The sequence below is a fragment of the Streptomyces sp. NPDC007929 genome (assembly GCF_042959065.1).
In the GTDB taxonomy this organism is placed as follows: domain Bacteria; phylum Actinomycetota; class Actinomycetes; order Streptomycetales; family Streptomycetaceae; genus Streptomyces.
This window is the reverse complement of record NZ_JBIBKD010000011.1, coordinates 170,859-285,301: the sequence shown is the minus strand read 5'-3', so window position 1 is coordinate 285,301 and position 114,443 is coordinate 170,859. Positions and strand designations below refer to the sequence as shown.

General features: G+C 71.9%; 107 protein-coding genes and 1 riboswitch (3 of these 108 running past the window's edge). Of the genes, 71 read left to right on the top strand and 36 right to left on the bottom strand.

Annotation, left to right across the window (positions count from 1 at the left end):
• Positions 1-4: the start of an ATP-binding protein gene (locus tag ACFZDE_RS32790; protein WP_391206197.1), read on the bottom strand. The gene continues 1,523 nt to the left of window position 1, outside the view; the window shows 4 of its 1,527 coding nt (coding positions 1-4); the start codon lies at positions 2-4; its stop codon lies beyond the left edge, outside the window.
• Positions 1-236: the 5' portion of a small secreted hydrophilic protein gene (locus ACFZDE_RS32785; RefSeq protein WP_391206152.1), read on the bottom strand. 82 nt of this gene lie to the left of the window's left edge; the window shows 236 of its 318 coding nt (coding positions 1-236); it begins with the start codon at positions 234-236; the stop codon falls past the left edge of the window. The genes ACFZDE_RS32790 and ACFZDE_RS32785 overlap by 86 nt, the downstream gene beginning before the upstream one ends.
• Positions 237-424: 188 nt before the next feature.
• Positions 425-706, bottom strand: a complete 282-nt coding sequence (locus ACFZDE_RS32780) for an Lrp/AsnC family transcriptional regulator (protein WP_030848030.1) — start codon at positions 704-706, stop codon at positions 425-427.
• Positions 703-1,455, bottom strand: a complete 753-nt coding sequence (locus ACFZDE_RS32775; RefSeq protein WP_391206150.1) for a rhomboid family intramembrane serine protease — start codon at positions 1,453-1,455, stop codon at positions 703-705. Before ACFZDE_RS32775 ends, ACFZDE_RS32780 begins: the two co-directional genes overlap by 4 nt.
• A gap of 159 nt (positions 1,456-1,614) precedes the next feature.
• Here ACFZDE_RS32775 and ACFZDE_RS32770 point away from each other — a divergent pair, with 159 nt between their 5' ends.
• From ACFZDE_RS32770 to ACFZDE_RS32750, 5 genes are all read left to right on the top strand, one after another.
• Positions 1,615-1,854: a hypothetical protein gene (locus ACFZDE_RS32770; protein WP_003989675.1), complete on the top strand. Its 240-nt coding sequence runs from the start codon at positions 1,615-1,617 to the stop codon at positions 1,852-1,854.
• A gap of 38 nt (positions 1,855-1,892) precedes the next feature.
• Entirely contained in the window at positions 1,893-3,242 is a 1,350-nt protein-coding gene (locus ACFZDE_RS32765; protein ID WP_391001962.1) for an NYN domain-containing protein, read from the top strand.
• A 245-nt stretch (positions 3,243-3,487) separates the two neighbouring features.
• A complete protein-coding gene (locus ACFZDE_RS32760; protein ID WP_391001964.1) occupies positions 3,488-4,528 on the top strand; it encodes an NlpC/P60 family protein in 1,041 nt (346 codons plus the stop codon).
• Between the two features lie 210 nt (positions 4,529-4,738).
• Positions 4,739-5,752 (top strand): NlpC/P60 family protein, encoded by a 1,014-nt coding sequence (locus ACFZDE_RS32755; RefSeq protein ID WP_391001966.1) that lies wholly within the window; start codon positions 4,739-4,741, stop codon positions 5,750-5,752.
• Between the two features lie 33 nt (positions 5,753-5,785).
• On the top strand, positions 5,786-6,970 hold the full coding sequence (locus tag ACFZDE_RS32750) for a hypothetical protein (protein ID WP_391206147.1): 1,185 nt from the start codon (positions 5,786-5,788) through the stop codon (positions 6,968-6,970).
• Positions 6,971-6,994: 24 nt separating this feature from the next.
• On the opposite strand, the gene ACFZDE_RS32745 is transcribed toward ACFZDE_RS32750, so the two are convergent.
• The gene (locus tag ACFZDE_RS32745) at positions 6,995-7,525 is read right to left on the bottom strand and encodes a helix-turn-helix transcriptional regulator (RefSeq protein WP_391206144.1); all 531 of its coding nucleotides are present in this window, start codon (positions 7,523-7,525) and stop codon (positions 6,995-6,997) included.
• 159 nt (positions 7,526-7,684) lie between these two features.
• Here ACFZDE_RS32745 and ACFZDE_RS32740 point away from each other — a divergent pair, with 159 nt between their 5' ends.
• Entirely contained in the window at positions 7,685-9,007 is a 1,323-nt protein-coding gene (locus ACFZDE_RS32740) for an MATE family efflux transporter (protein WP_391001972.1), read from the top strand.
• Here ACFZDE_RS32740 and ACFZDE_RS32735 read toward each other — a convergent pair.
• Positions 8,968-10,206 carry a glycosyltransferase 87 family protein gene (locus ACFZDE_RS32735; RefSeq protein WP_391206141.1) on the bottom strand — a complete coding sequence of 413 codons (1,239 nt, stop codon included), beginning with the start codon at positions 10,204-10,206 and terminating at the stop codon, positions 8,968-8,970. The two genes, ACFZDE_RS32740 and ACFZDE_RS32735, sit on opposite strands and share 40 nt — an antisense overlap.
• Before the next feature lie 120 nt (positions 10,207-10,326).
• On the opposite strand from ACFZDE_RS32735, the gene ACFZDE_RS32730 reads away from it, so the two are divergent.
• Positions 10,327-11,469, top strand: a complete 1,143-nt coding sequence (locus tag ACFZDE_RS32730; protein ID WP_391206138.1) for a glycosyltransferase — start codon at positions 10,327-10,329, stop codon at positions 11,467-11,469.
• Between the two features lie 197 nt (positions 11,470-11,666).
• Complete coding sequence (locus tag ACFZDE_RS32725; protein WP_391206194.1) at positions 11,667-13,253, top strand: GMC oxidoreductase; 1,587 nt, start codon at positions 11,667-11,669, stop codon at positions 13,251-13,253.
• Positions 13,254-13,269: 16 nt separating this feature from the next.
• Here ACFZDE_RS32725 and ACFZDE_RS32720 read toward each other — a convergent pair whose 3' ends face one another.
• Positions 13,270-15,066, bottom strand: a complete 1,797-nt coding sequence (locus ACFZDE_RS32720) for an AMP-binding protein (RefSeq protein WP_391206136.1) — start codon at positions 15,064-15,066, stop codon at positions 13,270-13,272.
• Positions 15,067-15,362: 296 nt separating this feature from the next.
• Between ACFZDE_RS32720 and ACFZDE_RS32715 the strand changes: the two genes are divergently transcribed.
• From ACFZDE_RS32715 to ACFZDE_RS32690, 6 genes are all read left to right on the top strand, one after another.
• Positions 15,363-16,160, top strand: a complete 798-nt coding sequence (locus ACFZDE_RS32715; RefSeq protein ID WP_391206133.1) for a metallophosphoesterase — start codon at positions 15,363-15,365, stop codon at positions 16,158-16,160.
• Between the two features lie 108 nt (positions 16,161-16,268).
• Positions 16,269-16,709: an SRPBCC family protein gene (locus tag ACFZDE_RS32710; protein WP_391001984.1), complete on the top strand. Its 441-nt coding sequence runs from the start codon at positions 16,269-16,271 to the stop codon at positions 16,707-16,709.
• A gap of 130 nt (positions 16,710-16,839) precedes the next feature.
• Positions 16,840-18,009, top strand: a complete 1,170-nt coding sequence (locus ACFZDE_RS32705) for an ArsA-related P-loop ATPase (RefSeq protein WP_391206129.1) — start codon at positions 16,840-16,842, stop codon at positions 18,007-18,009.
• A 103-nt stretch (positions 18,010-18,112) separates the two neighbouring features.
• A complete protein-coding gene (locus tag ACFZDE_RS32700; RefSeq protein WP_391206126.1) occupies positions 18,113-18,613 on the top strand; it encodes a DUF5304 family protein in 501 nt (166 codons plus the stop codon).
• A gap of 132 nt (positions 18,614-18,745) precedes the next feature.
• Positions 18,746-19,699, top strand: a complete 954-nt coding sequence (locus ACFZDE_RS32695; protein WP_391001990.1) for an ROK family glucokinase — start codon at positions 18,746-18,748, stop codon at positions 19,697-19,699.
• Positions 19,700-19,835: 136 nt separating this feature from the next.
• Positions 19,836-20,582 (top strand): endonuclease/exonuclease/phosphatase family protein, encoded by a 747-nt coding sequence (locus ACFZDE_RS32690; protein WP_391206124.1) that lies wholly within the window; start codon positions 19,836-19,838, stop codon positions 20,580-20,582.
• Here ACFZDE_RS32690 and ACFZDE_RS32685 read toward each other — a convergent pair.
• Positions 20,579-21,208: a hypothetical protein gene (locus tag ACFZDE_RS32685; protein ID WP_391001994.1), complete on the bottom strand. Its 630-nt coding sequence runs from the start codon at positions 21,206-21,208 to the stop codon at positions 20,579-20,581. The genes ACFZDE_RS32690 and ACFZDE_RS32685 overlap by 4 nt on opposite strands.
• Positions 21,201-21,998 carry an alpha/beta fold hydrolase gene (locus tag ACFZDE_RS32680; protein WP_391206121.1) on the bottom strand — a complete coding sequence of 266 codons (798 nt, stop codon included), beginning with the start codon at positions 21,996-21,998 and terminating at the stop codon, positions 21,201-21,203. The genes ACFZDE_RS32685 and ACFZDE_RS32680 overlap by 8 nt, the downstream gene beginning before the upstream one ends.
• Before the next feature lie 203 nt (positions 21,999-22,201).
• Between ACFZDE_RS32680 and ACFZDE_RS32675 the strand changes: the two genes are divergently transcribed.
• The 4 genes from ACFZDE_RS32675 to ACFZDE_RS32660 are packed head-to-tail and all read left to right on the top strand — an operon-like array spanning position 22,202 to position 26,031.
• On the top strand, positions 22,202-23,008 hold the full coding sequence (locus ACFZDE_RS32675; protein WP_391206192.1) for a 1-acyl-sn-glycerol-3-phosphate acyltransferase: 807 nt from the start codon (positions 22,202-22,204) through the stop codon (positions 23,006-23,008).
• 28 nt (positions 23,009-23,036) lie between these two features.
• Positions 23,037-24,263, top strand: coding sequence for a MacS family sensor histidine kinase (gene macS, locus ACFZDE_RS32670; protein WP_391206118.1), 1,227 nt, complete (start codon positions 23,037-23,039; stop codon positions 24,261-24,263).
• Positions 24,260-24,949 carry a response regulator gene (locus ACFZDE_RS32665; protein WP_391002000.1) on the top strand — a complete coding sequence of 230 codons (690 nt, stop codon included), beginning with the start codon at positions 24,260-24,262 and terminating at the stop codon, positions 24,947-24,949. The genes macS and ACFZDE_RS32665 overlap by 4 nt, the downstream gene beginning before the upstream one ends.
• A gap of 53 nt (positions 24,950-25,002) precedes the next feature.
• Positions 25,003-26,031 carry an ATP-dependent 6-phosphofructokinase gene (locus ACFZDE_RS32660; RefSeq protein ID WP_391206115.1) on the top strand — a complete coding sequence of 343 codons (1,029 nt, stop codon included), beginning with the start codon at positions 25,003-25,005 and terminating at the stop codon, positions 26,029-26,031.
• A 39-nt stretch (positions 26,032-26,070) separates the two neighbouring features.
• Here the strand turns inward: ACFZDE_RS32660 and ACFZDE_RS32655 are convergent, their stop codons facing one another.
• Positions 26,071-27,927: a chorismate-binding protein gene (locus ACFZDE_RS32655; protein ID WP_391206112.1), complete on the bottom strand. Its 1,857-nt coding sequence runs from the start codon at positions 27,925-27,927 to the stop codon at positions 26,071-26,073.
• A gap of 96 nt (positions 27,928-28,023) precedes the next feature.
• The gene (locus ACFZDE_RS32650; RefSeq protein ID WP_078625594.1) at positions 28,024-28,080 is read right to left on the bottom strand and encodes a trp operon leader peptide; all 57 of its coding nucleotides are present in this window, start codon (positions 28,078-28,080) and stop codon (positions 28,024-28,026) included.
• A 96-nt stretch (positions 28,081-28,176) separates the two neighbouring features.
• On the opposite strand from ACFZDE_RS32650, the gene ACFZDE_RS32645 reads away from it, so the two are divergent.
• Together ACFZDE_RS32645 and ACFZDE_RS32640 are read left to right on the top strand one after the other, a co-directional pair.
• Positions 28,177-29,529, top strand: a complete 1,353-nt coding sequence (locus tag ACFZDE_RS32645; RefSeq protein WP_391002006.1) for a class II 3-deoxy-7-phosphoheptulonate synthase — start codon at positions 28,177-28,179, stop codon at positions 29,527-29,529.
• A gap of 158 nt (positions 29,530-29,687) precedes the next feature.
• A complete protein-coding gene (locus tag ACFZDE_RS32640; protein WP_185010252.1) occupies positions 29,688-29,912 on the top strand; it encodes a bacterioferritin-associated ferredoxin in 225 nt (74 codons plus the stop codon).
• Between the two features lie 6 nt (positions 29,913-29,918).
• On the opposite strand, the gene bfr is transcribed toward ACFZDE_RS32640, so the two are convergent.
• Positions 29,919-30,395 carry a bacterioferritin gene (bfr, locus tag ACFZDE_RS32635; protein WP_031107638.1) on the bottom strand — a complete coding sequence of 159 codons (477 nt, stop codon included), beginning with the start codon at positions 30,393-30,395 and terminating at the stop codon, positions 29,919-29,921.
• 175 nt (positions 30,396-30,570) lie between these two features.
• Between bfr and ACFZDE_RS32630 the strand changes: the two genes are divergently transcribed.
• A complete protein-coding gene (locus ACFZDE_RS32630; protein ID WP_030848127.1) occupies positions 30,571-31,221 on the top strand; it encodes a sulfite oxidase-like oxidoreductase in 651 nt (216 codons plus the stop codon).
• Between the two features lie 35 nt (positions 31,222-31,256).
• Here the strand turns inward: ACFZDE_RS32630 and ACFZDE_RS32625 are convergent, their stop codons facing one another.
• From ACFZDE_RS32625 to thiO, 5 genes are all read right to left on the bottom strand, one after another.
• Positions 31,257-32,135 carry a deoxyribonuclease IV gene (locus ACFZDE_RS32625; RefSeq protein ID WP_391002009.1) on the bottom strand — a complete coding sequence of 293 codons (879 nt, stop codon included), beginning with the start codon at positions 32,133-32,135 and terminating at the stop codon, positions 31,257-31,259.
• 58 nt (positions 32,136-32,193) lie between these two features.
• Positions 32,194-34,128 carry a Stk1 family PASTA domain-containing Ser/Thr kinase gene (gene pknB, locus ACFZDE_RS32620; protein WP_391206109.1) on the bottom strand — a complete coding sequence of 645 codons (1,935 nt, stop codon included), beginning with the start codon at positions 34,126-34,128 and terminating at the stop codon, positions 32,194-32,196.
• A gap of 183 nt (positions 34,129-34,311) precedes the next feature.
• Positions 34,312-35,109, bottom strand: a complete 798-nt coding sequence (locus ACFZDE_RS32615; RefSeq protein WP_391206106.1) for a thiazole synthase — start codon at positions 35,107-35,109, stop codon at positions 34,312-34,314.
• Between the two features lie 2 nt (positions 35,110-35,111).
• Complete coding sequence (gene thiS, locus ACFZDE_RS32610; RefSeq protein WP_391002015.1) at positions 35,112-35,312, bottom strand: sulfur carrier protein ThiS; 201 nt, start codon at positions 35,310-35,312, stop codon at positions 35,112-35,114.
• On the bottom strand, positions 35,309-36,493 hold the full coding sequence (gene thiO, locus ACFZDE_RS32605) for a glycine oxidase ThiO (RefSeq protein WP_391206104.1): 1,185 nt from the start codon (positions 36,491-36,493) through the stop codon (positions 35,309-35,311). The genes thiS and thiO overlap by 4 nt, the downstream gene beginning before the upstream one ends.
• Positions 36,491-36,602, bottom strand: a riboswitch (TPP riboswitch). (Overlaps the previous gene by 3 nt.)
• A gap of 52 nt (positions 36,603-36,654) precedes the next feature.
• On the opposite strand from thiO, the gene ACFZDE_RS32600 reads away from it, so the two are divergent.
• The 6 genes from ACFZDE_RS32600 (at position 36,655) to ACFZDE_RS32575 (ending at position 41,875) form a co-directional block, all read left to right on the top strand.
• Positions 36,655-37,005, top strand: coding sequence for a hypothetical protein (locus tag ACFZDE_RS32600; RefSeq protein WP_391002019.1), 351 nt, complete (start codon positions 36,655-36,657; stop codon positions 37,003-37,005).
• Between the two features lie 32 nt (positions 37,006-37,037).
• Positions 37,038-38,279: an FAD-dependent oxidoreductase gene (locus ACFZDE_RS32595; RefSeq protein WP_391206101.1), complete on the top strand. Its 1,242-nt coding sequence runs from the start codon at positions 37,038-37,040 to the stop codon at positions 38,277-38,279.
• Between the two features lie 45 nt (positions 38,280-38,324).
• On the top strand, positions 38,325-38,690 hold the full coding sequence (locus tag ACFZDE_RS32590) for an Rv2175c family DNA-binding protein (RefSeq protein WP_030848153.1): 366 nt from the start codon (positions 38,325-38,327) through the stop codon (positions 38,688-38,690).
• A gap of 505 nt (positions 38,691-39,195) precedes the next feature.
• Positions 39,196-39,861: a thiamine phosphate synthase gene (gene thiE, locus ACFZDE_RS32585; RefSeq protein WP_391206098.1), complete on the top strand. Its 666-nt coding sequence runs from the start codon at positions 39,196-39,198 to the stop codon at positions 39,859-39,861.
• Between the two features lie 98 nt (positions 39,862-39,959).
• Positions 39,960-40,883 (top strand): methylenetetrahydrofolate reductase [NAD(P)H], encoded by a 924-nt coding sequence (metF, locus tag ACFZDE_RS32580; RefSeq protein WP_031111288.1) that lies wholly within the window; start codon positions 39,960-39,962, stop codon positions 40,881-40,883.
• Between the two features lie 56 nt (positions 40,884-40,939).
• On the top strand, positions 40,940-41,875 hold the full coding sequence (locus ACFZDE_RS32575; protein ID WP_391206095.1) for a hypothetical protein: 936 nt from the start codon (positions 40,940-40,942) through the stop codon (positions 41,873-41,875).
• Between the two features lie 27 nt (positions 41,876-41,902).
• On the opposite strand, the gene ACFZDE_RS32570 is transcribed toward ACFZDE_RS32575, so the two are convergent.
• The 4 genes from ACFZDE_RS32570 to ACFZDE_RS32555 all read right to left on the bottom strand — a co-directional run bounded on the left by ACFZDE_RS32570 (position 41,903) and on the right by ACFZDE_RS32555 (position 47,411).
• Positions 41,903-43,393, bottom strand: a complete 1,491-nt coding sequence (locus tag ACFZDE_RS32570) for an FAD-dependent oxidoreductase (protein WP_391206092.1) — start codon at positions 43,391-43,393, stop codon at positions 41,903-41,905.
• A 433-nt stretch (positions 43,394-43,826) separates the two neighbouring features.
• Positions 43,827-44,456, bottom strand: coding sequence for a TetR family transcriptional regulator (locus ACFZDE_RS32565; RefSeq protein WP_391002029.1), 630 nt, complete (start codon positions 44,454-44,456; stop codon positions 43,827-43,829).
• A gap of 47 nt (positions 44,457-44,503) precedes the next feature.
• Positions 44,504-46,588, bottom strand: coding sequence for a YhgE/Pip family protein (locus ACFZDE_RS32560; RefSeq protein WP_391206089.1), 2,085 nt, complete (start codon positions 46,586-46,588; stop codon positions 44,504-44,506).
• Positions 46,560-47,411 carry an ATP-binding cassette domain-containing protein gene (locus ACFZDE_RS32555; RefSeq protein ID WP_391206086.1) on the bottom strand — a complete coding sequence of 284 codons (852 nt, stop codon included), beginning with the start codon at positions 47,409-47,411 and terminating at the stop codon, positions 46,560-46,562. Before ACFZDE_RS32555 ends, ACFZDE_RS32560 begins: the two co-directional genes overlap by 29 nt.
• A 168-nt stretch (positions 47,412-47,579) precedes the next feature.
• On the opposite strand from ACFZDE_RS32555, the gene ACFZDE_RS32550 reads away from it, so the two are divergent.
• The 3 genes from ACFZDE_RS32550 to ACFZDE_RS32540 all read left to right on the top strand — a co-directional run bounded on the left by ACFZDE_RS32550 (position 47,580) and on the right by ACFZDE_RS32540 (position 50,059).
• The gene (locus ACFZDE_RS32550; RefSeq protein WP_391206083.1) at positions 47,580-48,158 is read left to right on the top strand and encodes an SAV_6107 family HEPN domain-containing protein; all 579 of its coding nucleotides are present in this window, start codon (positions 47,580-47,582) and stop codon (positions 48,156-48,158) included.
• Positions 48,159-48,573: 415 nt separating this feature from the next.
• Positions 48,574-49,380, top strand: a complete 807-nt coding sequence (locus ACFZDE_RS32545; protein ID WP_391002037.1) for a methyltransferase — start codon at positions 48,574-48,576, stop codon at positions 49,378-49,380.
• A 280-nt stretch (positions 49,381-49,660) separates the two neighbouring features.
• Positions 49,661-50,059 (top strand): DUF3040 domain-containing protein, encoded by a 399-nt coding sequence (locus ACFZDE_RS32540; protein ID WP_031108527.1) that lies wholly within the window; start codon positions 49,661-49,663, stop codon positions 50,057-50,059.
• Positions 50,060-50,260: 201 nt separating this feature from the next.
• On the opposite strand, the gene ACFZDE_RS32535 is transcribed toward ACFZDE_RS32540, so the two are convergent.
• The 4 genes from ACFZDE_RS32535 to ACFZDE_RS32520 form a co-directional block, all read right to left on the bottom strand.
• Positions 50,261-52,654 (bottom strand): transglutaminaseTgpA domain-containing protein, encoded by a 2,394-nt coding sequence (locus ACFZDE_RS32535; RefSeq protein WP_391206080.1) that lies wholly within the window; start codon positions 52,652-52,654, stop codon positions 50,261-50,263.
• A complete protein-coding gene (locus ACFZDE_RS32530) occupies positions 52,654-54,015 on the bottom strand; it encodes a DUF58 domain-containing protein (protein WP_391002041.1) in 1,362 nt (453 codons plus the stop codon). The genes ACFZDE_RS32535 and ACFZDE_RS32530 overlap by 1 nt, the downstream gene beginning before the upstream one ends.
• Positions 54,015-55,088 carry an AAA family ATPase gene (locus tag ACFZDE_RS32525; RefSeq protein WP_391002043.1) on the bottom strand — a complete coding sequence of 358 codons (1,074 nt, stop codon included), beginning with the start codon at positions 55,086-55,088 and terminating at the stop codon, positions 54,015-54,017. Before ACFZDE_RS32525 ends, ACFZDE_RS32530 begins: the two co-directional genes overlap by 1 nt.
• Positions 55,089-55,391: 303 nt before the next feature.
• Positions 55,392-55,943, bottom strand: coding sequence for a carbonic anhydrase (locus ACFZDE_RS32520; RefSeq protein WP_391002044.1), 552 nt, complete (start codon positions 55,941-55,943; stop codon positions 55,392-55,394).
• Positions 55,944-56,327: 384 nt separating this feature from the next.
• On the opposite strand from ACFZDE_RS32520, the gene rsmH reads away from it, so the two are divergent.
• From rsmH to ACFZDE_RS32440, 16 genes are all read left to right on the top strand, one after another.
• On the top strand, positions 56,328-57,284 hold the full coding sequence (gene rsmH / locus ACFZDE_RS32515; RefSeq protein ID WP_391002046.1) for a 16S rRNA (cytosine(1402)-N(4))-methyltransferase RsmH: 957 nt from the start codon (positions 56,328-56,330) through the stop codon (positions 57,282-57,284).
• Positions 57,285-57,315: 31 nt separating this feature from the next.
• Positions 57,316-57,762: a hypothetical protein gene (locus tag ACFZDE_RS32510; RefSeq protein WP_391002048.1), complete on the top strand. Its 447-nt coding sequence runs from the start codon at positions 57,316-57,318 to the stop codon at positions 57,760-57,762.
• 5 nt (positions 57,763-57,767) lie between these two features.
• Positions 57,768-59,744 (top strand): penicillin-binding transpeptidase domain-containing protein, encoded by a 1,977-nt coding sequence (locus tag ACFZDE_RS32505; RefSeq protein ID WP_391002050.1) that lies wholly within the window; start codon positions 57,768-57,770, stop codon positions 59,742-59,744.
• Between the two features lie 207 nt (positions 59,745-59,951).
• Positions 59,952-61,472, top strand: a complete 1,521-nt coding sequence (locus ACFZDE_RS32500; RefSeq protein ID WP_391002052.1) for a UDP-N-acetylmuramoyl-L-alanyl-D-glutamate--2,6-diaminopimelate ligase — start codon at positions 59,952-59,954, stop codon at positions 61,470-61,472.
• Between the two features lie 28 nt (positions 61,473-61,500).
• On the top strand, positions 61,501-62,907 hold the full coding sequence (gene murF, locus ACFZDE_RS32495; RefSeq protein WP_391206077.1) for a UDP-N-acetylmuramoyl-tripeptide--D-alanyl-D-alanine ligase: 1,407 nt from the start codon (positions 61,501-61,503) through the stop codon (positions 62,905-62,907).
• A complete protein-coding gene (mraY, locus tag ACFZDE_RS32490) occupies positions 62,907-63,998 on the top strand; it encodes a phospho-N-acetylmuramoyl-pentapeptide-transferase (RefSeq protein WP_391002409.1) in 1,092 nt (363 codons plus the stop codon). The genes murF and mraY overlap by 1 nt, the downstream gene beginning before the upstream one ends.
• On the top strand, positions 63,980-65,422 hold the full coding sequence (gene murD, locus ACFZDE_RS32485; protein ID WP_391002056.1) for a UDP-N-acetylmuramoyl-L-alanine--D-glutamate ligase: 1,443 nt from the start codon (positions 63,980-63,982) through the stop codon (positions 65,420-65,422). The genes mraY and murD overlap by 19 nt, the downstream gene beginning before the upstream one ends.
• A 135-nt stretch (positions 65,423-65,557) precedes the next feature.
• Positions 65,558-66,922 carry a putative lipid II flippase FtsW gene (ftsW, locus tag ACFZDE_RS32480; RefSeq protein WP_391206074.1) on the top strand — a complete coding sequence of 455 codons (1,365 nt, stop codon included), beginning with the start codon at positions 65,558-65,560 and terminating at the stop codon, positions 66,920-66,922.
• 6 nt (positions 66,923-66,928) lie between these two features.
• The gene (murG, locus tag ACFZDE_RS32475; protein WP_062926343.1) at positions 66,929-68,026 is read left to right on the top strand and encodes an undecaprenyldiphospho-muramoylpentapeptide beta-N-acetylglucosaminyltransferase; all 1,098 of its coding nucleotides are present in this window, start codon (positions 66,929-66,931) and stop codon (positions 68,024-68,026) included.
• Between the two features lie 25 nt (positions 68,027-68,051).
• The gene (locus tag ACFZDE_RS32470; protein ID WP_391206071.1) at positions 68,052-68,846 is read left to right on the top strand and encodes an FtsQ-type POTRA domain-containing protein; all 795 of its coding nucleotides are present in this window, start codon (positions 68,052-68,054) and stop codon (positions 68,844-68,846) included.
• Positions 68,847-69,134: 288 nt separating this feature from the next.
• Positions 69,135-70,328: a cell division protein FtsZ gene (ftsZ, locus tag ACFZDE_RS32465; protein WP_031131993.1), complete on the top strand. Its 1,194-nt coding sequence runs from the start codon at positions 69,135-69,137 to the stop codon at positions 70,326-70,328.
• A 10-nt stretch (positions 70,329-70,338) separates the two neighbouring features.
• Positions 70,339-71,070 (top strand): peptidoglycan editing factor PgeF, encoded by a 732-nt coding sequence (gene pgeF, locus ACFZDE_RS32460; protein WP_391206068.1) that lies wholly within the window; start codon positions 70,339-70,341, stop codon positions 71,068-71,070.
• A 7-nt stretch (positions 71,071-71,077) separates the two neighbouring features.
• Complete coding sequence (locus tag ACFZDE_RS32455; RefSeq protein ID WP_391206065.1) at positions 71,078-71,797, top strand: YggS family pyridoxal phosphate-dependent enzyme; 720 nt, start codon at positions 71,078-71,080, stop codon at positions 71,795-71,797.
• 129 nt (positions 71,798-71,926) lie between these two features.
• The gene (locus tag ACFZDE_RS32450) at positions 71,927-72,568 is read left to right on the top strand and encodes a cell division protein SepF (protein ID WP_102907744.1); all 642 of its coding nucleotides are present in this window, start codon (positions 71,927-71,929) and stop codon (positions 72,566-72,568) included.
• A gap of 59 nt (positions 72,569-72,627) precedes the next feature.
• Entirely contained in the window at positions 72,628-72,912 is a 285-nt protein-coding gene (locus ACFZDE_RS32445; protein ID WP_030248691.1) for a YggT family protein, read from the top strand.
• A 56-nt stretch (positions 72,913-72,968) separates the two neighbouring features.
• Entirely contained in the window at positions 72,969-74,096 is a 1,128-nt protein-coding gene (locus ACFZDE_RS32440) for a DivIVA domain-containing protein (RefSeq protein WP_391206062.1), read from the top strand.
• A gap of 773 nt (positions 74,097-74,869) precedes the next feature.
• Here ACFZDE_RS32440 and ileS read toward each other — a convergent pair.
• Positions 74,870-78,013 (bottom strand): isoleucine--tRNA ligase, encoded by a 3,144-nt coding sequence (gene ileS, locus ACFZDE_RS32435; RefSeq protein ID WP_391206058.1) that lies wholly within the window; start codon positions 78,011-78,013, stop codon positions 74,870-74,872.
• A 615-nt stretch (positions 78,014-78,628) separates the two neighbouring features.
• Between ileS and ACFZDE_RS32430 the strand changes: the two genes are divergently transcribed.
• From ACFZDE_RS32430 to ACFZDE_RS32405, 6 genes are all read left to right on the top strand, one after another.
• A complete protein-coding gene (locus ACFZDE_RS32430) occupies positions 78,629-80,371 on the top strand; it encodes a TraR/DksA C4-type zinc finger protein (RefSeq protein ID WP_391206056.1) in 1,743 nt (580 codons plus the stop codon).
• 89 nt (positions 80,372-80,460) lie between these two features.
• The gene (lspA, locus tag ACFZDE_RS32425) at positions 80,461-81,114 is read left to right on the top strand and encodes a signal peptidase II (protein ID WP_391206053.1); all 654 of its coding nucleotides are present in this window, start codon (positions 80,461-80,463) and stop codon (positions 81,112-81,114) included.
• Between the two features lie 43 nt (positions 81,115-81,157).
• On the top strand, positions 81,158-82,102 hold the full coding sequence (locus ACFZDE_RS32420; protein WP_391002076.1) for an RluA family pseudouridine synthase: 945 nt from the start codon (positions 81,158-81,160) through the stop codon (positions 82,100-82,102).
• Positions 82,099-82,566, top strand: coding sequence for a GNAT family N-acetyltransferase (locus tag ACFZDE_RS32415; protein ID WP_391206050.1), 468 nt, complete (start codon positions 82,099-82,101; stop codon positions 82,564-82,566). The genes ACFZDE_RS32420 and ACFZDE_RS32415 overlap by 4 nt, the downstream gene beginning before the upstream one ends.
• Before the next feature lie 95 nt (positions 82,567-82,661).
• Positions 82,662-84,248 (top strand): Na+/H+ antiporter, encoded by a 1,587-nt coding sequence (locus tag ACFZDE_RS32410; protein ID WP_391002079.1) that lies wholly within the window; start codon positions 82,662-82,664, stop codon positions 84,246-84,248.
• Between the two features lie 61 nt (positions 84,249-84,309).
• Entirely contained in the window at positions 84,310-85,050 is a 741-nt protein-coding gene (locus ACFZDE_RS32405) for an SDR family oxidoreductase (RefSeq protein ID WP_391002081.1), read from the top strand.
• A 69-nt stretch (positions 85,051-85,119) separates the two neighbouring features.
• Here ACFZDE_RS32405 and ACFZDE_RS32400 read toward each other — a convergent pair whose 3' ends face one another.
• Positions 85,120-86,271, bottom strand: a complete 1,152-nt coding sequence (locus tag ACFZDE_RS32400) for a mechanosensitive ion channel domain-containing protein (protein ID WP_391206047.1) — start codon at positions 86,269-86,271, stop codon at positions 85,120-85,122.
• Positions 86,272-86,333: 62 nt separating this feature from the next.
• On the opposite strand from ACFZDE_RS32400, the gene ACFZDE_RS32395 reads away from it, so the two are divergent.
• Positions 86,334-86,948, top strand: a complete 615-nt coding sequence (locus ACFZDE_RS32395) for a dienelactone hydrolase family protein (protein WP_391206189.1) — start codon at positions 86,334-86,336, stop codon at positions 86,946-86,948.
• A 4-nt stretch (positions 86,949-86,952) separates the two neighbouring features.
• Here ACFZDE_RS32395 and ACFZDE_RS32390 read toward each other — a convergent pair whose 3' ends face one another.
• The 4 genes from ACFZDE_RS32390 to ACFZDE_RS32375 form a co-directional block, all read right to left on the bottom strand.
• Entirely contained in the window at positions 86,953-88,623 is a 1,671-nt protein-coding gene (locus ACFZDE_RS32390) for an alkaline phosphatase D family protein (protein WP_391206045.1), read from the bottom strand.
• A gap of 92 nt (positions 88,624-88,715) precedes the next feature.
• Entirely contained in the window at positions 88,716-89,525 is an 810-nt protein-coding gene (locus ACFZDE_RS32385; RefSeq protein ID WP_391206042.1) for a thioredoxin domain-containing protein, read from the bottom strand.
• Between the two features lie 93 nt (positions 89,526-89,618).
• Complete coding sequence (locus ACFZDE_RS32380) at positions 89,619-90,314, bottom strand: hypothetical protein (protein ID WP_391206039.1); 696 nt, start codon at positions 90,312-90,314, stop codon at positions 89,619-89,621.
• Positions 90,315-90,383: 69 nt separating this feature from the next.
• The gene (locus ACFZDE_RS32375) at positions 90,384-91,709 is read right to left on the bottom strand and encodes a DUF2252 family protein (protein WP_391206036.1); all 1,326 of its coding nucleotides are present in this window, start codon (positions 91,707-91,709) and stop codon (positions 90,384-90,386) included.
• A 215-nt stretch (positions 91,710-91,924) separates the two neighbouring features.
• On the opposite strand from ACFZDE_RS32375, the gene dnaE reads away from it, so the two are divergent.
• From dnaE to ACFZDE_RS32350, 5 genes are all read left to right on the top strand, one after another.
• The gene (dnaE, locus tag ACFZDE_RS32370; protein ID WP_391002097.1) at positions 91,925-95,464 is read left to right on the top strand and encodes a DNA polymerase III subunit alpha; all 3,540 of its coding nucleotides are present in this window, start codon (positions 91,925-91,927) and stop codon (positions 95,462-95,464) included.
• Between the two features lie 484 nt (positions 95,465-95,948).
• Positions 95,949-97,157 carry an NYN domain-containing protein gene (locus tag ACFZDE_RS32365; RefSeq protein ID WP_391206033.1) on the top strand — a complete coding sequence of 403 codons (1,209 nt, stop codon included), beginning with the start codon at positions 95,949-95,951 and terminating at the stop codon, positions 97,155-97,157.
• A gap of 123 nt (positions 97,158-97,280) precedes the next feature.
• Entirely contained in the window at positions 97,281-98,255 is a 975-nt protein-coding gene (locus ACFZDE_RS32360) for an ATP-binding cassette domain-containing protein (RefSeq protein ID WP_391206030.1), read from the top strand.
• Positions 98,256-98,358: 103 nt separating this feature from the next.
• Positions 98,359-99,180 (top strand): ABC transporter permease, encoded by an 822-nt coding sequence (locus tag ACFZDE_RS32355; RefSeq protein ID WP_391002106.1) that lies wholly within the window; start codon positions 98,359-98,361, stop codon positions 99,178-99,180.
• Positions 99,181-99,236: 56 nt separating this feature from the next.
• On the top strand, positions 99,237-99,929 hold the full coding sequence (locus tag ACFZDE_RS32350) for an AAA family ATPase (protein ID WP_391206027.1): 693 nt from the start codon (positions 99,237-99,239) through the stop codon (positions 99,927-99,929).
• A gap of 355 nt (positions 99,930-100,284) precedes the next feature.
• On the opposite strand, the gene ybaK is transcribed toward ACFZDE_RS32350, so the two are convergent.
• The 4 genes from ybaK to ACFZDE_RS32330 form a co-directional block, all read right to left on the bottom strand.
• Positions 100,285-100,788 (bottom strand): Cys-tRNA(Pro) deacylase, encoded by a 504-nt coding sequence (ybaK, locus tag ACFZDE_RS32345; RefSeq protein WP_391206024.1) that lies wholly within the window; start codon positions 100,786-100,788, stop codon positions 100,285-100,287.
• Between the two features lie 10 nt (positions 100,789-100,798).
• Positions 100,799-101,539 carry an LON peptidase substrate-binding domain-containing protein gene (locus ACFZDE_RS32340; protein ID WP_391206021.1) on the bottom strand — a complete coding sequence of 247 codons (741 nt, stop codon included), beginning with the start codon at positions 101,537-101,539 and terminating at the stop codon, positions 100,799-100,801.
• Between the two features lie 11 nt (positions 101,540-101,550).
• Positions 101,551-102,582: a hypothetical protein gene (locus ACFZDE_RS32335; RefSeq protein ID WP_391206185.1), complete on the bottom strand. Its 1,032-nt coding sequence runs from the start codon at positions 102,580-102,582 to the stop codon at positions 101,551-101,553.
• Between the two features lie 121 nt (positions 102,583-102,703).
• Positions 102,704-104,281, bottom strand: a complete 1,578-nt coding sequence (locus tag ACFZDE_RS32330) for an oxidoreductase (RefSeq protein ID WP_391206018.1) — start codon at positions 104,279-104,281, stop codon at positions 102,704-102,706.
• Positions 104,282-104,463: 182 nt separating this feature from the next.
• On the opposite strand from ACFZDE_RS32330, the gene hisD reads away from it, so the two are divergent.
• The 8 genes from hisD to hisF are packed head-to-tail and all read left to right on the top strand — an operon-like array spanning position 104,464 to position 110,191.
• Positions 104,464-105,801, top strand: a complete 1,338-nt coding sequence (hisD, locus tag ACFZDE_RS32325; protein WP_391206181.1) for a histidinol dehydrogenase — start codon at positions 104,464-104,466, stop codon at positions 105,799-105,801.
• On the top strand, positions 105,798-106,910 hold the full coding sequence (locus ACFZDE_RS32320) for a histidinol-phosphate transaminase (protein WP_391002116.1): 1,113 nt from the start codon (positions 105,798-105,800) through the stop codon (positions 106,908-106,910). The genes hisD and ACFZDE_RS32320 overlap by 4 nt, the downstream gene beginning before the upstream one ends.
• Entirely contained in the window at positions 106,907-107,500 is a 594-nt protein-coding gene (gene hisB / locus ACFZDE_RS32315) for an imidazoleglycerol-phosphate dehydratase HisB (protein WP_391002118.1), read from the top strand. The genes ACFZDE_RS32320 and hisB overlap by 4 nt, the downstream gene beginning before the upstream one ends.
• Entirely contained in the window at positions 107,497-107,661 is a 165-nt protein-coding gene (locus tag ACFZDE_RS32310; protein WP_003989585.1) for a hypothetical protein, read from the top strand. The genes hisB and ACFZDE_RS32310 overlap by 4 nt, the downstream gene beginning before the upstream one ends.
• Positions 107,658-108,302, top strand: a complete 645-nt coding sequence (gene hisH, locus ACFZDE_RS32305; protein ID WP_391206016.1) for an imidazole glycerol phosphate synthase subunit HisH — start codon at positions 107,658-107,660, stop codon at positions 108,300-108,302. Before ACFZDE_RS32310 ends, hisH begins: the two co-directional genes overlap by 4 nt.
• Positions 108,299-109,024, top strand: a complete 726-nt coding sequence (gene priA, locus ACFZDE_RS32300; RefSeq protein WP_391002123.1) for a bifunctional 1-(5-phosphoribosyl)-5-((5-phosphoribosylamino)methylideneamino)imidazole-4-carboxamide isomerase/phosphoribosylanthranilate isomerase PriA — start codon at positions 108,299-108,301, stop codon at positions 109,022-109,024. The genes hisH and priA overlap by 4 nt, the downstream gene beginning before the upstream one ends.
• Positions 109,021-109,422, top strand: coding sequence for a Rid family hydrolase (locus ACFZDE_RS32295; RefSeq protein WP_391002125.1), 402 nt, complete (start codon positions 109,021-109,023; stop codon positions 109,420-109,422). Before priA ends, ACFZDE_RS32295 begins: the two co-directional genes overlap by 4 nt.
• Positions 109,423-109,435: 13 nt before the next feature.
• Positions 109,436-110,191 (top strand): imidazole glycerol phosphate synthase subunit HisF, encoded by a 756-nt coding sequence (hisF, locus tag ACFZDE_RS32290; protein WP_391206013.1) that lies wholly within the window; start codon positions 109,436-109,438, stop codon positions 110,189-110,191.
• A 25-nt stretch (positions 110,192-110,216) separates the two neighbouring features.
• Here the strand turns inward: hisF and ACFZDE_RS32285 are convergent, their stop codons facing one another.
• Positions 110,217-110,852 carry a TIGR03085 family metal-binding protein gene (locus ACFZDE_RS32285; RefSeq protein ID WP_391206010.1) on the bottom strand — a complete coding sequence of 212 codons (636 nt, stop codon included), beginning with the start codon at positions 110,850-110,852 and terminating at the stop codon, positions 110,217-110,219.
• An 84-nt stretch (positions 110,853-110,936) separates the two neighbouring features.
• Between ACFZDE_RS32285 and hisI the strand changes: the two genes are divergently transcribed.
• The 5 genes from hisI to ACFZDE_RS32260 all read left to right on the top strand — a co-directional run.
• Entirely contained in the window at positions 110,937-111,323 is a 387-nt protein-coding gene (gene hisI / locus ACFZDE_RS32280) for a phosphoribosyl-AMP cyclohydrolase (protein WP_391206007.1), read from the top strand.
• A gap of 11 nt (positions 111,324-111,334) precedes the next feature.
• A complete protein-coding gene (locus tag ACFZDE_RS32275) occupies positions 111,335-112,816 on the top strand; it encodes an anthranilate synthase component I (protein WP_391002133.1) in 1,482 nt (493 codons plus the stop codon).
• 41 nt (positions 112,817-112,857) lie between these two features.
• Positions 112,858-113,499 (top strand): TIGR02234 family membrane protein, encoded by a 642-nt coding sequence (locus ACFZDE_RS32270; protein ID WP_391206004.1) that lies wholly within the window; start codon positions 112,858-112,860, stop codon positions 113,497-113,499.
• 178 nt (positions 113,500-113,677) lie between these two features.
• Complete coding sequence (locus tag ACFZDE_RS32265; RefSeq protein ID WP_391002137.1) at positions 113,678-113,929, top strand: HGxxPAAW family protein; 252 nt, start codon at positions 113,678-113,680, stop codon at positions 113,927-113,929.
• 97 nt (positions 113,930-114,026) lie between these two features.
• A protein-coding gene (locus ACFZDE_RS32260) for a DUF2752 domain-containing protein (RefSeq protein ID WP_391206001.1) crosses the window boundary here: on the top strand, positions 114,027-114,443 show its 5' portion. The gene runs 18 nt beyond the window's last position; 417 of the gene's 435 nt are visible here — the first part of the coding sequence; it begins with the start codon at positions 114,027-114,029; its stop codon lies beyond the right edge, outside the window.

Genomic DNA, 114,443 nt, shown 5'->3' with positions numbered 1-114,443 from the left:
TCATCGTCACTCGCAGAGCTGTCGGTCACCGGAGGCCGCGACACGACCTCGTCACCCGGTGTGGCCTTCTGGCCGGGCCGGAGCGTGGGGGTGGGCGAGCCGTGCTCCAGCTCCACCTTCTGGGAAGGCACTCTGGGCGACTCGGGGCGGTCCGCGAGGGCGTAGCTGGTCGCGGCGATGCCGAGCGGAATCAGCACGACGGCGGAGAGCGCCGCCATCCGGCGAGAGAAGACCATGCGCCCGATCCTGGGCACGGAACCCGGGCAGCGGGATGAAGCCCGGATGAAGAACTCTTCATCCGGGAGCTGCCATGCGGGATGGGGACCCGCCGAGCGGGATCCGGCCCCACCGGCCCGGACCCCGCATCCAGGGCCCCGCATCCAGGACCCCGCATCCAGGGCCCGCCCCAGACCCGGAACAGCCCCTAGTTGTCCAGCCCGATCGAGAACGCCGCCTCCAGGTCGTGCTGGGAGTACGTACGGAACGCCACGTGCGTGTCCGTGCCCTCCACCCCGGGGATCTTGCTGATGCGGCCCGGGATGACCTCCGCCAGGTCCTCGTGCTCCTTCACCCGGACCATCGCGATCAGGTCGTACGTGCCGGTCACGGAGAAGACCTCGCTGACGCTGTCCAGCGCCGCGATCGACTCGGCGATCTCGGGGATCCGGTCCACGCTGGTCTTGATGAGGACGATCGCGGTGATCACGGCTGGTTCTCTCCCTCGGGGGCCGGAGCAGGGGCGGCCTTCACTCTAGTAGGGCCGGTGGGGCGGCCGTAGCGGACCGACGCATAGCCGAAGCCCAGGGCGAATCCGATCAGGTGGGCGAGGTAGGCCACCCCCGGCCCGTCCGTGGCCCGCCCCGCCGCCAGCCACTGGAGCGCCGCCCAGAACGGCAGCACGACCCACGCCGGGAAGCGCACCGGAAGGAAGAACAGGAACGGCAGCAGACTCGTCACCCGGGCCCGCGGAAACAGGTACAGGAACGCGCCGAGCACCGCCGAGATCGCCCCCGAGGCGCCGACCAGGGACTGCTCGGAGCCCGCGTTGGCCACGGCGTAGCCCAGCAGGGCGAGGTAGCCGCAGCCGACGTAGAACAGGGTGAACTGCACTCGCCCCATCCGCTCCTCGGCCATCGCCCCGAAGACGTAGAGGAAGAGCATGTTGCCGAGCAGATGCACCCAGCTGCCGTGGACGAAGAGCGCGGTCGCGGGGGTGAGGGCCGGCCTGGCGGACCCTTCGAACAGTTCTGCGGGGATCACCCCCCAGCGCCGGAAGTAGGCCCGCTGCACGGCGAGCAGTTCGTCGCCCGTGCCGTACGCCGGGTTCAGGCCCGAGGCGGGTCCGGCCAGGAAGGCCAGGCAGCACAGGGCGATCAGGGTGTACGTCACCGGCGCCGACGACCGCCCGACCGATCTGCCGGCCCGGACGATCGACGTACTCCACTTGCGGATCATGAATACAGAGCATGACGTAACCGGACGCAACCGCCCAGACCGCCTCGCCGCCGTGGACGCGCGGGCGGGGGGTACCCGCCAGGCCGTAGGGTTACGGACCACACGCACCGGGGATGCCGGTCGCGTCACGGACACTAGAAGGAAAGAGAACAGGTCACGATGACGGTTCCCCTGCCGACCGCCGAGACGCGGTGGCGCTGCACCCTCTGCGGCAACCTCACGAGGTTCGACGTGACCCGCTCGTCGAAGGTCGTCGAGTACGTCCACCTCGACCTGGCCGGAGAGCCAAAGGTCGAGGAGCGCGAGGTCCTCAGTGAGACCATCGAGTCGGTGCGCTGCCGCTGGTGTAACGCGGTGGACCAGGTGGAACTCGTGGACAGGCCGGGCGCCGGCTCCTGAGCGGAGCAGGCCCCCGCACAGGCATTGGGGTGTGACGGATGGTGGAGACCACGGGCGGGGGGCCGGGCGACGGCGCCGCCGAGGTGCTCGACCGTCCGCTGCCCGACGGCGTGCGCCGCAGGGTGGTGCAGATCGTCTCCGACGGCTTCGGCTCGCTGACGGTCGGCGAGCTGCCCGCGCAGCTGAGGCAGTACGCCCGGTTCGCCCCGAACCGCCGGGCGAAGTTCGCCGGCAACGCGATGGCGGCCGCGCTGGAGACCGATCCACTGTTCCGGCAGCGCATCGCGGAGAAGCTCAGAGAGACCCAGCCGGAGCTGACCGGCGCCCTCGACTCAGGCTCCCCGCCCCCGGCCGCGGACCCGCTCGATGTGGCGGCCGCGGCCTACGTACTGCGGCCCCTCGGGTGGGTGAAGCTCGTGACCGCCGCCGGCGAGGAGGCCCAGCGGGCCGACGCCGAGCGCGCCGACGAGGAGAGCCGGGCCGAGGTGGAGCGGCTGCGCGCCGAGCTCGACCGGGCCCGTGACCACACCCGGGCCGAGACCGAGCGGCTGCGCACGGAGCTGGAATCGGCCAAGAAGGAAGCCGAGTCGCTGCACCGCAAGCTGCGCGCCGCCCTCAGCGACGTCAAGCGCGGCGAGGCCGCCCTGCGCAAGGCGCAGGGCGAGATCGAGGCCGTCCGCGCCGAGGGCCACGCCCAGGTCTCCGCCGCCGAGAGCGAGACCCGGCGCCTCAAGTCCCGCCTGGGCGAGAGCGAGGCCGCCCTGGAGGCCGCGCGCCGGGCCGCCCGCGAGGGCCGCAGCGTCGAGGACATGCGGGTCCGGCTGCTGCTGGACACCCTGCTGGACGCCACCCAGGGGCTCCGCCGCGAACTGGCCCTGCCCCCGGTGTCGGTGCGTCCCGCCGAGACCGTCGACGCCGTCGAGCCGGGCCGGATGAGCCCGAAGGACATCGCCGCCCGCGCCCTGTCGGAGGACGACCCGCAGGTCCTCGACCAGCTGCTGGCGCTGCCGCAGGCCCATCTGGTCGTCGACGGCTACAACGTCACCAAGACCGGCTATCCGCAGATGCCGCTGGAGAAGCAGCGCCTGCGGCTGCTCGGGCAGCTCTCCCAACTGGCCGCGCAGAGCGGCGCCGAGGTGACCTGCGTCTTCGACGGCGCCGAGCTGGCCGCGCCGGTACTGCTCGCCCCGCCGCGCGGCGTGCGCGTGCTGTTCTCGAAGCCCGGCGTCACCGCCGACGAGCTCATCCGCCAGCTGGTGCGCGCCGAACCGCCGGGGCGCCCGGTCATCGTTGCGTCCACCGACCGCGAGGTCGCCGACGGCGTGGCCCGGGCCGGTGCCCGCCCGGTCGCCTCCGCGATGCTCCTCAGGCGGCTTTCACGGGCCTAGGGGGTGTACGCACCATCCGTAACGTCCGGGCGTGATGCCCGAATTGGTGTGACCTGTGGGCCACGGTGTGTCAAGTGGGTCTCACCGCCCGTGAGTCCAGAGGAAAAGATGGCCTACCGTGACGCGATTTTTCATCTGAGGATTTGAACTGATCACAGGAAGGTCACTAGGGTCGGGCCGAACCTCCGCTCGGGTGATCACTCATCGGGAGAGACGGCGGAGGGGCCAGAAGGAGCTTGTCACCCGTGGCGTCACACCGTCGTCCGAAGCAGCCGAGCCGCGCACGTGTGACCGTGCTGACCACCGCCGCCGCCGCTGCCGTCGCCTTCAGCTCGCAGGCCGCCAACGCGGCGCCCAGTGAGAAGCCGAGCAAGGACGAGGTCAAGACCAAGGTCGACAAGCTCTACGAAGAGGCGGAGCAGGCCACCGAGAAGTACAACGGGGCCAAGGAGAAGCAGGAGAAGCTCCAGAAGGAGATCTCCACCATCCAGGACAACGTGGCCCGCGGCCAGGAGGAGCTGAACGAGCTCCGCGACAGCCTGGGCCTCGCCGCCGCGTCGCAGTACCGCACCGGCTCCATCGACCCCTCCGTGCAGCTGTTCCTCTCCGCGAACCCCGAGGACTACCTCGACAAGGCCTCCACGCTCGACCAGTTGAGCAGCCAGCAGGTCGAGGCGCTGAAGAAGGTCCAGGAGAAGCAGCGCGAGCTGGCCCAGGAGCGCGCCGAGGCCTCCGAGAAGCTCAAGGACCTCGCCTCCACCCGGACCGAACTCGGCAAGAAGAAGAAGGAAGTCCAGGGCAAGCTCTCCTCCGCGCAGAAGCTGCTCAACAGCCTCACCGCCGCCGAGAAGGCCGAACTCGCCGCCGAGCAGAGCCGCGCCAGCCGGGCCAGCGAGCGCGACGCCCTCGACGTCAACGTCCCGCCCGGCTCGGGCCGCGCCGCCGCCGCCTTCGCCTTCGCCCAGAGCCAGCTCGGCAAGCCCTACGTCTACGGCGCCACCGGCATGAGCTCCTTCGACTGCTCCGGCCTCACCTCCCGGGCCTACGCCGCCGCCGGCATGCAGATCCCGCGCACCTCCGAGGCGCAGTCCCAGATCGGCACCAAGATCTACTCCACCAGCCAGCTCAAGGTCGGCGACCTGGTGTTCTTCTTCAACGACCTGCACCACGTCGGCCTCTACGCCGGCAACGGGCAGATCATCCACGCCCCGCGCACCGGCACCGTCGTCCGCTACGAGTCGATGGGCACCATCGGCGGCCCGTTCATGTTCGGCGTCCGGGTCTGACGACCGGCTTCCGCAACGCTTGAGAACAGGGCACCGTGTCCGCCGTTCGGGCGAATCACGGCGGCCCCGAGTGAGCCCACGCCCCGCCATTGACCTGCGTCAGCGGCGGGGCGCCGTGCTGGATACCCACGGATGGCCGTTGGCGGCCCCCGGTCGCGGGGCTACTGTCTGCCGCGTTCCAGTCCGCCAGCGGAAGGAGAGCGGCTTCCCGTGGGGTCCCATCGCCGTCCTGCACCGTCCGGGTTCGACCGGGGCGCCGGTGCCGCGGTCAGCATCCTGTCCGTCACGGCCGCCGCCCTGGGCGCGGTACCGGCAGCCGCCGCACCGCACGACGATACCCGGGCCACCGTGGACCGCCTCTACGAGCAGGCCGAGAAGGCCACCGAGGCGTACAACGCGGCCGACGAACGTGCCGACCGGCTGCGTGCCGAGGTCGGCATCGCCCGGGACCGCGTCGCCCGCCAGCAGGAGCGCGTCAACTCCATGCGCGAGTCCCTCGGTTCGCTCGCCGGCGCCCAGTACCGCTCGGGCGGCATCGACCCGTCCCTCGCCCTGCTGTTGTCCGACGACCCGGACGACTACCTCGACCACGCCTCCCGGCTCGACCGTCTCACCGCCCACCAGGCAGGTGAGCTGAAGGCGCTCCAGGGCGCCATGCGCGAACTCGCCCAGGACCGGGAGGAGGCCGCCGGGAAGCTCCGCGAGCTGGAGACGAGCCGCAAGGCCGTGGCGGACCACAAGAAGACCGTCGAGCACAAGCTCGCGGCGGCCCGGCGGCTGCTCGGCTCCCTGCCGGACGCCGAGCGCGACGCCTACGGCCGCGCCTCCCGCTCCGGCCGCCCCGGCCTGCCCGATCTCGGCGGTGACGCCGCCGCCTCGGCACGCGGCTCGGCCGCCGTCGCCGCCGCCCGCAGCGCCCTCGGCAAGCCCTACGTCTGGGGCGCCAACGGACCCTCCGGCTTCGACTGTTCGGGGCTGATGCAGTGGTCGTACGCGCAGGCAGGGGTGGCCCTGCCGCGCACCTCGCAGGCCCAGCGGTACGCCGGCCGGCAGGTGCCGCTGTCCCAGGCGCGCCCCGGTGACCTGGTCGTCTACCGGGGCGACGCCAGCCATGTCGGGATGTACATGGGCAACGGCCAGGTCATCCACGCGCCCTACCCCGGCGCGCCCGTGCGCTACGACCCGGTCGGGATGATGCCCGTCTCGTCGGTCACCAGGGTCTGACCGGCCGGGCCCGGCGCCCGTACGATCGGGAACGTGGCTGGTCGAAGGTCGGGGTCCGCGCTGGTGGCGCTCGTCGTGCTGCTCGTCGCCCTGGCCGGGTGCGGCGGGCGGCCCGCGGCCGACAGTGCCACGGCCGAGGTGCAGCGGCTCCTGGACCGGCGGGCCGCGGCGGTCGTCGGCCGTGACGCGCGGGCCTATGAACGCACGGGCGCGGGGACTGACTTCGCCGACCTGCGCGCGGTGCCCGTGGCCGCATGGTCCTACCGGGTGACCGCGGTGCGCCGCACCGGCGACTCGGCCACCGCCGACGCCGAGCTGCGCTACCGGGTCGCCGGGTACGACCAGGCACCGGTGACCACGGGGCGCACCCTGCGGCTGAGCCGGGACGCGGACGGGCGGTGGTCCGTCGTCACCGACCGGCCCGCGAAGAAGTCGGCGCAGCAGCTGTGGGACCAGGGGACGGTGCACCTCGTGCGGGGCCGGAGCAGTCTCGTGCTCGGCGTCGGCCGGTCCGGGCAGTCGCTGCGGGACTTCGCGGACCTGGCCGACCGTGCCGTGCCGGCCGTGTCGGACGCGTGGGGCACCGACTGGGACCGGCGGGTCGTGCTGGTCGTGCCGAAGTCGCTGGAGGGGATGGCGGGGCTGCTCGGCTCGCCCGCCTCGTCCTACCGCGGGATCGCGGCGGTCACCACCGGCGAGACGGGGTCCCGGACCCGGGCGCCGGCGGACCGGATCATCGTCAACCCGGACGCGTTCGCGCTTCTCGGCGATCTCGGCGAACAGGTCGTCGTCACCCACGAGACCACCCATGTCGCCACCCGCGCCCGCACCACCGCGGCCACGCCCCTGTGGCTCTCCGAGGGGTACGCCGACTGGGTCGGCTACCGCGCCGCCGGCCGCACCCCCGCCGAGGCCGCTCCCGAGCTGTCCCGCGCGGTCGCCGACGACCGGGTCCCCACCGCCCTCCCGGCCGACGAGGACTTCGGGTTCACCGGCGACGCGAGCCGCCTGGCCCGCTCCTACGAGAGCGGCTGGACGGCCTGCCGGATGATCTCCGACCACTGGGGTGAGGACCGGCTCGGCGCGTTCTACCGGGCCGTCGGGGAGCACCGCGAGCGGGCCGGGGCGGTGGAGGAGGCGATGCGGAAGGTGCTGGGGACGACACCGGAGGCCTTCACCGAGCAGTGGCGCGAGTATCTGCGGCAGCAGCTGGGCTGACCCGGGCCCGGGGCGTGCGCGCTCTCACTCCGGCCGGTCGAGCAGTTCGACGGCCTCCCGCAGCCAGGCCCGTTCGGCCTCGCCCGTCGCCCGGGCCACGCGCAGCATGCCCTGGCGGAACAGGTCGTCCGCCTCCTCGGCGCGCACCGGTCTGCCGGAGTCGTAGAAGAAGCTCGTGGGGGTCTCCAGGAAGTCCAGCCGGCGGCGCAGCACCGCGGCCTGCTCGTGCCGGTCGGGCAGGTGGCGCAGGAACGCGAGGACGGTGTTGAAGCGCACCTGGTCGGTGATCTCCGTCTGCTTCAGGTCGCGCAGGCGGGCGAGCAGTTCCTCCCGGCCCTGGGCGGTGAGGGCGAGGATCCGGCGCGGGGCCGCGCCGGCGCCCGGCTCGGTGTGCTGGTCGAGCAGACCCGCCGTGGTCAGCCGGGTGATCGCCGGGTAGAGCGCGCCGTCGCTGACCGGCCGCACATGGCCGCTCAGCGCTTTGATGCGTTCCTTCAACTCATAGCCGTGCAGGGGCTCTTCGGCCAGGAAGCCCAGGATCGACAGCTCCAGCATGGTCCTCCTTGCGGGTGGTCGACACCGCATGCTACCTCTTAACGAGCTACCTCGAAACGAGCTATCGCGGATCGAGGTAGCTCGTATCGGGATAGCTCGTTCCGATGTCCGCATCCAGATGTCCACATCCAGCCGGCCGGATCCAGGGGGACCCTCACCGTGAACGCGCACCGCGCCCAGCTCGTGCTGCTCGCCCGGCCCGTCTACTTCTCGCTCCTGGCCTCCGTCGCCGCCGGGATCATCAACACCGTCTGGGTCGCCCGGCTGGGCGGACCGGCCGTGGCCGCCGTCGCCGTGGCGACCACCACGGAGAACGTGCTGCTCGGCATCGCCCTGGTCTTCGGCTCCGGCACCACCGTGCTGGTCGCCCATGCCCGGGGCGCCCGCGACCCCGCCGCCGTACGGGCCGCGGTGCGGGGCGGATGGGCGCTGTGGGCGCTGGTCACACCGGTGGTGGTGGTCTGCGGCCTGCTGGGGCGCGAACCGCTGGCCCGGTTGGTGCTGGGCGGGGCCGACGGCGCCGCCCTCCCGCTCGCCGTCGCCTACTTCACGCTCTCCATGCCCGGCCTCGCCGTCTTCTTCGCCCAGCAGCTCGTCGACGGCATCCTCAAGGGCACCGGCGACACCCGCACCCCGATGCGCCTGGCCCTGCTGGCCAACGGTCTGATCCTGGTGCTCGACCCGCTCTTCATCCACCTCCTCGGCGTCCGGGGCGCCGCCGCCGCGACGGTGCTGGCCCGGTGTGCGGCGCTCGGGGCCGGACTCGTCGCGCTGCGGCGCGGCACCGCGCTGCGCACGGCCCGCCGGGCCGCACCGGGCGAGCGCCTGCACGTCTCGCTGCGGCGGACGCTGCGGACCGGCCTGCCGATGTCCGCCGACTTCACCGTGCGGCAGACCGGCGCCCTGGTCCTGGTCGCGATCGTGGCCCGGCTCGGGGTGACGGCGGTGGCGGCGTACGCGATCGCCTACAAGGTGATGTACGTGGCGACCATGGCCTTCTACGCCGTCCGGCAGGCCGCCTCCATCCACACCGCGCACACGCGGGGCGCGGGCCGGGACGCCCGGCGGGCGATCGGACGGCAGGCCGTGATGCTCTCCGGCGCCCTCGGGCTGGCCGCGGCCGTGCTCCTGGCCGTCACGGCCCCCTGGATCATGGCCGCCTTCGGCGCCGGGCCCCGGGTCGCGGGCGAGGGCGTGCTGTTCCTGCGTTGCGTCGGGCCGTACCTGGTACTGCTGGGCTGTCTCATCGCGCTCGGCGGGGTCTTCGAGGGCGCCGGGCGGGCCTCGGTACTGCTGCGGGTGACCGTGCTCGGGACGGCGCTCCAGCTGGGACTCGCGTACGCCCTCACGGGGCTCGGGCTGCCGGGGGTGTGTCTCGCGGTGGCGCTCGCGGCGGGCGCGCAGTGCGCGGCGGCGGGGCTGCTGTTCCGGTGGGACCCGGCTCAGGAGGAGACGGTGGTCCCGTCGGTGCGGACGGGCTGAGCGGGCACGGGAGCCGGGAGGGCGCCCGGCACCGTCGCCTTCCACAGGGCGCGGGCCGCGATCAGCGCGGCGGCCACCAGCAGGCCGTTGCGCAGGAACAGCAGGGTGAGGCCGAGACCGTCACTGGCCACCACGTTGGCGAAGTAGTACGGGAACTCCAGCACCGTCACGAAGCACGCCACCAGCACCAGCGCCACCGGCAGGCGCATCCGGCTGCCCGGGAAGTACAGGCACACCGCCGCGAGCCCGACCAGCCACACCAGGTACTGCGGGCTGATCACCCGGCTGGTGGTGGTGAACATCAGCACGGCGACGAAGGCCGCGTCGGCCAGCGTGTGCTCCTCGAACCGCCGGGCCAGCAGCCGCCACAGCACCAGCCAGCCGAAGGCCGCCCCGGTCAGGAACAGCGCGCCGGTGCTCACCTCGCTCACATACGGCCCGAGGAACTCGATCGAGCCGTAGTTCAGCCGCACCTCGCCCTGCCAGCCGAAGTGCCGGGCGACGTGGAAGACCAGCGCGCCCAGCGACTCCACCTCGGTGCCCCGGTCGCGCTGGAAGGTCAGGAACGCGAACGCGCCCGGCATGGCCAGCGCGAACACCCCCGTCACCACGGCGCCGGTCACCAGGGCCGACACCCAGGCGCCGGGCCTGCGGGCGGCGAGGAGCAGCATCGCGGGCCACACCTTCAGCAGCGCTCCGAAGGCGGCCAGGGCCCCCATCGCCCTCGGGTGCCGGGCGCCCGCGAGCAGTGCGGCCATCGCCACGGCCGTGACCATCACGTCGTAGCGGGCGTACACCGTCGGGCCGAGCAGCGGGACGCCGATCACCCACACCCAGGCGCCGCGCAGCGACCGGCCAGGGCGGCGGCCCGCGTAGGTCATCAGGGCCAGCACGGCCAAATCGGTGACGCAGACCAGGACGTAGAACGCGGTCGCGTAGTCCAGGAACGGCAGCAGGCCGGGGGAGAGGATCGCCAGCGCGGCGGCGGGCGGGTACTGCCAGGTGACGTCGTGCAGCGGGAACGTTCCGGTGCTCAGGACGTCGAACCAGCCCTGGTAGATCACCCGCACGTCGCTCGTCACGTCCGGGCCCGGGAAGACGTACACCTTCAGCACGAACAGCAGCAGCACCAGCCTCGTGAGAGACCAGACCACCGGCAGCAGCCATGCTCGGAGCCGCCTCGTGCCCGTCGTCTTCACGTCGTGATCCCTGCCCGTTCGCCTGCCGTGTCGAGGGGGCCATGATGGGCCCGTCAGCTGTGAGCGTGCCATACGCGCTGCCGCCCAGGGCGGCGAGGGCGGTTCGGTAGGGTCGGCGGCGTGCGCAAGACCCTGATCGTGACGAACGACTTCCCGCCCCGGCCCGGCGGCATCCAGGCCTTCCTGCACAACATGGCGCTGCGGCTGGACCCGCAGCAGCTGGTCGTCTACGCCTCCACGTGGAAGCGGACCCGGGAGGGCGTCGAGGCGACCCGCGCCTTCGACGCCGAGCAGCCCTTCACCGTCGTACGCGACCGCACGACCATGCTGCTGCCGACGCCGGGTGCCACCCGGCGGGCCGTCGGTCTGCTGCGGGAGCACGGCTGCGCCTCGGTGTGGTTCGGGGCGGCGGCCCCGCTCGGCCTGATGGCCCCGGCGCTGCGCCGCGCGGGCGCCGAGCGGCTGGTCGCCACCACGCACGGCCACGAGGCCGGCTGGGCCCAGCTGCCCGCCGCCCGGCAGCTGCTGCGCCGGATCGGCGACGCCACGGACACGATCACCTACCTCGGCGAGTACACCCGCTCGCGCATCGCCCCCGCCCTGACGCCCGCGGCGGCCGCCCGGATGGCGCAGCTGCCGCCCGGCGTCGACGAGAAGACCTTCCACCCCGGCTCGGGCGGCGACGAGGTCCGGGCCCGGCTCCGCCTCACGGACCGCCCCGTGGTGGTCTGCGTCTCCCGGCTGGTGCGGCGCAAGGGGCAGGACACCCTGATCCGGGCCCTGCCCCGCATCCTCGCCACCGAGCCGGACACCGTCCTGCTGATCGTCGGCGGCGGCCCCTACGAGAAGGACCTGCGGCGGCTCGCGCACGAGACGGGCGTCGCCGCCTCCGTCCGCTTCACCGGCGCCGTGCCCTGGTCGGAGCTGCCCGCCCACTACGGCGCGGGCGACGTCTTCGCGATGCCCTGCCGCACCCGCCGCGGCGGCCTCGATGTCGAGGGTCTCGGCATCGTCTACCTGGAGGCCTCCGCGACGGGCCTGCCGGTCGTCGCCGGCGACTCCGGCGGCGCCCCGGACGCGGTCCTCGACGGCGAGACCGGCTGGGTGGTGAGAGGCGGTTCCCCCCAGGAGACCGCCGACCGCATCACCACGCTCCTCGGCGACCCCGAGCTCCGCCGCAGGATGGGGGAGCGGGGCCGGGAGTGGGTCGAGGAGAAGTGGCGCTGGGACCTGCTGGCGGAGCACCTCAAGAACTTGCTGTAGTGCGGTCGCCCCTCAGGGGCGCGGGGCTGTATCGATGTGCGGCTCCGCCGCGAGGGCGCGAACGACCACGGACCACCTGCACCCGCCGTCAAGGATCTAGGCGCACCCCACTAGGCGGAACCGCAAATTCCGCCGATGCTGCGCCCATGACATCCAACCTGACGCATCGTCATCTGACAAGACGTCAAATCCTCGGCATGGCGGCTCTCCAGACGGCCGCCACCCTCGGCTTCACCCGCGTCGGCCTCCAAAGCGCCAGGGCCGCCCAGCCGGACGCGGTCGACACCGCCCCGGCCATCGTCGTCGGCTCCGGCTACGGCGGCGCGGTCGCCGCCCTCCGGCTCGGCCAGGCCGGCATCCGCACGATCGTCCTGGAGATGGGCCGCCTCTGGAACACCACCGGCCCCGACGGAAAGGTCTTCTGCACCACCAGCGCCCCCGACCGCCGCTCCATGTGGTTCCGCACCCGCACCGAGGCCCCCCTGTCCAGCTTCCTGTGGCTGGACGTGGTCAACCGCGACATCGACCCCTACCCCGGCGTCCTGGACCGCGTGCACTTCGACCAGATGTCCGTGTACGTCGGCCGCGGCGTCGGCGGCGGCTCCCTGGTCAACGGGAGCATGGCGGTCACCCCGCCCCGGTCGTACTTCGCCGAGCAGTTCCCCACCGTCGACGCCGACGAGATGTACGGCACGTACTTCCCGCGCGCCCGCGCCGCCCTCGGCGTGAACACCGTCGACCCCGCCTGGTTCGAGTCGACGGAGTGGTACCGCTTCACCCGGGTCTCCCGCAAGCACGCCGAGAGGACGGGCCTGCGGACCACCTTCGTGCCGAGCGTCTACGACTTCGGCCACATGCGGCGCGAGGCGGACGGCACCGCTGTGAAGTCGGCGCTCGGCGGCGAGGTCATCTACGGCAACAACCACGGCAAGCGCAGCCTCGACAAGACCTACCTCGCCACCGCGCTCGGCACCGGCAACGTCACGATCCACACCCTGGAGAAGGTGCGCGCCGTCAGCCGCGCGCCGGACGGGACCTGGGTCCTGACGGCCGACCGCATCGACGAGACCGGCCGGGTCGTCCAGACCAAGGAGTACGGCTGCACGTACCTCTTCCTCGGCGGCGGCAGCCTCGGCACCACCGAACTGCTGCTGCGCGCCCGGGAGACGGGCACCCTGCCCCGCCTCGACGCCCGTGTCGGCGCCGGCTGGGGCACCAACGGCAATGTGATGCTGGGCCGGGCCAACCACCTGTGGGACACGGTCGGGGCGAACCAGTCGACCATGCCGGTCATGGGCATCGACGACTGGGCGAACACCGCCAACCCGGTGTTCGCCGAGATCGCCCCGCTGCCGATGGGCCTGGAGCACTGGGTGAGCCTCTACCTGGCGATCACCAGGAACCCCGAACGGGCGTCCTTCTCCTACGACACCGCCTCGGGCCGGTTGCGGCTGGGCTGGACGGCGGCCCACTCGGCGGTCTCGGTCGCCATGGCCAAGAAGCTCTTCGACCGGATCAACGCGGCCAACGCCACGATCTACCGCTACGACCTGTTCGGTTCGAGGAGCAAGGTCTTCGCCGACGACTTCACCTACCACCCGCTCGGCGGCTGTGTGCTGGGCCGGGCGACGGACGACTACGGCAGGGTCAGGGGCTATCCCCGGTTGTACGTCACCGACGGCTCGCTCGTGCCCGGGTCGCTCGGGGTGAACCCCTTCGTCACCATCACCGCGCTCGCCGAACGCACGATGGCGCGGGTCCTCGCCGAGGACACCGCGCCATAACCCTGCGGGCCGTGGGTCACTTGGCGTAGATCGCCTCGACCTCGTGCGCGTAGTCCTTCGCCACCACGTTCCGCTTCAGCTTCAGCGAGGGCGTCAGGTGGCCCGACTCCTCCGAGAACTGGGAGGACAGAATGCGGAACTTCCGCACCGATTCCGCCTTCGACACCGCGGCGTTGCCGTCGTCGATCGCCGCCTGGATCGCGGCCAGCAGGTCCGGGTCCTCGCTCAGCGACGCCGCGGTGGAACCCGCCGGCTTGCCGTGGTCGGCGCACCAACGGCCCAGGAACTCCTCGTCGATGGTGACCAGCGCGCCCACGAACGGCCGCCCGTCGCCCACCACCATGCACTCCGCGACCAGCGCGTGCGCCCGGATGCGGTCCTCGATCACGGCCGGGGCGACGTTCTTGCCGCCCGCGGTGACGATGATCTCCTTCTTGCGGCCGGTGATCCTGAGGTAGCCGTCCTCGTCGAGGGTGCCGATGTCACCGGTGTGGAACCAGCCGTCGGCCAGCGCCTCAGCGGACGCGCCGGGGTTGTTCCAGTACTCCTTGAACAGGTGCTCGCCGTGCAGCAGCACCTCGCCGTCGTCGGCGATCCGCACCACCGAGCCGGGCAGCGGCTGGCCGACCGTGCCGATCTTCTGCCGGTCCCAGGGGTTGAACGCGGTGGCCGCGCAGGACTCGGTCAGGCCGTAGCCCTCCAGGACCGTGAAGCCGATGCCGCGGAAGAAGTGACCGAGGCGCTCGCCGAGCGGGGCGCCGCCGGAGATGGCGTACTCGCCCCGGCCGCCGAGGACCGCGCGGAGCTTGCTGTAGACGAGCTTGTCGAAGGTCTTGTGCTTGATCTTCAGGCCGAACGACGGGCCCGAGGGGGTGTCCAGCGCCTTGCTGTACGCGATCGCGGTGTCGGCGGCCTTGTCGAAGATCTTGCCCTTGCCGTCGGCCTGCGCCTTGGCGCGCGCCGAGTTGTAGACCTTCTCGAAGACGCGCGGCACGCCGAGGATCAGCGTCGGGCGGAACGCGGCCAGCTCGTCGGTGAGGTCCTTGATGTCCGGGACCGTGCCCAGCTTGATCGGCGCCATCATGGGCGCGATCTGCACCAGCCGGCCGAAGACGTGCGCGAGCGGCAGGAAGAGCAGCACCGAGCACTCGCCGGTGCGGAACAGCGGACGCAGCCGCTCGACGATGTTGCCGCACTCGGCGAAGAAGCTGCGGTGGGTGAGCACACAGCCCTTGGGGCGGCCGGTGGTGCCCGAGGTGTAGACGATGGTCGCCGGGTCGTCGGCCTTGGCGAAGGAGCCGCGCTCCTCGACCGTCTGGTCGGTGACGTCCTGGCCGAGCCGGCCCAGCTCCTCGACACCGCCGCCGTCGATCTGCCACACGTGCTTGAGCGCCGGCAGCCCGTCGCGCACCGACTCGATCGCGGCGGAGTGGGCGTCCGACTCCACGACGCAGGCGGTCGCGCCCGAGTCGCCGAGGATCCACCGCACCTGCTCCGGCGAACTGGTCTCGTACACCGGCACGGTCACCGCGCCCGCGCTCCAGATCGCGAAGTCCAGCAGCGTCCACTCGTACCGGGTGCGGGACATCAGCCCCACCCGGTCGCCCGGCTGCACCCCGGCGGCGATCAGCCCCTTCGCGGCGGCGTGCACCTCGGCGAGGAACGCGGTGGCCGTGACGTCCTGCCAGCTGCCGCCGACCTTGCGGGCGATGACGGCGACGTCCGGGTGCTGCGCGGCGTTTCTGCGGACGATGTCGGTCAGATTTCCGTCCGCAGGGACCTCGTACAAAGCCGGAAGGCTGAACTCGCGCAAGACTGCTGCTCCTCATAGGGCGCCGGCGCCACGACGGTGTGTGCTGCGACGGTGCGGTCCAAGGCTCGGGGAGGTGCTCGGGCATTCACTTGTTGAAATGCAGAGCACGACTGGACTGCCCGGACGTTACCCGTCGGTATGGCTTCTCCGACAGGGGGTCCCGTCGAGATGTTCGCTGCGTCACACAGTTGGGTATTCCTTCGCGCACAGTAGTCCACGGACTAACTGACTGGCCAGTAACCGCAGGTCCGGCCGCCACTGTTCACGTCTGCCGCACACGCTTACGCTTGATCGTCATGGCACCCACACCAGCCCGCAATCACCGGACGCGCGTCCACGTGGTCAGCGACGTGCACGGCAACGCCCGCGACCTGGCCAGGGCCGGGGACGGCGCGGACGCCCTGGTGTGCCTGGGCGACCTCGTGCTGTTCCTCGACTACGCCGACCACTCCCGTGGCATCTTCCCCGACCTGTTCGGCGTCGAGAACGCCGACCGGATCGTCGCGCTGCGCACCGAGCGCCGCTTCGAGGAGGCCCGCGTCCTCGGGGCCTCGCTGTGGGCCGGCCTCCAGGAGAACCGCGCCACGGTGATCGAGGAAGCGGTGCGCAAGCAGTACGCCGAGTTGTTCGCCGCGTTCCCCACTCCGACGTACGCCACCTACGGCAACGTCGACATGCCGCCCCTGTGGCGGGAGTACGCCGGCCCCGGCACGACCGTCCTCGACGGCGAGCGCGTCGAGCTCGGCGGCCGGGTCTTCGGCTTCGTCGGAGGCGGCCTGCGCACCCCGATGCGGACGCCGTACGAGATCAGCGACGAGGAGTACGCGGCGAAGATCGAGGCCGTCGGCGAGGTCGACGTGCTCTGCACACACATCCCGCCCGAGGTCCCCGAGCTGGTCTACGACACCGTCGCCCGCCGCTTCGAGCGCGGCAGCCGCGCCCTGCTGGACGCCATCCGCCGCACCCGGCCCCGCTACTCCCTCTTCGGGCACGTCCACCAGCCGCTGGTGAAGAGGATGCGGATCGGGGCGACCGAGTGCGTGAACGTGGGGCACTTCGCGTCGACCGGGACGCCCTGGGCGCTTCAGTGGTGAGGACGCCCCAGGTCGGGTGAGATCCGCGGGTCCCGTGCGCGGTAGCCTTCACGCTGCACGCACCTGCGCACGACCTCATACCGGCCCGCATCTGGAGGAGCCACGGCGATGGCGGAACACACCAGCTCGAGCATCACCATCGAGGCGGCCCCGGCCGACGTCATGGCGGTCATCTCCGACTTCGCCCGCTACCCCGACTGGACCGGCGAGGTGAAGGAGGCCGAGGTCCTCAAGACCGACGCCCAGGGCCGCGCCGAGCAGGTCCGCCTCGTCATGGACGCGGGCGCCATCAAGGACGACCAGGTCCTCGGCTACACCTGGACCGGCGAGAACGAGGTGTCCTGGACGCTGGTGAAGTCCCAGATGCTCCGGTCCCTCGACGGCTCCTACATCCTCAAGCCGTCCGGTGCGGGCGGTACGGAGGTCACGTACCTGCTGACCGTGGACGTCAAGATCCCGATGCTCGGCATGATCAAGCGCAAGGCGGAGAAGGTCATCATCGACCGGGCGCTGGCGGGGCTGAAGAAGAGGGTCGAATCGGGCCAGTAGGAGCCGCGCCGCAGGGGCCCGCGTCCGGTGCCGGGTGCGGGCTCGTCGTGGCTCGTCGCGCCCGCGCGGCGGAGCCGCATGTTCAGCACAGCCCCGCGCCCTTGGCCCGCCCCGGGGTACGTTCAACCCCATGCGCACCCTCCTGATCACCGGCCCCGGCGGCAGCGGTCGTACCACCCTCGCGGCCGCGACCGCCCTGGCCGCGGCGGCCGAGGGTGACCGCACCCTCGTCCTCGGCACCGACCGCACGGACAGCCTCGGTGCCGCCCTCGGGGTCACGACCGGCCCCGACCCGGTCCGGGCCGCCCCGCACCTCACCGCCTGGCGTCCCGACGCCGCCCAGGACTTCCGCCGGGACCTCGTCGCCCTCCAGGACCGCGCCTCCTCCGCCCTGGACCTGCTCGGCGCCGCCCGCCTCGACGCCGAGGAACTCACCCCCCTGCCCGGCGCCGAGGAACTCGCCCTGCTGCGCGCCCTGCGGGACGCCGCGCTGTCCGGGCAGTACGACACCCTCGTCGTCGACCTCCCCCCGGCCCCGCAGGCCCTCGCCCTCCTCGCCCTGCCCGAGGAACTCCGCCGCTACCTGCGCCGCCTCCTGCCGCCCGAACGGCAGGCCGCCCGCGCCCTGCGCCCCGTCCTGGGCCGCCTCGCCGGCGTCCCCATGCCCGCCGAGTGGCTCTACGAGACGGCGGCCCGCTGGGACCTCGAACTGGCCGCCGTGGAGGCGGTCGTCGCCGACCGCGGCACCGTCGTACGACTGGTCGCCGAGCCCGGCCCCGCCGGTGCCGACGCGCTGCGCACCACCGGCCTCGGCCTCGCCCTGCGCGGTCTCGCCACCGACGTCGTGGTCGCCAACCGCGTCCTGCCCGAGGCCACCCCGGACACCTGGCTCGCAGGCCCGGTCGCCCAGCAACGCAAGACCCTGGAGGAGTGGCGCGAGTCGTACGACGTGCGCACCGTCGCCCACCTCGGACACGACCCGCGCGGCGCCGACGACCTCACCGCCCTCGCCGTGCCCGGCGTCACCGAGCGGGCCCCCGCCGCCGACTGGCCGGTGACCGACCGGCTCGGCGAGGACGGCGTGCTCGTCTGGCACATCCCGCTGCCCGGCGCCATACGCGACGAACTCGACCTCGTCCGGCGCGGCGACGAACTCGTCGTCACGGCCGGGCGCTTCCGCCGGGTCGTCCCACTACCCTCCGTGCTGCGCCGCTGCACCGTCGACGGCGCCGCCCTGCGCGACGGCGAGCTGCGGATCCGCTTCGCGCCCGACCCGCGGCTGTGGCCGCGGGACCGGTGAGACAGCGGCGCGCAGCGGCCCGGACACAGCCCGTCCCGGCCCGTGAACCCGGTACGCCCGTTCGGGTAACGTCGTAGGGACGAACCGTAGTCAGGAGTCCGTCATGAGCGAAGAGCTCCCCCCGTCCGACGCCGCCCGCGCAGAGGCCGCGGACGAGGTACGGGCGAACGACGCCGACGCCTGGGCGACCGCGTGCGCCGAGGACCTCCAGGCGGAGAAAGCCCGCCGCCGCGCCGAACACGGCACACCCCCGGGCTCCGCCGCCGAGGAACTGAAGAAGCTCGTCGACGCCGTCGCCGAGAAGCTGTCCGGCGTGCAGTCCCCGCTGCTCGGCGCGGTCGCCGGACCCGCCGCCCAGCAGGTCGTACGGCAGGTCGTCCAGCAGGCCAAGGACGCCGTCGAACCCGTCATCGAACGCAACCCGGACGTCTTCGACCACCTGGCGGCGGCCGGGAACGAACTGCTCGCGGCCTACCGCTCCGCCGTACAGGCCCAGGAGCGGCGCTGGACCGGCCGCGACGACCAGGGCGGCCCCCGTGACCAGGACGAACGCCGGGACGACGGCGACGGCACCGGCCCCGGGCAGCGGATCGACCTGGACTGAGCCCTCCGGCAGGGCCGAGCGGGACCCCCGGCGGGCCTTCCGGGGGTGCCCAGCGTGCGGACGTCAGCGAACCCGGGGGCAGGGCTCGGGTACCGTTGGCCGTAGCGGGGCTCGACCGAAACTGAGGGATTCATGGGACTCACCATCGGCGTCGACATCGGCGGCACGAAGATCGCGGCCGGCGTGGTCGATGAGGAAGGCAACATCCTCTCGACCCACAAGGTGCCGACCCCGGGCACGGCCGAGGGCATCGTGGACGCCATCGCCTCGGCGGTGGACGGAGCACGTGTCGGGCACGACATCGTCGGCGTGGGCATCGGTGCCGCCGGCTATGTGAACCGGCAGCGCTCCGAGGTCTACTTCGCGCCCAACATCCACTGGCGCAACGAGCCGCTCAAGGAGAAGGTCGAGGCCCGCGTGGGCCTCCCGGTGGTCGTGGAGAACGACGCGAACGCCGCGGCGTGGGGCGAGTACAAGTTCGGCGCGGGCAAGGGCCATCGCAACGTCATCTGCATCACGCTGGGCACCGGCCTCGGCGGCGGCATCATCATCGGCAACAAGCTGCGCCGCGGGCACTTCGGCGTGGCCGCCGAGTTCGGCCACATCCGGATGGTGCCGGACGGCCTGCTGTGCGGCTGCGGTTCCCAGGGCTGCTGGGAGCAGTACGCCTCCGGCCGCGCGCTCGTGCGCTACGCCAAGCAGCGCGCCAACGCCACCCCCGAGAACGCCGAGACCCTGCTCGGCCTCGGCAACGGCACACCCGAGGGCATCGAGGGCAAGCACATCTCCATGGCCGCCCGCCAGGGCGACCGGGTGGCCGTCGACTCCTACCGCGAACTGGCCCGCTGGGTCGGCGCGGGCCTGGCCGACCTGGCCTCCCTCTTCGACCCGTCCGCGTTCATCGTCGGCGGCGGCCTCTCCGACGAGGGCGAACTGGTCCTGGGCCCGATCCGCAAGTCCTACAAGCGCTGGCTGGTCGGCGGCAACTGGCGCCCGGTGGCCGAGGTCCGCGCGGCGGAACTGGGCAACAAGGCGGGCCTGGTAGGAGCAGCGGACCTGGCGAGGGAACCCGACCCGGTCATGTAAACCCCCTGAGGTTCATGCCCCGAGGGGCGCGGGGCGGTATCCCTGTGCGGCTCTGCCGCGTGGGCGCGACAAGCCACGAACGACCGGCACTCGCGCACAACCCCGCGCCCCGCCCCTTCGGGCGTAAATTGATCACATGTCGCTGCTCCCCAACTCGCGTACAGAACCCGACGGTTCCGTAGTCATCAGGGTCCTCAGCTACAACATCCGCAGCATGCGCGACGACACCGACGCCCTGGCCCGCGTCATCAAGGCCTGCGCACCCGACCTCGTCCTCATCCAGGAAGCCCCCCGCTTCTTCCGCTGGCGCAAGAAACTCGCCCGTCTGGCCCTCGCCTCCGACCTGGTGATCGTCACCGGCGGAGCCACCACCACGGGCCCGGCCATCCTCAGCTCACTGCGCGCCGGCGTGGAACGCACGGAGGACATCCTCCTGCCCCCCACCCCCGGCCTGCACCGCCGCGGCTTCGCCACCGCCGTCCTCCGCTTCGCCGGCGCCCGTCTCGGCGTGCTCAGCTGCCACCTGTCCCTCCAGAAGGACGAGCGCTACGAGCAGTCCGGCATGCTCCTGGACCGGCTCGCCGCCCTGGGCGTGGAGCACGCGATCGCCGGCGGCGACCTCAACGAACGCCCCGAGGGCCCGGCCTTCCGCAGGCTGGCGGGCCGACTGACCGACTGCCGGGCCGCGGCCCCCTGGGGCGGCGAGCACACCTGGACCCCCACCGACCCCTACCAGCGCATCGACGCGATCTTCGCGACCGCCGGCATCGAGGTGCTGGGCTGCGGCGTGCCGACCGGGCAGCCGGGCGTGTCCGAAACGGACCTGAGGGCGGCCACGGACCACCTCCCGGTCCTGGCCGCCCTCAGAATCCCGGCTTCCTAGACGACCGCACCCCGCCCGGGGTCGTCGTCCTCCTCGTCGTCCGTCCGCATCCGCATCACCAGCGTCGCGAAGCCGCCGAGGAAGCCGCCGATCCCCAGCGTCGTCAGCCACCAGGTCATGTCCCAGCCGAGCAGCACCGCCAGCAGGAGCAGCACCGGACCGCCGAGCACGCCGAGCCAGGCGAACTTGGCGGTCGGGTCGGCGGTGGGCAGCGGGGGCGGCTCCGGGGGCACGAAGTGGCCTTCGTCGTCCTCGTCGAAGTCGTCCTCGGCGGGCTCGGGCGTGGTGTAGTCGCGGGGGCCGACGCCCGGCGCGAAGGACACCGACCCGCCCAGGGGCTTCACGGGCGCGTCCCCGGGCCCCTCGGCCTCCTGCGGCTCGGCCGGCTTGACGGCGTCCCCGGACTTCACGGCCGTATCGCCCCGGTCGCCGTCGAACCCGGCGTCGTTGGGCCCGGTGGCCGGCAGGGCCAGGTCCTCGATCGACTTGAACGGCTTGGCGCCCGGCGGGTCCGGCGGCTCCTCGCCGTACCCGGCGACGATCGCCGCCCAGGCCGCGTCCTCGTCGAAGGGGACACCCTTCTCTTCCGGCTCCCGCCCCTCGCGGTCGGAGTCGTGCTCAGCCACCTGCGGTCGTCCCTTCCTTGCCGAGCCCGGGCTCCTCGCCGAGGCCGGACGCGATGCGGCCGATGAACGCGAGGCTCTCCTCGTGGATCCGGTCCGCGTCATGGTCCAACGTGGCGACGTGGTAGCTCTGTTCCAGGATGACCTCTTTCACGTCCGTCGACGAGATGCGGCTGAGGATCCGGGCGGAGTCCACCGGCGGCACCACATGGTCCTGCGGGCTGCGCATCAGCAGCACCGGCTGAGTGACCTGCGGCAGCTCGCGGTCGGTGGCCTGGAAGAACTGCCGCAGCGAGTGTGCCGCGTGCAGCGGCACCCGGTCGTAGCCGAGCTCCTGCCCGCCCGGCTTGGCGATGTCGCTGGCGATGCCCTTCGTCGCGGGGACCAGGTGGCGCACCACCGGGAGGGCGTGGGCGGCCAGGCCGTGCACCTTGTTCGCGGGGTTGACGACCATGACACCGCGGACGGCGTCGCCGTGCTTCGCGGCGAGCCGCAGGGCCAGCGCGCCGCCCATGGACAGGCCCGCGACGAAGACCGTCTCACGGCGCTCGCACAGCAGGCGCAGCGCCCGGTCCACCTCCGCGTACCAGTCCTGCCAGCCCGTGATCCGCAGGTCCTCCCAGCGCGTGCCGTGCCCGGGCAGCAGCGGCAGGGAGACGGTCATGCCGTGCTCGGCGAGGTGCTCCGCCCAGGGGCGCAGCGACTGCGGTGATCCGGTGAAGCCGTGGCAGAGGAGGACGGCGACCTCTCCGCCCTCGTGGTGGAACGGCTCGGCTCCGGCAAGGACCGGCACCTTCGGCCTCCTGGTCGTGAGAAGGGACTGACACGATCACGGAATGTCACGGAACGTCATGGAAGGGGTGCGCGCGGCGTGCGCGGGACCTTCACCGTACGCGACCGCACTGACACCGACCAGGGCCGTCGGCGCCTTTGACAGTGCTCCGGGTTAAGGTCTCATCGACACACACAGGAGGCACTCGGTTGTTGTACGGCGCGATGAAGGTCACCATCGGGGGTCCGCTGAAGCTCGCCTTCAGGCCCTGGGTGGAGGGCCTGGAGAACGTACCCGCCGAGGGCGCAGCGATCCTGGCGAGCAATCACCTGTCGTTCTCCGACTCCTTCTTCCTGCCCGCCGTCCTCGACCGCAAGGTCACCTTCATCGCCAAGGCCGAGTACTTCACGACGCCCGGTGTGAAGGGCCGGATGACGGCCGCCTTCTTCAAGGGGGTCGGGCAGCTCCCCGTGGACCGCTCCGGTGCGCGCGGCGCGGGTGAGGCCGCCATCAAGAGCGGCATAGACGTGCTGGAGCGCGGTGAGCTGTTCGGGATCTACCCGGAGGGCACGCGCTCGCCCGACGGGCGGCTCTACCGGGGCAAGCCGGGCGGCCTCGCGCGCGTGGCGCTCGCCACCGGCGCCCCCGTCCTGCCCGTCGCCATGATCGACACGGAGAAGATCCAGCCGCCCGGGAAGGTCATGCCGAAGCTGATGCGCCCCGGCATCCGCATCGGCAAGCCCCTGGACTTCAGCCGCTACCAGGGCATGGAGCACGACCGGTTCGTGCTGCGCGCGGTGACCGACGAGGTCATGTACGAGATCATGAAGCTCTCCGGCCAGGAGTACGTCGACATGTACGCGACGGCCATGAAGCGGCAGCTCTCGGAAGCGGCGAAGGCGGAGAAGGAAGCCGAGAAGGCAGCCAAGGCCGCTCTCGCACGCGCGGAGAAGGAACAGGCCGAGAAGGAAAAGGCCCAGCAGGAAGCGTGCAAGGCGCAGCAGACGGAGCAGCGGCGGTCCGAGCCCTAACCGGGGCTTCGCCGGGGGGCAGGGGGAGATGGCCAAGCGCGAGCGTGTCATGAGGATGTCGGTCGAGCAGCCGCTGTGGCGTGCGCTCACCGCCTACCGGGTGCTCACGATGCTGTACGCGGTCGGCCTGTTCGCCACCGCCTACGACGAGTTCGTCCGCCCCTGGGTCGCCGTCGCCTACTACGCCGTGCTGTGCGGCTGGACCCTGGCCACCCTGCCCCGGGTCGCGAGCGCCGCCCGCTGCACCAAGCGGTTCCTCGCCGCCGACCTCACCATCGCCGTCACCGGCATCCTGCTCACGACCGTCGCCGACGCGCACGAGCGGGTCCAGGCGGGCGGCCCGACCCTGCCGTCGATATGGACCGCCGGTTCCGTCCTGGCCTTCGCCATCAAGGGCGGCTGGCGCTGGGCGGCCCTCGCCTCTTCTCTGGTGGCCGTCGCCAACCTGGTCGAGCGCGGCACCCCGGCCCGCGACACCGTCCACAACGTCATCCTGGTCTGCATCGCCTCCATCGCCATCGGCTACGTCGTCGAGGTCGCCCGCGCCTCCGAGCGCACCCTCGCCCGCGCCCTGGAGATCGAGGCCGCCACGCGCGAGCGCGAGCGCCTGGCCCGGGACATCCACGACAGCGTGCTCCAGGTGCTGGCGATGGTGCAGCGCCGCGGCGCCGTGATCGGCGGAGAGGCGGCCGAGCTGGGCCGGATGGCCGGCGAGCAGGAGGTCGCGCTGCGCACCCTGGTCTCCGGCGGGCTCGTCCCGGTGTCGCGGGTCTCGGAGGACGCCGCCGAGGGCGCCCTCGTCCGAGCCGTGGAGGAGGAGCCGGAGCCGGGCGGCCCCGTCGACCTGCGCGCCCTCCTCGCGCCGTACGCGGGGGCCCGGGTCAGTCTCGCCGAGCCCGGCGCGCCCGTGCCGCTGGCCCCGGCCGCCGCCCGGGAAGTGGCCGCCGCCGTCGGCGCGGCCCTGGACAACGTCCGTCGGCACGCCGGTGAGGACGCCCGCGCGTGGATCCTGGTCGAGGACGAGCCGGACGAGGTGATCGTCACCGTCCGGGACGACGGGCCCGGCATCCCGGAGGGGCGGCTCCTCCAGGCCGAGGGCGAGGGCCGGCTCGGTGTCGCCCTGTCGATCCGCGGCCGGCTGCGCGACCTGGGCGGCAGCGCGGAACTGATCTCGGTGCCCGGCCAGGGCACCGAGGTCGAACTGAAGGTACCGAAGGACGTGACGGAAACCCGGGGGAAGGCGGAGCAGCGATGACGGAGACGAGTGCGGACCGGCAGGACCCGATCAAGGTCATGGTCGTGGACGACCACCCCATGTGGCGCGACGCGGTCGCCCGCGACCTCGCCGAGTCGGGCTTCGAGGTCGTCGCCACCGCCGGCGACGGCGACCAGGCCGTACGCCGCGCCAAGGCCGCCGCGCCCGACGTCCTCGTGCTCGACCTGAACCTGCCCGCCAAGCCCGGCGTCCAGGTCTGCAAGGAGGTCGTCGCGGCGAACCCCGCCCTGCGCGTCCTCGTGCTGTCCGCCTCCGGTGAGCACGCCGACGTCCTGGAGGCCGTGAAGTCCGGCGCGACCGGCTACCTGCTCAAGTCCGCCTCCACCGGGGAACTCCAGGACGCGGTCCGCCGTACGGCCGTCGGCGACCCGGTCTTCACCCCCGGCCTCGCCGGACTGGTCCTCGGCGAGTACCGCCGTCTGGCCTCCGAACCCGCCCCGGCCCCCGACACCGGCGAACCGAAGGCGCCCCGGCTCACCGACCGCGAGACCGAGGTGCTGCGCCTGGTCGCCAAGGGCCTGAGCTACAAGCAGATCGCCGAGCGTCTGGTCATCTCCCACCGCACGGTGCAGAACCACGTCCAGAACACCCTCGGCAAGCTCCAGCTGCACAACCGCGTGGAGCTCGTCAGGTACGCGATAGAGCGTGGCCTCGACGACGAGTGAGGCGCACGTCACACTGACTCCTCGTCAGGCACCTGCGGCGAAGGGACTGTTCCATGCGCGTCGGAGTACTGACCGGAGGCGGCGACTGCCCCGGCCTCAACGCCGTCATCCGGGCCATCGTCCGCAAGGGCGTGCAGGAGTACGGCTATGACTTCACCGGCTTCCGGGACGGCTGGCGAGGCCCCCTGGAAGGCGCCACCGTCCGGCTCGACATCCCGGCCGTGCGCGGCATCCTGCCCCGCGGCGGCACGATCCTCGGCTCCTCCCGGACCAACCCGCTGAAAGTGGAGAACGGCATCCGCCGGATCAAGGAGACCCTCGCCGCTCTCGAGGTCGAGGCGCTCATCGCCATCGGCGGCGAGGACACCCTGGGCGTGGCCGCCCGGCTGTCCGACGAGCACGGCGTGCCCTGTGTGGGCGTACCCAAGACGATCGACAACGACCTGTCCGCCACCGACTACACCTTCGGCTTCGACACCGCCGTCGGCATCGCGACCGAGGCCATCGACCGCTTGCACACCACCGCCGAGTCCCATATGCGGGTCCTGGTCGTCGAGGTGATGGGCCGGCACGCCGGCTGGATCGCCCTGCACTCGGGCCTGGCCGGCGGCGCCAACGTCATCCTCATCCCCGAGCAGCCCTTCGACGTCGAGCAGGTGTGCGCCTGGGTGACCTCCCGCTTCCGGGCGTCGTACGCGCCGATCGTCGTCGTCGCCGAGGGGGCCGTGCCGAAGGACGGCGACATGGTCCTCAAGGACCAGTCGCTGGACTCCTTCGGGCACGTCCGGCTGTCCGGGGTCGGCGAGTGGCTCGCCAAGGAGATCGAGAAGCGCACGGGCAACGAGGCCCGCACCACCGTCCTCGGGCACGTCCAGCGGGGCGGCACTCCGAGCGCGTTCGACCGCTGGCTCGCCACCCGCTTCGGACTGCACGCCATCGACTGCGTCCGTGACCGCGACTTCGGCCGGATGGTCGCCCTGCGCGGCACGGACATCGTCCGCGTGCCCATCGCGGACGCCACGGCCCGGCTGAAGACGGTGGACCCGGCGCTGTACGACGAGGTCGGGGTGTTCTTCGGCTGACCGGGACGCGGGTGTCCGGGGGCGGCGGCCCCCGGACGGCTACACGGTCGTGTTGCGCAACCGGCCCATCAACTCCCGCACCACGGCCGTGCCGTTCAGCGTCAGGACCGACTCCGGGTGGAACTGCACCCCGGCGAACCCCGGCCCCCGCACGGCATGCACCTCCCCGTCCGCGGCCCTGCTGACCTCGACACCGTGCGCGGCCAGCTCCCGCGCCTCGTCGTCGTCGCAGCGCGCCACGAAGCTGTTGTAGAAGCCGACCGTCTCCGGCCGCCCGAACAGGTCGATCTCCGTCTGCGCGCCCTGGTACGGCACGTCCTTGCGCACGATGTCCAGCCCCAGCTCGGCCGCGATCAGCTCGTGCCCGAGGCAGACGCCGAGCACGCCGTGGCCGGTGCCGCGGATCACCTCGGCGGTCAGCGAGCGCAGGAACCGCATCTTCGGATCGGTGAGATCGGCCGGGTCCCCGGGCCCCGGGCCGAGCACGACGGGTCCCTGGTGCGTGAGCACCGCCTCCCGCAGCCCGTCCTCGTCGTAGCGCCGCACGGACACCTCCAGGCCGCCCGAGCGCAGCACATGCGCGAGCATCGCCGTGAAGGTGTCCTCGGCGTCGACGACCAGGGCGTGTCCGGGGACCCGCTCGGACTGCTCCTGCATCCGCAGCCAGAAGGGCGCCAGCGACGCCCGGCGTCCGTCGAGCGCGGCCCGCACCCGGGGGTCGTCGGCCAGCCGGGGCCGCACGGACTCCTCGCGTGGCCTCGACGGACGTACGCCCAGCGCCGCCAGCACACCCGCCGCCTTGGCGTGCGTCTCGGCCACCTCGCCCGCCGGGTCCGAGCCGCGCACGAGGGTCGCGCCGACCGGCACCCGCAGGTGCCCGGCCGCGTCGATGTCGGCGGTACGGATCAGGATGGGGGAGTCGAGGGTCTGGGACCCGCCCGTGTCCCGGCCGATCAGGGCCAGCGCACCGGCGTAGTACCCGCGCCCGCCGCTCTCGTGCCGCTCGATCACCCGGCAGGCGTTCTGCACCGGCGAGCCGGTCACGGTCGCCGCGAACATCGTCTCCCTCAGCACGTCCCGCACGTCCAGCGAGGACTTCCCGCGCAGCTCGTACTCGGTGTGCGCGAGGTGCGCCATCTCCTTCAGCCGGGGCCCGATCACGACCCCGCCCATGTCACCGACGGTGCACATCATCTTGAGCTCCTCGTCGACGACCATCGACAGCTCCTCGATCTCCTTGCCGTCGGCGAGGAAACCCAGCAGGTGCTCGGGGGTGGGCCCCTCGGCGGGGTAGCGGTAGGTGCCGCTGATCGGGTTCATGACGACCGTGCCGCCGGACATCCGCACATGCACCTCGGGGCTGGCCCCGACCAGGGTGCGGTCCCCGGTGTGCACCACGAACGTCCAGTACGCCCCCCGCTCACCCTCCAGCAGCCGCCGGAACAGCGCCAGCGCGTCGGCCCGCCCGAACCCGGGGATCTCACCCTCGTATGTCCGCCGGATCACGAAGTTCGCGCCCTCGCCCCGCCCGATCTCCTCGCGCAGCACGCGCTCGACGATCTCGCCGTACTCCTCGTCGGCCACGTCGAAACCACCGCCCTCGACGCGCACCTCGTGCGCCGGGAGCTGCGCCAGGGCGTCGGCCAGCGGCACGCCGTACGACTCCTCGGGGGTGAGGGCCAGCAGGGGGGTGCCGTCGTCGCGGACGTCGAAGCCGCGCTCGCGGATCTGCCGGAAGGGCACCAGAGCGAGGCTCCGCTCGGGCAGGTCGGCGAGACGCTCGTGCGCGGCGACCGGGCCGATCAGGACCTCGACCAGATCCTGGTCGTGGCCCGGGGTGCGGCGGCGCAGCAGGGCGAACGGGCGGGGGTCGTCCAGCAAGCCGAGCAGGTTCATGGGTCCGTACTCCATCTCGGTGAGAGAGGAACGGACCCCGGGAAACGCCGAAGGCCGCCCCTCGGGCGGCCTTCGCGAAGTCTTGAGTACGCGCAGTCAGCGGGCCGCCGGATGAGCGGTCCACCACCAGGTCTGGGTCGAATGCGCGAACATGCGACGCACCCTACCCCACGTCCGCGGAGCGTACGGCGTGTCTCAATTGCTGGGCATGGGTCTGGACGCCCGACACGACCCCGTAATGTTGAGGTCGTGACCGTGAACGCTAAGACCAGCGCGAGTGCTGGCAACACCTGGCGAGACCTGCCCGCGGCGCAGCAGCCCGAGTACCCCGACACCGAGGCTCTGCGCGCAGTCGTTGCGGAGCTGGAGTCGTATCCGCCGCTCGTCTTCGCGGGCGAGTGCGACCAGCTGCGCGCCCGGATGGCGTCCGTCGCCAAGGGAGAGGCGTTCCTCCTCCAGGGCGGCGACTGCGCCGAGGCCTTCGACGCGGTGTCCGCCGACCACATCCGCAACAAGCTGAAGACGCTGCTCCAGATGGGCGCCGTGCTCACGTACGCCGCGTCCGTGCCGGTCGTGAAGGTCGGCCGGATCGCCGGCCAGTACTCCAAGCCGCGCTCCAAGCCGACCGAGACCCGCGACGGCGTGACGCTGCCGACGTACCGCGGCGACTCCGTCAACGGCTTCGACTTCACCGAGGCCGCGCGCGTCCCCGACCCCGAGCGGCTGAAGCGGATGTACCACGCGTCCGCCTCCACGCTGAACCTGGTGCGCGCCTTCACCACCGGCGGTTACGCCGATCTGCGCCAGGTGCACGCCTGGAACCAGGACTTCGTGAAGTCATCCCCGTCGGGCCAGCGCTACGAGCAGCTGGCACGCGAGATCGACAACGCGCTGAACTTCATGCACGCCTGCGGGACCGACCCGGAGGAGTTCAAGACGGTCGAGTTCTACGCCTCGCACGAGGCGCTGCTGCTCGACTACGAGTCCGCGCTGACCAGGGTCGACTCGCGCACCGGGCAGCTGTACGACGTCTCCGGGCACATGGTGTGGATCGGTGAGCGCACCCGGCAGCTGGACCACGCGCACATCGAGTTCGCCTCGAAGATCCGCAACCCGATCGGCATCAAGCTGGGTCCGACGACGACGGCCGAGGACGCGCTCCAGTACATCGACCGCCTCGACCCGGACCGCGAGCCGGGCCGGCTGACCTTCATCGTCCGCATGGGCGCCGACAAGGTCCGCGACAAGCTCCCGGAGCTGGTCGAGAAGGTCACCGCCTCCGGCGCCACCGTCGCCTGGATCACCGACCCGATGCACGGCAACACCTACGAGGCGGCCTCCGGGCACAAGACCCGCCGCTTCGACGACGTGCTCGACGAGGTCAAGGGCTTCTTCGAGGTCCACAAGGCCCTCGGCACCCACCCGGGCGGCATCCACGTGGAGCTCACCGGCGACGACGTCACCGAGTGCGTGGGCGGCGGCGACGAGATCTTCGTCGACGATCTGCACCAGCGCTACGAGACGGCCTGCGACCCGCGGCTCAACCGCAGCCAGTCGCTCGACCTGGCGTTCCTCGTGGCCGAGATGTACAGGGACCAGTAACGGGTCCGCCTGTTACCGGAGCATGGACTGGGGCGCGGATCACACGATCCGCGCCCCTCACCACTTTTGTGCTCCGGACCCGGCGGGTAAGGTTAGGTTAGCCTCACCGATCAACGGGGACGGCGCATCCGAGAACGACCCGTCGGGAGGTGAACCGCGTGTACGTCTGCAGTTGCTTCGGGATCACCGAGCAGCAGGTCAAGCAGCACGCGGACGGCGGCGCCTGCACCCCCCGCCAGATAGCCTCCGCCTGCAAGGCGGGCACGGACTGCGGGTCCTGCGTACGCCGTATCCAGGCGATCCTGGGCAGGGGAGCCTGCCCGCGCCGTGACCTGGCCGACCAGGGCCGGCCGGTGCTCTCGGACCTCGAGGACGCCGCCTGACCGCAGCTAGCTCGGCTGCTCGATCTGCTGCGCGATGTACAGCGCCTCGCCGAGCTTTTCGATCAGCTCCAGCTGTGTGTCCAGATAGTCGATGTGGTGCTCCTCGTCCTCCAGGATCGACTCGAAGAGGTTCGCGGACGTGATGTCGCCCTTGGTGCGCATCACCTCGATACCGCGCTTGAGCCGGTCGATCGCCTCGACCTCGACCTGCCGGTCCGCCTGGAACATCTCGGTGACCGTCTGGCCGACCCGTACATGGAAAAGTCGCTGGTAGTTCGGCAGGCCGTCCAGCATGAGGATGCGCTCGGTGATCTTGTCCGCGTGCTTCATCTCATCGATGGACTCTTCACGCGTGTACTTGGCGAGCTTGGTCCAGCCCTTGTTGTCCTGGATCCGGTAGTGCAGCCAGTACTGGTTGATCGCCGTCAGCTCGCCGGTCAACTGCTCGTTGAGGAATTCGAGGACCTCGGGGTCGCCCTGCATCGCAGAGGCTCCTTCCGCGCGGGGGAACTGGCAGGTTGCGCCGCATGATTCCACTGGCGGAGAAGATCGTCCAGTAAGTCTCCACTTAGTAAGTAAGGGCATGCTTAGTCGACTTTGCCCGTTTTCGAAGTGGGTCCGGTCAGGGGCATCACCCGGGGTCTGTCAGGATGGAGTCATGGGTCAGCCGCTGGAACACGAATCGGGAGAAGGGCGCGATCCAGCAGGAGCGACGCAGCCCGACCTGCCCCCGGGACAGCGGTTGCAACGCGGCTGGCCGGTCACGCACTACGGCCCCGTCCCCAAGTTCCGGCCCGAGCGCTGGGAGTTCCGGGTCTTCGGCGCCACCGCCGACGGCGGCAAGCACTGCTGGACCCACGAGGAGTTCACCGCCCTGCCCCACACCACCGTGGTGGCCGATCTGCACTGCGTCACGAAGTTCAGCATGCTGGGCGCCGAGTGGGGCGGCATCCCCGCCCGCACGCTCCTCGACCTCGCCCCGCCCGCGGACGATGTCACCCATGTGATGGTGTGGGCCGAGTACGGATTCAGCTCCAACCTCCGGCTCTCCGACTTCGCCGGCGAGCAGGTTCTCTTCGCCACCCACAAGGACGGCGAGCTGCTCACCGCCGAGCACGGCTTCCCGCTGCGCCTGATCGTTCCCCACCTCTACGCCTGGAAGGGCCCCAAGTGGGTGCGCGGTGTGGAGTACATGACCGCCGACCGGCGCGGCTTCTGGGAGGAGCGGGGCTACCACAACATCGGCGACCCCTGGCAGGAGCAGCGCTACTCGTACCAGGAGCTGCCCGGGGACGGGCCCGACCTCTAGACGGGCCGGCCGTCCGACGGACCCGGTCGGCGGGCTCAGCCGTCGCGCAGCTTCTTCAGCCGCTCCACGTCGGCCGCGTGCCCCTGCTTGCCGCCCGGCGTCTCGATGATCAGCGGCACGCCCTCGGTCGCGGGGTGCGTCATCAGGGCCCGGAACGGGTCCTCGCCGATGTGACCGACGCCGATGTTCTCGTGCCGGTCCTTGTGGGCGCCCACCACGTCCTTGGAGTCGTTGGCGTGGATCAGCTTCAGCCGGCCCTCGCCGACCGTGTCCACCAGCAGGTCCAGTGTCTGGTGCATGCCGCTGGGGCCCGTCAGGTCGTGCCCGGCTGCGAAGATGTGGCAGGTGTCCAGGCACACGCCGAGCATCGGGTGGGCGTCCAGCGCCTCGAAGTACGGGCCGAAGTCCCAGGTCCGCGAGCACAGGGAGGCGCCCTGGCCAGCGGTCGACTCCAGCAGCAGGAACGGGTCGTCGTCGTGGGTCAGCTCGTCCAGCAGGGGCAGCAGATGTTCGCGCACCTGCTTCAGCGCCACCGACCGCTCCCGGCCGCCGGTCGCGCTGCCGGTGTGCACGACCACGCCCAGCGCCCCGATCTCCCGCCCGCGCCGCAGCGAGTGCCGCAGCGACTCCACCGACCGCTCCACGGTCGCCTCGGTGTGCGAACCGAAGTTGATCAGGTACGGGGCGTGCACATAGGCCGGGACGGACTCGGCCGCGCACGCCGCGCGGAACGCCTCGTCCTGCCGGGGGTTCCCGGTCGGCGTGGCCCAGCCGCGCGGGTTGGCGACGAAGACCTGGACGGCCTCCGCCTTCAGATCACGGGCGTACGACAGGCCCACGGAATGGAGCCCACCGGCCACGGGGACATGGCCGCCCACCGGGTTGCGGGAGGCGCCGGACAGCTGACTGTTCACCCGTTCAGGGTGTCATGCGTCCGGCCCCGCCCCGTCCACGGGCTCCCGCCCGCCGTCGTCACCTGATCTTGATGGTGATCGTCGAACCCTTGGGCGCGGTCCGGCCGCCCTCGACGGACTGGCTCTTGACCTCGTCGCCGAAGAGCCCGAGCAGCCCGCGGTCCTCGTCGACCTCGAACCCGGCGCCCTCCAGCGCCTGCCTGGCGTCGTCGACGCTGTCCCCGACCACGTCCGGCACCTCGATCATCTCGGGGCCCTTGGACAGCGTCAGCGTGACCGTGTCGCCCTCGGCCGCGGGGCCGCCGGAAGCCGGGGACTGCCGGACGACCTGGCCCTTGTCGTACTCGGAGGAGGTGACCCGCTCGGGGGCGATCTTCACCTTGAGGCCGGCCTCCGTCAGCTCGGCCCGCGCGTCGGCCTCGTCGACGCCGGTGACATCGGGGACGTCGATGCGGGCGCCCTTGCTGACGACCAGCGCGACACCCGTGCCCGCGCGCACCTTGGTGCCGTCCGCCGGGCGCGCGGTGATCACCGAGCCGCGCGGCACGTCCTCGCTGAACTCCCGGGTGACCATGCCCGGCTCCAGCCCGTCCTCCTTCAGCAGGCTCCGGGCCTTGGCCAGCTTCTGCCCGGCCAGGGCGGGCACCCGCACGGTCTCGGGGCCGTCGGAGATCGTGATGCCCACCGCGTCGTTGCCGCGGATGCGCGTCCCGGCCTTCGGGTCGCTGCTGATGATCTGGCCGCGATCGACGGTGTCGCTGTAGGCGTGCTTCACCTTGCCGAGCTCGAGACCGGCGTCGCGGAGCCGGTCCTCGGCCTGCTCCTGGGTCTTGGCCAGCAGCGGGGGGACCTCGGTGAACTGGCCGGAGTTGATGTACCAGATGCCGGCGCCGAGGCCCAGCACCAGCAGGACGGCGACGACGATCGCCACCGGGCCGCGCCGGGAGCCCGGGCGGCGGCGGGCCGGCGGGGGCGGCGGGGACGCGAAGCGGCTGGTGCGGTTGAGCGCGGCCCCGGAGACCTCGTCGTCCTCATGGACCGGCAGCGGGCGCGGGGTGGTCAGGGCGCGCGGGATCACCGTCGTCCGGTCGTCGCCGTTGTCGTGGTCCACCGCGAGCGCCTGCGGCGGCATCGCGTCGAGCTGGTCCTCGCTCAGCCGGCCGCGTCCGTCACGGACCTGCGCGAGCAGCGCCACCGCGTCGTACGGGCGGACGGCCGGGGTACGGGCCGTCGCCGAGGCCACCATCTCGTCCAGCTCGTACGCCATGCCGGGCACGGCGGCGGAGGGCGGGGGCACGTCCTCGTGCAGGTGCTTGTAGAGGATCACGGCGGGGGAGTCCCCGTCGTGCGGCTTGTCGCCGGTCAGCATCTCGTACAGCATCACGCCGCAGGCGTACACGTCGACGCGAGGGTCGGCGGTGCCGTCCTCTATCTGCTCCGGGGCGAGGTACGACACGGTGCCGAGGACGGTGCCGGTGGTGTTCGTCACCGTGTCCACGGCGCGGACCAGCCCGAAGTCGGCGACCTTCACCCGGCCGTCGTCCCCTATCAGGACGTTCTCGGGCTTCATGTCCCGGTGCACGAACCCGGCGCGGTGCGCGGCGCCCAGCGCGGCCAGCACCGGCTCCAGGATGTCCAGGGCGGCCCGCGGCTGAAGGGCCCCGCGCTCGCGCAGCACGTCCCGCAGGGTGCAGCCCGCGACGTACTCCATCGCCAGATACACGTACGAGCCGTCGGTGCCCTGGTCGAAGACCTGCACCACGTTCGGGTGGGCCAGCCGGGCCACCGACTTCGCCTCGCGGATGAACCGCTCGACGAACGAGGCGTCGACGGCGAGCGAGGGGTGCATCACCTTGAGCGCGAGGACCCGGTCGAGCCGGGTGTCCACGGCCCGGTAGACCGTGGCCATCCCGCCGACCGCGATCCGCGCGTCGATGCGGTACCGGCCGTCGAGCACCTGCCCGACCAAGGGGTCCTGAAGGGTCGTGTCCACGCAGGCGAGTGTACGAGCCGACACCGACAGCTCTCCCGCCCCGCCCGTTTTCGGGGCGCGACTGCAGCCGACCTGTGACGTGTGGCCCCGGCTGCGGGCATGCGTGCCGTCAGGGCGGCACCCGTCCCGAGGAGACCTCGCTACGCCGGGCTGCGAAACGCCCCGCCCCCGCACATGCGCGGGTCACTGAAAGGCCGGCCGCTCCGGATCGAGCACGGCCATCCCCTCACCCGGCGAGGACGCCTGCGCGAAGTGCCGCCGGGGAATTCGCCCAGCGCGATACGCCAGCCGTCCCGCCTCTACCCCGTTCCTCATCGCGGCGGCCATCAGCACCGGCTCCTGCGCCCGCGTCACCGCCGAGGCGAGCATCACACCCGCGCACCCCAGCTCCATCGCCAGCGCCGCGTCCGAGGCCGTACCCGCGCCCGCGTCCAGGATCACCGGCACGCGCGCGTGCTCCACGATCAGCTGGAAGTTGTGCGGGTTGCGGATGCCGAGCCCGGAGCCGATCGGGGAGCCGAGCGGCATGATCGCCGCGCAGCCCACGTCCTCCAGCTTCCGGGCCAGCACCGGATCGTCGTTGGTGTACGGCAGCACCGTGAACCCGTCGTCGACCAGGCTCTCGGCCGCCTCCAGCGTCTCGATCGGGTCCGGCAGCAGCGTGCGCTCGTCTGCGATGACCTCCAGCTTGACCAGGTCGGTGCCGAGCGCCTCGCGTGCCAGCCGGGCCGTGAGGACGGCCTCGCCCGCGGTGAAGCAGCCCGCCGTGTTGGGCAGCACCCGGATGCCCAGCCGGTCCAGGACGGACAGCACCGAGCCGTGCACCGAGGCGTTCACCCGGCGCATCGCGACGGTCGTCAGCTCCGTCCCCGAGGCGACGAGCGACCGCTCCAGGACATCGAGGCTGGGCGCCCCGCCCGTGCCCATGATGAGCCGGGAGCTGAACGACGTACCACCGAGGACGAACGGATCGTCGGCCATGGTCAGCCTCCTTGGACGGCGGTGAGGACTTCCACGCGGTCTCCCTCGGACAGGGGCGTGGCGGACCACCGGGTGCGTGGCACCACGGTTTCGTTGAGGGCGGCGGCCACCCCCGAGGGCGAGGCGGTGAGCGACCTCACGACGGTGTCGAGAGCCGTTCCGGGCGAGACGTCCCGGGGCTCCCCGTTGACGGAGATGTTCATGCGGGCTGCTCCGAGAGTGCGGTGGCGGGACTGAAGCGCTTCGGCGTGAAGGGGCGCGCCTCCTCGGGGAGTTCACCCGTCGCGAGGGCGTGCGCCATGGCGTCGCCGGTCACGGGCGTGAGCAGGACGCCGTTGCGGTAGTGGCCGGTGGCCAGCAGCAGCCCCTCCAGGCCGGTGGGGCCGAGCAGCGGCGCGTTGTCGGGGGATCCGGGCCGCAGCCCGGCCCGGGTCTCGGTGAGCGGCAGCTCGGTGATGCCCGGGACCAGTTCGTGCGCGTCCCGCAGCAGTTCGTAGACGCCGCCCGCGGTCACGGTGGTGTCCCAGCCCTGCTCCTCGCTGGTCGCCCCGACGACGAGTTCGCCGTTCGCGCGGGGCACCAGGTAGACGTGGCTGCCGCGCACCACCGCGCGCACGGTCCGGCTCAGGAACGGCCCGTGCCGCCGCGGCATGGTCAGCCTCAGGACCTGCCCCTTCACCGGCCGCACGGGAGGCAGCACGTCCCGCGGGACGCCCGCGAGCCGCCCGCTGAGACTGCCCCCGGCCAGCACCACCTGCCCGGCGGCCGTCGCGGTCCCGTCGGCCAGGACGACACCGGCGGCCCGGTCCCGGGAGACGGTCAGCCGGTCCGCCCACGTCCGGTGGAAGACCACGCCCGCCCGCTCGCACGCGGTGACCAGCGCTCCGGCCAGCCGCCGCGGGTCGATCTGGTGATCGCCGTCGACTCGCAGCCCGCCGCGCACGCCCGGCGCGAGCATCGGCTCCAGGCGCCGGCACTCGCGCCCCGACAGCCACTGCGACTCCAGCCCCGAGCGCTGTTGCAGGGCGTGCAGTTCACGCAGGTGGGCCCGGTCGTCGGCGTCCAGGGCCACGGCGACCGTGCCGCAGCGGCGGTAACCGAGGTCCTGCCCGGTCAGTTCGCTGAGCTCGGCGGCGAAGTCCGGGTAGCGGCGGGCCGAGGCGAGGTTCAGGCCGAGCAGGGTCTGCTCGCCGTAGTGCAGTTCCGTGACGGCGGCCAGCATGCCGGCCGCCACCTGTGCGGCTCCGCCGCCGGGCTCGGGGTCGACGACGGCGGTGGCGAGACCGCGCTGCGCGGACCGCCACGCCGTGACGAGGCCGATGATCCCGCCCCCGACGACCAGGACGTCTGACGGTGCGGACATGGATGTGGACGTACGCGACATGGGCGTCCAGCCCCTCCCTTCGCCGGCATGACCCGGATCAGGTTCGTACGGTCGGAGGCCGCCAGCCTCCCTCTCAGCCCGGTGCGTCCGGGCTCCCGCGAGTGCTTTACGTTGGCCACCCTAGCCCGATGCCGTATCCCGCAGTAAGGGAGCCTCCGTCCATGGCCCGATCCCTCGACGGTCTCGTCCTCGCCCCGGTCGCCGACCAGGCACCCGGTCAGGTGGGCACCCGCACCCGGTTCACCTACCACGAGCGGCAGGGCGAGATCTGGGCCGAGTACACGGGCGGCGACGTCGTGCGCGGGCACCTCGTGGGTACCCGGGAGGGTGACCGGCTGGACTTCCGGTACGTCCAGCTCAAGCGGGACGGGACCACCTCCTCGGGGCACTGCGTCTCGACGGTCGTGGAACTGCCCGACGGGCGGGTGCGGCTGGAGGAGACCTGGGAGTGGGAGTCCCAGCGAGGCAAGGGCACGAGCGTTGTGGAGCAGGTCACGGCGCATGAGCACTGACTGACCATTCGTCAGGTGTCTATGGTGATCAGGTGAGCGAGCAGACGCAGCAACCAGGTCCGTCCGCGCCGCGGCGCGTCGTCGTGGCGGGCGCGGGCATGGCCGGGGTGCAGACCGCCGTCGCCCTGCGCGAACAGGGCTTCGCCGGGGACCTGGTCCTGATCGGCGCCGAACCCCACCAGCCGTACGACCGGCCCCCGTTGTCCAAGGCCGTTCTGCTCGGCAAGTCCGAGGGCTCCGCCTTCGACATCGACTTCGAGGCCCTCGGCATCGAACTGCGGCTCGGCTGCGAGGTGCTGGGCCTGCGCCCCGCCGACCACGAGCTCGACACCGAGGACGGGCCCGTGCCCTACGACGTCCTGGTCGTCGCGACCGGCGCCGAACCGATCCGGCTGCCGGGCGCGGAGGGCGTGCCCGGCGTGCATCTGCTGCGCACCCTGGACGACGCCGAGCGGCTGCGGCCGGTGCTGGCCCGGCGGCACGACATCGTGGTCGTCGGCGCGGGCTGGATCGGCGCGGAGTTCGCCACGGCCGCGCGTGAGGCGGGCTGCGCGGTGACCGTCGTCGAGGCCGCCGAACGGCCGCTCGCCGGGGCACTGCCCGCCGAGGTCGCCGCCCCGATGGCCGACTGGTACGCCGACGCCGGCGCGGTCCTGCGGACACACGCGCGCGTGGAGCGAGTCGAGCCCGGTGCCGTGCTCCTCGACGACGGCACGCGGCTGCCCGCGGACGCCGTCGTCGTCGGCATCGGCGCCCGCCCCGCCACGGCCTGGCTGGTCGGCTCCGGGGTCGAGCTCGGCGCCCACGGCGAGATCGTCGCCGACGAGCATCTGCGCTCCAGCGCCGCGGACGTCTACGCGGTCGGCGACTGCGCCTCCTTCCCCTCCGGGCGCTACGGCGAGCGCCTGCTGGTCCACCACTGGGACAACGCCCTCCAGGGGCCGCGCGCGGTGGCCCTGAACATCGTCGGCCGGGCCGCGGGGGAGACCCCGGCGGTGTACGACCCGGTGCCGTACTTCTGGTCCGAGCAGTTCGGCCGGTTCGTCCAGTACGCCGGGCACCACGCGCACGCCGACACGACCCTGTGGCGGGGCGACCCCTCCGGACCGGCCTGGACGGTGTGCTGGCTGCGTGGGGAGCGGCTGGTCGCGCTGCTGGCGGTCGGCCGGCCCCGGGACCTGGCGCAGGGCCGCCGCCTGATCGAGTCGGGCGTCCCGATGAACCCGGTGCTGCTGAGGGACCCGGCCAGACCTCTGAAAGCGGCCACGGCATAGGCGCCCGACTTCCGACTGTCAGTGGTAAATGGCAGGCTGGTTTCCGTGACCGAGATTGACGCAAAGATCGATGCTCTCGTCCCCGCCTGGCTCACCCTCCCCGACATCGCCGAACAGTTCGGCGTCGAGGTGACGCGTGTGCGGCAGCTGGTCAAGGACGGCCAGCTCATCGCCGTACGCCGAGGTGAGAACCGCGCGCTGCACGTCCCCGCCGCCTTCATCGACGGGGACAAGGTGGTCAAGGGCCTGTCCGGGACCCTGACGCTCCTGCGGGACGACGGCTTCACGGACGAAGAGATGCTGGAGTGGCTCTTCACCCCGGACGACAGCCTGCCCGGCACCCCCGCGCAGGCCCTCAGCGAGAACCGCGGCACGGAGGTGAAGCGCCGCGCCCAGGCGCTCGCGGTCTGACCCGGCCGCGACGGGAGAAGCGTCCGGTGCCGTGTCGGCGGGGCCGGACCTGAACAACCGCCGACGGGGGCCGTGACCCGGTGGGTCACGGCCCGGGTGGCTCGCGCGCGGTGTGGCCCGGGGGCTGGCGTAGGGTGCCCGAGGTGTCCACGACGGACGGGGCGCTGCGTCGCCACCGCCGCCGACGCTCCGGCGCCCACCGCTGACGCTCGTGTGCCGCTCGCCCGGTGGGCGGTCGCTCCCGCGGGCGTCCGCGAGCCGCCCGTCCGGCGATCGGGTGCTCCAGCGCTCAGGAGCCGCCCGGCCCGGCAGACCAGTGCTCCGGAGCCGGGGAGCCGCCCGCCCGGCAGCCACGGCCTCCGGACCGGGATCCGCCGGTCCGCGGGCACATCCGCACCGGCATCCGAACCCGCACCAGTACCCGTATCCGATCCCCGCACCAGTACCGACCCCGCACCCTCTCCTGCACGCCACCGCCACCGCCACCGAACCCTGGGGGACACGCATGACCGGCACCGCAGCCGTCGCCGCCACCGCACGGGCCCAGCTCGCCGACGCCCGGGTCTACCTCTGCACCGACGCGCGCAAGCGGCAGGGCGACCTCGGGGAGTTCCTCGACGCCGCGCTGTCCGGCGGCGTCGACATCGTGCAGCTGCGGGACAAGGGCATGGAGGCCGGTGAGGAGCTGGAGCACCTGGCCGTCTTCGCCGACGCCTGTGCCCGGCACGGCAAGCTGCTCGCGGTCAACGACCGGGCGGACGTCGCCCACGCCGCCGGTGCCGACGTCCTGCACCTCGGCCAGGGCGACCTCCCGGTCCCCGCGGCCCGCGCGATCCTCGGCGATGACGTCCTGATCGGCCGCTCCACCCACGCCGAGTCCGAGGCCGCCGCGGCCGCCGTCCAGCAGGGCGTGGACTACTTCTGCACCGGCCCGTGCTGGCCGACCCCCACCAAGCCCGGCCGCCACGCCCCCGGCCTGGACCTCGTCCGCCACACCGCGGGGCTCGGCACCGACCGCCCCTGGTTCGCCATCGGCGGCATCGACCTCGGCACCCTCGACCAGGTCCTGGAAGCGGGCGCCCGGCGGGTGGTCGTCGTACGGGCGATCACGGAGGCCGACGACCCGGGCGCCGCGGCGGCCGAGTTCGCGAAGCGGCTGCGGGGGGCGTAGCGAGGACGGTTTGTCCAAAGGATGGACAACAAGGGGACAATTCGGGCAAAAATCGGTCCCCGGTTGGGGGACCGACCACCCCTGGCTAACCTGCCGGTATGGCCCTCGGCACCGCATCCATCAGGTCGGACCACGCCCGCACCGTCCGCGACATGCTCGCGGCCGGCAAAACGACGTACTCGTTCGAGTTCTACGCCCCCAAGACCCCGAAGGGCGAGCGGAACCTGTGGAACGCCCTGCGCCGGGTCGAGGCCGTGGCGCCCGACTTCGTCTCCGTCACCTACGGCGCGGGCGGTTCCACCCGCGCGGGCACGGTCAAGGCGACCGAGGCGATCGCCTCCGACACCACCCTCACCCCGATCGCCCACCTCACCGCGGTCGACCACTCGGTGGCCGACCTGCGCAACATCATCGGGCAGTACGCCGACGCGGGGATCCGCAACATGCTCGCCCTGCGCGGCGACCCGCCCGGCGACCCGATGGGCGACTGGGTGCCGCACCCCAGGGGCCTGGCCTACGCCGCCGAACTCGTCGAGCTGATCAAGGCCTCCGGCGACTTCTGCGTGGGCGTCGCCGCCTTCCCGGCGATGCACCCGCGTTCCGCCGACTGGGACGCCGACGTGCGCCACTTCGTCGACAAGTGCCGGGCGGGCGCGGACTACGCCATCACGCAGATGTTCTTCCAGCCGGAGGACTACCTCCGGCTGCGCGACCGGGTCTCGGCCGCCGGCTGCGACACCCCGATCATTCCCGAGGTCATGCCGATCGCGAGCGTGAAGACGCTGGAGCGGATCGGCTCGCTCACCAACGCAGCCTTCCCGCCCGCCCTGAAAGAGCGGATCCTCACAGCAAAAGACGATCCGGCCGCTGTACGCTCCATCGGTATCGAGTTCGCCACGGAGTTCTGTGCGCGGCTGCTCGCCGAGGGCGTGCCAGGCCTGCACTTCATCACGCTCAACAACTCCACCGCGACACTCGAGATCTACGAGAACCTGGGCCTGCACCACTCACCGCAGGCCTAGACCGTTCGCACCGGTATACGACACACTGCGTAACGGCCACTGGGAGAGGGGCGTACATGGGCTGGGCGGTCCTCTACATCGCGTTCGGCATCGTCGCGCTGTGGCTGCTGGGCGAGGTGCTGCTGCAGTACAAGGCGCGGCTGCGCTGGCGCCTGCTGGCCTTCGTCGGGTTCCTCGGTGTCGTCGTCGGTGTCCTGATTCCGTCGGTCGTCGTGATCGGGCTGGGCGCGGCCGCCTTCGCGGTCGGGCAGACGTACGTCACCCTGTCGTTCCGCAGCGGCTTCGCGTCCGGCTGGGCGATGAACGCGCCCGCGCTGGGCGGCGGCAAGGGCCGCCGCGGTGAGCGGGGCCGCCAGGAACCGACCCTCGAGGTCTCCGGCCTGGAGGCCGAGGGCGGCTACGACGACGGGGCCGCCGACGCCTACCGCCGCGACCCCACCGCCTACGGCCAGGACGACGACTACGACCGCGACGACGTCTTCACCCCCGCCCGCCCCGCCCACGACCCGACGGCCGCCGAGACCACGGCCGTCTACGAGCCGCAGCCCATGCCCGAGGACACCGGCTCCTACGGTGTCTACGGCAACGGCTACCAGGACGCGGGCCAGCAGCCCCAGGACCAGTACGCGGCCCAGACGGCCGACCAGTCGTACTCCTACGACTACTCCGGCTACGGCCAGCAGCAGGGCTACGACGCCACGGGCCAGCAGCAGTACGCCGCCTACTCCGACCCGTACATCGGCTCGTCGAACTACGGCCAGGGCTCCTACGACACCACCTACGGTGACCAGCAGTACTACGGCCAGCAGGGCTACACCCAGGACCAGTACACCGGCACCTACACCGGCGAGACCCCGCCCGGCGGGGTGTGGGTCCCGCAGCAGCGCAACACCGACGAGTACGGGCAGGAACTGCCGCCGGAGCAGCCCTACCCCTACCAGGGCGGACAGCAGCCGCAGGGGAACGGCTTCGACGAGCAGTACCGTTTCTGAAGCCTGATCCCGGCCGGGGCAGCGCGCTCACTGCGAGCCGCGGAACTCCGGCCCCTCCACGATCAGCCCCGCCACCAGCGCGCCCGACATGCCCGCGTGCGGCAGTCCGCCGCCGGGGTGGGCCCAGCCGCCCACGGTGAACAGACCGTGCACCCGCGTGCTGTTGGACGGGTGCAGCAGCCGCCCGCCGCCCGCCGCAAGGGCCGGCACGGGCACCGCCCCGCCCTCCGCGCCCGTCGCGTCCGCGATGTCGGCCGGGGTGCGCACCTCGTGCCACAGCAGACGGTCCCGCAGGCCGGGGAAGGCCCGCTCGGCCACGGTGATCACCTGGTCGGCGAGGTCGTCGCCGGGCCGGTCGGGCCGGGCGGGCACCACCGTGGTCAGGGCGACCGACTCGTGGTCCCGCGGGGCGAGTCCGGGGTCGTCGGGCCGCAGCACCGTGACCGTGGGGTGCGCGTCCCGCGCCGCCGTGCCGAAGAGGGCGTCCAGCTCCGCGGCACGGTCGCGCGCGTGCACCACCGTGCGGTGCGCCGTGCCCTCGGGGCGGGCCCCGCGCAGGGCGAGCAGCACGGTCAGCCGGCTGGCCGCGGCGGGCTGGGGCGGCACCTCCCCGTCTCCGCGCACCGCGGTCCCCGCCGTCAGACGGTCCAGGACACCCGGCGCGACACCGGCCACCACGAAGTCCGCCTCCGCGACCGACCCGTCGGCGAGTTCCACCCCCGACGCCCGGCCGTCCTTCTCCCGCACACCGGTGACCTCGGCGCCGAAGTGGAACTCGACCTTCCGGGCCAGACACCGCTCGTACACTGCCCGCGCCAGCTCGCGCAGACCGCCGCGCACGTACCAGGTGCCGAAGGCGTGCTCCAGGTACGGCAGCACGGCCGCGCTCGCCGGGGTGACCCGGGGATCCAGGCCGTGCCCGAGGGCGTGGCTCTCCAGCAGCGCCGTGAGCCGGGGGTCGCGCAGCTCCCAGGCGCCGATCTCGGCGAGGGTGGCGGCCCGGCGGGTGCGCAGCAGCTTCTTGTGGGGCACCGACGGGTAGGGCTCACGCTCGGCCAGCACCTGCCAGTTCGGCCACAGCGGCTCCTCCAGCAGCGGGCGGCGGGTCCGGTCCCAGGCCTCGCGAGCCCGGACCAGGAAGTCGCCCCAGCGCTTCCCGGCGCCCGAGCCCAGCGCCTCGTCCAGGGCGGCCACGACGCCCGCGCGCGAGGCGTTCGGCAGTGAGACCTCGGTGCCGTCCGCGAACACGTGCCGGGACGACGGGTCGACCTGGACCAGCTCGACGCAGGACTCCAGCGGCTCCTTGCCCGTCTTGACGAACAGATCGCGGTAGACGGCCGGCAGCGGCAGCAGGCCGGGGCCCGTGTCGAAGACGAACCCCGCGCGCTCGAAGCGGCGCAGCGCTCCGCCGTAGGTGTCCGTCCGCTCGTACACCGCCACACGGTGGCCCGCCACGGCCAGCCGGGCGGCAGCCGTCAGCGCGCCCATCCCTGCGCCGATCACTGCAATCCGTGCCATGCCCGCGACTTTATCGGCCACCACCGACAGCCCCGGCCCGCGGCCTCGCGAGTACGGGCGCGGACGCGGACGTGACCAGGCGGCGGGGGACCGTCGTGGGGCCCGGTGCCCAGGGCTGAGTACGGGTACCTAGCCGGGGAGTTGAGTACGCGCGCGGATGGGGCAGGACCCGCGCGGACGAGAGAGTGGAGGCACGGAGAGGGGCACGGCTCCGGCACCGGCGACACGGGGCGCCGGAACGGAGCCGGCCCACGATCCGCTCCTTCCGCCGGCGGTGTCGGCGGGAGCGAGGCACGGGGGATACCGGGGGACGACCGAACGGGGGTCCTGCGGGGGGACGCACGGGGGAACACGGAAGGCGCCGGTTCGAGGTGGCCCGCGGGGGACGCGGCCACATCGGACCGGCGCCTTCACCTGTGCGCCGGGAACGCGCTCAGCGGCAGCCGCTGACCCGCCCCTGGAGCAGCCGGGACAGCGCCGCGTGGACGTCGTCCAGGGAGCGTTCCGCCTGGAAGGACTTCCAGTCCAGGGCGGCCACCAGGACCATGCCGACCAGCGCGGACGCCGTCAGCGGGATGTCGATCTCCTCGCTGAACTCCCCGCCCGCGACGCCGTCGCGCAGCACGTCCTCCACGACCGCGACCGCCTGCTGCCGGACCACCATCAGCGTGGACTGCCAGGTGCGGTTGGTGCGCCACAGCTCGGCCACGTAGAGCTGGGTGAAGGCCGGGTAGCGGTCGATGAAGACCAGCCCCGCCCGGATCATCGCGTCCAGCGCGTCGACCTTGCCGCCGCCCTCCCGCGCGGTGCGGTCGGCCGCTTCCCGCAGGGAGGCGGTCAGCAGACCCACTCCGTGCCGCAGCAGTTCCTCGAAGAGGACGGACTTGCTCGCGAAGTTGTAGTAGACCGTGCCCTTCGCGACCCCGGCACGCTCGGCGATCTCGTCCACGGTCGTGGCGGAGAACCCCTGCTCGGCGATGAGCGTGACGGCCGCCTCGTAGAGCTTCTGCCGGGTGGCCTCGCGGCGCGTGCTGCCGCCCGACGCGGCACTGCTGCTTTCCATGGCCCTGATTGTCACAGGAACCTCTCCGGGGGACGTGACGGTGGGGCTCACAGGCTCAGCTCCGGGTGCAGCCGGTCCAGCGTCCAGACCTGGCGACGGCGGGCCGCCACGGCGGTCAGGGCGAGCGCACCCGCGGTGAACGCCGTCAGCACCACGCACGCGTGCCACACCGGTTCGAGTCCACCGCCGGTGATGAGCCGCCTGAGGGCCTCGACGACGTAGCTCATCGGGAGGAACGGGTGGAGCGCGTTGAAGAACCCGGGGCTGGTCTGCACGGGGTACGTGCCGCCCGCCGAGGTCAGCTGGAGCATCAGCAGGGCGAGGACGAGGATCCGGCCCGCCGCGCCGAAGCGCGCGTTCAGCCACTGCACGATCGCCGCGAAGCACGCCGTCACCAGGAACAGGAATCCCACCGTCCCGGCCGCCCGGGCCATCTGCAGGCCGATCGCCCAGTGCAGCACCGACATCAGCGCCACGGTCTGCAGCACCCCGATCGCCACCACGGGCAGCCAGCCCGACAGCGCGATCCGCCACGCCGGGGCGCCCGCCGCGAGCGCGCGCCGGTTCATGGGCGCGATCAGCATGTACGCCACCATCGCGCCCACCCACAGGGACAGCGGGATGAAGTACGGGGCGAACCCGGTGCCGTAGTTGGGCGCCTTGTGCAGGTCCTGGGAGGCGAGCCGCACGGGATCGGCCATCACCTCGGTGCGCCGGTCGCGGTCCTGCTCGTCGTAGTCGGGGATCTTCTCCGCCCCGTCGTGCAGCCCGCCGGCGAGCTTGCCGGAGCCGTCGACGAGCTTGTAGATGCCGCCGTTGAGGTCGTCGGCGCCCGTCTTCAGCTTGCCGACGCCCTTGTCGAGGTTGACGGCACCCGTCTTGGCCGAGCCGATCCCCTTGTGCAGCTTCTTCGCGCCCGCGGCGACCTCGGCCGCGCCGTCGTTCAGCTTGTTGATCTTCTTGACGGCGTCGGCGAGGTCCTCCGAGAGGTGCGGTGCGCGGTCGGCGAGGGCCTGCGACTGCTTCTGGAGGGTGGCGAGGTTCTTGTCGAGCTTGTCCAGGTCGCCGTCCTGGTCCGCGATCAGCGTGTTGAGGTCGTTCGCGATGAGGGTCACGTCGGCGGCGGCGTCCTTGGCCTTCTTCAGGTCGGTGCAGGCCGCGTCGGGCAGGACGGGGTCGTCGCAGCGCCGGGCGTAGACGTCGGCCAGCTTGCCGGAGGCCGCCCGGGCGCCCTTGGCGGCGGTCGGGGCCGTCTTCACCAGGGTGTCCAGGTGCTTGCGGATCACCCCGGAGGAGTCGGCGACCAGCTGGGCGGTGTCACCGATGGTCTTCTCGTTGCCCTTCAGGAAGGGGCCGACCTTGTCGGAAGTGCCGTTGACCCGGTCGGCGAGCTTCTGCGTGCCCTCGGCGACCTGCTTGGAGCCGTCCTCCAGATCGCCCGCGCCGGTGTGCAGCTTCTTCAGGCCCGTGGAGAGCTTGCCGCTGCCGGACTTGGCGTTCTTCAGACCGTTCGCGAGGTCCTTGGAGCCCTTCTCGGCCTTGTCGATACCGCCGTTGAGCCGGTCGGCGCCCTTGGCCGCCTTCACGGTCTTGCCGTGGATGTCGGAGAACGACACGAAGATCTTGTCCAGGAAGGACCGGGACGTCTTCGTGGACGCCGCCTGCCGCACCTCGCCGAAGACCGTCCGGGAGATCTGCCCGACGATGTAGTTGTTCGCGTCGTTGGTACGCACCTGGAGGGCGCCGGTCTCCGGGGTGTTCCCGGAGCTGGAGGCGATCCGCTCGCTGAAGTCGGCGGGCAGGGTGAGCGACAGGTAGTACCTGCCGTCCTCGACGCCCCTGCGGGCCTCGGCGGCGCTCACCTCCTGCCAGTCGAAGGTCTTGCTGTCGTGCAGGCCCTCGGTGATGTCGTCGCCCGCCGTGATCTTCTTCCCGTCGGCGGTCGCCCCCTTGTCGGCGTTCACCAGCGCCACCGGGATCTTGTCCAGACGGCCGTACGGGTCCCAGAACGACCACAGGTACAGCGCGCCGTACAGCAGCGGCAGCACCAGCAGCGCGACCAGGGCGGCACGCGGCAGCTTGCCCCGCCCGAAGCGGCGCAGCTCAAGCGCGGCCAGTCTCGGTGAGCGCATCGGCCTTCTCCTCTCCGTGGTGGGCCTGGTGGGGCTGGTCAGCGCGGTCGGCTACTTCGGACCCTTCGGCCACGTCGGCCTCATCCGCCTCGTCGGTGGCGTCCTCGGCGGGCGGCTCCTCGCGGCTCTCCGCGGTGGAGACCCGGACCGCGCCCTCGGGAGCCTCGCTGCACACCGCCACGACCGTGATCCCGCCGTCGGCCAGCGACCTGAGCAGCGCCCAGACCTCGTCGCGCGCACCGTCCGCGAGCTTGAGGTCGGTGTCGTCGACGCCGAGCAGCCGCGGTCCGCCGACGAGGGCGAGCGCCACCGACAGCCGCAGTGCCTCCACACGCTCCAGGTCCCGGACGGCCGTGCGCGGGCCCTTGGGCAGGGCCTCGACGTCGAGGCCGGCGGCTTCGAGCGCCGCCTCGACGCGCCGCCCGGCCTCGGCCGCCCGCTCGCCGCGGGGCCGCAGCAGTCCGCGCAGCGACGCACCGAACCGCCGCTGGAGCAGCGCCCGTTCCCGCAGGTGCTCGGCGACGGTCAGCGCCGGGTCGAGGTCGGTGACCCCCGGGACGTGCGCCAGCGCGCTGAGGCCGCGCACCGCCGCCATCTGCTTCGGCAGCCGCGCCTCGCCCACGGCGGCCGTGCCCTCGGAGACCTTCATCCGCCCCGTCAGCGCGAGCAGCAGGCACGTACGGCCGGACCCGGACGGGCCCTCGACCGCGATCAGCGCACCCGGCTCGGCGTCGACGGAGATCCCGCGGACCGCCCACCCCCGTGGCCCCTTCACCCCGAGGCCGTCGGCGACGATCCGCACCCCTCCCGCCTGTTCCCCCACGAGTCTCCCCTGAATTTGAACTGACTGGTCAGTGCAAAAACTACTCCGAACCTACGAGCGAAGCAAAACAGCAGGTCAGAACGGATTGTCAGTGCCATACCTCACGATGGGTCACATACGGCACCCCGTGACCGGACGTGCCGTCACCCAGACGACAGGAGGTTCGTCATGGCCAGCTACCACGCAGCAGCCGCGAGTCGGCGCCGCGCCACCGGCCCTGCCCCCTCACTGAGCGGCCCGGCGAGCGACGTGCACCCCGTCCTGCGCCGGGCATCGGCCCCTCCCGCCGCCCTCGACCTGCTCGCCCAGGCCCGCGCGAGCCTCGACGAGGCCACCGCCCTGGAGACCCCCAACGAGCGCTACGCGACGGCCCACCTCGCCGCCCTGCGCACGGCCGCAGCGGTGCTCGCCGCCCGGGGGCGTCCGGAGACCTCGCCCCGGGCCCGGGCCAAGATCCGGAGCGCCTGGGAAGTGCTCCCGGAGATTGCGCCCGAACTGGCCGAGTGGAGCGCGCTGTTCGCCTCCGGCGCCCGCCGCCGGGCCCGGGCCGAGGCCGGCATCCAGGACGCGGCCACCGGCCGGGACGCGGACGACCTGATACGGGACGTGTCGATGTTCCTGCGCCTCGTCGAGCGGATGCTGGTCCTCCAGCCCGTCCTCCCGCAGCCCCGCCCGGACCAGGACCGCCCGAACCAGGACCGGCCGGACGGCCCCGGCGCGGGGAGGGGCATGCCGGACGCGGGCTGAGCGGAGCCCGTGCCGGCCTGACCCGCGGGGGTATCCCAGGGCCCGGGGCCGCCAAATCCGCGGGGTATCTCCGGCCCGGGGCCGCCAAATCCGCGGGGTATCTCCGGCCCGGGGCCGCCAAACCCGCGGGGTATCCCCGGCCCGGGGCCGCCTGACCCGCGGGGTATCCCCGGCCCGGGGCCGCTTGGCCCGCGGGGGCACCCCCGGCCCGGGGCCGCCTGGCCCGCGGGGGTATCTCCGGCCGGGCCCGACCTCTGACCCGGGAGTCGTCCCGGACCGGGTCATCCGGACGCCGTGGCCGAGGCAATAGGGTGGGGGACGCTCGAAGTCTTCCCTCCCCGAGGCCGGGGCCGGGGGAGACGCACCATTCGCGCCGCCGTGCCAGAGGCGGTGCCGCGCCGAGGAGTCAACTGCCGTGTCGGACCCGATGCGCCCCCGCGCCGCACTCCGTACCGCCGTGGTCTGGGAAGTCCTCCAGGACGCCCTGGACCGCCGGGTCAAGGCCACGGGTCGGGAGTCGCTGGACGTCCTCGACACCGGGGGCGGCAGCGGCAACTTCGCGGTGCCCGTCGCCCGCCTCGGCCACCGGGTCACCGTCGTCGACCCGAGCCCCAACGCGCTGTTCGCCCTGGAGCGCCGCGCCGCCGAGGCCGGCGTCGCCGACCGGGTCAAGGGCGTCCAGGGCGACGCCCACGGTCTCTTCGACGTGGCCGAGCGCGGTGGCTACGACGCGGTGCTGTGCCACGGCGTCCTGGAGTACGTGGACGACCCGGCCGAGGGTGTCCGCAACGTGGTGGCGGCCCTGCGCGCGGAGGGTGTCCTCAGCCTGCTCGCCGCCGGCCTCGGCGGCGCCGTGCTGGCCCGCGCCCTCGCCGGGCACTTCACGGAGGCCAAGCAGGCGCTCGACGACCCGAACGGACGATGGGGCACGGGTGACCCCGTGCCGCGCCGCTTCACCGCCGAGCAGCTCACCGGACTGGTCGAGGGCGCGGGCCTGCGCGTCGGCGCCGTGCACGGCGTGCGGGTCTTCGCCGACCTCGTCCCCGGCGTCCTCGTGGACACCGAGCCCGGAGCCCTCGAAGCGCTGCTGAAGCTGGAGGAGGCCGCGGCCGAGCTTCCCGCGTTCCACTCGGTGGCCACACAGCTGCATGTGCTGGGTGAGACCGGTGGGGCCGCTGTGACAGGTGGGGCCGCAGAGGCCGATGGGGCCGTCGAGGCATGAGCCGCTTCCTGGGGTACCGCCGCTGATCAGCGCCTTGGCTGCGCATGGAGTACGCCACAGGCCCCCCGAACGGGGGCGGCGCGCCGTATGATCGAGGGAGACCGTTCCGGCATGACGGGTCGGCCGCCGGGGAATGGAAGCCTCAGCGAGCCGGGATCGGCCATGGCGGGTTCCGGTTGGTCAATTGGCGCAGAGGGGCGGGTTTCACGGGGGCGATTCCCTGCCTATCCTGAAGGGACCCCCCGGGTCGCCCCGGCGACTGCACGATGAGGAGGACTCCGTGCCGCTCTCGGAGCACGAGCAGCGCATGCTCGAGCAGATGGAGCGAGCGCTGTACGCCGAAGATCCCAAGTTCGCGACAGCGCTTGAGGGAAGCGGGCTGCGCACGTACACCCGGCGACGGGTCTACCAGGCGGTCGCCGGCTTCCTCGTAGGTATCGCGCTCCTCATGGCTGGAATGGTCGCCAAGCAGGTCTGGCTCAGCGTCGTGGGCTTCCTCGTCATGCTGGGCTGTGCGGTGCTCGCCGTGACCGGCTGGCGCAAGGCTCCCAAGCCGGGCGAACAGGCCGGCGGTGCCGCGGGGCCCCAGGCTCGCCGACAGGGTCGGCAGCGCCGCTCGGTGATGGACCGCATCGAACAGCGCTGGCAGAAGCGCCGCGATGAGCAGGGCGGCCATTAGCCCGCCGCGCAGCCTCTCCAGGACTACGTGAACACGTACGTCAGGGGGTGACCACCGAATCGGTGGTCACCCCCTGACGTATGCCTGTGCAGGATCGCGAGCAGCCCCTGCCGGGCACGGGCACAGGCACGCACGGGCACGGCAAGGCCGGCCGGTGCACCCGCACCACCGGCCGGCCTCAGCCGCAGGTACCCCAGTCCCTCAGCCCTGCTGCCCCGACGTCTTGCGCCACGTCGGCCGCAGCGCCACCGCGCGCTCCCGGACCCGCGTCCACCAGGCCGACGCCGACCACAGCACACGCGCGGTGGAGCGAGGGGCGAGAAGGGCGCGGAGTCGTGCCGCGCGGCCGGCCGCCGCGCCGAGGCCCGCCGCCGCCCGGCGTGCGTCCTCCGCGAGGCCCGCCACCGGGCGGGGATGCGGTGCGTACAGGACCTGCTCCACCGCGTTCGCCACCCGGTGCACCGAGGCCGCGGCCGTCGCGTCCAGGTCCCCGAGGCGGACGATACGGGCGGCCGCCTTGCGCGCGGTCTGCGACTCGTCCGGTGTGATGCCGTAGTCCCACGCCGTGTCGGTCAGCTCCTGCCAGACGGCCAGCGTGTGCGGTGCCGTGTCCGCCTCCCCGCGGCCGTGTGCCCCGAGCCGGGCCGCGCGCGTCCGCAGCCGCCACAGCATCGGTGCCAGCGGGAGCGCCAGGACGGCGAGACCCGCGAGGGCCCACACCAGGAACGCGTACCACTTCGGGCCGTCACCGCCTGTGGGCAGCGCCGCCTGGGGCGACTCGCTCGCGCAGCCGCCGTCCAGCTTCTTCTGCTCCGGCGTGCAGGCCTCGCTCGCCGAGGGCGCCGTGGAAGGCGCGGTGGACGTCGACTGGGACGGCCGCGCCGGGTCGGGCACCGAGCTGTCGGGGCTCTCGGGCAGGGTGTACGACGGGATCGAGCCGCGGTTGGGCGTGGGCTCGAAGCGGGTCCAGCCCACACCCTCGAAGTACAGCTCGGGCCAGGCGTGCGCGTCCCGCAGCCCTACGGACACCGAGCCGTCCGCCTGCGGGGAACCGGGCGCGAAGCCCACCGCGACCCGGGCCGGTATGCCCAGGGAGCGGGCCATCGCCGCCATCGTGAAGGAGAAGTGCACACAGAAGCCCTCCTTGTCCCTCAGGAAGCGGGCGATCGCCTGCGAGCCGCTGCCGACCTGCACCTGTGTGTCGTACTCGAAGCCGCCGGTCACGGCGAAGAAGTCCTGGAGCTTGACCGCCTGGTCGTACGGATCGGCGGCACCCGCGGTGACCTTGCGGGCGGTGCGGCCCACCACCGAGGGCAGCGAGTCGGGCAGCGCGGTGAAGTCGCGCACGATGTCCGCGGGCGGCGGCCCCGCCGAGGCGAGCTGCTCCGCCGTCGGCCGCACGTCCAGGCTCTTCACCTGGTACGTCAGCCCGCGTGTGTTCTGCCCGTGGTCGCCGACCAGCGTCATGCCCTGCGGCTCGTACCGCCAGTTGCCGCTGATGCGCACGCCGCTCGGCGGGTACGGCATGGGCAGCCAGTCCTGGGCGTACCAGTCGGCGGCCGTGATGCTGGTGTCGATCTCCGTGCGCTTGACGTCCGGGCTGAGGCCGACCGGGTCCGGGAAGGGGCCGTCGGGGACGGCGGTGATGGAGCGCCGGGACGGCTTCCACGTGGTGCCGTCGAAGTCGTCCAGGGACACGATCCGCAGATACAGGTCCGAGACGTCCTCCATCTTGGTCCGTACCGACAGGACCTGCTGGTCCTCGTCCGCGTTCAGACTGTCCCGCAGCGACACCAGGGGGTTCACGGCGGAGATCGTGCCCCCGCCGCCCGGGCCACCGCCCGCGCCCGCTCCCACCGAGTCCAGCAGGCCGCCGTTCATCGCGGGCAGGCCGAGCGGCACCACCAGGGCGATGCCCAGCGCGACCACGCCGATGCGCCGGCCGGTGCGGATCGGGGCGAGCGCTCCGCCCGGCTCCCCGCCACCCGGGCGCGGGGCACCGCCGAAGACCCGGCCCCACTGCGAGAGCCGGTCCCGCCCCTCGGCCAGGAGCAGCATCAGATAACCGGCCGCCGCCAGCAGGAACCACAGCCAGTCCGCGCCCCCGTCGGACAGCCCCGCGGCCACCGAGTACAGCGCGAGCAGGGGCAGACCGGCCGGAGCGGCGCTGCGGAAGGTCACCGCGAGGGTGTCCACCAGCAGCCCGATGATCAGGACCCCGCCGATGAGCATCAGCCGGATGCCGTCGGAGTCCAGGGGCGCGGGGATCGCGTACCGCGCGATGTCGTCCCCGCCCTGCTGGAGCAGCAGCGCGAAGCGGTCGATGGCCCGCGGCCCCGGTATCAGCCCGGCCAGGGCCTGCTCGCGGGCGAAGACGAAGGTCAGCAGCGCGACGGTGACCACGGCCTGCGCCGCCACCGTCAGCGGCCGGGCCAGCGGCACCCTGCGGGCGGCGACCCCCACACCCGACTGCAGGGCCAGCAGGAACGCCGCCTGGACGATCCAGGTGGCGGGCCTGACCAGGGGCAGCAGGGCGCACGCGGCCATCAGCGTGGCCGCCCAGGCGCCCAGCGTCAGTCGTACCCGCCCGCTCATCACGGTCCCTCCCCGCCGCTCGCGGCGGCCACGCCCCTGCGCTCCTGGTCGGCCCGCCGCCACAGCTCGTCCATGGAGGCGCCCCGCGGCACGGGCAGGGCCGTCCACCCCGCCTCGCGCAGCATGCGCAACCGCTCCCCGCTCCCGTCCAACGGACCGGGCACATCGCTCGGTTCCCGCACCCAGGCGTCACTGTCCAGCACGAAGGCGACCGCCCCGGGGCTGCGCTGCCGCATCCGGCCCAGCACGGCCGCCTGGTCCTCGTCCAGGTCGCCGAGGAAGGCCACCAGCAGCCCCTCGTTCCCGCCGCGCAGCACGTCGTAGGCCCGGGACAGACCCGCGCCGTCGGAGTGGTCGATCACCGCGAGGGTGTCCATCATCAGCCCGGCCGCGTCCGCCGACCCCTGGTTCGCGCCGGCGAAGCCGTCCCCGCCCTCGCCGGGCACCGCGTCCCCGGTGTCCGTCAACAGCCGTACCGAGTAGCCCCGTTCGAGCATGTGGACCAGCACGGACGCGGCGCCCGACACGGCCCATTCGAAGGCCGAGTCCGGTCCCGCGCCCGCGTAGGCGATGCCGCGGGTGTCCAGCAGCACCGTGCAGCGGGCGCGCTGCGGCTGCTCCTCGCGGCGCACCATCAGCTCGCCGTAGCGGGCCGTGGAGCGCCAGTGCACGCGGCGCAGGTCGTCGCCGTAGCGGTAGCCGCGCGGAATGACGTCGTCCTCGCCGGCCAGGGCGAGCGAACGCTGCCGTCCGTCGCCGTACCCCTTCGCCTCGCCGCTGAGGCGCACCGGCGCCAGCGGCTCCACGCGCGGGATGACCGTGAGGGTGTCGTACGTCGAGAAGGAGCGGGTGAGCTCGCACATGCCGAACGGGTCGGTCAGCCGGAGCTGGAGCGGCCCCAGCGGGTAACGCCCGCGCAGGTCGGAACGGACCCGGTAGGACACCTCGCGCCGGCCGCCCGCCTCCACCCGGTCGAGCACGAAACGCGGCCGGGGTCCGAGGACGTACGGCACCCGGTCCTGGAGCATCAGCAGGCCCGTGGGCAGCCGCGAGACGTTGTCCATCCGCAGGTGGACCCGGGCCTCGCTGCCGGCGGGTACCCGCGCGGGGGAGAGGCGGCGGCTGCCCGCGACCCGGTAGCGCGTGCGGTACAGCACCCCGGCGCACACCAGCGGCAGCACCGCCAGCAGCAGTCCCACGCGCAGCAGGTCGCTCTGGCCGAGCACGTAACTGCAGATCGCGGCCGCGATGCCGGCGGCCAGGAAGGAGCGTCCGCGGGTGGTCAGACCGGCCAGGGCGGTGCGGATGCCGCCCTTCTCGCCCCGGTCGGCCTCCGCCTGCCCCGCCCCCGCGGTGGTCATCACAGCCTCCGCGGCGGCTGCTCGGGATACGCCGGCGCCGTACGGCCCAGGCCGCCGAAGCCGCTCTGCTGCTGCGCCGCCGGCACCGGGGTGCGCTGCAGGATCTCCTCGACGACCTGCTCGGCGGTGCGCCGGTTGAGCTGGGCCTGGGCGGTGGGCAGCAGCCGGTGGGCCAGGACGGCGACGGCGAGGGCCTGCACGTCGTCCGGCAGTGCGTACTCCCGGCCGCTCAGGGCCGCGGACGCCTTCGCCGCGCGCAGCAGGTGCAGCGTCGCGCGCGGAGAGGCGCCGAGTCTCAGGTCGGGGTGCGTGCGCGTCGCGCCGACCAGGTCGACCACGTAACGACGGACCGGCTCGGCGACGTGCACACCGCGCACCGCCTCGACGAGCTTGAGGATCTCGTGGGCGTGGGCCACCGGCTGGAGGTCCTCCAGCGGCGAGACTCCGCCGTGCACGTCCAGCATCTGCAACTCGGCGTCCGCGCTCGGGTAGCCGACCGACACCCGCGCCATGAAGCGGTCGCGCTGGGCCTCCGGCAGCGGGTAGGTGCCCTCCATCTCGACCGGGTTCTGCGTCGCCACCACCATGAAGGGGCTGGGCAGTTCGTAGGTCTTGCCGTCGATGGTGACCTGGCGCTCCTCCATGGACTCCAGGAGCGCGGACTGCGTCTTGGGCGAGGCGCGGTTGATCTCGTCGCCGATCACCACCTGCGCGAAGATCGCGCCCGGCTTGAACTCGAAGTCGCGGCGCTGCTGGTCCCAGATGGACACACCGGTGATGTCCGACGGCAGCAGGTCCGGCGTGAACTGGATGCGCCGCACCGAGCAGTCGATGGACCGCGCCAGCGCCTTGGCCAGCATCGTCTTGCCGACTCCGGGGACGTCCTCGATCAGCAGATGTCCCTCGGCGAGCAGCACGGTCAGCGAGAGCCGTACGACCTCGGGCTTGCCCTCGATCACGCCTTCCACCGACTCCCGCACGCGCTCCACGACGGCGGTCAGATCATCCCCCACCCTCGAATACGCTCGGTCGGGGACGCCCCCATGGCTCGCACGATCCTCATAGGTCGTCACCCGGCCCTCCTCGGCCTTTCCCGTGCCTTTCGAGAAGCACGGGATACCCCATTTTCCCGGGCCGACGCCGCATGACGCGGGCCGGCCCACCCCGAACCACGGACACCACGCGTGAAGACTTCCGCGCGACGTCACTCCCGCATTCTTGCTGCCGTTACCGTTTCGTGTCACTCGACTGTGGACAACTGGCCGCGATATGTCGGTCTTGCCGCCATTCGAACGCGTGACTGACAGGATCTTGACAGCTACCGCAGGTGGCCTTCGGGGCGGGCGGCCCGTCGCGCCCTGCTCGGCGGGCCGGGATCAGGAGGCCGGGTCGACTTCCCGCAGCAGGCCGGTGTGCACGTCGAACACGAATCCCCGCACGTCGTCGGTGTGCGGCACGAACGGCGAGGTGCGCACCCGCTGCATCGACTGGCGCACGTCCTGGTCGACGTCCCGGAAGGACTCCACGGCCCACGCGGGGCGCTGGCCGACCTCGGCCTCCAGCTCGTTGCGGAAGTCCTCGGTGAGGCTCTCCAGGCCGCAGCCGGTGTGGTGGATGAGCACCACGCTGCGGGTGCCCAGCTTGCGCTGGCTGATGGTGAGGGAGCGGATCACGTCGTCGGTGACGACGCCGCCCGCGTTGCGGATGGTGTGACAGTCGCCGAGTTCGAGCCCGAGTGCCGCGTGCAGGTCGAGACGGGCGTCCATGCAGGCCACGACGGCGACGTGCAGCACGGGTCGGGCGTCCATACCCGGGTCGGCGAAGTCCTCGGCGTACCGGGCGTTCGCCGCTACGAGACGGTCGGTGACCGTGTCGCCGCCCTTCATGGCGCTCTCCGAACCCGTGGGGACCGATGCAGAAGTCGTCATAGGTATGACGTTACTGGTCACACCCCGGCCAGGCCTCCTGTGGAAGTGAACAAAGAATGCCGTCGGATGGGGTGTGTGAGGCACTCCACAAGGACGGTGCCCCGGCTCCCTGTGAACGGCGGCGACGCGCAGGCCGGTTGATTGACCGGGCGACAGGGTGGACTAAAGTGACGCGAAGCGGGAGGCGAGACTCTCCCCGCTGGACTGATGTTCTTCCGAGACCCGGCGACGACCGGTGATCTCCCCGCGTGCGCGGCGCGTACGTACGGCTCGGCCTCCTCCCGCTCCCGGTCGGCTGACGCTTCCGGCGCCGGCAGGCCCCCTGTCCTTGAGCGGGCGGTGACCCGGCGGTGCGCAGGGCCGCGCCGGATCTGAGAGGGCCCCTTGAGCGAGAGTCGACACGTCCCGGTGATGCTCCAGCGGTGCCTGGATCTGCTGGCACCCGCCCTGGAGGGCCCGGACGCCGTGGTCGTCGACTGCACCCTCGGCCTCGGCGGCCACAGCGAGGCGCTCCTCGCGCGGTTCCCCGAGGCCCGCCTCGTCGCCCTCGACCGCGACAAGGAGGCCCTGCGCCTGTCCGGCGAGCGCCTCGCGCCCTACGGCGAGCGCGCCACCCTCGTCCACGCCGTCTACGACGAGCTCCCCGAGGTGCTGGACCGGCTCGGCATCGCGCGCGTGCGGGGCGTCCTGTTCGACCTGGGCGTCTCCTCCATGCAGCTCGACGAGGCCGACCGCGGCTTCGCCTACGCCCAGGACGCCCCGCTCGACATGCGCATGGACCAGACGACCGGCGTCAGCGCCGCCGAGGTCCTCAACACCTACCCGCCGGGCGAACTCGTGCGCATCCTGCGGGCCTACGGCGAGGAGAAGCAGGCCAAGCGAATCGTGAGCGCGATCGTGCGGGAGCGGGACAAGGAGCCGTTCAGCAACAGCGCGCGGCTCGTCGAGCTGATCCGGGACGCGCTCCCGCAGGCCGCCAAGCGCACCGGCGGCAACCCGGCAAAGCGCACCTTCCAGGCCCTGCGCATCGAGGTCAACGGCGAGCTGTCCGTCCTGGAGCGGGCGATCCCCGCCGCGGTGAAGACACTCGACGTGGGCGGACGGATCGCCGTGCTGTCGTACCACTCGCTGGAGGACCGGCTGGTCAAGCAGGTCTTCGCGGCGGGCGCCGCCACCACCGCGCCGCCCGGGCTGCCCGTCGTCCCCGAGCGCTACCAGCCCCGGCTCAAGCTCCTCACGCGCGGTGCCGAACTCCCCACCGAAGAGGAGATCGCCGAGAACCGGCGGGCGGCACCGGCGCGGCTGCGCGGCGCCCAGCGCATCAGGGAGGACGTCGAGTGAGGCGTGAGCAGGCCGGACCGAGGGAGCGTGCGTGAGCGGCAAACCCGAACTGAAGGGGAGGGCCGCCCGACTCGCGCGGCTCCTCCCGACCGGCCGCGGGCAGGCGGCCCGCACACCTTTCGTCCTGCTGGTCGTCCTCCTCCTCGGTGGCGGCCTCATCTGCCTGCTGGTGCTGAACTCGGCCCTCAGCGAGGGCGCGTTCGAACTCGACGACCTCCAGCGCGGGACGAAGAACCTCACCGACGAGGAACAGGCCCTCCAGCGGGACATCGACGCCTACTCCGCTCCCGACGCGCTGCAGCGCCGTGCCCGCGAGCTCGGCATGGTGCCCGGCGGCGACCCCGCTTTCCTCGGCCCCGACGGCACCGTCAAGGGCGTCCCCAGCCCCGCCCCCGGCGTCCGGCGGCCCGCCTCCCACACCCCCCTGGTCCTCGCCCCCGAGGCCATGACCGACGGCCCTACTCCGACCGGCAGGTGACGGAAGTGTCCGACAGGGAACCGCCCCGCCGCCGGGTGCCCGGCCCCGCCAGGCCCGCCCGCCCCGACGCCCGGCGCCGTTCCGGCCCCGGCGCGCGTCCCGGCCCCGGTGCCCGTCCGGCCCGGCGGCCGGGGCAGGCCCGCCCCGCGGCGCCCAAGCCGCTGCGGCTCGGCAGCCCCCGCCCCCGTCTGCGCCTGGTCGGACTCGCGCTGACCCTGGTCCTGACCGCCTTCGTCGTACGGCTCTTCCAGGTGCAGGCCGTCGACGCGAGCACCTACGCCTCCAAGGCCGAGCAGAACCGCTATGTGGGGCAGGTGCTGGCCGCGGACCGGGGCGAGATCACCGACCGGTCCGGCGTGGCCCTGGCGACCAGCGAGGACGCCTACGACATCACCGCCGACCCCACCATGTTCGCGCCGGGCTTCCTGAAGATCGGGGACGGGCCCGAGCAGGCGGCCGCACTCCTCGCGCCGATCCTCGGCCAGGAGCAGGAGGACCTGGTCAAGAAGCTCCGGCCGAAGAACGAGGCCCTGCGCTATGTGAAGCTGGCCTCCCGCCGGACCCCGCAGGTCTGGAAGCAGATCAAGGACCTCAAGTCGGCGCTCGCCAAGAAGGCCGAGTCCGACAAGTCCACCCCCAACGTCCTCTCGGGCGTCTTCTCCGTGGCCACCAGCAAGCGCGTGTACCCGGGCGGTGACCTGGCCGCCGGGATACTGGGCTGGGTCAACGCCGAGGGCAAGCCCGGCGGCGGCATCGAACTGCAGCTGAACAAGCAGCTCGCCGGCAAGGACGGCAAGATCCGCTACGCCCAGTCCGGCGGCCGTCTCGTGCCCACCGCGGGCTCCACCGAGACACCCGCCGTCCCCGGCAGCGACGTCGAGCTCACCATCGACCGCGACATCCAGTGGGCCGCCCAGAACGCCATCAGCGACCAGGTGAAGGAGTCCGCCGCCGACCGCGGCTACGTCATCGTCCAGGACACCCGCACCGGGCAGGTCCTGGCCATGGCCAACTCGCCCGGCTTCGACCCGAACGACCTGTCCGACGCCGACCCGGCCGCCCTCGGCAACGCCGCCCTCCAGGACGCCTTCGAGCCCGGCTCCACCGCCAAGGTCATGTCGATGGCCGCGGTCCTCCAGGAGAACGTCGCCACCCCCGGGACCCATGTGGTCGTACCCAACCGGCTGCACCGCGGGGACCGGCTCTTCAAGGACGACATCAACCACCCGACCTGGTACCTGACGCTCAACGGCGTCCTGGCCAAGTCCAGCAACATCGGCACCATCCTCGCCACCGGGCAGCTCGGCAAGACCCAGGCGCAGGCCAACAAGGTCCTCTACGACTACCTGCGCAAGTTCGGCCTCGGCAGCTACACCGGGCTGGGCTTCCCCGGCGAGACCAAGGGCATCCTCGCCCCGCCCGACAAGTGGTCGACCTCGCAGCAGTACACGATCCCTTTCGGCCAGGGCGTCTCCATCAACGCCATGCAGGCGGCCTCGGTGTACTCGACCATCGCCAACGGCGGGGTCCGTGTCGAGCCCACCCTCGTGCGCGGCACCAAGGGGCCCGACGGGCGCTTCACACCCGCCCCGAAGCCCGCGAAGGACCGGGTCGTCGACGCGAAGACGGCGAAGACCCTCGCCCGGATGCTGGAGTCCGTCGTGGACGACGAGGAGGGCACCGGCACCAAGGCGCGCATCCCCGGCTACCGCGTCGCGGGCAAAACGGGTACCGCCAACCGAGTGGATCCGGCCACCGGGAAGTACCACGGCTACACCTCGTCCTTCGCCGGGTTCGCACCCGCCGACAAGCCCCGCGTGACCGTCTACTGCGCCATCCAGAACGCCACGCAAGGCAGCTACTTCGGCGGTCAGATCTGCGGGCCCGTCTACAAGAAGGTCATGGAGTTCGCACTGAAGTCCCTCCAGGTCCCCCCGACCGGCGCCGAGGCCGCGAAGCTGCCCGTCTCCTTCAAGCAGTGATCACCGCAGCGGTGATCGGCGCCGACCGCCCTGATCAGCACTCAGCCCCACCGAGCCACCAGGAACGCCTCCGTGACAACGATCACCCCCGAGCCCGGCAACCCGAGCAGCCCCGGCCCCTCACTTCGCCCGGAGGCGGGTACGCCCGGTACGCTCACCGCCGTGCCACACGCTGATCAGTCCCAAACCACCCAGAAGGGCCATCCCGTGACATACCCCGGGCCGCCCAGGCCGGTGCAGGTCTCCGCCACACCCCTCGCGGAACTCGCCGATCAGCTGGGTGCTTCCGTACCGGAGAACGCCGCCGAGGTCACCGGCATCACCCACGACTCGCGAGCCGTGCGCCCCGGCGACCTGTACGCCGCCCTGCCGGGGGCCCGGCTGCACGGTGCCGACTTCGTCAACCAGGCCGCGGGCCTCGGCGCCGCCGCCGTGCTGACCGACCCGACCGGCGCCGAGCGCGCCGCCGCGTCCGGGCTGCCCGTCCTGGTCGTCGACGACCCGCGCGGGCGGATGGGTGAGCTGGCCGCCACGATCTACGGCCACCCCGGCCGGGACCTGCTCCAGATCGGCATCACCGGCACCTCCGGCAAGACCACCACGGCCTACCTGGTCGAGGGCGGTCTGAAGACGGTCCGGTCCACCGGCCTGATCGGCACGGTCGAGATGCGCATCGGCGACGAGCGCATCAAGTCCGAGCGCACCACCCCCGAAGCCACCGACCTCCAGGCCCTGTTCGCCGTCATGCGCGAGCGCGGGGTCGACGCGGTCGCCATGGAGGTCTCCAGCCACGCCCTGGTCCTCGGCCGGGTCGACGGCTGCGTCTTCGACATCGGCGTCTTCACCAACCTCAGCCCGGAGCACATGGAGTTCCACTCCGACATGGAGGACTACTTCCAGGCGAAGGCGCAGCTGTTCACCCCGAAACGCGGCAAACTCGGCGTGGTCAACGTCGACGACGAGTACGGCCGCAGGCTGGCGAAGGAAGCCACCGTCCCGGTCGTCACCTACTCCGCCGAGGGCCACCCCGACGCCGACTGGCGCGCCGAGGACGTCGAGGTCGGCCGGCTGGACTCGACGTTCACCGTCGTCGGCCCCAAGGGCGAGCGGATCAGCGCCACATCGCCGCTGCCCGGGCCCTTCAACGTGGCCAACACCCTCGCCGCGATCGTCGCCCTGGCCGTCGCCGGCCTCGACCCGCAGGCCGCCGCCGACGGTGTCGCCGCCGTCCCCGGTGTCCCGGGCCGGCTGGAGCGCGTGGACGCCGGGCAGTCCTACCTCGCGGTCGTCGACTACGCCCACAAGACCGACGCCGTCGAGTCCGTGCTGCGCGCCCTGCGCAAGGTCACCGAGGGCCGCCTGCACATCGTCCTGGGCTGCGGCGGCGACCGGGACCGGACCAAGCGCGAGCCCATGGGTGCCGCCGCGGCGCGGCTCGCCGACACCGCCGTGCTGACCTCCGACAACCCCCGTGGCGAGGACCCCCTCGCGATCCTCGCCACCATGCTTCAGGGAGCGGCGTCCGTGCCCGCGCACGAGCGCGGCGAGGTGCAGGTCTTCGAGGACCGGGCCGCCGCGATCGCCGCCGCCGTCGCCCGCGCCGAGCCCGGCGACACCGTGCTGGTCGCGGGCAAGGGCCACGAGCAGGGCCAGGACATCGCCGGGGTGGTCCGTCCCTTCGACGACCGCCAGGTGCTCCGCGAAGCCATCCAGAAAACCCAGGGATGAAAATCCAGAAGACCCAGGGGATGAACTTGTGATCGCCCTCTCCCTCGCCGAGATCGCAGAAGTCGTCGGCGGGCAGACGCACGACATACCGGATCCGTCCGCCCAGGTCACTGGCCCGGTCGTCCGGGACTCCCGCGAGGCGGGGCCGGGCAGCCTGTTCGTGGCCTTCGCCGGGGAGCGCGTGGACGGCCACGACTTCGCGGCGTCGGTCGTCGAGGCGGGAGCGGTGGCCGTGCTCGGCACCCGCCCGGTCGGCGTGCCCGCGATCGTCGTGGACGACGTCCAGACCGCCCTCGGCGCCCTCGCCCGGCACGTCGTACGGCGCCTCGGCGCCACCCTCGTGGCCCTCACCGGCTCGGCGGGCAAGACCAGCACCAAGGACCTCATCGCACAGGTGCTGCGGCGCAAGGCGCCGACGGTGTTCACGCCCGGCTCGCTCAACAACGAGATCGGGCTGCCGCTGACCGCGCTCAGCGCGACCGAGGAGACCAGGTTCCTCGTCCTGGAGATGGGCGCCCGGGGGATCGGGCACATCAGCTACCTCGCCGGTCTGACGCCCCCGAAGGTCGGCCTCGTCCTCAACGTCGGCAGCGCCCACATCGGCGAGTTCGGCGGCCGCGAGCAGATCGCACAGGCCAAGGGGGAACTCGTCGAGTCCCTCCCCGAGGACGGGACGGCCGTACTCAACGCGGACGACCCCTACGTACGGGCCATGGCCTCCCGTACGAAGGCGAAGGTGATCTTTTTCGGAGAGTCCGGCGAAGCGGACGTCCGTGCCGAGAACGTGCGACTCACGGACACCGGACAGCCCTCGTTCAGGCTTCACACACCCTCCGGTGCAAGCGATGTGACCATGCGCCTGTACGGTGAGCACCACGTGTCGAACGCGCTCGCCGCGGCCGCCGTCGCCCACGAGTTGGGCATGTCCGCTGACGAGATCGCCGTGGCGCTCTCCGAGGCGGGCTCCCTCTCCCGCTGGCGGATGGAGGTCACCGAGCGCCCGGACGGCGTGACGGTCGTCAACGACGCCTACAACGCGAATCCCGAGTCCATGAAGGCCGCGCTGCGCGCGCTGGCGGCCATGGGCAAAGGACGCCGTACGTGGGCGGTGCTCGGCAAGATGGCCGAGCTCGGGGACGAGGCTCTCGCCGAGCACGACGCGGTCGGACGGCTCGCCGTCCGGCTCAACGTCAGCAAGCTCGTCGCGGTCGGCGGCAGGGAAGCCGCCTGGCTGCAACTGGGCGCATATAACGAGGGTTCGTGGGGTGAGGAGTCGGTGCACGTGTCCGACGCACAGGCGGCGGTCGACCTGTTGCGCAGCGAGTTGCGCCCGGGAGACGTCGTACTCGTGAAGGCGTCCCGTTCGGTCGGCCTCGAGAGCGTGGCGCAGGCGCTCGTCGAGTCCGGTGCCGAGGGTGAGGTTTCCGCCCGATGATGAAGCAGATCCTGTTCGCAGGAGTCATTGGTCTCTTTCTCACGCTGGTCGGCACCCCGCTGCTGATCAAGCTCCTCGCACGCAAGGGCTACGGCCAGTACATCCGCGACGACGGCCCGCGCGAGCACGCCAGCAAGCGCGGTACGCCGACCATGGGCGGTATCGCCTTCATCCTGGCGACGGTCGCCGCGTACTTCCTGGCCAAGGTGATCACCGGCTATCTGGACCCGGACGTCGACGCGGCACCGACCTTCTCGGGTCTGCTGGTGCTCGGCCTGATGGTCGGCATGGGCCTGGTCGGCTTCCTCGACGACTACATCAAGATCGTCAAGCGCCGTTCGCTCGGTCTGCGCGCCAAGGCGAAGATGGCCGGCCAGCTGACCGTCGGCATCGCGTTCGCGGTGCTGTCGCTGCAGTTCGCGGACAACCGCGGCAACACCCCGGCCTCCACCAAGCTGTCGTTCATCACTGACTTCGGCTGGACGATCGGCCCCGTGCTGTTCGTGGTCTGGGCACTGTTCATGATCCTCGCGATGTCGAACGGCGTGAACCTGACCGACGGTCTGGACGGCCTGGCCACCGGCGCCTCGGTGCTCGTCTTCGGCGCCTACACCTTCATCGGCGTCTGGCAGTTCCAGGAGTCCTGCGCCAACGCGCAGACCCTGACCAATCCGGGCGCCTGCTACGAGGTGCGGGATCCCCTCGACCTCGCCGTGGTCTCCTCGGCGCTGATGGGTGCCTGCCTCGGATTCCTCTGGTGGAATACATCGCCGGCCAAGGTCTTCATGGGGGACACCGGTTCGCTCGCCCTCGGTGGTGTGCTGGCCGGTCTCGCGATCTGCTCGCGCACCGAGCTGCTGCTCGCCATCCTCGGCGGCCTGTTCGTCCTGATCACCATGTCCGTGGTGATCCAGGTCGGTTCCTTCCGCCTCACCGGGAAACGCGTCTTCCGGATGGCGCCACTCCAGCACCACTTCGAACTCAAGGGCTGGTCCGAAGTGCTCATCGTGGTCCGCTTCTGGATCATCCAGGGCATTTGTGTGATCGTCGGACTCGGCCTCTTCTACGCAGGATGGGCAGCGGACAAGTGACCTCCTCGGAGCCCTTCGACTTCCAGGGCAAGCACGTCACCGTCGCCGGGCTCGGCGTCTCCGGCGTCCCGGCGGCCAAGGTGCTGCACGGCCTCGGCGCGCACGTCACGGTCGTCAACGACGGTGCCGACGAGCGCGCGCGGGCGCAGGCCGCCGAACTGGAGGCGCTGGGCGTCACCGTGCGCCTCGGCGACGGCGACACGCTCCCGGAGGGCTCCGAACTGATCGTCACCGCGCCCGGCTGGAAGCCGGACAAGCCGCTGTTCACGGCCGCCCGGGAAGCGGGCGTCGAGATCTGGGGCGACGTCGAACTCGCCTGGCGGCTGCGCGGCCCCGACGCCGCGCCCTGGCTCGCCGTCACCGGCACCAACGGCAAGACGACGACCGTCCAGATGCTCGTCTCGATCCTGAAGGCGGCGGGCCTGCGCACGGCCGCCGTGGGCAACATCGGCGTCTCCCTGCTCGACGCGGTCCTCGGCGAGGAGCGCTACGACGTCCTGGCCGTGGAGCTGTCCAGCTACCAGCTGCACTGGGCGCCCTCGCTGCGCGCCCACTCGGCCGCGGTGCTGAACCTCGCCCCCGACCACCTCGACTGGCACGGCTCCATGGAGGCGTACGCCGCCGACAAGGGCCGTATCTACGAGGGCAATCGCGTCGCCTGCGTCTACAACGTCGCCGACAAGGCGACCGAGGACCTGGTCCGCGAGGCCGACGTCGAGGAGGGCTGCCGCGCCGTCGGCTTCACCCTCGGCACCCCGGGCCCCTCCCAACTCGGCGTCGTGGAAGGCCTCCTGGTCGACCGCGCCTTCGTCGAGGACCGGCACAAGAACGCCCAGGAACTCGCCGAGGTCGGCGACGTCGATCCGCCGGCCCCGCACAACATCGCCAACGCGCTCGCCGCGGCGGCCCTCGCCCGCGCCTACGGCGTGCCCGCCAGGGCCGTACGGGACGGGCTGCGGGCCTTCACCCCGGACGCCCACCGCATCGCGCACGTGGCGGACGTGGACGGGGTCGCCTACGTCGACGACTCCAAGGCCACCAACACGCATGCGGCGGAAGCCTCGTTGGCGGCGTACGAGCCGATCGTGTGGATCGCCGGCGGGCTTGCCAAGGGCGCGGCCTTCGACGAACTGGTCGCCAAGTCGGCGAAGCGGCTGCGGGGCGCCGTACTGATCGGCGCGGACCGGGCGCTCATCGCCGAAGCCCTCGCGCGACACGCCCCGCAGGTACCCGTCGTCGACCTCGACCGGACCGACACTGGGGCGATGCGCGCGGCGGTCCAGGAGGCGCGGCGACTCGCGCAGGCGGGCGACACGGTGCTGCTGGCCCCGGCCTGTGCCTCCATGGACATGTTCGCCAACTACAACAAGCGCGGGGACGCTTTCGCGGACGCCGTCCGTGAGCTCGGCTCCGCCGACGGCTGACCCGGGTCCGCCTCGCCCGGCGGCGGTGCCGGGCGTACCTGGGAGGGACGCGTGACACGGATGTGGCTGGTGCCCGAGCGGTCTGGGGGCGTGCACCGCGCGGCGCTCCCCTCCGGCAAGGCAGGGTGAGCGGCGATGCCCACCAGCCGCACCGGACGGCCCCCGACCCCGCGCGCCCCCAAACGCCCCGTCGCGCCACGGCTCGCGCGGGAGAACCGCGTCCTGAGCCTCTACACCCGCGCGCGCAGGAACTGGGACCGGCCGCTGACCGCCTACTACCTGATCCTCGGCGGCAGTCTGCTGATCACCGTGCTGGGACTGGTGATGGTCTACTCGGCCTCCCAGATCACCGCGCTGCAGATGTCGCTGCCCGGTTCGTACTTCTTCCGCAAGCAGTTGCTCGCGGCGGGCATCGGCACCGGTCTGCTGCTCGCGGCCTCGCGGATGCCGGTGAAGCTGCACCGGGGGCTCGCCTACCCCATCCTCGCGGGCGCCGTCTTCCTCATGATCCTGGTGCAGGTCCCGGGGATAGGGGTGTCGGTCAACGGCAACCAGAACTGGATCGCCCTGGGCGGCTCCTTCCAGATCCAGCCCAGTGAGTTCGGCAAGCTCGCCCTGGTGCTGTGGGGCGCCGACCTGCTCGCCCGCAAGCAGGACAGAAGGCTGCTGACCCAGTGGAAGCACATGCTGGTGCCGCTGGTCCCGGCCGCCTTCATGCTGCTCGGTCTGATCATGATCGGCGGCGACATGGGCACCGCGATCATCCTCACGGCCATCCTGTTCGGCCTGCTCTGGCTGGCCGGCGCCCCCACCCGGCTGTTCGCCGGAGTGCTGTCGATCGCCGCCGTCCTCGGCCTGATCCTCATCAAGACCAGCCCCAACCGCATGGCCCGCCTCCAGTGCCTGGGCGCCACCGAACCCCAGTCGGGGCCCGTCGACTGCTGGCAGGCGGTGCACGGGATCTACGCCCTCGCCTCGGGCGGAATCTTCGGTTCCGGGCTGGGTGCGAGTGTGGAGAAATGGGGCCAACTCCCCGAAGCCCACACCGACTTCATCTTCGCCGTCACCGGTGAGGAACTGGGCCTGGCGGGGACGCTGTCGGTGCTCGCCCTCTTCGCGGCTCTAGGCTATGCGGGTATCCGCGTGGCCGGACGCACGGAGGACCCCTTCGTGAGGTATGCCGCGGGAGGCGTGACCACCTGGATCACGGCCCAGGCCGTGATCAACATCGGTGCGGTGCTCGGTCTGCTGCCGATCGCCGGTGTCCCCCTCCCGCTGTTCTCCTACGGGGGCTCCGCCCTGTTGCCGACCATGTTCGCCATCGGGTTGCTGATCGCCTTCGCGCGTGAGGACCCCGCTGCGCGGATGGCGCTTGCGATGCGGCAACCCCGCTTTGGTAGAAAGCGGGGGGCGGGGGGCACCGGTTCCGGCCGGAGTCCCCGGAGATGGAACACGATGCGACGGCGTGCCTCGGCGGCGCGCTCGTCCGGAGAGCGGTGAATTTCGGTGCATGTCGTACTCGCCGGCGGAGGAACCGCGGGCCACATCGAGCCCGCGCTCGCCCTCGCGGACGCCCTGCGCAGGCAGGACCCGAGCGTGGGCATCACGGCCCTGGGCACGGAGCGCGGCCTCGAGACCCGTCTCGTACCCGAGCGCGGGTACGAACTCGCGCTGATCCCCGCCGTTCCGCTGCCGCGCAAGCCCACCCCCGAGCTGATCACCGTCCCGGGCCGGCTGCGCGGCACGATCAAGGCGACCGAGCAGATCCTGGAGCGCACCAGGGCGGACGCCGTGGTCGGCTTCGGCGGCTACGTCGCCCTGCCCGGCTACCTCGCGGCCAAGCGCCTGGGCGTGCCGATCGTCATCCACGAGGCCAACGCCCGCCCGGGCCTGGCCAACAAGATCGGCTCGCGCTACGCCAGCCAGGTCGCCGTCTCCACGCCGGACAGCAAGCTGCGGGGCGCCCGCTACATCGGCATCCCGCTGCGCCGCTCCATCGCCACGCTCGACCGGGCCGCCGTACGCCCCGAGGCCCGGGCCGCGTTCGGGCTCGACCCCAACCTGCCCACGCTGCTGGTCACCGGCGGCTCCCAGGGCGCCCGCCGCCTCAACGAGGTCGTCCAGCAGGTCGCGCCCTGGCTCCAGCAGGCCGGGATCCAGATCCTGCACGCGGTCGGGCCGAAGAACGAACTGCCGCAGGTCCACCAGATGCCGGGGATGCCCCCCTACATCCCGGTAAGTTACCTGGACCGGATGGACCTCGCGTACGCCGCGGCCGACATGATGCTCTGCCGCGCGGGCGCGATGACCGTCGCCGAACTCTCCGCCGTCGGGCTCCCGGCCGCCTACGTCCCGCTGCCCATCGGCAACGGCGAACAGCGGCTCAACGCCCAGCCGGTGGTCAAGGCCGGCGGCGGACTGCTGGTCGACGACGCGGAGCTGACCCCCGAGTGGGTCCAGCAGAACGTCCTGCCCGTACTCGCCGACCCGCACCGGCTGTACCAGATGTCCCGCGCCGCCGCCGAGTTCGGCCGCCGGGACGCCGACGAGCTGCTCGTCGGCATGGTGTACGAGGCGATCGCCGCCAGTCGTGCACACCGATAGGACTGTATGACGGAAGGCAGGGAGCGTGGCCGGATCGACCACCGCCGAACGCGGTGAACGCCAGCGGGAGTCGTCCGGCCCGCCGCCCCGCCCGAGGTCGCGGCGCGCCCGGCTGCGCGCGATCGTCCTGCTGGGCCTCGCCGTGGTCTTCCTCGGCATCCCGGCCGTCTGGCTGCTCTACGGCTCCGACTGGCTGCGCGCCGAGCGCGTCTCGGTGTCCGGCACCCGGGTGCTGACACCGGCTCAGGTCGAGGCCGCCGCCGAGGTCCCGCTCGGGAAGCCGCTGATTTCCGTCGACACCGATGCGATCGAGACGCGACTGCGCCGGAAATTGCCCCGAATCGACTCGGTTGACGTGGTCCGTTCCTGGCCCCACGGAATCGACCTGAAAGTGGTTGAACGGACTCCGGTTCTGATTGTCCAAAAGGGCGGAAAGTTCGTGGAAGTGGACGATGACGGTGTCCGCTTCGCCACGGTTTCCGAAGCCCCGAAAGGCGTCCCCGCACTGGAATTGACGCCCTCCCGCGCCGGCTCCGCGGCGGCGAGCCTGCGCCGCTTCGGCGAACCCCGGCTGGTGCGCGCCGCGGTCGGCGTCGCCCGCGCGGTTCCGGAGGCCGTCGCGCACGAGACACGGACCGTCAAGGTCCGTTCCTACGACGCCATCTCGCTGGAGTTGCGCGGTGGCCGCACGGTCCTGTGGGGAAGCAGTGAGAAGGGCGCCGCGAAGGCCCGCACACTCACCGCTCTGATGAAAGCAACGCCCGATGCGCGGTACTTCGACGTGAGCGTCCCCACCGCGCCCGCGTCATCAGGGAGTTGACGCACATCCGCGCAGGCCAGCACCCTGGTTGGGCAGTGCTACGGCTGATCACATAGGGTGAAAAGAAAAACGGGAGGTTCGGCGTGTTCGTTGAACGTGCGCCACTTGTCGACTTAGTGTCCTGTTCAGAAGACTCCAAGGAACAGACACACTGGTAACCCTAAACTTCAGGGTTAGGGTTCGGGTCGGCGATACGGACCGTCCCATTCGGCATCAGTCGTCGGGTCGCGGGGCGCAGGGCGTCACGCTGATCCGCCGACACGTAACTCGAGGCGAGAGGCCTTCGACGTGGCAGCACCGCAGAACTACCTCGCAGTCATCAAAGTCATCGGTGTCGGCGGCGGTGGTGTCAATGCCATCAACCGGATGATCGAGGTCGGTCTCAAGGGCGTCGAGTTCATCGCCATCAACACCGACGCGCAAGCTCTGTTGATGAGCGACGCCGACGTCAAGCTGGACGTCGGCCGTGAACTCACCCGCGGACTCGGCGCCGGAGCCAACCCGGCCGTGGGCCGCAAGGCCGCCGAGGACCACCGCGAGGAGATCGAGGAGGTCCTCAAGGGGGCCGACATGGTCTTCGTGACAGCCGGTGAAGGCGGCGGCACCGGCACCGGCGGCGCGCCCGTCGTGGCCAACATCGCCCGCTCGCTCGGTGCCCTCACCATCGGTGTGGTCACCCGCCCGTTCACCTTCGAGGGACGGCGTCGTGCGAACCAGGCCGAGGACGGCATCGCCGAACTCCGCGAAGAGGTCGACACCCTCATCGTCATCCCCAACGACCGGCTGCTGTCCATCTCGGACCGCCAGGTCTCGGTGCTGGACGCCTTCAAGTCGGCCGACCAGGTCCTGCTCTCCGGTGTCCAGGGCATCACCGACCTCATCACCACCCCGGGCCTCATCAACCTCGACTTCGCCGACGTCAAGTCGGTCATGTCCGAGGCCGGCTCGGCCCTGATGGGCATCGGCTCGGCCCGCGGCGACGACCGCGCGGTGGCCGCCGCCGAGATGGCGATCTCCTCGCCGCTGCTGGAGGCGTCCATCGACGGCGCCCGCGGTGTGCTGCTCTCCATCTCCGGCGGCTCCGACCTCGGCCTGTTCGAGATCAACGAGGCCGCCCAGCTGGTGAGCGAGGCCGCCCACCCCGAGGCCAACATCATCTTCGGCGCGGTCATCGACGACGCCCTCGGCGACGAGGTCCGGGTCACCGTGATCGCGGCCGGCTTCGACGGCGGCCAGCCGCCCGCCAAGCGGGACAACGTCCTGGGCTCGTCCTCGGCCAAGCGCGAGGAGCCGGCCCCGGTACGGCAGACCGAGAGCCGTCCCTCCTTCGGATCGCTCGGCAGCGTGACCCCGAAGGAGGACCCGGAGCCCGCTCCGGAGCCGGTCAAGGACATCCCGGTCGCCCCGCCGGTCCCGCCGGCGCCGCGGACCTACTCGGACAGCGCGGCCGAGGAACTGGACGTACCGGACTTCCTCAAGTGATCCTTCAGTCGTGATAGGACAGCGCGAAAGCGCGAGCGGCGCGCACTTCGGCTTCACCGACCGGTGGGGCGGGGTGAGCGCCGCTCCGTATGAGGAGCTCAATCTCGGCGGAGCGGTCGGCGACGACCCCGACGCCGTACGCACCAACCGGGACCTGGCCGCGGGGTCCCTCGGCGTCGAGCCGGACCGGGTCGTCTGGATGAACCAGGTGCACGGGGCCGAGGTGGCCGTGGTGGACGGGCCGTGGGGATCTTCGACCGCGATCCCGTCGGTCGACGCGATCGTCACCACACGCCGGGGGCTCGCCCTCGCCGTACTCACCGCGGACTGCGTGCCGGTGCTGCTCGCCGACCCCGTCGCCGGGGTCGCCGCCGCGGCCCACGCGGGCCGGCCCGGCATGATCGCCGGAGTCGTCCCGGCCGCGCTGCGCGCCATGACGGAACTGGGCGCCGAACCCTCCCGGATCGTCGCCCGCACCGGGCCCACCGTCTGCGGCCGGTGTTACGAGGTGCCCGAGGCGATGCGCGCCGAGGTGTCCGCCGTCGAGCCGGCGGCGTACGCCGAAACCAGTTGGGGCACATCGGCGGTCGACGTGAGCGCCGGAGTGCACGCCCAGCTGGAACGACTCGGGGTGCACGACCGGGAGCAGTCGCCGGTGTGCACGCTGGAGTCGCACGATCACTTCTCGTACCGCCGCGACCGCACCACCGGTCGGCTCGCGGGTTATGTGTGGCTGGACTGATAAGGGCATGACGGACCGCAAGGACGAACTCGCCGCGAATCTGGCGAAGGTGGAACGGCGCATCGCCGACGCGTGCGCGGCCGCGGGGCGGGCACGCGACGAGGTGACCCTCATCGTGGTCACCAAGACCTACCCCGCGAGCGATGTGCGGATCCTCGCGGAACTCGGCGTGCGGCACGTCGCCGAGAACCGCGACCAGGACGCGGCCCCCAAGGCCGAGGCCTGCTCGGATCTGCCCCTCACCTGGCACTTCGTGGGTCAACTCCAGACCAACAAGGTGCGATCGGTGGTCGGTTACGCGAATTTCGTGCAGTCCGTCGACCGTTCCAAGCTCGTCACGGCCCTGTCGAAGGAGGCGGTCCGGGCCGGGCGCGAACTGGGGTGCCTGCTCCAGGTCGCACTCGACGCGGGGGAGAGCGGCAGGGGTGAGCGGGGAGGCGTCGGGCCCGGCGGGGTCGAGGAGTTGGCCGGACTCGTGGCCGGCGCCCCAGGGCTCCGGCTCGACGGACTGATGACCGTCGCACCGCTGACCGGGGAGTACGCGGGCCGCGAACGGGCGGCCTTCGAGCGGTTGATGGATTTGTCGACCGACCTGCGCCGGAGTCATCCGGCTGCCACCATGGTCTCGGCAGGGATGAGTACGGACCTCGAACAGGCCGTGACGGCCGGAGCGACACATGTGCGCGTCGGCAGCGCGGTACTCGGAGTCCGCCCCAGGCTCGGGTAACGTCGCCAAGAAGTCGGACCACAGCAGAAAATATGGTCATTGCCGCCGATAGGCGGATTCAAGGACCTCGTGGATCGCGGGCACTTGGCAGTCGTCAGCCGATCCACCACAGAGCGGAGGACTCAGAGCATGGCCGGCGCGATGCGCAAGATGGCGGTCTACCTCGGCCTCGTGGAGGACGATGGGTACGACGGCCGCGGATTCGACCCCGACGACGACTTCGAACCCGAACTGGACCCGGAGCCCGAGCGGGACCACCGACGGCACGAGCCGTCCCACCAGCCGCACGTCTCACATCAGCCCCAAAGGGACGAAGAGGTACGAGTCGTACAGCCGCCCGCGCCTCGCGAACCGGCCGCCCGTTCCGCTTCGCTCCCCGCGGAATCCAGCCGCCCGGCGCGTATCGCGCCCGTGGCATCCATCACACAAGAACGCGCAAGTCTGGAGAAGAACGCACCGGTGATCATGCCCAAGGTCGTGTCGGAACGAGAGCCTTACCGGATCACCACGCTTCACCCACGGACCTACAACGAGGCCCGTACCATCGGGGAACACTTCCGTGAAGGCACTCCGGTGATCATGAATCTGACTGAGATGGACGACACAGATGCGAAGCGACTTGTCGACTTTGCGGCCGGTCTGGTGTTTGGTCTTCACGGCAGTATCGAGCGGGTGACGCAGAAGGTGTTCCTGTTGTCGCCTGCTAACGTCGATGTCACGGCGGAGGACAAGGCCCGCATCGCAGAGGGCGGGTTCTTCAACCAGAGCTGAGACGCACCACCGGAACAGCAGTACCGAGCAGGGCACAGGGGAGAGGGAAGCAAGAGGTCATGAGCGTGGTCCTGGATGTCGTCTACATCGCGCTGATGTGCTTCCTCATCGTGCTTATCTTCCGGTTGGTCATGGATTACGTCTTCCAGTTCGCCCGCTCATGGCAACCCGGCAAGGCGATGGTGGTCGTTCTGGAGGCCACCTACACTGTCACTGATCCACCGCTCAAGCTTCTGCGGCGGGTCATTCCGCCGCTGCGTCTCGGGGGCGTGGCGCTAGACCTGTCCTTCTTCGTACTGATGATCATCGTCTACATCCTGATCTCGATCGTGAGCCGGCTGTGATGAGCGATGTGACCTACCGTCTTGCCGAATGCCGACGACTACGTTGAGGTGAAGAGATGCCGTTGACCCCCGAGGACGTGCGGAACAAGCAGTTCACGACCGTCCGCCTCCGAGAAGGCTATGACGAGGACGAGGTCGATGCCTTCCTCGATGAGGTCGAAGCCGAACTGACCCGCCTGCTCCGTGAGAACGAGGACCTGCGCGCCAAGCTGGCCGCGGCCACGCGCGCTGCCGCGCAGAATCAGCAGAACATGCGCAAGCCTCCGGAGCCCCAGCAGGATCAGCAGCAGCAACAGCAGCAGCAGGGCATGCGCGGTCCGGGTGGTCCCGTCCCCGCCGGCATATCGGGCCCGCCGCAGCAGCAGATGGGTGGCCCCATGGGTGGTCCGCCCCAGCTGCCGAGCGGTGCCCCGCAGCTGCCCGCCGGCCCCGGCGGTCAGGGTGGACCTCAGGGTCCCGGTCCGATGGGCCAGGGTCCGGGTCCGATGGGCCAGCCCCCGATGCAGCAGCAGATGGGCGGCCCCATGGGCGGCCCCGGCCCGATGGGCGGTCCGATGGGCGGCCCCGGTCAGCAGGGTCCCGGTGGCGACAGCGCCGCCCGTGTCCTCTCGCTGGCCCAGCAGACCGCCGACCAGGCGATCGCGGAGGCCCGTTCCGAGGCCAACAAGATTGTGGGCGAGGCGCGTTCGCGTGCCGAGGGTCTGGAGCGTGACGCCCGTGCCAAGGCCGACGCCCTGGAGCGGGACGCGCAGGAGAAGCACCGCGTCGCGATGGGCTCCCTGGAGTCCGCCCGCGCCACGCTGGAGCGCAAGGTCGAGGACCTGCGCGGCTTCGAGCGCGAGTACCGCACGCGCCTGAAGTCGTACCTGGAGTCGCAGCTGCGCCAGCTGGAGACCCAGGCCGACGACTCGCTGGCTCCGCCGCGCACCCCGGCGGCCGCGTCGCTCCCGCCGTCCCCGGCGCCCTCCATGGCTCCGGCCGGTGCGAGTGCCCCGTCCTACGGTGGTGGCAACCAGACGATGGGCGGCGGCCCTTCGCCGTCCGCTCCGTCCTACGGCGGCCAGCAGCAGATGTCCCCGGCGATGACCCAGCCGATGGCACCGGTCCGGCCGCAGGGTCCGTCTCCGATGGGGCAGGCTCCGTCTCCCATGCGTGGGTTCCTCATCGACGAGGACGACAACTGACGGTTGGTAGTACGCCGTAGGCGTTGGCAGCGTTCAGGGCGGGGCCCCGGATTTCGATCCGGGGCCCCGCCCTTTTGCTACGCGTGTTCACGTGGTTCGCGGTGTTTGTTCGGACGTGGGTGGAGTGTCCGACGCACGCAACGCCGAAGGCCCGGACCCTGAGATTTTCGAAGTACTCGGGGTCCGGGCTGAGGTCGGGGCATCACGCAGCCCGGCGCCAACGGGGTGCCGCCCGCGCCCACCCGTGCCGCCCCAGCGGCACGACTGCCCGCAGGCTGCGCCGACGGGCCCAAGGGGCACGGGGAACTGCGCGATCAGCCACGGCGTGCCCGCAGGCGCGGACCGAGCGGGCCCGGCATGCGCGACCGCGTGCCCCAGTGGCGCAGGGGGTTTTAGGGGCGCGGGGAACTGCGCGATCAGCCACGGCGTGCCCGCAGGCGCGGACCGAGCGGGCCCGGCAGGCGCGACCGCGTGCCCCAGTGGCGCAGGGGGTTTTAGGGGCGCGGGGAACTGCGCGATCAGCCACGGCGTGCCCGCAGGCGCGGACCGAGCGGGCCCGGCAGGCGCGACCGCGTGCCCCAGTGGCGCAGGGGGTTTTAGGGGCGCGGGGAACTGCGCGATCAGCCACGGCGTGCCCGCAGGCGCGGACCGAGCCGACCCGGCAGGCGCGACCGCGTGCCCCAGTGGCGCGGGGAACTGTGCGGTCGGCTGTGGCGCGCCTGCGGTGCCGAGCGAGTCGGCCCCGCAGGCGCGACCGCGCGCCCCGGCCGGTGCTACGCCTTGCGCAGGCGGAACGTCAGGGTCAGGCCCTCGTCGGTGAAGGCGGAGCCATACGTGTCGTCCGCCTCGCCCTGGGCGAAGTCCGTCGCCAGAACCTCGTCGGCGATCAGGCCCGTGTGGTCGGTCAGAGCCTCCACCGTCGCCCGGTCCGTGGCCGTCCAGCGCAGTGCGATGCGGTCGGCCACGTCGAGGCCGCTGTTCTTGCGGGCCTCCTGGATCAGGCGGATCGCGTCACGGGCCAGGCCCGCCCGGCGCAGCTCCTCGGTGATCTCCAGGTCCAGCGCGACCGTCGCACCCGAGTCGGAGGCCACCGACCAGCCCTCGCGCGGGGTCTCCGTGATGATGACCTCGTCGGGAGCCAGCGTGATGGTCTCGCCGTCGACCTCGACCGAGGCCGTGCCCTCGCGCAGGGCGAGCGACAGGGCGGCCGCGTCCGCGTTCGCCACGGCCTTGGCCACGTCCTGGACGCGCTTGCCGAACCGCTTGCCCAGCGCACGGAAGTTGGCCTTCGCCGTGGTGTCGACCAGGCTGCCGCCGACCTCGCTCAGGGTGGCCAGCGACTCGACGTTCAGCTCCTCCGTGATCTGCGTGCGCAGTTCGGCGTCGAGCGTCTCGAAGCCCGTCGCCGCGATCAGGGCGCGGGAGAGCGGCTGGCGCGTCTTGACGCCCGACTCCGCGCGTGTGGCACGGCCCAGCTCCACCAGGCGGCGCACCAGCACCATCTGCCTCGACAGCTCCGGGTCGATGGCGGTGAGGTCCGCCTCCGGCCAGGACGACAGGTGAACCGACTCGGGGGCGCCCGGGGAGACCGGGACGATCAGGTCCTGCCAGACCCGCTCGGCGATGAACGGGGTCAGCGGGGCCATCAGCTGCGTGACCGTCTCGACGACCTCGTGCAGGGTGCGCAGGGCCGCCTTGTCGCCCTGCCAGAAGCGGCGACGCGAGCGGCGCACGTACCAGTTCGACAGGTCGTCGACGAACGCGGACAGCAGCTTGCCGGCCCGCTGGGTGTCGTAGGCGTCCAGTGCCTGGGTGACCTGGTCGGTGAGCGCGTGCAGTTCGGACAGCAGCCAGCGGTCCAGGACCGGCCGGTCGGCCGGGGCCGGGTCGGCCTCGGACGGCGCCCAGTCCGACGTACGGGCGTAGAGGGCCTGGAAGGCGACCGTGTTCCAGTACGTCAGGAGCGTCTTGCGGACGACCTCCTGGATCGTGCCGTGGCCCACCCGGCGGGCCGCCCACGGGGAGCCGCCGGCCGCCATGAACCAGCGGACCGCGTCGGCGCCGTGCCGGTCCATGAGCGGGATCGGGTCCAGGGTGTTGCCCAGGTGCTTGGACATCTTGCGGCCGTCCTCGGCCAGGATGTGCCCGAGACAGACCACGTTCTCGTACGAGGACTTGTCGAAGACCAGCGTGCCGACGGCCATCAGCGTGTAGAACCAGCCGCGGGTCTGGTCGATGGCCTCGCAGATGAACTGCGCCGGGTAGCGGGCCTCGAACAGCTCCTTGTTCTTGTACGGGTAGCCCCACTGCGCGAACGGCATCGAACCCGAGTCGTACCAGGCGTCGATCACCTCGGGCACGCGCGTGGCCGTCTTGCCGCAGCCGCCCTGCGGGCAGGCGAAGGTGACCTCGTCGATGAACGGGCGGTGCGGGTCCAGGCCCGACTGGTCCGTGCCGGTCAGCTCGGACAGCTCCGCGAGGGATCCGGCGCAGGTGAGGTGGTCGTCCTCACAGCGCCAGATCGGCAGCGGGGTGCCCCAGTAGCGGTTGCGGGACAGGGCCCAGTCGATGTTGTTGTTCAGCCAGTCGCCGTAGCGGCCGTGCTTGACCGTGTCGGGGAACCAGTTGGTGCCCTCGTTCTCCGCGAGGAGGCGGTCCTTGAGCGCGGTGGTGCGGATGTACCAGGAGGGCTGCGCGTAGTAGAGGAGCGCGGTGTGGCAGCGCCAGCAGTGCGGGTAGCTGTGCTCGTACGGGATGTGCTTGAAGAGCAGGCCGCGCTCGTCGAGGTCGGCGGTGAGCTTCTCGTCGGCCTTCTTGAAGAAGACGCCGCCGACGAGCGGGACGTCCTCCTCGAAGGTGCCGTCGGGGCGGACCGGGTTCACGACCGGGAGGCCGTAGGAGCGGCAGACCTTGAGGTCGTCCTCACCGAAGGCGGGGGACTGGTGGACCAGACCCGTGCCGTCCTCGGTGGTGACGTACTCGGCGTTGACGACGAAGTGGGCCTCGGCCGGGAACTCGACCAGCTCGAAGGGGCGCTGGTACGTCCAGCGCTCCATCTCCGCGCCGGTGAACGACTGGCCGGTGGTCTCCCAGCCCTCGCCGAGGGCCTTGGCGAGGAGCGGCTGGGCGACGACCAGCTTCTCCTCGCCGTTGGTCGCGACGACGTAGGTGACCTCGGGGTGCGCGGCGACGGCGGTGTTGGACACCAGGGTCCACGGGGTCGTCGTCCACACCAGGAGGGCGGCCTCGCCGGCGAGCGGGCCGGAGGTGAGCGGGAAGCGGACGAAGACCGACGGGTCGACGACCGTCTCGTAGCCCTGCGCCAGCTCGTGGTCGGACAGGCCGGTGCCGCAGCGGGGGCACCAGGGGGCGACGCGGTGGTCCTGGACCAGCAGGCCCTTGTTGAAGATCTCCTTCAGCGACCACCAGACGGACTCGATGTACTCGGGGTCCATCGTGCGGTACGGGTCCTGGAGGTCGGTCCAGTAGCCCATGCGGGTCGTGAGCGCCTCGAAGGCGTCCGTGTGCCGGGTCACCGACTCGCGGCACTTCGCGTTGAACTCCGCGATGCCGTACGCCTCGATGTCCTGCTTGCCGGAGAAGCCGAGCTCCTTCTCGACGGCGAGCTCGACGGGCAGGCCGTGGCAGTCCCAGCCGGCCTTGCGGGCCACGTGGTAGCCCCGCATGGTGCGGAAGCGGGGGAAGACGTCCTTGAAGACGCGCGCCTCGATGTGGTGGGCGCCGGGCATGCCGTTGGCGGTGGGCGGGCCCTCGTAGAACACCCACTCGGGGCGGCCCTCGGACTGCTCCAGGCTCTTGGCGAAGATCTTCTGCTCGCGCCAGAAGTCGAGCACGGCGTGCTCGAGGGCGGGCAGGTCGACCTGGGCGGGTACCTGGCGATACGTCGGCGATGTCATCAGCGGGCTTCCTCCGGCGGACTTGCTGCCTTCCGTCCGGAGGGACGAGAGCCGTGTCTTTCGTACGCCGGTTTCGGCGCGCTCCCGCGGTACCACCCTCCTTGGCCCTCCGGCACGGGGTGTGCGCCGGTGAGCCCCCTCATTGGGGTCGCGATGCCGGGTCTACTGGCCTGTGCCTTTCGGCCGGGGGCTTTCTTCCGGCGGCTCCGGGGTGATCTTCACGTCGCGCTCGCCCCCGGGCTTCCACCGTCCCCGGGTCGCTCTGGGCTGCGTACGCCGCTACTCGTCCCCATCCACGCTTTTCGCTCCGCCCAGTGTACGGCGCCGGGCGAACGGCGGCGGACCGGTTTTCGGGGCGGGTGGGGGTGGAGGGACTCGTGGGAGGCGGTCCAGGTCCCAGTGGGCAGGCGGTATGGGTTTGATGACCCGAATAACACGGTATAGGTGTTCGGATCCTGGGACGTCCGGCTCGGCGGATTACCGGGCGGGCAGCTGGGCACAACGGATGCAGGTCGCCGCGCGGCGTGCGCGAGCGGGCGAATCGGGCGGTGTGCCCCGTTGCCGCGGGACTCGAGTCGATTTATCGTCCCAGCACGATTCGCGAGCAAGGTCACAATGTCTGAAGGGGCCGCGGCCATGGTGGCGAAGAAGACCGCCGTACAGCACTCGGCGTCCGGCAGGTCCGCGGAGGCCTCCGGCGGCGCGGCCAAGGACGTGGGCGGGAAGAAGGCGACAGCCACGAAGACCTCCCCGGTCCGGCACGCCGGGAAGAAAACCACCGCCAGGAAGACCTCCCCGCCCCGGCACGCCGCGAAGGAGAAGGCCGCGGCCGAGCGGACCTCCCCGGCCGGTGAGGCGACCGCCGGGAAGAAGACCACGGCCAGGAAGACCTCCCCGCCCCGGCACGCCGCCGAGGAGAAGGCCGCAGCCAAGCGGACCTCCTCCGCGGCCGAGGGCTCCACGGGTGGGAAGAAGGGCGCGGCCCGGAAGTCTTCCCCGGTCGGGGATGCCGCCGAGGCGTCCCAGGCCAGGAAGACCTCCCCTGCTGGGGATGCCGCCGAGGAGAAGAGCACGGCCCAGCAGGCCTCCCCGGCCGGTGAGGCGACCGGCGGGAAGGCCGGGGCCAAGACGGCGGGTGGCAGGCGGACCGCCGCGGAGCGGCCTCCGGCCGAGGGAGCCGGTGGCAAGCGGGCCGCCGCCGGGCGGTCCCCGGCCCCGGCCCCGGCTGGGGAGACAGTCGGCAAGCGCGCCGCCGCGGAGCGGAGCCCGGCTGAGGAGACTGCCGGCAAGCGGGCCGCCGCCGAGCGCACCCCGGCCGAGGAGACAGCCGCCCAGCAGACCCCAGCCAAGAAGGCCGCCGCCCAGCGGACCCCAGCCAAGAAGGCCGCTGCCCGCCGGACCACGGCCGATAAGGCCGCCGCTCAGCGGACCCCGGCCGGAAAGGCGGGCGGCAAGCGGACCCCGGCAGGAAAGGTGGGCGAGAAGGGGGTCCCGGCCGGGAAAGCGGGAAGCAAGCAAACCCCGGGCGAGAAAGCCGGGGGTGAGCAAACCCCGGGCGGGAACGCCGGGGGCAAGTCAACCCCGGGCGAGAAGGCCGGGGGCAAGCGAACCCCGGGCGAGAAGGCCGGAGGCAAGCGCACCCCAGCCGAGAAGGCCGGGGGCGAGCAAACCCCGGGCGGGAAAGCCGGGGGCAAGCTAACCCCGGCTGGGAACGTCGGGGGCAAGCGCAGTCCGGGCGGGAATGCCGGAGGCGAGAGCACCACCAGGAGCGCGGTCGGCGAGGGCGTTGCCCAGGCCGGCGCGGTCACACAGGACACGGCCGGCAGTACGGCCACGAAGGCGGGTGCGGCCGAGGCCGCCCGGCAGACGGGAGCGACGACGGTGGTTGCCAAGAAGACTCCTGGCACGGCCACGGCGGCGAAGACCGCCGTCCCGAAGGCGCGGATCGCCGCGGCGGAACCCGGTGAGCTGGCGGTACGCCCGGGCGAGGACCCCTGGACGGCGGAGGAGGTCGAGGAGGCCCGGTCCGAGCTGACGTCCGAGGAGACCCGGCTGCGTGAGGAGATCACGTCGTCGGAGCGGTCGCTGGCCGGTCTGATGCGGGACTCCGGGGACGGCGCGGGCGACGACCAGGCGGACACCGGCACCAAGAACATCACCCGCGAGCACGAACTGGCCCTGGCCGCCAACGCGCGGGAGATGCTGATCCAGACCGAGCGGGCCCTGGAACGCCTGCACGCGGGCACCTACGGCCTGTGCGAGAACTGCGGCAACGCCATCGGCAAGGCCCGTATGCAGGCCTTCCCCCGGGCCACCCTCTGCGTGGAGTGCAAGCAGAAGCAGGAGCGCCGCTACTGACCGGCCGCCGAATGCCTCCTGAGCACGTGCGACGTACGGGGTGTGCCGTACCCTCGTCCTCAGTCAGGCACCTAGGTTGAGGGACTCACGTGGCAGAGGCGGAGCGCATCATCGGTACGCCGGACACACCGGACGCGACCGGGGGCGGCAAGGAGCGGCCCGACTCCGGGGACACCCCGGCGACCGGCGGGCCCGGCTCCGGCCCCGCGGGAGCGTCCGGTACCGGCGAGGCGGAGGACACCGCCGCGCGGCCGCGGGGCCGGCGCCGGATCGCGGTGCTGTTCGCCGTCGCCGCGTTCGCCTACGCCCTCGACCTGATCAGCAAGCTGATCGTGGTGGCCAAGCTGGAGCACCACCCGCCCATCGAGATCGTCGGGGACTGGCTGAAGTTCGAGGCGATCCGCAACGCGGGCGCGGCCTTCGGCTTCGGCGAGGCCTTCACCGTGATCTTCACCATGATCGCGGCGGCTGTGATCGTGGTGATCGCCCGGCTGGCCCGCAAGCTGTACAGCCTGCCCTGGGCGATCGCGCTCGGCCTGCTGCTCGGCGGTGCGCTGGGCAACCTCACCGACCGGATCTTCAGGGCGCCGGGCGTCTTCGAGGGCGCGGTCGTGGACTTCATCGCGCCCAAGCACTTCGCGGTGTTCAACCTGGCCGACTCGGCGATCGTGTGCGGCGGCATCCTGATCGTGCTGCTGTCCTTCCGGGGCCTCGACCCGGACGGGACCGTCCACAAGGACTGAGCGCGCGTACGGGCCTGTCGGTGCCGTCCGGCATACTCGACGGGTGAGCACGCTTCCCGAGATCCGTACCCTGCCCGTGCCCGACGGCCTGGAGGGCGAGCGCGTCGACGCCGCCATCTCCCGCATGTTCGGCTTCTCCCGTACCAAGGCGGCCGAGCTCGCCGCCGCGGGGAAGGTCACGGTCGACGGGTCGGTGGTCGGCAAGTCGGAGCGCGTGCACGGCGGCGCCTGGCTGGAGGTCGAGATGCCGCAGGCGCCCGCGCCGGTGCAGATCGTGGCCGAGCCGGTCGAGGGCATGGAGATCGTGTACGACGACGATGACGTGGTCGTCATCGTCAAGCCCGTCGGCGTCGCCGCGCACCCCTCTCCGGGCTGGACCGGGACGACCGTCATCGGAGGCCTGGCCGCCGCCGGGTACCGCATTTCCACCTCCGGCGCCGCCGAGCGCCAGGGCATCGTGCACCGGCTCGACGTGGGCACCTCGGGCCTGATGGTGGTCGCCAAGTCGGAGCGCGCCTACACCTCGCTCAAGCGCCAGTTCAAGGAGCGCACGGTCGACAAGCGGTACCACACGCTCGTCCAGGGCCACCCCGACCCGACCAGCGGCACCATCGACGCGCCCATCGGCCGGCACCCCCAGCACGACTACAAGTGGGCCGTCACCGCCGAGGGCAAGCCGTCCGTCACGCACTACGACCTCATCGAGGCGTTCCGCGCGGCCTCCCTGCTCGACGTGAAGCTGGAGACCGGCCGTACGCACCAGATCCGCGTCCACATGGCCGCCCACCGCCATCCCTGTGTCGGCGACCTGACCTACGGCGCCGACCCGACGCTCGCCAAGCGTCTCGGCCTGACCCGGCAGTGGCTGCACGCGGTCAGGCTCGGTTTCGAGCACCCCGGGGACGGTCAGTGGGTGGAGTTCTCCTGCGACTACCCGGAAGACCTGAGCAAGGCTCTCGACCAGGTCCGCGAGGAGACCTACGCGTGAGCGCCCCGTGCCGGGTGCGGGTCGCCGAGGGCCCGGCCGACCGTGAGGCGTGCTTCGCGGTGCGCAAGGAGGTCTTCGTCGGCGAGCAGGGTGTGCCGGAGGACCTGGAGTACGACGCGTACGACGCCGGAGCGGTCCATGTGCTGGCGGTCGGTGAGGACGGTGTGCCGCTCGGGACCGGGCGGCTGCTGCACGGGGAGGCGGCGGTCGCGCAGACCGGCGCCGACCCGTCCGTGGGCTGCCTCGGCCGGCTCGCCGTGGCGGGCGCCGCGCGCGGACTCGGTGTCGGCGCCGCCCTGGTACGGGCCATCGAGGACGCGGCACGCGCGCGCGGGCTGACGGCCGTGGACCTGCACGCGCAGACGCACGCGCTGGGCTTCTACGAGCGGCTCGGCTACGAGCCCTATGGACCCGAGTATCTGGAGGCCGGCATTCCGCACCAGGGGATGCGGCGTTCGCTCTAGCCTCTCGTGGTGGGTGCCGAAACGGTTTGTCCCGGGAGCCGCGTGGCAGGCTTGAGGTCAGTCGTGTGAACCTCTGACCTCCCGGAGTGCTGACCGTGGATCAGTTGGCCCTGCTGTTCGTGCTGCTGCTCGGGGCCGTGATCAGTGTCCCCCTGGGCGATCGGTTCAAGGTGCCCGCGCCGGTGCTGATGACGCTCCTGGGGATAGTCCTCGCGCTGCTGCCGTTCGTACCGAACGTCGAGATCGCGCCGGACCTGATCCTGCCGCTGCTGCTGCCGCCCCTGCTGTACGCCGCCGTGCGGCGCACCTCCTGGCGGCAGTTCGCCGCCAACAAGCGGCCGATCTTCCTGCTGGCCGTGGCCCTGGTGTTCGTCACCATGGCCTGTGTGGCCGCCGTGGCCGACGCCATCGTGCCCGGGCTGCCGCTCGCGGCGGCCTTCGCGCTGGGCGCGCTGGTGGCGCCGCCGGACCCGGTCGCGGCGACGGCCGTGGCCGGGCAGCTGGGGCTGCCGCGTCGGCTGGTGTCGATCCTGGAGGGCGAGGGGCTGTTCAACGACGTCACGGCCATCGTCCTCTACCACGTGGCGATCGCCGCCGCAGTCAGCGGAACGTTCTCGCCGTGGAAGGCCGGGCTCGATCTGGTGCTGTCGGCCGTGGTGGCGGTGGCCGTGGGCCTCGCGCTGGGCTGGGGCGCGAACAAGCTGATGGAGGTGCTCGGCGACGCCACCCTGCAGATCGGGCTGACCCTGCTGGTGCCGTACGCCTCCTACGTCATGGCCGAGGAACTGCACGGCTCCGGTGTGCTCGCCGTGCTCACCACCGCGCTGTTCCTCGCGGAGTACGGCTCGGACGCCGACGACGTCATGACCCGGCTGGCCGGGCACACCTTCTGGAACATCGTCGACACGCTCGTCACCGGCGTCGCCTTCGGGCTGGTCGGGCTCGAACTGCACAACGCCATCAACACGGCCTCCGGTCGGTGGGGCGAACTGCTGGGGTGGGCGGCGATCGTGGTGGTCGTGGTCGTCCTCGCGCGGCTGCTGTGGCTGCTGCCGGCGACCTGGCTGACCAAACGGCTGCACGCCCGGCGGGACTACGACGAGGACATCCCGGTCAGCTGGCGCGAGACCGTGGTCATGTGGTGGGCGGGGATGCGCGGGGTGGCCTCGGTCGCGCTGGTGCTGGCGATCCCGCTCGAGACCGACGCGGGCTCGCCGTTCCCCAGCCGGGACGAGATCATCTTCATCGCCTTCGGGGTGATCATGGCGACGCTGGTGCTCCAGGGCCTGACACTGCCGTGGCTGGTACGGCTGCTCGGGGTGAAGGCCGACGAGGACAAGGAGAAGGAATTCGCGAAGGCACTGGCCCTCCGGGCGGCCAAGGCGGCGAAGCAGCGGCTGCGGGAGATCGAGGACGGCGAGGAGCTGTCGGAGGAACTGTCCGAGCAGATGCTGCGGCGGGCCTACGAGATCGGCGTGCGGATCAGCCCCGAACTGGCCGAGGACGAGCGGCGCGAGGCGTACCGGGAGGGCGCCCGGCGGGTGAAGCGGGTGCGTCGGATCCAGCAGGAGATGCTCAGCGCGGCACGACACGAGGTACTGGCCGCGCGCAGCGAACCGGGGGCGGATCCCGAGGTGGTCGACCGGGTTCTGCGGCACCTCGACGTGCGCAGTCTGAAATGAGGCCGGCGGCAGCGGCAGGCGGTTTGACCTCGGGTGGCCGGGGCGTCGTAGGGTCGTTCGTATGGCACGGAATGTAGTAATCAGTGGTGGAGGAACAGGAATTGGGCTCGCGGCGGCCCGGGTGTTCGCGGCCGGCGGGGACCGGGTGCTGCTGCTCGGGCGGCGCGCCGGTGTCCTGGAGAAGGCCGAGGTGCCCGGAGCGCTCACCTACGCGGCCGATCTCGCCGAGCCGGAGGACGTGCGCGGGGTCGCCGCCTTCGTGGAGCGGGAGTTGGGAGCCGTGGACGTGCTCGTGCACAGCGCCGGGGGCAGCGGGCTGCTCGAACCGGACGCCCCCGGTGACGACCCGCTCGCGGCCGTCGCGCACACCTGGAGTGTGAACTTCCGGCTCAACACGCTCACCGCCGTCCTGCTCACCGAGGCGCTGAAGCCGAGGCTCGCCGAGCCCGGCGGCCGGGTGCTGTTCCTCAGTTCCATCGCCGCCTACCGGGGTTCCGGGAGCGGGGCGTACGCGGCGGCCAAGGCGGGGCTGCACCCGTACGCCCATGATCTGGCCCGGGAGCTGGGGCCGCGCGGCATCACCGTGAACGTGGTCGCGCCCGGCTACATCGAGGACACCGAGTTCTTCGGGGACGCGATGGCCGAGGAACGGCGGGCACGGCTCATCGGCGAGACGTCGAACGGGCGGGCCGGGACGCCGGGAGACGTCGCCGAGACGCTGCACTGGCTGGCCTCCCCGGGCGCCGGGCACATCACCTCGCAGGTCGTTCAGGTCAACGGTGGCGCCGAGCGCGGCCACTGAACCGCCGCACGGCAGGAGGGCTCCCCGCACCGCGGGGAGCCCTCCCGGCATATGAGTATGGGTCGGGGGTCACCGGTCCGGGCGGCCCGAGTTGTGGTTGCCGTGGTAGCGGCGCTGCTGCGCCGGGACCCCTTCCTGGGACGGACGGTGGCCGTTGGCGTTGGCGTTGCCATGGCCGGACGGCGGCAGGATCGCGTCCGCCGTGTTGACCCGGGGCAGGGCGTACGGATGCTCGTCGGCGAGCCAGCGGAGCATCTGCTCGCGGACCGTGACCCGTACCGTCCAGATGTCGTCCGCGTCCTTGCCCGTCACCAGGGCCCGCACCTCCATGGTGCTCGGGGTGCTGTCCGTGACGGTCAGGTTGTAGGCGCGGCCGTCCCAGGCCGGGCACTCGCGCAGGATGTCCCGCAGCTTCTCGCGCATCGCCTCCAGCGGCGCGGAGTGATCGACGTGCCAGAAGACGGTGCCGGTCATCTGTGGGGTGCCGCGCGACCAGTTCTCGAACGGCTTGGACGTGAAGTACGACACCGGCATGGTGATGCGGCGCTCGTCCCAGGTACGCACGGTCAGGAACGTCAGGGTGATCTCCTCGACCGTGCCCCACTCGCCGTCCACCACCACGGTGTCCCCGATGCGCACCATGTCACCGAAGGCGATCTGGAACCCGGCGAACATGTTGCTCAGCGTGGACTGGGCGGCGACACCGGCGACGATGCCGAGGATGCCGGCCGAGGCCAGCAGCGACGCGCCCGCCGCCCGGAACGCCGGGAAGGTCAGCAGCATCGTCGCCGCGGCCACCACTCCGACGACCGCGGACACCACCCGCATGATCAGCGTCGCCTGGGTGCGCACCCGGCGGACCCTGGCCGGGTCACGATGGGCCCGGGCGCTGGCGTACCGGCTGTATGACGTCTCGACGATCGCCGCCGTGATACGGATCACCAGCCAGGCGGCCGACCCGATCAGCACCAGGGTCAGCGTCCGGCCGACGCTCTCGGCGCGGCTCTCCAGCAGCTCCGCCTGGTCGTACGACCCTCTCAGCAGGGCCGCGAAGAGGACCAGCATGTAGGGGATGCGGCCACGGCGGAGCAGACCCCACAGCGGGGTCTCGTGGTGTCGTTCGTCGGCCTTGCGCAGCAGGAAGTCGGTGGCCCAGCCGATCACCAGCGTGAGCACGACCGAGCCACCGACCACGAGCAGCGGTCGTAGCAGGTTCTCCATGCCCCCGAACCTAACCGGCTCCCGGGGTGCATGAACATGTGACTTCCGCGGCACCGTGGGTAGTGCCGGGATCCCGGCTCGTCACACCCGACTGGCACCATGGCCCCATGAACATCATGCTCTTTCACTCGACCTTCGGACTGCGACCCGCCGTGCTCCGGGCCGCTGACCGGCTGCGCTCGGCCGGACACGAGGTGTGGACCCCCGACCTCTTCGAGGGGCGCACCTTCGAGTCGGTCGAGGAGGGCATGGAGCACAAGGAGAAGATCGGCAAGGAGGAGCTGCTGAAGCGGGCCGTGCTGGCCGCCGCTCCCTACTCCGAGCGCGGGCTGGTGTACGCGGGATTCTCGCTCGGCGCCTCCATCGCCCAGACCCTCGCCCTCGGCGACGAGAAGGCCCGCGGCCTGCTGCTCCTGCACGGCACGTCGGACATCGCGCCGGACGTCACGGTGGACGAGCTGCCGGTCCAGCTGCATGTGGCGGAGCCGGACCCCTTCGAGACGGACGACTGGCTCAGCGCCTGGTACCTCCAGATGGGCCGCACCGGCGCCGACGTCGAGGTGTACCGCTACGCCGGGGCCGGCCACCTCTACACCGACCCCGACCTGCCCGACTACGACGAGGAGGCCGCCGAGGCCACCTGGCGGGTGGCGCTCGGCTTCCTCGAGACGCTGTAGGCGGTTACACGGGGTCGTAGGTGCGCTCGACCTTCTGTGTGCCGCTGCGGGTGCGGTACGAGCGGGACCACTTGGCCGTCGCGTCGCGCCTCGCCCGGTCGGAGATGACGTAGAAGTCCATCTGCGCGCGCTCGGCCGTGATGTCCAGGACGCCGAAGCCGTGGCGGTCGGTGTCGACCCAGTGGACATGGCGGTTGGCGGCGCGGATGACGGGCGAGGCGACCGCGGAGACCGTGCCCTCCGGGACCTTGACGATGTCGTCGAGATTGTCGGAGGTGACCGACGTGACGACGAACTCCGTGGCGGCCGACGGGGACAGCGGGTACGTACCGGCGTTCACCGGCACGTCGTTGGCCCAGGCCATGTGGATGTCGCCGGTGAGGAAGACGGTGTTGCGGATCGCGTTCGTGCGCAGGTGCGCCAGGATCTCGCGACGGTCGTCGGTGTAGCCGTCCCACTGGTCGGTGTTGAGGGCGAGGCCCTCCTGCGGCAGGCCGAGCAGCTTGGCCAGCGGCTTGAGCAGATCGGCGGAGAGCGAGCCGACGGCGAACGGCGAGATCATCACCGAGTTGCCGACCAGCCGCCAGGTGGTGTCGGAGGACTTCAGCCCCGCCTTGAGCCAGTCCAGCTGGGCGCGGCCGGTGAGGGTGCGGTCCGGGTCGTCGACCTCGCCGTTGCCGACCTTGACCTGCTGCGAGCGGAAGGAGCGCAGGTCCAGCAGCGAGAGGTCGGCCAGCTTGCCGAAGCGCAGCCGGCGGTAGGTGGTGCCCGCGATCGCCGGGCGCACCGGCATCCACTCGAAGTAGGCCTGTTTCGCGGCGGCCTGACGCGCCGACCAGGCGCCCTCCGCGCCCTCGGTGTGGTTCTCGGCGCCGCCCGACCAGGTGTCGTTGGCGAACTCGTGGTCGTCCCAGATCGCGACGACCGGGGCCGTGGCGTGCAGCGCCTGGAGGTCCGGGTCGGTCTTGTACCGGGCGTGCCGGATGCGGTAGTCGGCGAGCGTGACGATCTCGTGGGCCGGGGCGTGCGGGCGGACGATCTTGTCGCGGTTGACGTACTCGCCGGTGCCGTACTCGTAGATGTAGTCGCCGAGGTGCAGCCAGGCGTCCAGGTCGCCGCGGGCGGCGAGGTGGCGGTACGGGGAGAAGTAGCCGGCCTCCCAGTTCGCGCAGGAGACCACGCCGAAACGGAGGCCGGGGACGGCGGCGTCGGCCGCCGGCGCGGTGCGGGTGCGCGCCGCCGGGGAGTCGGTGCCGCCGGCCGAGAAGCGGAACCAGTAGGAGGTGGCCGGCTGAAGGCCGCGGATGTCGGCCTTCACGGTGTGGTCCGAGGCCGCCGTCGCGGTGGTGGAGCCCTTGGCGACGATGCTGGTGAACGCCTTGTCCCTGGCGACGACCCAGCTCACCTCGGTGTCGGGGCCGACGCCGGAGCCGGGTATCGCCTCCGGGACCGGGGTGACGCGGGTCCACAGCAGGATGCCGTCGGGCAGCGGGTCACCGGAGGCGACGCCGTGCAGGAAGGCGGGGGCCTGGTCGACGGCGCGCGCCGGCGGGGTCGCCACCAGGGGGCCGGCCAGGACAGCGGACGCCGCCGCGGCCTTGACGACCGTACGGCGGCGCGGGGCGAGGGAGTTGATGCCCTCGGACGTATTCGATGATCTGTATCGACTGGTCACGACCGATCAGGTTACTGGTCGGTATGCGCGAAAGCGGGCGAACTCAGGAAGTCCGCCCGCTCTTCACCTGCCGCCCGCTCCCTGACCGGCCGTCACTTCTTGAGGGCCTCGCCCACCACACGGTTGTAGTCGGCCACGGTCATCAGCGGGTTGCCGTCGTTCAGCTGCTTGCCGTCCATCACGAAGGCCGGGGTGCCCTGAACGCCTTCCTTGTTGTCGTCGAAGGTCTTCGACATGGCCATCGCCCAGGCGTCGTAGGTGCCCTTCTCGACCGCGTTCTGGAACTTCTTGTTGCCCTTCAGCTCGGGGACGGTGTCGGCGACCTTGATGAGGTAGCTGTCGTCCTTGAACTTGTCGGTCGTCTCCTCGGGGTGGAACTTGGCCGAGTACAGCGCGGCCTTGTAGTCGAGGAACGCCGCGTCGCTCACGTTCAGCGCGGCGCCCAGCGCGCTCATGGCGTTCTTGGAGCCCTCGCCGTTGTCCTTGTTGTCGATGAACGTGGCGCCGACGAACTGCAGCTTGTACTTGCCGTCGTCGATGTCCTTCTTCACCGTCGGACCGACGGTCTGCTCGAACTGCGCGCAGATGGGACAGCGCGGATCCTCGTAGATCTTCAGGGTCTTCTTGGCCGAGTCCTTGCCGATGACGACCGTGGTGCCGTCGGTGCCCGTGGTGTTGGCCGGGGCGGTGACCTTGGCATCCTTCTGGGCCGCCCAATAGCTGGGCTTGTTGGCCTGGACGACGGCGTAGCCGATGCCGCCGGCTATCGCCAGGACGCCGACGATCGAGCAGGCTACGACGACCTGCCGCTTGGTCTTCGCCCGCTTGGCCTCGCGCTCGCGCTCGATGCGCAGCCGCTCGCGGGCCGCCGTCTTCGCGGCCTGGGTGTTCCGCTTGCTCATGGTGATGTTCTCCGTGGGGGACGCGCACCTGTGTGTGCGGGATATGTAAAGGGGACTGCCGGTGCTCGAATGGGCCGCGGGAGGGCCGTCGCCTCAGGCGAAGGCCGGCGAGCACGGCGGTCCACGCCGTCCCAGGGAGTACGTGAGGATCCGGTCGCGGGCCGTGGGCGTACGGTCCGCCGCCCGCGGCGACGGCCGGTGTCCGGACGGAACCCGTTCCACCGCGCCCGCGGCGACCGCCAGCAGCAGCGGACGGAACGTGGTCGCCGTCACCGCCCGCAGCAGCTGGCCCAGGGCCCGCTCGCCGCGGCGCAGCCAGACGGCCGCGAGCAGCCCGACGCCGATGTGCGCGCCGAGCAGCAGCCAGGCGGTGACGGGCTCGGTGTGGACGACCGCGGCCGCGAGCCGGTCGGTGCCGGTGGCTCCGGCCATCCGGGCCAGCGGCGTGCCGACCTCGCCCCCGCCGCAGAGCACGTCCAGGCCGACCGAACGCAAGGGGCCGGTGACCGGGCCGCCCGCCGGGCCGTAACAGGTGTGCTGGCCCGTGGTGAACACGGTGTCCGCGGCCAGCTCCAGCGGGATCAGCAGGGCCGCGATCCGTCCGAAGGAGCGCTCCCGGCCCGCCAGGGCGAACGCGATCACGAACACGGCGGTGGCGACCGCGGTCACCGTGCCCACCGGCAGCGGGGTCCGGGACAGCAGGACGTGCGACGCGGTGCTGAGCGTCACGACCACGGCCGTGAACAGCGCCGCGCGCACGGCTCTGAGCTGGATCCCGGATATGTCCATAGCGAAAGGAGAGTCTGTCATGGGGGCGGGTAAGGGACCCCTAAAGGATGCCTGTGAGAGTCCTTTCCGTCACAGGCCCGGAATCCGGCCGTTGCGGAACAGGTCCACGAAGGTCTGGTGGTCGGCACGCGCGCGTGCGCCGTAGGCGTGCGCGAAGTCGACCAGCAGGGGCGCGAAGCCCTCCTCGTCGGCCGCGATCGCCGCGTCGATGGCCCGCTCCGTGGAGAAGGGCACCAGGGACTCACCGGACTGGTCGTCGGCGGCCGAGTGCATCGTGGCCGTCGCCCGGCCGAGGTCGGCCACCACCTGGGCGATCTCCTCCGGATCGTCGATGTCGCCCCAGTCGAGGTCCACCGCGTACGGCGAGACCTCGGCGACCAGCTGGCCCGCGCCGTCCAGCTCGGTCCAGCCCAGCCACGGGTCGGCGTGTGCCTGGAGGGCGCGCTGGGATATCACCGTGCGGTGCCCCTCGTGCTGGAAGTACCCGCGGATCGCCCGGTCCGTGATGTGCCGGGAGACCGCGGGGGTCTGGGCCTGCTTGATGTAGATCACCACATCGTTCTCCAGGGCGTCGCTGTGCCCCTCCAGCAGGATGTTGTACGACGGCAGCCCCGCCGAGCCGATGCCGATGCCGCGCCGCCCGACCACGTCCTTCACGCGGTAGGAGTCCGGACGCGTCAGCGAGCTGTCCGGGAGCGTCTCCAGATAGCCGTCGAAGGCGGCGAGGACCTTGTAGCGGGTGGCCGCGTCCAGCTCGACGGAGCCGCCGCCCGAGGCGAAGCGGCGCTCGAAGTCACGGATCTCCGTCATCGAGTCCAGCAGGCCGAAGCGGGTCAGGGAGCGGGCGTCACGCAGCGCGTCCAGCAGCGGACCCTGCGCCGTGTCCAGCGTGAACGGGGGCACCTCGTCGCTCTTCGCGCCCGTCGCCAGCGCGTGGATCCGCTCGCGGTAGGCGATCGCGTAGATCGTCACCAGCTCGGAGATCTGCTCGTCGCTGAGCGCCTTCGCGTAGCCGATCAGCGCCAGGGAGGCGGCGAGGCGCTTGAGGTCCCAGGTGAAGGGGCCGACGTAGGCCTCGTCGAAGTCGTTGACGTTGAAGATCAGGCGGCCGTTGGCGTCCATGTACGTGCCGAAGTTCTCCGCGTGGAGATCGCCGTGGATCCACACGCGCGAGGTGCGCTCGTCCAGGTACGGGCCGCCCCGCTTCTCTTCGTCCAGGTCGTGGTAGAAGAGGCCCGCCGTCCCCCGGTAGAAGGCGAAGGCGGAGGCCGCCATCTTGCGGAACTTCACACGGAACGCGGCCGGGTCGGCGGTCAGGAGCTCGCCGAAGGCGGTGTCGAAGACGGCGAGGATCTCCTCACCGCGGTGCTCGTCGTCGAGCTGCGGGAACGACATCGCTGGGTGCCTCCTGGTGCGTGCGTTTCGGGGCGGCAGGTCCGCCCTCTGCCTAACGTGCGGCGGCCCGCGGGAGTGCCCGCGAACCCTCGCACGAAGGTACGCGGGTCGGCCCTCCCTGTGTCAGTGCCGAGGCATAGACTTCGACGCTGTCCCCCCAGACTCTCCGCAGCCTGCCGGGCCCATTTGTCGTACTTTTCTCTGGAGGCCGCCGCATGTCGAAGCCGCCGTTCACGCACCTGCACGTCCACACCCAGTACTCGCTGCTGGACGGTGCCGCGCGGCTGAAGGACATGTTCAACGCGTGCAACGAAATGGGCATGACGCACATCGCCATGTCCGACCACGGCAACCTCCACGGCGCGTACGACTTCTTCCACACGGCCCAGAAGGCCGGCGTCACCCCGATCATCGGGATCGAGGCCTATGTCGCGCCCGAGTCCCGGCGCAACAAGCGCAAGATCCAGTGGGGCCAGCCGCACCAGAAGCGGGACGACGTCTCCGGTTCCGGTGGTTACACCCACAAGACGATGTGGGCGGTGAACAGCACCGGCCTGCACAACATCTTCCGGCTGTCCTCCGACGCGTACGCCGAGGGCTGGCTGCAGAAGTGGCCCCGGATGGACAAGGAGACCATCTCCCAGTGGTCCGAGGGCATCGTCGCCTCCACCGGCTGCCCCTCCGGCGAGGTCCAGACCCGGCTGCGCCTCGGCCACTTCGACGAAGCCCTCAAGGCCGCCAGCGAATACCAGGACATCTTCGGCAAGGACCGCTACTTCCTGGAGCTGATGGACCACGGCATCGAGATCGAGCACCGGGTCCGCGACGGCCTCCTGGAGATCGGCAAGAAGCTCGGCATCCCCCCGCTGGTCACCAACGACTCGCACTACACGTACGCGCACGAGGCGTCCGCCCACGACGCGCTGCTGTGCATCCAGACCGGCAAGAACCTCTCCGACCCCGACCGCTTCCGGTTCGACGGCACCGGCTACTACCTGAAGTCCACGGACGAGATGTACGCCATCGACTCCTCGGACGCCTGGCAGGAGGGCTGCGCCAACACCCGCCTGATCGCCGAGATGGTCGACACCACGGGCATGTTCGAGAAGCGCGACCTCATGCCCAAGTTCGACATCCCCGAGGGCTACACGGAGGTCTCCTGGTTCCGGGAGGAGACCCTGCGCGGTATGCACCGCCGCTTCCCGGACGGCATCCCGGACGACCGCATGAAGCAGGTCGAGTACGAGATGGACACCATCATCTCGATGGGCTTCCCGGGCTACTTCCTCGTGGTCGCCGACTTCATCATGTGGGCCAAGAAGCAGGGCATCGCGGTCGGCCCCGGCCGAGGCTCCGCGGCCGGCTCGATCGTCGCCTACGCCCTCGGCATCACCGACCTCGACCCCATTCCGCACGGCCTGATCTTCGAGCGGTTCCTCAACCCCGAACGCATCTCCATGCCCGATGTCGACATCGACTTCGACGAGCGCCGGCGCGTCGAGGTGATCCGGTACGTGACGGAGAAGTACGGCGCCGACAAGGTCGCCATGATCGGCACCTACGGCACCATCAAGGCCAAGAACGCGATCAAGGACTCCGCGCGCGTGCTGGGCTACCCGTACGCGATGGGCGACCGCCTCACCAAGGCCATGCCCGCCGACGTCCTCGGCAAGGGCATCAACCTCGACGGCATCACCAACCCCGAGCACCCCCGCTACTCGGAGGCCGGCGAGATCCGGGCGATGTACGAGAACGAGCCGGACGTGAAGAAGGTCATCGACACCGCCAAGGGCGTCGAGGGCCTGGTCCGGCAGATGGGCGTGCACGCCGCCGGCGTGATCATGTCCAGCGAGACCATCACCGACCACGTGCCCGTCTGGGTCAGGCACACGGACAAGGTCACCATCACCCAGTGGGACTACCCGAGCTGCGAGTCGCTCGGCCTGCTGAAGATGGACTTCCTGGGCCTGCGCAACCTGACGATCATGGACGACGCCGTCAAGATGGTGAAGTCCAACAAGGGGATCGACATCGATCTCCTGAGCCTCCCGCTCGACGACCCCACGACCTTCGAACTGCTCCAGCGCGGCGACACGCTCGGCGTCTTCCAGTTCGACGGCGGCCCGATGCGCTCCCTGCTCCGGCTGATGAAGCCGGACAACTTCGAAGACATCTCCGCCGTGTCGGCCCTGTACCGCCCGGGCCCCATGGGCATGAACTCCCACACGAACTACGCGCTGCGCAAGAACGGCCAGCAGGACATCACGCCCATCCACCCCGAGCTGGAGGAGCCGCTCAGGGAGGTCCTGGACGTCACCCACGGCCTGATCGTCTACCAGGAGCAGGTGCAGAAGGCCGCCCAGATCATCGCCGGCTACTCGCTCGGCGAGGCCGACATCCTCCGCCGCGTGATGGGCAAGAAGAAGCCCGAGGAACTGGCGAAGAACTTCGTCCTCTTCCAGGAGGGCGCCCGCAAGAAGGGCTACAGCGACGAGGCCATCCAGGCCCTGTGGGACGTGCTGGTCCCCTTCGCCGGCTACGCCTTCAACAAGGCGCACTCCGCCGCCTACGGACTCGTCTCCTACTGGACGGCCTACCTCAAGGCCAACCACCCCGCCGAGTACATGGCCGCGCTGCTCACCTCCGTGAAGGACGACAAGGACAAGTCGGCCGTCTACCTCAACGAGTGCCGCCGCATGGGCATCAAGGTGCTCCCGCCGGACGTCAACGAGTCGATGTCCAACTTCGCCGCCCAGGGCGACGACGTGATCCTCTTCGGCCTCTCCGCCGTGCGCAACGTCGGCACCAACGTGGTCGAGTCGATCATCAGGTGCCGCAAGTCCAAGGGGAAGTACGTCTCCTTCCCGGACTACCTCGACAAGGTGGAGGCGGTGGTCTGCAACAAGCGCACCACCGAGTCGCTGATCAAGGCCGGCGCCTTCGACGCCATGGGCCACACCCGCAAGGGCCTCACCGCGCACTACGAGCCGATGATCGACAACGTGGTCGCGGTCAAGCGCAAGGAGGCCGAGGGACAGTTCGACCTCTTCGGCGGCATGGGCGAGGCCGAGACCAGCGAGCCCGGCTTCGGACTCGACGTGGAGTTCTCGCCCGACGAGTGGGACAAGACCTATCTGCTCGCCCAGGAGCGGGAGATGCTCGGTCTGTACGTCTCCGACCACCCGCTGTTCGGCCTGGAGCACATCCTGTCCGACAAGGCCGACGCGGGCATCGCCCAGCTGACCGGAGGTGACTACTCCGACGGTTCCGTGGTGACCATCGGCGGCATCATCTCGGGCCTGCAGCGCAAGATGACCAAGCAGGGCAACGCCTGGGCCATCGCCACCGTCGAGGACCTCGCCGGCTCGATCGAGTGCATGTTCTTCCCCGCGACCTACCAGCTGGTCTCGACCCAACTCGTCGAGGACGCCGTGGTGTTCGTCAAGGGCCGCCTCGACAAGCGGGAGGACATCCCGCGGCTCGTGGCGATGGAGCTGATGGTGCCGGACCTGTCGAACGCGGGCACCAACGCGCCGGTGGTCCTCACCATCCCGGCCACCCGGGTCACCCCGCCGCTGGTCAGCCGCCTCGGCGAGGTCCTCAGCCACCACAAGGGCGACAGCGAGGTCCGGATCAAGCTCCAGGGGCCGACCAAGACGACCGTGCTGCGTCTCGACCGGCACCGGGTGAAGCCGGACCCGGCGCTCTTCGGTGATCTGAAGGTGCTGCTCGGACCGTCCTGCCTGGCCGGGTGACACCGGGCGGCCGACGCATGCGAGGGGCGTACCCGACATCGGGTACGCCCCTCGTGCGTGTGCGTGACGCGGGCCCAACGGCCCGTCACGCAGACGTCAGTTGTGGCCGAAGCTGCGCTTTCGCTTGCCGGACGGCGCCATCTCGCCGGGAGTCACCTCGACCTCGGCCTGGGGCTCCGTCTGCGAGGCGGGGCTGCGGTCCGCCCGCTGGCCACGCTCGGTGGGGCGCTGCTGTTACGGTCACGGTTCTTGTTCTTGGCCATGGTGATGCCTCCTGTGGGGGACTAGGGGCCAGGGCCGGGACCAGATTCACACAGGCCGACAACGATCGCATGTCGGACAATTACCGTGCGTGACAGGGGAGGTCGGAGCAGGAAGTCCGGAAACGCCACGCCGAAGATCGAGTTCCGGCCGTTAACCTCCGCGCCGTCGGGCAGACTCGAAGCAGGCCCGAAGCAAACCTCCTGGGAAGAGGGTGAGTCGCGTGGACCGCTGCATCGTCCTGGTGGACGCTGGGTATCTGCTGGGAGCCGCGGCGAGTCTCCTCGCCGGGGAGCCCTCGCGGTCCCGCATCACCGTCGACCACACCGCCCTCATCCAGGGGCTGCGCGAACGCGCCGAGTCCGACACCGAGCAGCCGCTGCTGCGCATCTACTGGTTCGACGGCGCCCCCGACCGTGTCCCGCAGCCCGAGCACCGCAGACTGCGCGTGATGCCCCGGGTCACCGTCCGGCTCGGCGCCCTGACCCGCAGCGACGGCCGCTGGGCACAGAAGGGCGTGGACGCCGCGATGCACGCCGAGCTGACCGAGCTGGCCCGCAACCGCGCCTGCTCCGACGTCGTCCTCGTCACCGGCGACGGCGATCTGCTGCCCGGCATGATGGCCGCCAAGGAGCACGGCGTCGCCGTCCACCTGTGGGCCGTCCAGGCCGCCGACGGCGACTACAACCAGTCCGAGGACCTGGTCGCCGAGGCCGACGAGCGCCGCGTCCTGGACCGCGCGTGGATCACCAAGGCCGTCCGCGCCAAGGACTACACCGGAGCGTGCGCGCCGCAGCCCGCGCCCCGGCCCGAGATCGCCGCGATCCTCTCCGCGCCGCTGCCCGAGTCCGCGCTCGGCGCCCCGGCCGAACGGCCCGCCCCGCAGCCCCGCCACCCGGCGGACGGCCCCGGGCACAACGGCACCGAGGAGCGGGCGGTCGCCAAAGGCGTCCCCACGCCCAAAGACCTCGCCGCCCTGCGCGCCCCCGGCACCCAGCCTCCCCAGCACCCCGCCTCCGCCACCCTCCGGTGGTCCTCCGACAAAGGCTGGGTCGACCGGCCCACGGCCGAGCCCCCCGAGGCCGCCTCGATGCCGACACTCGCCCAGCTGACCACGGCCGAGCAGCGCTGGGCCGACCGTGAGGAGGACATCACCACCGTCGGCGGTGACCCCTTCGAGGTGGGGCAGGTCTTCGCCCGGCGCTGGGTCGAGCGCCTCGGCGACCAGAGCCACCTGCAGAAACTGTCCGGGATGTACCCCCGCATCCCGCACCGCGTCGACGGGGAGCTGCTGCGCTACGCCGCCCGCTTCGGCCTGCTCGCCCACAAGGACGACCAGATCGACGAGCGGGACCGTTACGCCATCCGGGCCGGCTTCTGGCGGGAGATCAGTGTGCGCACGGGCGTGGAGCACCCGCCCCTCGACGCCTGAGTTCTTTGCCCGCGGATTTCCCGGTACGGACCGACCCGAGAGCGGGCCGGGGTCCGAGACCCCGTAGTCTCGTCCCTTGTGAGTAAGCGCGCGGCACAGGCATTTCGGCACGATGGTGACGTCGTGTGCGCGGTGCGCGGGCTGACCAAGACCTATCCGGCGGTCCGGGGCCGGCGCGGCACCCCCGCGGCACCCGAGGTCCGGGCCACGGACGACGTGACGCTGGACATCCGCCGAGGCGAGATCTTCGGCCTGCTCGGCCCGAACGGCGCCGGCAAGTCCACCCTCGTGCGCCAGCTGACCGGGCTGATGCGGCCCGACCGCGGCGGTGTGGAGATCCTCGGGCACGACATCGTCCGCCACCCCGAGCGGGCCGCGCGGATCCTCGCCTACCTCGGGCAGGAGTCGACCGCCCTCGACGAACTGACCGTGTCGCTCGCCGCCGAGACCACCGGACGGCTGCGCGGCCTTGACGTACGGCGCGCGCGGGCCGAGCGGGACGCCGTCCTCGACGAACTGGGGCTCGCGCCGCTCGCCGGACGGCCCCTGAAGAAGCTGTCCGGGGGCCAGCGGCGCCTGGCCTGCTTCGCGGCGGCCCTGGTGGGGGAGCGGCCGCTGCTCGTGCTGGACGAGCCGACCACCGGTATGGACCCGGTGGCGCGGCGGGCCGTGTGGTCCGCCGTCGACCGGCGCCGCGCCGAGCACGGGACGACGGTGCTGCTCGTCACCCACAACGTCATCGAGGCCGAGACGGTGCTGGACCGGGTGGCCGTCCTCGACCGCGGGCGGGTGATCGCCTGCGACACCCCCACCGGGCTGAAGGAGCGGGTCGCCGGTGAGGTGCGCGTCGACCTGGTGTGGCGGGACGCGGCCCCGCTGCACGTGCCCGAGGTGGCCGCGCTGAAGGACCGTGTCGTGGAGTCGGGCCGCCGCTGGACGCTGCGGCTCGGCCCCGAGGAGGCCCGGACGGTCGTCGCGACCGTCACCGGCGGGGCCGCCTTCGCTGCCTTGGACGACTTCACCCTGGCCACCCCCAGCCTGGAGGACGTGTACCTCGCCCTCGGCGGGGCCGTGCAGCAGGGGCTGGTGAAGGCGTGAGCGCGAGGACACCGGGCGCACGGGCCGTGAGCAGACCGGCCGCCCCATCCGTACCGAACAGGCGACTGCCGCAGTGGACCCGAGCGAAGGGGAGCAGCGCGACGTGAGTGTCGTACCCGCCGATGTCCTGCCGGGCAGTGCCCTGGCCGTGGAGGAGCCCGCCGCGTGTGCGGCCGAGCTCGGACCTCGGGCGCGGCTGTGGCCGTCGCTGGCGGCCGTGTACCGGGCCCAGCTGTCCCGGGCGCGGGTGGCGCGGATCCCGCTGCTGTTCGTGGCGACCTTCCAGTCGGTCGGGATCATGATTCTGATGCGCGGGGTCGTGGACGACGGGGCGGAGGCGCGGGCCGTCGTCGCCGGGTCGTCGGTCCTGGTCGTCGCCTTCGTCGCGCTCAACCTGCTCGCGCAGTACTTCGGGCAGCTGCGGGCCAGCGGCGGGCTCGACCACTACGCGACGCTGCCGGTGCCGCCGGCGGCCGTGGTGCTGGGCGCGGCGGGCGCGTACGCGTCGTTCACCGTGCCCGGGACCGTCGTGACGGCGGTGTTCGGCTGTGTGCTGTTCGGGCTGCCGATGGCCCATCTGTGGGTCCTGATGGCCGTGATCCCGCTCGCGGGCGCCGCGCTGGCCGGGCTCGGGGCGGCGCTCGGGCTGCTCGCGCCCCGGCCGGAACTGGCCACGCTGCTCGGGCAGCTGGGCATGTCGGCGGCGCTGCTGCTGGGCGTGCTGCCGGCGGACCGGATGCCGGAGGTCGTGCGCTTCACCCGCGACCTGCTGCCGTCGACGTACGGCGTGGAGGCTTTCGCGCGGACCTTCGGACCGCACCCCGACTGGGCCTTCGTGCTCGGTGACCTCGCGGTGTGCGGGGGTGTCGGCGTCGTCTCGCTGGCCGTGGCGACCTGGGCGTACCGCCGGGCGGCCGTCCGTTGAGCGCGGAGCGGTCCTCCGGTGACGCGGCGCACAGGCGGGGCTGGCACGATGGCAGGGTGACCGCACCACTGACTCCGCCACCGCCCCCGCATGAACACTCCGCTCCGGGTGCGTGGCAGCAGCCGCCGGCCGCCGGGCCTCAGGCGCCCGGCTCCCAGCACGCCGAGTACGCCGGGCACGGCTGGTACGGACAGGACGGCCCCGGAATGAGGACGGAACTGCGGGAGGCCGCCGTGATCGCGGTGGCCGTGGCGCTCGGCGGGGTGCTGCTCGGAGTGCTGTGGTGGTGGCTCGCGCCGCACGTGCCGCTGGTCGGCGACGTGGTGGAGAAGAACTGGGTCGTCTTCCTCAAGGACACCGAGGGGGAGCAGGCCATCGGGGTCGACGGCACGTTCACGCTGCTCGGGCTCGGCTTCGGTGCCGTCAGTGCCCTGATCGTCTTCCTGCTGCGGCGGCGCGGGGGCGTGCCGCTGGTGGTGGGACTGGCCCTCGGAGGGCTGCTCGGGTCGCTGCTCGCCTGGCGGGTCGGTGTGTGGCTCGGCCCCGCCGAGGACGTGATCGCGCACGCGCGCGAGGTCGGGCGGGGCGTGACCTTCGACGCGCCGCTGAAGCTGGGCGCGAAGGGCGCGCTGCTGGCCTGGCCCCTCGCCGCGCTGGTCCTCCACCTCGGCCTGATGGCCCTGTTCGGCCCCCGCGACCCGGAACCGGAGTTCCCCCAGGGGCCTTACCAGGCGCCGCCTGCGGCGTAGGCGCGGGCGGTGCGCCCGGGGGCGGGTGTGGGCCCGCGGCCCGGGTGGTGGGTGGTGGCTGCGCCCGGCGGCGTATGAGGCGGCGCCTGCCTCGCAGGTGTGGTGGTGCGGCCGGGGCGGGTGGCGGACGTGTCACGGGCCGCTCAAGGTCGGCAGGGCGGGGGCACACCCGCGGTTCGGTGTGGCGGGGGCGGGTCCACGTGCCGTGCAGGGCACCGCCTGCCGAGGCGGGTGCGGGAGCACAGCCGACCGTCCCCTCCCGGTGCCGGCCTGGCGGTGCGGGGGCCCGCCGTCTCGGGCTAGGGGGTGTCTGACAAATGAGCGCGCGACGCCGCGGGCATGTGTCAGACACCCCCTAGGCGCGTGCGACCGGAGCCAGGGTCGCGTTCGTCAGCTTGGCCAGGTCCTCCGGGGTGACTTCCACTTCCAGGCCCCTGCGGCCCGCCGAGACGCAGATGGTCGGGTGGGCCGAGGCCGAGGCGTCCAGGACCGTCGGGAGTTTCTTGCGCTGACCCAACGGGGAGATGCCGCCCCGTACATAGCCCGTCGTGCGTTCCGCGAGGGCCGGGTCCGCCATCGCCGCGCGCTTGCCGCCGACGGCCGCCGCCAGGGCCTTCAGATCCAGTTGGCCCGCCACCGGGACCACCGCGACCGTCAGGGTGCCGTCGACGTCCGCGACCAGGGTCTTGAAGACGCGGTCGGGGGAGACACCCATGGCCTCGGCCGCCTCCTCGCCGTAGGAGGGGTGCGCGGGGTCGTGGTCGTAGGAGTGGACCGTGTACGTCGTGCCCGCCGCGGTCAGGGCGACCGTGGCCGGGGTGCCGCCGGGCTGTTGCTGCTTCTTCGACTTCTTCGCCATGCCGATCCGCTCAGTTGAGGCTCATCGGGCCGCGCGTCAGCTCCGACGCGGGCAACGACGGCAGACTACGGATGATCGCCGTCTCGGAGCGAAGGAGTTTCAGCTCGTCGCGCAGGCGGGACGCCGTGTCGGGAGCCTGGAGCAGGCGCTGCTTGGTCGGGGTGTCCAACATCATCGCGGCCGCCACGAGGTACGACACCACGCCCGGCTCGTCCGGCAGTTCGGCCCCCGTCGCGAGAGACCGCTCCCGCGCCCCGGCCAGCCGCTTCTGATACTGCCGGAAGGACCGCAGCACGCCCTCGGCCAACGGCGCGGCCTCGTCACCCGGCTCCTCGTCCAGAGGCTCCAGCTCGGCCGTCAGAAACGGCCCGGACGCCTCGACGGACAGCAGCTTCACCCGGGTCGTGCCGGTCGCCAGGACCTCGAAGGAGCCGTCGGCGCGCTCCCGGATCGTCGCCGCGTCGGCGATGCAGCCGACCTTGTGGAACGCCTTGACCGGGTCCGTGCCGAACCCGGCCGCGGGCCCCCGCTCGGGCACGGCGGTGGGGTCGGGCATGCCGGGTGCGGTGGAGGCCACCTCGTGGCCGTCGCGGATCGCCACGACGGCGAACCGGCGCGGCTCGTCCTCGGGCGTCTTCAGCAGCTCGCGCATCATGGCGCGGTACCGCTCCTCGAAGACGTTGAGCGGGAGCACGAGCCCCGGGAACAGCACCGAGTTCAGGGGGAAGAGGGGGAGCCGGACGGTGGTCACGACGCAAAAGCCTAATGGTCGCCGAGACGGACTCGTCCGCCCCGTTCACTCCGTGGATGCCAGGACGCGTCCCCGGCCATCGCGGCGCGCACGTCCGCGCGCACCCGCAGGAAGTGCCCGAGCGGGTCGTCCGACACCCGGTCCCAGGGGAACGACGTGGCGTACGGCCCGTTCAGGCGCAGCTGCTCGACGGCGTCCGGCCAGCGCTCCAGACGCACCAGGACGAAGATCAGCAGGTTACGCATCCGGGCCGGCCAGGGGTCGTGCACCGGCAGCCGCGGGGACAGCGCGATCGCCCGGTCGGCGGCCGCGTCCAGCCGCTCGCGCGGTACCTCGGGCCCGCAGCCGTCGGTGAGGTAGCCGAAGGCGGCCCGCAGCGGCAGGGCCTGGACGAGCGAGCCGGGCGGAGCGTCCTGGGCGGCCCGGTCGGCGAAGTCGAAGCACTCGCGGTGCGAGCCGTGCCAGGAGGAGGCCAGATAGCGCAGGGCCGCCGTGTGGCAGCCGAAGTGGTGCGGGGCGCGGCGCACGGCCGCCGCCCACAGCTCCTCGAAGTACGTGTGCCCGGCCTGGGCGCCCCGGGCGTGGTCGAGCGCGAGCCGCCACGGCACCGGGTCCCGCTGGTCGCCCCGGGCCGCCGCCGTGATCAGCGGGCTCACCTCGCGCAGCAGCTCGGCCCGGGCCGGTGACTGCCAGGCGCGGTCCACCGCCAGCTGGGCCCCGACCAGCAGCGCGTCGGGGTCCTGCGGGGCGGTGGCGAGCCAGGCGTCCAGCCACTCGGGCCGGGAGCGGGCGAAGGCGGCCAGCCGGGTCACGTACCGGTCGCGGCGCTCCCACTCCGAGGCCAGGCGGGTGGCCAGGAGCAGCGATGCGGCCGGGAGGTGTTCGCCCCGGGCGGCGGCGACCAGCGCCGGGCTCAGCCGGGCGTCGGGCGCGTCGAGCAGCACCTCGTCGTCGGCGTACGGCTCGCCGGCGAGGTGGGGGGAGGTCCTTGCCATCCGGCTCGCGCGGATGAACGGGAGCTGCATTGCCATGGTGCCGACCATTGAAAGTCGGCTGGTCATCACGGCGCCAGACTGTTCATGGAACCTACGGAAAGTTGTACATCCGATGGTCAAGAGAGCGTAAAACCGTGACAGTTCGACAACTGTGGTCACATCGGCACCATCAGTTGCGGCGCAGCAACCGGGTCGCGCCCGCCGCCACCGTCGTGGCCAGGATCCAGCCGAGCAGGATCATCACCGTCGCCAGCCACTGCCAGCCTCCCCGCAGCTGCCAGAACCCCACCTGGCCCAGGTCGATGACGGGCAGGAGCAGGTCGAGGGTGAACAGCGCCGGGCTCCACTCCGGGTGCTCGCCCCGCTTCATCGGCGGATGCCCGGCCTGCGCGAAGGCGAGTGAGCCCGCCGCCCACAGCACCGCCATCCACACCGCGGCCCGGCCCGGCCGGTACCCGTAGGCGACCGTCCAGTCCTGCGCGTAGCCCCACAGTTTGGCCGCCATCGGCAGGCTCTCGCGGTGCCGGCGCTGCTTGGCCAGCAGCACCTCACGGGCGTCCTCGTCCTCCCCGCCGGCCCGCAGCACGGAGGCGAGGCGCTCGTACGGCTCCGGGTTGTACTCGGCGGTCGCCGCCGCCACCCAGTCCAGCCGCTCGGCCAGCGGGAACGGACCGCGCGGCACCAGGAACTCATAGGCGAAGCCGCCCATGTGCAGCCGTCCCGGGCCCGGCCAGGCGTCCGCCCGGTCCATCAGGTTGACGACCTTCGCCCCGGACAGCACCACCCGCCCGCGCACCGGCTGCTCCCCGAGGAACCGCAGCTCCGGCGTCTGCACCCGGCGCAGCGACAGCTCCTGGTCCTCCGTGAGGGTGAACCGGGCCCGCTCGAAGTCGACGGCGTCGCCGAACCGGCCGTCGTCCAGCCGGATCCCGCCCTCGCACGCGAAGCGCTGGATGCGTGTCCCCTGCGCCGGGGTCATCCCGCTCATCGCCTGGGCGCCGACCCCCGCCGGTGTCAGGTACAGGCTGCGCTCGACGGTCAGCTGCGGGGCGTTCAGCGCGAGCCGCTCGAAGGGATTGCTCAGCCGCGCGCCGCGCAGGCTCAGCGACACGCCGATGGTCGCGGCGCGCAGGCTCAGCTCGCCGTGCGACTCCAGCAGCTCCGCCTGGAGGTCCTGGCCCACGGTCAGACCGTCCGCCGCGATCGACCGTCCGCTGTGATCCCGGTGCGCGATCGCCTGGTTGAGCATCAGGTCCGTGCCGATCTGCGCGTCCGTGAGCCGGATGCCGTGGTGGAAGCGGCAGCGTGGCAGATGCAGATCGCCCTCGGTGTGCACCCGGGCCGCCTCCAGCCGGGGCACCGAGCAGTCCACCATGCGCAGGGTGGTGAAACGGGCCTCCGGCAGCAGCACGTCCTGCTCGAACCGGCACCGGCGCATCTCGACGTACGGCACCACGGTGCCGCCCGCGAGGTCCAGGGAGCCGCTGACCTGCACCCCGATCAGCTTCAGGGACGACACGCGGCCGGCCAGGGCGGGCGGCCCGTCGAGGAGCAGCCAGCACACGATCCGGGCCCGGACGGAACGCTCCACGCCCCAGGGGTGGCCGCCGTGCGGATCGTCGGCCACGGCGTCGCCGCAGCTCAGGTCGTACACGGTGCCGTTGCGGAAGGCCTGCCACATACCGGCCTCGGTCGCGGTCAGGTCGTCGGGCAGATCCCCGGCACGGACGCCGGCCCCCTCGGTCACAGCTTGTTCCTTCCTCCCCAGGTACTCACGGGTCACTTGCCTCGTACACCAGTTCATGCCCGTTGTGTGACCCCCCGAACACACCACGTGAAGGTGATCTTCCGGCGTCACGCGGCGTTCTGTATCAGCCATTGATACGCGCGAACGACGCCTCACCCCGGTCTGAGAGAATTGACCACGTGCTGCGAAATTCCCTTCTGGCCCGAATCGATCTGCGCGGCGACGCCCTCGTCGAGGGACCCGCCCTGCGCGACCTGCTGCCCCGAGCCGACTTCGACGTAGCGGCCGCCCTCGAGAAGGTGCGGCCGATCTGCGAGGACGTGCATCATCGGGGCGACGCGGCGCTGATCGACTTCGCCGAGCGGTTCGACGGGGTCAGGCTGGATCAGGTCCGGGTCCCGGCCGCGGCGCTCACCCGCGCGCTGGAGGAGCTCGACCCGGCCGTGCGCGCCGCCCTGGAGGAGTCCATCAGCCGCGCCCGGACGGTCCACCGCGCGCAGCGTCGCACGACGCACACCACCCAGGTCGTGCCCGGCGGCACCGTGACCGAGAAGTGGGTGCCGGTCGACCGCGTGGGGCTCTACGCGCCCGGGGGCCGGTCCGTGTACCCCTCCTCCGTGATCATGAACGTGGTGCCCGCCCAGGAAGCGGGCGTCGGGTCCGTCGCGCTCGCCTCACCGGCCCAGGCCGACTTCGGCGGCCTGCCGCACCCGACCATCCTCGCCGCCTGCGCGCTGCTCGGCGTCGACGAGGTCTACGCGGCCGGCGGGGCCACCGCCGTCGCGATGTTCGCCTACGGCACCGAGTCCTGCGCGCCCGCGAACATGGTCACCGGCCCCGGCAACATCTGGGTCGCCGCCGCCAAGCGCTACTTCACCGGCCGGATCGGCATCGACGCCGAGGCCGGCCCGACCGAGATCGCGGTCCTCGCGGACGACACCGCCGACCCGGTGCACGTCGCCTCCGACCTGATCAGCCAGGCCGAGCACGACCCGCTGGCCGCCGCCGTCCTGGTCACCGACTCCGTCGAGCTCGCCGACGCGGTCGAGAAGGAACTGGAGCCGCAGATCGCCGCCACCCGGCACGTCGAGGACCGGATCGTCCCGGCCCTGTCCGGCCGGCAGTCCGCGATCGTCCTGGTCGACGGCATCGACGAGGGCCTCAAGGTGGTCGACGCGTACGGCGCCGAGCACCTGGAGATCCAGACGGCCGACGCCGCCGCCGTGGCCGACCGCGTCCGCAACGCCGGCGCGATCTTCATCGGCCCCTGGGCGCCGGTCTCGCTGGGCGACTACGCGGCCGGGTCCAACCACGTCCTGCCCACCGGCGGCTGCGCCTGCCACTCCTCGGGCCTGTCCGTCCAGTCCTTCCTGCGCGGCATCCACATCGTCGACTACACGCGCCAGGCACTGGCCGACGTCGCGCACCACGTGGTCACGCTGGCCGAGGCCGAGGACCTGCCGGCCCACGGCGCGGCGATCAAGGCGAGGTTCGACTGGAAGGTTCCCCAGGGCAAGTGAACGACGTACGCATCGACGATCTCCCCGTACGGCACGAGCTGCGCGGCAAGTCCCCCTACGGCGCGCCCCAGCTGGACGTCCCCGTACGGCTGAACACCAACGAGAACCCCTACCCGCTGCCCGAGCCGCTGGTCGAGCGCATCGCCGAGCGGGTCCGGGAAGCCGCCCGGAACCTCAACCGCTACCCGGACCGGGACGCGGTCGAGCTGCGCACCCGGCTGGCGGAGTACCTCACCGACACCTCCGGCCACGAGGTCGGCCTCGCCAATGTCTGGGCGGCCAACGGCTCCAACGAGGTCATCCAGCAGCTGCTGCAGACCTTCGGCGGACCGGGCCGCACCGCCATCGGCTTCGAGCCGTCGTACTCGATGCACGGCCTCATCGCGCGCGGCACCGGCACCGGCTGGATCTCCGGGCCGCGGGGCGAGGACTTCACCATCGACCTCGCCGCCGCCGAGAAGGCCATCGCCGAGAACCAGCCGGACGTCGTCTTCGTCACCACCCCCAACAACCCCACCGGCACCGCCGTCCCGCCCGAGACGGTCCTCGCGCTGTACGAGGCCGCGCAGGCGGCGAAGCCGTCGATGGTGATCGTCGACGAGGCGTACATCGAGTTCAGCCACGGCGCCTCGCTGCTGCCACTGCTGGAAGGCCGCCCGAACCTCGTCGTCTCCCGCACCATGTCGAAGGCGTTCGGCGCGGCGGGTCTGCGCCTGGGCTACCTCGCCGCGCACCCGGCCGTCGTCGACGCCGTCCAGCTGGTCCGGCTGCCCTACCACCTGTCGGCCGTCACCCAGGCGACCGCCCTGGCCGCCCTGGAGCACACCACCACGCTGCTGGGCTACGTCGAGCAGCTCAAGACCGAACGGGACCGCCTGGTCACCGAACTGCTCGCGATCGGCTACGAGGTGACCGCGTCGGACGCGAACTTCGTGCAGTTCGGCCGGTTCGAGGACTCCCACACGACCTGGCGGCAGATCCTCGACCGGGGCGTCCTGGTCCGGGACAACGGCGTGCCCGGCTGGCTGCGGGTCACCGCCGGCACCCCCGAAGAGAACGACGCGTTCCTCGACGCGGTCCGTGAGTTGAAGAAGGAGCAGAGCGCATGAACCGCGTAGGACGCATAGAGCGGGTGACCAAGGAGACCTCGGTCCTCGTCGAGATCGACCTCGACGGCACCGGGAAGACCGACATCAAGACCGGCGTCGGCTTCTACGACCACATGCTCGACCAGCTCGGCCGGCACGGTCTGTTCGACCTGACCGTGAAGACCGAGGGCGATCTGCACATCGACTCGCACCACACCATCGAGGACACCGCCCTCGCCCTCGGCGCCGCCTTCAAGCAAGCCCTCGGCGACAAGGTGGGCATCTACCGCTTCGGCAACTGCACGGTCCCGCTGGACGAGTCCCTCGCCCAGGTCACCGTCGACCTGTCCGGCCGCCCCTACCTCGTGCACACCGAGCCCGAGAAGATGGCGCCGATGATCGGCGAGTACGACACCACCATGACCCGGCACATCCTGGAGTCCTTCGTGGCCCAGGCACAGATCGCGCTGCACGTGCACGTGCCCTACGGGCGCAACGCGCACCACATCGTGGAGTGCCAGTTCAAGGCGCTCGCCCGGGCCCTGCGCTACGCGTCCGAGCGTGACTCGCGCGCGGCCGGCATCCTCCCGTCCACGAAGGGCGCCCTGTGAACGGCACCTCGACCCTGCTGATCGTCGTCGGTCTCTTCCTCGTCGGCGGGATCTACTCCTTCGTCAAGCAGAAGATGCCCAAGGGCCTCATCGTGCTGCTGTCGATCGGCGCCGCGATGTGCCTGGCGGCCGGTGTGGTGAGGCTGGAGGTGTGGAATTGAGCGGCCCCCTGAAGAAGGTCGTGGTCTTCGACTACGGCTTCGGCAACGTCCGTTCCGCCGAACGCGCCCTCGCGCGCGCGGGTGCCGACGTCGAGATCACCCGTGACTACGACAAGGCCCTGAACGCCGACGGCCTGCTGGTCCCCGGCGTCGGCGCCTTCGCCTCCTGCATGACGGGCCTGCGCGAGGCCCGCGGCGACTGGATCGTCGACCGCCGGCTGTCCGGCGGCCGCCCGGTCATGGGCATCTGCGTCGGCATGCAGATCCTCTTCGCGCGCGGCATCGAGCACGGCGTGGAGAGCGAGGGCCTCGACGAGTGGCCCGGCTCCGTCGAGCCGCTCCAGGCCGAGGTCGTGCCCCACATGGGCTGGAACACCGTCGACGCGGCCCCCGGCTCGCAGCTGTTCGCCGGTCTCGACGCGGACGCCCGCTTCTACTTCGTGCACTCCTACGCCGTCCACGACTGGTCGCTTCAGACGCACAACCCGGCGATGACGGCCCCCAAGGTCACCTGGTCCACCCACGGCAAGCCGTTCGTCGCCGCCGTCGAGAACAACGCCCTGTGGGCCACGCAGTTCCACCCCGAGAAGTCCGGCGACGCCGGAGCCCAGCTCCTCACCAACTGGATCGGAACCCTGTGAGCAAGCTCGAACTCCTCCCCGCCGTCGACGTCCGGGACGGCCAGGCCGTCCGTCTGGTGCACGGCGAGTCCGGCTCGGAGACCTCCTACGGCTCCCCCCTGGAGGCCGCCCTCGCCTGGCAGCGCTCCGGCGCCGAATGGCTGCACCTGGTCGACCTCGACGCCGCGTTCGGCACCGGGAACAACCGCGAGCTGATCGCCGAGGTCGCCCAGGCCATGGACATCAAGGTCGAGCTGTCCGGCGGCATCCGCGACGACGAGACCCTCGCCGCTGCCCTCGCCACCGGCTGCAAGCGCGTCAACCTGGGCACCGCCGCCCTGGAGACCCCGGAGTGGGTCGCCAAGGTCATCGCCGAGCACGGCGACCAGATCGCCGTCGGCCTCGACGTCCGCGGCACCACCCTGCGCGGACGCGGCTGGACCCGCGACGGCGGCGACCTCTACGAGACGCTGGCGCGCCTCGACAAGGAGGGCTGCGCGCGGTACGTCGTCACCGACATCGCCAAGGACGGCACGCTCCAGGGCCCCAACCTGGAGCTGCTGCGCAACGTGTGCGCGGCCACCGACCGCCCGGTCGTGGCCTCCGGCGGGGTCTCCTCGCTCGACGACCTGCGCGCCATCGCCGAGCTCGTCCCGCTCGGTGTCGAGGGCGCCATCGTCGGGAAGGCGCTGTACGCGAAGGCGTTCACCCTGGAAGAGGCCTTGGAGGCTGTGTCGTCATGACCGTGCGGCGTGTGCAGAGCGGAAGTCCCTGGGAAGAGTCCTTCGGTTTTGCACGGGCCGTAGCGGCGGGCGACCGGGTGCTGGTCGCGGGCACGACCGCCTTCAAGGGCGACGTGCTCTACGGCGAGGGCGACCCCTACGAGCAGGCCAAGGTGGCCTTCACCAGCGCCCTGGAGGCGATCGCCGAGTTCGGGCTCACGCCCGAGTCCGTGATCCGCACCCGGGTGTACCTGGCACACGCCCGGGACGTCGACGCGGTGGGCCGGGCCCACAAGGAGATGTTCGACGGCGTGCGCCCGGCCACCACACTGCTGGTCGTGCAGGGCTTCATCGACTCCCGGGTCCTGGTGTCGGTGGAAGTGGAAGCATTCAGAGGGACCCCTTCAGCGGAACACTAGAGGAGCGCGATCCATGACCCTGGCGGTCCGAGTCATCCCCTGCCTGGACGTGGACGACGGCCGGGTCGTCAAGGGCGTCAACTTCCAGAACCTGCGCGACGCGGGCGACCCCGTCGAGATGGCCAAGGTGTACGACGCCGAGGGCGCCGACGAGCTGACGTTCCTGGACATCACGGCCTCGTCGGGCAACCGCGAGACCACCTACGACGTGGTGCGCCGCACGGCCGAGCAGGTGTTCATCCCGCTCACGGTCGGCGGCGGCGTCCGCACCGCCGAGGACGTGGACAAGCTGCTGCGCGCCGGTGCCGACAAGGTCGGCGTGAACACCGCCGCCATCGCCCGGCCCGACCTGATCCGCGAGATCGCCGAGCGTTTCGGCCGCCAGGTCCTGGTCCTGTCGGTCGACGCCCGCCGCACCGGGTCGGGCTCCTTCGAGGTCACCACCCACGGCGGCCGCAAGGGCACCGGCATCGACGCCGTCGAGTGGGCCCACCGGGCCGCCGAACTGGGCGCCGGTGAGATCCTCCTCAACTCGATGGACGCCGACGGCACCAAGGACGGCTACGACCTGGAGATGATCCGGGCCGTACGGGGGCACGTCACGGTCCCGGTCATCGCCTCGGGCGGCGCCGGCCGGCTCGCCGACTTCCCCCCGGCCGTCGAGGCCGGAGCGGACGCGGTCCTGGCCGCCTCCGTCTTCCACTTCGGCGACCTGCGCATCGGCGAGGTCAAGGAGACGCTGCGGGGGGCGGGTCACCCGGTGCGGTGACCCCGCCTTCCCGCGCGGGCCTTCCTCAGATCCCGAGCTGCTTGGACTCGTGGAGCTTCGCGATCGCGTTCTCGTCGCCGTCCAGTTCGACCTTGGCCGCGCTCTGCCGGCCGTAGGTGAACAGGACCAGCTCGGACGGCTCGCCGGTCACCGTGACCACCGGGGTGCCGCGGTGCGCCACCGCCGTCTGCCCGTCGGGCCGGCGCAGCACCAGGCCCGTCGGGACACCGCGGCCCATCAGCCGGGCGCCGCGCTCCAGACGGGACCACAGGGCGTCCTGGAAGACCGGGTCGAGATCGCGCGGCGACCAGTCGGACTGGGCGCGCCGGACGTCCTCGGTGTGGACGTAGAACTCGATGATGTTCGACGCCTCGTCAACCGGCTTGAGGGAGAACGGCGAGAAGCGCGGCGGGCCCGTACGGATCAGCTGGATCAGCTCCTCGTACGGCTTGTCCGTGTACTCCGCCATCACCTTCTCCAGGCGCGGCGCGAGCTGCTTGATCAGTATCCCGCCGGCGGCGTCCGGGCGGCGCTCGCGCACCACCACGTGCGCGGCGAGGTCCCGGGTCGTCCAGCCCTCGCACAGAGTGGGCGCGTCCGGGCCCGCGGTCTCCAACAGATCGGCGAGGAGAAGCCGTTCACGCTTGGCATGGGTCGACATGCGGCCCAGCCTACGACCGGGGCGCGGGTCCGCCCAGTGGACACTCCACCTGCCCTGTCAGTGGCGCGCGGCACAATGGTCACCATGACCAGCACGCCCAGCCGCCTCGACCCGTCGATCGCCGCGCGCCTCAAGCGCAGCCCCGACGGACTCCTGCCCGCCATCGCCCAGCAGTACGACACCGGAGAGGTGCTGATGCTCGGCTGGATGGACGACGAGGCGCTGCACCGCACCCTGACCACCGGCCGGTGCACCTACTGGTCGCGCAGCCGCCGGGAGTACTGGGTCAAGGGCGACACCTCCGGCCACTTCCAGTGGGTGAAGTCCGTCGCGCTCGACTGCGACGCCGACACCGTCCTCGTCAAGGTCGACCAGGTCGGCGCCGCCTGCCACACCGGCGCGCGCACCTGCTTCGACGAGGACGTGCTCCTCAAGGACGGCGCTCCCGCCCCCTCCGCCACGGATCAGTAAGGTCAGCGGCCATGGACCTCGAGACCTTCCGCAAGCTCGCCACCGACCGGCGGGTCATCCCCGTCACCCGCAAGCTCCTCGCCGACGGCGACACCCCGGTCGCGCTCTACCGCAAGCTCGCCGCCGAACGCCCCGGCACCTTCCTGCTGGAATCCGCGGAGAACGGCCGCTCCTGGTCCCGGTACTCCTTCGTCGGCGTGCGCTCCGCCGCCACGCTGACCGCGCGCGACGGGCAGGCGCACTGGCTCGGCGCCCCGCCCGTCGGCGTCCCCACCGACGGCGACCCGCTCGCCGCTCTGCGCGCCACCATCGAGGCCCTGCACACACCCCACCAGGAGGGCATGCCGCCCTTCACCGGCGGCATGGTCGGCTACCTCGGCTACGACATCGTCCGCCGCCTGGAGAAGATCGGCCCCGGCGAGCGCGACGACCTGAAGCTGCCCGAGCTGACCATGCTCCTCACCAGCGACCTGGCCGTCATGGACCACTGGGAGGGCTCGGTCCTGCTGATCGCCAACGCGATCAACCACAACGACCTGGAGACCGGCGTCGACGAGGCCCACGCCGACGCCGTCGCCCGCCTCGACGCCATGGAGGCCGACCTCTCCCGCCCGGTCGCCCAGCCCCCGGCCGTCCTGCCGCCCTCCGAACTCCCCGAGTACACCGCGCTGTGGGGCGGCCCCGACTTCCAGGTGGCCGTCGAGGACATCAAGGAGCGCATCCGCGCAGGCGAGGCCTTCCAGGTGGTCCCCTCCCAGCGCTTCGAGACGCCGTGCACGGCGAGCGCGCTGGACGTCTACCGGGTCCTGCGGGCCACCAACCCGTCCCCGTACATGTACCTGTTCCGCTTCGACGGGTTCGACGTCGTCGGCTCGTCCCCGGAGGCCCTGGTCAAGGTCGAGGACGGCCGGGCCATGGTCCACCCCATCGCCGGAACCCGCTGGCGCGGCGCCACCCCGCAGGAGGACCAGGCCCTCGCGGAGGAACTGCTCGCCGACCCCAAGGAGCGCGCCGAGCACCTCATGCTCGTCGACCTCGGCCGCAACGACCTGGGGCGGGTCTGCGAGCCGGGCTCGGTCGAGGTGGTGGACTTCATGTCCGTCGAGCGGTACTCGCACGTCATGCACATCGTGTCGACGGTGACGGGCCGGGTGGCCGAGGGGCGCACCGCCTTCGACGTCCTCACCGCCTGCTTCCCGGCCGGCACCCTCTCCGGCGCCCCGAAGCCCCGCGCCATGCAGATCATCGACGAACTCGAACCCTCTCGCCGCGGCCTCTACGGCGGCTGCGTCGGCTACCTCGACTTCGCCGGCGACTCCGACACCGCCATCGCCATCCGCACCGCCCTGCTGCGCGACGGCACCGCCTATGTGCAGGCCGGGGCGGGCATCGTCGCCGACTCCGACCCGGTCGCCGAGGACACCGAGTGCCGCAACAAGGCGGCCGCGGTCCTGCGTGCCGTGCACACGGCGAACCGGCTGGGAAAGGCCTGAGATGAACCCCGGGTGACGGTTCGCCCGGGGTTCAGGCGATAGTGGGGTACGTGACTGCTGTACCGCACCCCCGTTCCGAAGCCCCCGGATCCGCCCGGGCCGGCCGCCTGAGCCTCGCCGTGGCGCTGCTCAGCGGCGCCCTCGGCGCCGCCGTGGCGCTGCTGGCCACCCGCCAGCAATGGTCGCAGGGCACCGCGACGGTGGCCGGTGGCGCCTTCCCCCTGACCGCCAAGGGCAGCGACGTCACGGGTGTTCCCGCGGCGCTCGCCATAGTGGGCCTCGCCGCGCTCGTCGCCGTGTTCGCCGTCCGCCGCGCCGGCCGCTTCGTCGTCTCCGCGCTGCTCGCGCTGTCCGGCGTCGGCATCGTCGCCGCGGCCCTGCTCGGCGCCTCCGACAGCGCCGCGCTCGACGAGCAGGCCGCCCAGGCCTCCGGCGACGCCTCGGCCTCCGTCGACGCCCTCAGCCACACCGCCTGGCCGTACGTCGCGGTCGTCGGCGGCGTCCTGATCCTCCTGGCCGGACTGCTGGCCCTGCGCTACGGCCGGCTGTGGCCCGCCATGTCCGGCCGCTACGAGCGCGGTACGACGCCCCAGCCGCGCCGCAAGGCCCCCGCCGTCGACCCCGACCGGCCCGAGGACCTGTGGAAGGCACTCGACCGCGGCGAGGACCCGACCGGGGCCTGACCCCACCCCGGGGGGAGCGGGCACCGGGGCCTGAGCCCACCCCGGGGGGAGCGGGCACCGGGGCCTGAGCCCACCTGGGGGAGCGCGGGAGCACCCCCGCTCACCCCGCGGGTGCGCGTGCGGGACAATGGCCCGGAGCGTCCTGCTCAGACACGCACACAGCAACGAGGAGCAAGCAATGGCGGGCAGCAGCCACGGTCACACCCCGGCCGCCTGGACCGGTGTCACGATCGCCTTCATCGGTTTCTGCGTCTCGGGCGCGTTCATGGTGCTGGACCAGCCGGTGGGCTTCTGGGCGGGCATGGTGGTCGTGCTGCTCGGCGGTGTCGTCGGCGGCATCATGCGGATGATGGGCCTCGGCCAGCCGAAGGAAGCGCACGAGCCGCACCAGACCACGGGCGACCGCGCACCGGCCGGCGCCGGGAGCTGACCCCCGCGGGCTCGGCCCGCGGAGAGCACGTCCTCACGTGAGGGGTGGCTACGGCACACGGGTGCCGGAACCGCCCCTCACGCGCGTGCGGGGCACAATGCATACCGTGAACGCCGAGAGCCGAAGGGTGACGCAGCGCGTCCCGAGCCGCCTGGCCGCCCCCGCCGGGGTGCTCGCGGCCGTCGCCGCCGCCTTCGCCTACGTGGGCGCCGTGGACCCCAACGAGCCCGGCCACTACCCCGTCTGCCCGCTGCTGCGCTTCACCGGCCTCTACTGCCCCGGCTGCGGCGGACTGCGCAGCGCGCACGCCTTCGTCCACGGGGACCTCCTCGCGGCGCTGCACGCCAACGCCCTCGCGACCCTCGGCTATCTGGCCTTCGCCGCGCTGTGGACCGTATGGGTGGTCCACGCGGTCCGCGGGCTCCCCTGGCGGATCGACCCGCGCCCGGGGCTGGTGGGGAGCATCGGAGCGTTGCTGCTGGTCTTCAGCGTTGTCCGGAACCTGCCCTTCGGT

What these genes read in the sequence shown, in the direction of transcription:
- ACFZDE_RS32530 (WP_391002041.1), bottom strand. Translation starts at nt 54,015, where the DNA reads ATGACCACCGCGGGGGCGGGGCAGGCGGAGGCCGACCGGGGCGAGAAG.
- ACFZDE_RS32715 (WP_391206133.1), top strand. Translation starts at nt 15,363, where the DNA reads ATGGCACCCACACCAGCCCGCAATCACCGGACGCGCGTCCACGTGGTC.
- ACFZDE_RS32430 (WP_391206056.1), top strand. Translation starts at nt 78,629, where the DNA reads ATGTCTGAAGGGGCCGCGGCCATGGTGGCGAAGAAGACCGCCGTACAG.
- murD (WP_391002056.1), top strand. Translation starts at nt 63,980, where the DNA reads ATGGGCAGCGGACAAGTGACCTCCTCGGAGCCCTTCGACTTCCAGGGC.
- ACFZDE_RS32705 (WP_391206129.1), top strand. Translation starts at nt 16,840, where the DNA reads ATGCGCACCCTCCTGATCACCGGCCCCGGCGGCAGCGGTCGTACCACC.
- metF (WP_031111288.1), top strand. Translation starts at nt 39,960, where the DNA reads ATGGCCCTCGGCACCGCATCCATCAGGTCGGACCACGCCCGCACCGTC.
- thiE (WP_391206098.1), top strand. Translation starts at nt 39,196, where the DNA reads ATGACCGGCACCGCAGCCGTCGCCGCCACCGCACGGGCCCAGCTCGCC.
- ACFZDE_RS32725 (WP_391206194.1), top strand. Translation starts at nt 11,667, where the DNA reads ATGGCGGCTCTCCAGACGGCCGCCACCCTCGGCTTCACCCGCGTCGGC.
- ACFZDE_RS32275 (WP_391002133.1), top strand. Translation starts at nt 111,335, where the DNA reads ATGGACCTCGAGACCTTCCGCAAGCTCGCCACCGACCGGCGGGTCATC.
- ACFZDE_RS32450 (WP_102907744.1), top strand. Translation starts at nt 71,927, where the DNA reads ATGGCCGGCGCGATGCGCAAGATGGCGGTCTACCTCGGCCTCGTGGAG.
- ACFZDE_RS32570 (WP_391206092.1), bottom strand. Translation starts at nt 43,393, where the DNA reads ATGGCACGGATTGCAGTGATCGGCGCAGGGATGGGCGCGCTGACGGCT.
- bfr (WP_031107638.1), bottom strand. Translation starts at nt 30,395, where the DNA reads ATGCAGGGCGACCCCGAGGTCCTCGAATTCCTCAACGAGCAGTTGACC.
- ACFZDE_RS32655 (WP_391206112.1), bottom strand. Translation starts at nt 27,927, where the DNA reads ATGAACCTGCTCGGCTTGCTGGACGACCCCCGCCCGTTCGCCCTGCTG.
- ACFZDE_RS32575 (WP_391206095.1), top strand. Translation starts at nt 40,940, where the DNA reads ATGGGCTGGGCGGTCCTCTACATCGCGTTCGGCATCGTCGCGCTGTGG.
- ACFZDE_RS32400 (WP_391206047.1), bottom strand. Translation starts at nt 86,271, where the DNA reads ATGGAGAACCTGCTACGACCGCTGCTCGTGGTCGGTGGCTCGGTCGTG.
- ACFZDE_RS32615 (WP_391206106.1), bottom strand. Translation starts at nt 35,109, where the DNA reads ATGGCCGACGATCCGTTCGTCCTCGGTGGTACGTCGTTCAGCTCCCGG.
- ACFZDE_RS32565 (WP_391002029.1), bottom strand. Translation starts at nt 44,456, where the DNA reads ATGGAAAGCAGCAGTGCCGCGTCGGGCGGCAGCACGCGCCGCGAGGCC.
- ACFZDE_RS32660 (WP_391206115.1), top strand. Translation starts at nt 25,003, where the DNA reads ATGCGCGTCGGAGTACTGACCGGAGGCGGCGACTGCCCCGGCCTCAAC.
- ACFZDE_RS32405 (WP_391002081.1), top strand. Translation starts at nt 84,310, where the DNA reads ATGGCACGGAATGTAGTAATCAGTGGTGGAGGAACAGGAATTGGGCTC.
- ACFZDE_RS32455 (WP_391206065.1), top strand. Translation starts at nt 71,078, where the DNA reads ATGACGGACCGCAAGGACGAACTCGCCGCGAATCTGGCGAAGGTGGAA.
- hisI (WP_391206007.1), top strand. Translation starts at nt 110,937, where the DNA reads ATGACCAGCACGCCCAGCCGCCTCGACCCGTCGATCGCCGCGCGCCTC.
- hisB (WP_391002118.1), top strand. Translation starts at nt 106,907, where the DNA reads ATGAACCGCGTAGGACGCATAGAGCGGGTGACCAAGGAGACCTCGGTC.
- ACFZDE_RS32675 (WP_391206192.1), top strand. Translation starts at nt 22,202, where the DNA reads ATGAAGGTCACCATCGGGGGTCCGCTGAAGCTCGCCTTCAGGCCCTGG.
- ACFZDE_RS32380 (WP_391206039.1), bottom strand. Translation starts at nt 90,314, where the DNA reads ATGGACATATCCGGGATCCAGCTCAGAGCCGTGCGCGCGGCGCTGTTC.
- ACFZDE_RS32295 (WP_391002125.1), top strand. Translation starts at nt 109,021, where the DNA reads ATGACCGTGCGGCGTGTGCAGAGCGGAAGTCCCTGGGAAGAGTCCTTC.
- thiS (WP_391002015.1), bottom strand. Translation starts at nt 35,312, where the DNA reads ATGAACATCTCCGTCAACGGGGAGCCCCGGGACGTCTCGCCCGGAACG.
- ACFZDE_RS32600 (WP_391002019.1), top strand. Translation starts at nt 36,655, where the DNA reads ATGGCCCGATCCCTCGACGGTCTCGTCCTCGCCCCGGTCGCCGACCAG.
- ACFZDE_RS32550 (WP_391206083.1), top strand. Translation starts at nt 47,580, where the DNA reads ATGGCCAGCTACCACGCAGCAGCCGCGAGTCGGCGCCGCGCCACCGGC.
- thiO (WP_391206104.1), bottom strand. Translation starts at nt 36,493, where the DNA reads ATGTCGCGTACGTCCACATCCATGTCCGCACCGTCAGACGTCCTGGTC.
- ACFZDE_RS32770 (WP_003989675.1), top strand. Translation starts at nt 1,615, where the DNA reads ATGACGGTTCCCCTGCCGACCGCCGAGACGCGGTGGCGCTGCACCCTC.
- ACFZDE_RS32775 (WP_391206150.1), bottom strand. Translation starts at nt 1,455, where the DNA reads ATGATCCGCAAGTGGAGTACGTCGATCGTCCGGGCCGGCAGATCGGTC.
- ACFZDE_RS32665 (WP_391002000.1), top strand. Translation starts at nt 24,260, where the DNA reads ATGACGGAGACGAGTGCGGACCGGCAGGACCCGATCAAGGTCATGGTC.
- macS (WP_391206118.1), top strand. Translation starts at nt 23,037, where the DNA reads ATGGCCAAGCGCGAGCGTGTCATGAGGATGTCGGTCGAGCAGCCGCTG.
- ACFZDE_RS32695 (WP_391001990.1), top strand. Translation starts at nt 18,746, where the DNA reads ATGGGACTCACCATCGGCGTCGACATCGGCGGCACGAAGATCGCGGCC.
- mraY (WP_391002409.1), top strand. Translation starts at nt 62,907, where the DNA reads ATGAAGCAGATCCTGTTCGCAGGAGTCATTGGTCTCTTTCTCACGCTG.
- ACFZDE_RS32445 (WP_030248691.1), top strand. Translation starts at nt 72,628, where the DNA reads ATGAGCGTGGTCCTGGATGTCGTCTACATCGCGCTGATGTGCTTCCTC.
- ftsW (WP_391206074.1), top strand. Translation starts at nt 65,558, where the DNA reads ATGCCCACCAGCCGCACCGGACGGCCCCCGACCCCGCGCGCCCCCAAA.
- ACFZDE_RS32375 (WP_391206036.1), bottom strand. Translation starts at nt 91,709, where the DNA reads ATGTCGTTCCCGCAGCTCGACGACGAGCACCGCGGTGAGGAGATCCTC.
- ACFZDE_RS32520 (WP_391002044.1), bottom strand. Translation starts at nt 55,943, where the DNA reads ATGACGACTTCTGCATCGGTCCCCACGGGTTCGGAGAGCGCCATGAAG.
- ileS (WP_391206058.1), bottom strand. Translation starts at nt 78,013, where the DNA reads ATGACATCGCCGACGTATCGCCAGGTACCCGCCCAGGTCGACCTGCCC.
- ACFZDE_RS32690 (WP_391206124.1), top strand. Translation starts at nt 19,836, where the DNA reads ATGTCGCTGCTCCCCAACTCGCGTACAGAACCCGACGGTTCCGTAGTC.
- ACFZDE_RS32765 (WP_391001962.1), top strand. Translation starts at nt 1,893, where the DNA reads ATGGTGGAGACCACGGGCGGGGGGCCGGGCGACGGCGCCGCCGAGGTG.
- ACFZDE_RS32385 (WP_391206042.1), bottom strand. Translation starts at nt 89,525, where the DNA reads ATGAGCAAGCGGAACACCCAGGCCGCGAAGACGGCGGCCCGCGAGCGG.
- dnaE (WP_391002097.1), top strand. Translation starts at nt 91,925, where the DNA reads ATGTCGAAGCCGCCGTTCACGCACCTGCACGTCCACACCCAGTACTCG.
- ACFZDE_RS32335 (WP_391206185.1), bottom strand. Translation starts at nt 102,582, where the DNA reads ATGGTCGGCACCATGGCAATGCAGCTCCCGTTCATCCGCGCGAGCCGG.
- hisF (WP_391206013.1), top strand. Translation starts at nt 109,436, where the DNA reads ATGACCCTGGCGGTCCGAGTCATCCCCTGCCTGGACGTGGACGACGGC.
- ybaK (WP_391206024.1), bottom strand. Translation starts at nt 100,788, where the DNA reads ATGGCGAAGAAGTCGAAGAAGCAGCAACAGCCCGGCGGCACCCCGGCC.
- ACFZDE_RS32440 (WP_391206062.1), top strand. Translation starts at nt 72,969, where the DNA reads ATGCCGTTGACCCCCGAGGACGTGCGGAACAAGCAGTTCACGACCGTC.
- ACFZDE_RS32285 (WP_391206010.1), bottom strand. Translation starts at nt 110,852, where the DNA reads ATGTCGACCCATGCCAAGCGTGAACGGCTTCTCCTCGCCGATCTGTTG.
- ACFZDE_RS32700 (WP_391206126.1), top strand. Translation starts at nt 18,113, where the DNA reads ATGAGCGAAGAGCTCCCCCCGTCCGACGCCGCCCGCGCAGAGGCCGCG.
- ACFZDE_RS32265 (WP_391002137.1), top strand. Translation starts at nt 113,678, where the DNA reads ATGGCGGGCAGCAGCCACGGTCACACCCCGGCCGCCTGGACCGGTGTC.
- ACFZDE_RS32630 (WP_030848127.1), top strand. Translation starts at nt 30,571, where the DNA reads ATGGGTCAGCCGCTGGAACACGAATCGGGAGAAGGGCGCGATCCAGCA.
- ACFZDE_RS32710 (WP_391001984.1), top strand. Translation starts at nt 16,269, where the DNA reads ATGGCGGAACACACCAGCTCGAGCATCACCATCGAGGCGGCCCCGGCC.
- ACFZDE_RS32560 (WP_391206089.1), bottom strand. Translation starts at nt 46,588, where the DNA reads ATGCGCTCACCGAGACTGGCCGCGCTTGAGCTGCGCCGCTTCGGGCGG.
- ACFZDE_RS32535 (WP_391206080.1), bottom strand. Translation starts at nt 52,654, where the DNA reads ATGAGCGGGCGGGTACGACTGACGCTGGGCGCCTGGGCGGCCACGCTG.
- ACFZDE_RS32745 (WP_391206144.1), bottom strand. Translation starts at nt 7,525, where the DNA reads ATGCTGGAGCTGTCGATCCTGGGCTTCCTGGCCGAAGAGCCCCTGCAC.